The organism is Xanthomonas sp. BRIP62415 (assembly GCF_003993515.1).
GTDB classification, from domain to species: domain Bacteria; phylum Pseudomonadota; class Gammaproteobacteria; order Xanthomonadales; family Xanthomonadaceae; genus Xanthomonas; species Xanthomonas euroxanthea.
Genome location: NZ_QEZH01000028.1, coordinates 1 through 115,343, shown reverse-complemented (window position 1 = coordinate 115,343; position 115,343 = coordinate 1). Strand labels below are relative to the sequence as shown.

At 65.8% G+C, this 115,343-nt stretch carries 86 protein-coding genes, 4 pseudogenes and 1 riboswitch (1 of these 91 running past the window's edge); of the genes and pseudogenes, 32 read left to right on the top strand and 58 right to left on the bottom strand.

Features of this window, described 5'->3' with window-relative positions:
* Window positions 1-521 carry the 3' portion of an oxygen-dependent coproporphyrinogen oxidase gene (gene hemF / locus EO141_RS13150; RefSeq protein WP_127169417.1) on the top strand. Its footprint begins 379 nt before the window's first position, so only the last 521 of its 900 coding nucleotides appear in the window; the start codon falls outside the window, past its left edge; the stop codon is at window positions 519-521.
* A 424-nt stretch (window positions 522-945) separates the two neighbouring features.
* Here hemF and polA read toward each other — a convergent pair whose 3' ends face one another.
* Window positions 946-3,747, bottom strand: coding sequence for a DNA polymerase I (gene polA / locus EO141_RS13145; RefSeq protein ID WP_127169416.1), 2,802 nt, complete (start codon window positions 3,745-3,747; stop codon window positions 946-948).
* A gap of 77 nt (window positions 3,748-3,824) precedes the next feature.
* Here polA and EO141_RS13140 point away from each other — a divergent pair, with 77 nt between their 5' ends.
* Entirely contained in the window at window positions 3,825-4,106 is a 282-nt protein-coding gene (locus EO141_RS13140) for a DUF2782 domain-containing protein (RefSeq protein ID WP_104585172.1), read from the top strand.
* Between the two features lie 610 nt (window positions 4,107-4,716).
* Here EO141_RS13140 and EO141_RS13135 read toward each other — a convergent pair.
* On the bottom strand, window positions 4,717-7,245 hold the full coding sequence (locus EO141_RS13135; RefSeq protein WP_127169415.1) for a serine/threonine-protein kinase: 2,529 nt from the start codon (window positions 7,243-7,245) through the stop codon (window positions 4,717-4,719).
* Window positions 7,224-7,763, bottom strand: a complete 540-nt coding sequence (ecfK, locus tag EO141_RS13130; RefSeq protein ID WP_104650338.1) for an ECF-type sigma factor EcfK — start codon at window positions 7,761-7,763, stop codon at window positions 7,224-7,226. Before ecfK ends, EO141_RS13135 begins: the two co-directional genes overlap by 22 nt.
* 353 nt (window positions 7,764-8,116) lie before the next feature.
* Between ecfK and tagK the strand changes: the two genes are divergently transcribed.
* The gene (gene tagK, locus EO141_RS13125; protein ID WP_127169414.1) at window positions 8,117-8,791 is read left to right on the top strand and encodes a transcriptional regulator TagK; all 675 of its coding nucleotides are present in this window, start codon (window positions 8,117-8,119) and stop codon (window positions 8,789-8,791) included.
* 161 nt (window positions 8,792-8,952) lie between these two features.
* Here the strand turns inward: tagK and EO141_RS13120 are convergent, their stop codons facing one another.
* Window positions 8,953-9,399: a universal stress protein gene (locus EO141_RS13120; protein ID WP_104585166.1), complete on the bottom strand. Its 447-nt coding sequence runs from the start codon at window positions 9,397-9,399 to the stop codon at window positions 8,953-8,955.
* 109 nt (window positions 9,400-9,508) lie between these two features.
* On the bottom strand, window positions 9,509-10,090 hold the full coding sequence (locus EO141_RS13115) for a sugar O-acetyltransferase (RefSeq protein WP_127169413.1): 582 nt from the start codon (window positions 10,088-10,090) through the stop codon (window positions 9,509-9,511).
* A gap of 213 nt (window positions 10,091-10,303) precedes the next feature.
* Between EO141_RS13115 and EO141_RS13110 the strand changes: the two genes are divergently transcribed.
* On the top strand, window positions 10,304-10,561 hold the full coding sequence (locus EO141_RS13110; RefSeq protein ID WP_104585233.1) for a hypothetical protein: 258 nt from the start codon (window positions 10,304-10,306) through the stop codon (window positions 10,559-10,561).
* Between the two features lie 179 nt (window positions 10,562-10,740).
* Here the strand turns inward: EO141_RS13110 and uvrD are convergent, their stop codons facing one another.
* The 4 genes from uvrD to EO141_RS13090 form a co-directional block, all read right to left on the bottom strand.
* Window positions 10,741-12,927 (bottom strand): DNA helicase II, encoded by a 2,187-nt coding sequence (uvrD, locus tag EO141_RS13105; RefSeq protein WP_104585164.1) that lies wholly within the window; start codon window positions 12,925-12,927, stop codon window positions 10,741-10,743.
* Window positions 12,928-13,331: 404 nt separating this feature from the next.
* Window positions 13,332-14,723 carry an FAD/NAD(P)-binding protein gene (locus EO141_RS13100; RefSeq protein WP_127169412.1) on the bottom strand — a complete coding sequence of 464 codons (1,392 nt, stop codon included), beginning with the start codon at window positions 14,721-14,723 and terminating at the stop codon, window positions 13,332-13,334.
* Between the two features lie 269 nt (window positions 14,724-14,992).
* Window positions 14,993-16,411, bottom strand: coding sequence for a cardiolipin synthase (gene cls, locus EO141_RS13095; RefSeq protein ID WP_104650350.1), 1,419 nt, complete (start codon window positions 16,409-16,411; stop codon window positions 14,993-14,995).
* A 13-nt stretch (window positions 16,412-16,424) separates the two neighbouring features.
* The gene (locus EO141_RS13090; protein WP_127169411.1) at window positions 16,425-17,735 is read right to left on the bottom strand and encodes a LysR substrate-binding domain-containing protein; all 1,311 of its coding nucleotides are present in this window, start codon (window positions 17,733-17,735) and stop codon (window positions 16,425-16,427) included.
* Window positions 17,736-17,836: 101 nt separating this feature from the next.
* On the opposite strand from EO141_RS13090, the gene EO141_RS13085 reads away from it, so the two are divergent.
* The 3 genes from EO141_RS13085 (at window position 17,837) to EO141_RS13075 (ending at window position 20,813) form a co-directional block, all read left to right on the top strand.
* Window positions 17,837-18,508, top strand: coding sequence for a 4-carboxy-4-hydroxy-2-oxoadipate aldolase/oxaloacetate decarboxylase (locus tag EO141_RS13085; RefSeq protein WP_126947071.1), 672 nt, complete (start codon window positions 17,837-17,839; stop codon window positions 18,506-18,508).
* Window positions 18,501-19,556 carry a 4-oxalomesaconate tautomerase gene (locus EO141_RS13080; RefSeq protein ID WP_127169410.1) on the top strand — a complete coding sequence of 352 codons (1,056 nt, stop codon included), beginning with the start codon at window positions 18,501-18,503 and terminating at the stop codon, window positions 19,554-19,556. Before EO141_RS13085 ends, EO141_RS13080 begins: the two co-directional genes overlap by 8 nt.
* A gap of 234 nt (window positions 19,557-19,790) precedes the next feature.
* Window positions 19,791-20,813: an amidohydrolase family protein gene (locus EO141_RS13075; RefSeq protein ID WP_104585154.1), complete on the top strand. Its 1,023-nt coding sequence runs from the start codon at window positions 19,791-19,793 to the stop codon at window positions 20,811-20,813.
* 454 nt (window positions 20,814-21,267) lie between these two features.
* On the opposite strand, the gene rpmG is transcribed toward EO141_RS13075, so the two are convergent.
* From rpmG to rsmG, 8 genes are all read right to left on the bottom strand, one after another.
* Window positions 21,268-21,435: a 50S ribosomal protein L33 gene (gene rpmG / locus EO141_RS13070; RefSeq protein WP_002809462.1), complete on the bottom strand. Its 168-nt coding sequence runs from the start codon at window positions 21,433-21,435 to the stop codon at window positions 21,268-21,270.
* A gap of 13 nt (window positions 21,436-21,448) precedes the next feature.
* Window positions 21,449-21,685, bottom strand: a complete 237-nt coding sequence (gene rpmB / locus EO141_RS13065; protein WP_002809459.1) for a 50S ribosomal protein L28 — start codon at window positions 21,683-21,685, stop codon at window positions 21,449-21,451.
* A gap of 321 nt (window positions 21,686-22,006) precedes the next feature.
* Window positions 22,007-25,201 carry a CusA/CzcA family heavy metal efflux RND transporter gene (locus tag EO141_RS13060; protein ID WP_127169409.1) on the bottom strand — a complete coding sequence of 1,065 codons (3,195 nt, stop codon included), beginning with the start codon at window positions 25,199-25,201 and terminating at the stop codon, window positions 22,007-22,009.
* Window positions 25,202-25,515: 314 nt separating this feature from the next.
* Complete coding sequence (locus tag EO141_RS13055) at window positions 25,516-26,778, bottom strand: efflux RND transporter periplasmic adaptor subunit (protein ID WP_127169408.1); 1,263 nt, start codon at window positions 26,776-26,778, stop codon at window positions 25,516-25,518.
* Between the two features lie 209 nt (window positions 26,779-26,987).
* Window positions 26,988-28,259 carry a TolC family protein gene (locus tag EO141_RS13050; RefSeq protein ID WP_127169407.1) on the bottom strand — a complete coding sequence of 424 codons (1,272 nt, stop codon included), beginning with the start codon at window positions 28,257-28,259 and terminating at the stop codon, window positions 26,988-26,990.
* Window positions 28,260-28,314: 55 nt separating this feature from the next.
* A complete protein-coding gene (locus EO141_RS21395; protein ID WP_164739202.1) occupies window positions 28,315-28,698 on the bottom strand; it encodes a hypothetical protein in 384 nt (127 codons plus the stop codon).
* 302 nt (window positions 28,699-29,000) lie between these two features.
* The gene (locus EO141_RS13040; protein ID WP_127169406.1) at window positions 29,001-30,821 is read right to left on the bottom strand and encodes a DUF885 family protein; all 1,821 of its coding nucleotides are present in this window, start codon (window positions 30,819-30,821) and stop codon (window positions 29,001-29,003) included.
* 125 nt (window positions 30,822-30,946) lie between these two features.
* Window positions 30,947-31,588: a 16S rRNA (guanine(527)-N(7))-methyltransferase RsmG gene (gene rsmG / locus EO141_RS13035; protein WP_104585644.1), complete on the bottom strand. Its 642-nt coding sequence runs from the start codon at window positions 31,586-31,588 to the stop codon at window positions 30,947-30,949.
* A gap of 387 nt (window positions 31,589-31,975) precedes the next feature.
* Here rsmG and EO141_RS13030 point away from each other — a divergent pair, with 387 nt between their 5' ends.
* Both EO141_RS13030 and EO141_RS13025 read left to right on the top strand, forming a co-directional pair.
* Window positions 31,976-33,604: an alkaline phosphatase D family protein gene (locus tag EO141_RS13030; protein WP_127169405.1), complete on the top strand. Its 1,629-nt coding sequence runs from the start codon at window positions 31,976-31,978 to the stop codon at window positions 33,602-33,604.
* Window positions 33,605-33,866: 262 nt separating this feature from the next.
* Window positions 33,867-35,453: an alkaline phosphatase D family protein gene (locus EO141_RS13025; RefSeq protein WP_127169404.1), complete on the top strand. Its 1,587-nt coding sequence runs from the start codon at window positions 33,867-33,869 to the stop codon at window positions 35,451-35,453.
* 110 nt (window positions 35,454-35,563) lie between these two features.
* Here the strand turns inward: EO141_RS13025 and EO141_RS13020 are convergent, their stop codons facing one another.
* Window positions 35,564-36,160 carry a 4'-phosphopantetheinyl transferase superfamily protein gene (locus tag EO141_RS13020; RefSeq protein WP_127169403.1) on the bottom strand — a complete coding sequence of 199 codons (597 nt, stop codon included), beginning with the start codon at window positions 36,158-36,160 and terminating at the stop codon, window positions 35,564-35,566.
* Between the two features lie 126 nt (window positions 36,161-36,286).
* On the opposite strand from EO141_RS13020, the gene EO141_RS13015 reads away from it, so the two are divergent.
* Window positions 36,287-36,538, top strand: a complete 252-nt coding sequence (locus tag EO141_RS13015; RefSeq protein ID WP_016901812.1) for a GlsB/YeaQ/YmgE family stress response membrane protein — start codon at window positions 36,287-36,289, stop codon at window positions 36,536-36,538.
* 58 nt (window positions 36,539-36,596) lie between these two features.
* On the opposite strand, the gene EO141_RS13010 is transcribed toward EO141_RS13015, so the two are convergent.
* Genes EO141_RS13010 through EO141_RS12995 form a run of 4 tightly spaced genes read right to left on the bottom strand, consistent with a single transcriptional unit; the run spans window position 36,597 to window position 41,711 of the window.
* Window positions 36,597-37,034 (bottom strand): GFA family protein, encoded by a 438-nt coding sequence (locus tag EO141_RS13010; protein WP_104585639.1) that lies wholly within the window; start codon window positions 37,032-37,034, stop codon window positions 36,597-36,599.
* Window positions 37,031-37,810 (bottom strand): exodeoxyribonuclease III, encoded by a 780-nt coding sequence (gene xth / locus EO141_RS13005; RefSeq protein WP_104649893.1) that lies wholly within the window; start codon window positions 37,808-37,810, stop codon window positions 37,031-37,033. The genes EO141_RS13010 and xth overlap by 4 nt, the downstream gene beginning before the upstream one ends.
* A gap of 51 nt (window positions 37,811-37,861) precedes the next feature.
* On the bottom strand, window positions 37,862-39,118 hold the full coding sequence (locus EO141_RS13000) for a phosphodiester glycosidase family protein (protein ID WP_127169402.1): 1,257 nt from the start codon (window positions 39,116-39,118) through the stop codon (window positions 37,862-37,864).
* Entirely contained in the window at window positions 39,108-41,711 is a 2,604-nt protein-coding gene (locus EO141_RS12995) for a TonB-dependent receptor (protein ID WP_241236666.1), read from the bottom strand. Before EO141_RS12995 ends, EO141_RS13000 begins: the two co-directional genes overlap by 11 nt.
* A 159-nt stretch (window positions 41,712-41,870) precedes the next feature.
* On the opposite strand from EO141_RS12995, the gene EO141_RS12990 reads away from it, so the two are divergent.
* Complete coding sequence (locus EO141_RS12990; RefSeq protein ID WP_115678103.1) at window positions 41,871-43,019, top strand: ROK family transcriptional regulator; 1,149 nt, start codon at window positions 41,871-41,873, stop codon at window positions 43,017-43,019.
* Between the two features lie 94 nt (window positions 43,020-43,113).
* Here the strand turns inward: EO141_RS12990 and EO141_RS12985 are convergent, their stop codons facing one another.
* From EO141_RS12985 to EO141_RS12960, 6 genes are all read right to left on the bottom strand, one after another.
* The gene (locus tag EO141_RS12985) at window positions 43,114-43,905 is read right to left on the bottom strand and encodes a hypothetical protein (protein ID WP_127169400.1); all 792 of its coding nucleotides are present in this window, start codon (window positions 43,903-43,905) and stop codon (window positions 43,114-43,116) included.
* Window positions 43,902-44,699: a peptidylprolyl isomerase gene (locus EO141_RS12980; RefSeq protein WP_127169399.1), complete on the bottom strand. Its 798-nt coding sequence runs from the start codon at window positions 44,697-44,699 to the stop codon at window positions 43,902-43,904. The genes EO141_RS12985 and EO141_RS12980 overlap by 4 nt, the downstream gene beginning before the upstream one ends.
* 160 nt (window positions 44,700-44,859) lie before the next feature.
* Entirely contained in the window at window positions 44,860-45,894 is a 1,035-nt protein-coding gene (locus EO141_RS12975; protein WP_232087986.1) for a glycerophosphodiester phosphodiesterase family protein, read from the bottom strand.
* A gap of 614 nt (window positions 45,895-46,508) precedes the next feature.
* Window positions 46,509-48,236, bottom strand: a complete 1,728-nt coding sequence (locus EO141_RS12970; RefSeq protein WP_104585622.1) for a cation acetate symporter — start codon at window positions 48,234-48,236, stop codon at window positions 46,509-46,511.
* Window positions 48,233-48,550 (bottom strand): DUF485 domain-containing protein, encoded by a 318-nt coding sequence (locus EO141_RS12965; protein WP_104585619.1) that lies wholly within the window; start codon window positions 48,548-48,550, stop codon window positions 48,233-48,235. The genes EO141_RS12970 and EO141_RS12965 overlap by 4 nt, the downstream gene beginning before the upstream one ends.
* Before the next feature lie 84 nt (window positions 48,551-48,634).
* On the bottom strand, window positions 48,635-50,017 hold the full coding sequence (locus EO141_RS12960; RefSeq protein WP_164739200.1) for a DcaP family trimeric outer membrane transporter: 1,383 nt from the start codon (window positions 50,015-50,017) through the stop codon (window positions 48,635-48,637).
* 294 nt (window positions 50,018-50,311) lie between these two features.
* Between EO141_RS12960 and acs the strand changes: the two genes are divergently transcribed.
* Both acs and EO141_RS12950 read left to right on the top strand, forming a co-directional pair.
* Window positions 50,312-52,255, top strand: a complete 1,944-nt coding sequence (gene acs / locus EO141_RS12955; RefSeq protein WP_127169398.1) for an acetate--CoA ligase — start codon at window positions 50,312-50,314, stop codon at window positions 52,253-52,255.
* Window positions 52,256-52,507: 252 nt separating this feature from the next.
* Window positions 52,508-53,176, top strand: coding sequence for a response regulator transcription factor (locus tag EO141_RS12950; protein WP_010374372.1), 669 nt, complete (start codon window positions 52,508-52,510; stop codon window positions 53,174-53,176).
* Between the two features lie 89 nt (window positions 53,177-53,265).
* On the opposite strand, the gene EO141_RS12945 is transcribed toward EO141_RS12950, so the two are convergent.
* On the bottom strand, window positions 53,266-53,829 hold the full coding sequence (locus EO141_RS12945; RefSeq protein ID WP_241236665.1) for a hypothetical protein: 564 nt from the start codon (window positions 53,827-53,829) through the stop codon (window positions 53,266-53,268).
* 329 nt (window positions 53,830-54,158) lie between these two features.
* Here EO141_RS12945 and EO141_RS12940 point away from each other — a divergent pair, with 329 nt between their 5' ends.
* Window positions 54,159-54,722 carry a TlpA disulfide reductase family protein gene (locus EO141_RS12940; RefSeq protein ID WP_180708177.1) on the top strand — a complete coding sequence of 188 codons (564 nt, stop codon included), beginning with the start codon at window positions 54,159-54,161 and terminating at the stop codon, window positions 54,720-54,722.
* A gap of 3 nt (window positions 54,723-54,725) precedes the next feature.
* Window positions 54,726-54,929 (top strand): hypothetical protein, encoded by a 204-nt coding sequence (locus tag EO141_RS12935; RefSeq protein WP_104649885.1) that lies wholly within the window; start codon window positions 54,726-54,728, stop codon window positions 54,927-54,929.
* Window positions 54,930-55,043: 114 nt separating this feature from the next.
* On the opposite strand, the pseudogene EO141_RS12930 reads toward EO141_RS12935, so the two are convergent.
* Window positions 55,044-55,364: pseudogene (locus tag EO141_RS12930) on the bottom strand (xylan 1,4-beta-xylosidase); the annotation flags it as partial.
* A gap of 293 nt (window positions 55,365-55,657) precedes the next feature.
* Between EO141_RS12930 and EO141_RS12925 the strand changes: the two are divergent.
* From EO141_RS12925 to EO141_RS12905, 5 genes are all read left to right on the top strand, one after another.
* Entirely contained in the window at window positions 55,658-56,701 is a 1,044-nt protein-coding gene (locus EO141_RS12925; protein WP_209271795.1) for an aldo/keto reductase, read from the top strand.
* Complete coding sequence (locus tag EO141_RS12920; protein WP_127169396.1) at window positions 56,698-57,570, top strand: amidohydrolase family protein; 873 nt, start codon at window positions 56,698-56,700, stop codon at window positions 57,568-57,570. Before EO141_RS12925 ends, EO141_RS12920 begins: the two co-directional genes overlap by 4 nt.
* Complete coding sequence (locus EO141_RS12915; RefSeq protein WP_104649882.1) at window positions 57,567-58,337, top strand: SDR family oxidoreductase; 771 nt, start codon at window positions 57,567-57,569, stop codon at window positions 58,335-58,337. The genes EO141_RS12920 and EO141_RS12915 overlap by 4 nt, the downstream gene beginning before the upstream one ends.
* 151 nt (window positions 58,338-58,488) lie before the next feature.
* Complete coding sequence (locus EO141_RS12910) at window positions 58,489-59,346, top strand: fumarylacetoacetate hydrolase family protein (protein WP_127169395.1); 858 nt, start codon at window positions 58,489-58,491, stop codon at window positions 59,344-59,346.
* A gap of 182 nt (window positions 59,347-59,528) precedes the next feature.
* Window positions 59,529-60,851, top strand: coding sequence for an L-fuconate dehydratase (locus EO141_RS12905; RefSeq protein WP_127169394.1), 1,323 nt, complete (start codon window positions 59,529-59,531; stop codon window positions 60,849-60,851).
* 276 nt (window positions 60,852-61,127) lie between these two features.
* Here EO141_RS12905 and EO141_RS12900 read toward each other — a convergent pair whose 3' ends face one another.
* Both EO141_RS12900 and fucP read right to left on the bottom strand, forming a co-directional pair.
* Window positions 61,128-61,493: an L-fucose mutarotase gene (locus EO141_RS12900; protein WP_104585593.1), complete on the bottom strand. Its 366-nt coding sequence runs from the start codon at window positions 61,491-61,493 to the stop codon at window positions 61,128-61,130.
* A complete protein-coding gene (fucP, locus tag EO141_RS12895) occupies window positions 61,490-62,794 on the bottom strand; it encodes an L-fucose:H+ symporter permease (RefSeq protein WP_127169393.1) in 1,305 nt (434 codons plus the stop codon). The genes EO141_RS12900 and fucP overlap by 4 nt, the downstream gene beginning before the upstream one ends.
* Before the next feature lie 180 nt (window positions 62,795-62,974).
* Between fucP and EO141_RS12890 the strand changes: the two genes are divergently transcribed.
* The 3 genes from EO141_RS12890 (at window position 62,975) to EO141_RS21845 (ending at window position 65,362) form a co-directional block, all read left to right on the top strand.
* Window positions 62,975-63,724, top strand: a complete 750-nt coding sequence (locus EO141_RS12890; RefSeq protein WP_115051111.1) for a helix-turn-helix domain-containing protein — start codon at window positions 62,975-62,977, stop codon at window positions 63,722-63,724.
* A 612-nt stretch (window positions 63,725-64,336) separates the two neighbouring features.
* A riboswitch (yybP-ykoY riboswitch) is annotated at window positions 64,337-64,465 on the top strand.
* A 46-nt stretch (window positions 64,466-64,511) separates the two neighbouring features.
* Complete coding sequence (locus EO141_RS12885) at window positions 64,512-65,096, top strand: manganese efflux pump MntP family protein (protein WP_127169392.1); 585 nt, start codon at window positions 64,512-64,514, stop codon at window positions 65,094-65,096.
* A gap of 71 nt (window positions 65,097-65,167) precedes the next feature.
* Window positions 65,168-65,362: a manganese efflux pump gene (locus tag EO141_RS21845; protein WP_256359920.1), complete on the top strand. Its 195-nt coding sequence runs from the start codon at window positions 65,168-65,170 to the stop codon at window positions 65,360-65,362.
* Window positions 65,363-65,804: 442 nt separating this feature from the next.
* Here the strand turns inward: EO141_RS21845 and EO141_RS12880 are convergent, their stop codons facing one another.
* From EO141_RS12880 to EO141_RS12870, 3 genes are all read right to left on the bottom strand, one after another.
* On the bottom strand, window positions 65,805-69,254 hold the full coding sequence (locus tag EO141_RS12880; RefSeq protein WP_127169391.1) for a PAS domain-containing hybrid sensor histidine kinase/response regulator: 3,450 nt from the start codon (window positions 69,252-69,254) through the stop codon (window positions 65,805-65,807).
* Window positions 69,255-69,656: 402 nt separating this feature from the next.
* Window positions 69,657-72,011 carry an NdvB protein gene (locus EO141_RS12875; RefSeq protein WP_164739219.1) on the bottom strand — a complete coding sequence of 785 codons (2,355 nt, stop codon included), beginning with the start codon at window positions 72,009-72,011 and terminating at the stop codon, window positions 69,657-69,659.
* Between the two features lie 62 nt (window positions 72,012-72,073).
* A complete protein-coding gene (locus EO141_RS12870) occupies window positions 72,074-73,456 on the bottom strand; it encodes an MFS transporter (protein WP_127169389.1) in 1,383 nt (460 codons plus the stop codon).
* 157 nt (window positions 73,457-73,613) lie between these two features.
* Here EO141_RS12870 and EO141_RS12865 point away from each other — a divergent pair, with 157 nt between their 5' ends.
* Together EO141_RS12865 and EO141_RS12860 are read left to right on the top strand one after the other, a co-directional pair.
* Window positions 73,614-74,198 carry a gluconokinase gene (locus EO141_RS12865; RefSeq protein ID WP_127169388.1) on the top strand — a complete coding sequence of 195 codons (585 nt, stop codon included), beginning with the start codon at window positions 73,614-73,616 and terminating at the stop codon, window positions 74,196-74,198.
* Window positions 74,199-74,769: 571 nt separating this feature from the next.
* Entirely contained in the window at window positions 74,770-76,500 is a 1,731-nt protein-coding gene (locus tag EO141_RS12860; RefSeq protein WP_104649872.1) for a PQQ-binding-like beta-propeller repeat protein, read from the top strand.
* Between the two features lie 90 nt (window positions 76,501-76,590).
* Here the strand turns inward: EO141_RS12860 and EO141_RS12855 are convergent, their stop codons facing one another.
* The 13 genes and pseudogenes from EO141_RS12855 to EO141_RS12795 form a co-directional block, all read right to left on the bottom strand.
* Window positions 76,591-76,818: a hypothetical protein gene (locus tag EO141_RS12855; protein ID WP_164739199.1), complete on the bottom strand. Its 228-nt coding sequence runs from the start codon at window positions 76,816-76,818 to the stop codon at window positions 76,591-76,593.
* Window positions 76,799-77,248: a 3-dehydroquinate dehydratase gene (locus tag EO141_RS12850; protein WP_161960178.1), complete on the bottom strand. Its 450-nt coding sequence runs from the start codon at window positions 77,246-77,248 to the stop codon at window positions 76,799-76,801. Before EO141_RS12850 ends, EO141_RS12855 begins: the two co-directional genes overlap by 20 nt.
* A gap of 10 nt (window positions 77,249-77,258) precedes the next feature.
* Complete coding sequence (locus tag EO141_RS12845) at window positions 77,259-77,693, bottom strand: hypothetical protein (RefSeq protein WP_127169387.1); 435 nt, start codon at window positions 77,691-77,693, stop codon at window positions 77,259-77,261.
* 636 nt (window positions 77,694-78,329) lie between these two features.
* Window positions 78,330-79,513: pseudogene (locus EO141_RS12840) on the bottom strand (IS3 family transposase).
* Between the two features lie 726 nt (window positions 79,514-80,239).
* A pseudogene (locus tag EO141_RS12835) lies at window positions 80,240-80,610 on the bottom strand (transposase); the annotation flags it as partial.
* A 135-nt stretch (window positions 80,611-80,745) separates the two neighbouring features.
* Window positions 80,746-82,695, bottom strand: coding sequence for a hypothetical protein (locus EO141_RS12830; protein ID WP_127169386.1), 1,950 nt, complete (start codon window positions 82,693-82,695; stop codon window positions 80,746-80,748).
* 464 nt (window positions 82,696-83,159) lie between these two features.
* Window positions 83,160-84,041 carry an RHS repeat-associated core domain-containing protein gene (locus EO141_RS12825; RefSeq protein ID WP_127169385.1) on the bottom strand — a complete coding sequence of 294 codons (882 nt, stop codon included), beginning with the start codon at window positions 84,039-84,041 and terminating at the stop codon, window positions 83,160-83,162.
* A gap of 106 nt (window positions 84,042-84,147) precedes the next feature.
* Complete coding sequence (locus EO141_RS12820) at window positions 84,148-84,462, bottom strand: hypothetical protein (protein WP_127169384.1); 315 nt, start codon at window positions 84,460-84,462, stop codon at window positions 84,148-84,150.
* 123 nt (window positions 84,463-84,585) lie between these two features.
* Window positions 84,586-87,117, bottom strand: a complete 2,532-nt coding sequence (locus EO141_RS12815; RefSeq protein ID WP_127169383.1) for an RHS repeat protein — start codon at window positions 87,115-87,117, stop codon at window positions 84,586-84,588.
* 205 nt (window positions 87,118-87,322) lie between these two features.
* Window positions 87,323-87,643 (bottom strand): hypothetical protein, encoded by a 321-nt coding sequence (locus EO141_RS12810; protein ID WP_127169382.1) that lies wholly within the window; start codon window positions 87,641-87,643, stop codon window positions 87,323-87,325.
* Between the two features lie 264 nt (window positions 87,644-87,907).
* Window positions 87,908-88,231 (bottom strand): hypothetical protein, encoded by a 324-nt coding sequence (locus EO141_RS12805; RefSeq protein WP_127169381.1) that lies wholly within the window; start codon window positions 88,229-88,231, stop codon window positions 87,908-87,910.
* A gap of 207 nt (window positions 88,232-88,438) precedes the next feature.
* Window positions 88,439-92,293 (bottom strand): translocation/assembly module TamB domain-containing protein, encoded by a 3,855-nt coding sequence (locus EO141_RS12800; RefSeq protein WP_127169380.1) that lies wholly within the window; start codon window positions 92,291-92,293, stop codon window positions 88,439-88,441.
* Window positions 92,290-94,071, bottom strand: a complete 1,782-nt coding sequence (locus EO141_RS12795; protein WP_104584372.1) for an autotransporter assembly complex family protein — start codon at window positions 94,069-94,071, stop codon at window positions 92,290-92,292. Before EO141_RS12795 ends, EO141_RS12800 begins: the two co-directional genes overlap by 4 nt.
* A gap of 236 nt (window positions 94,072-94,307) precedes the next feature.
* Between EO141_RS12795 and EO141_RS12790 the strand changes: the two genes are divergently transcribed.
* Window positions 94,308-96,998 (top strand): TonB-dependent receptor, encoded by a 2,691-nt coding sequence (locus EO141_RS12790; RefSeq protein ID WP_206514804.1) that lies wholly within the window; start codon window positions 94,308-94,310, stop codon window positions 96,996-96,998.
* 237 nt (window positions 96,999-97,235) lie between these two features.
* On the opposite strand, the gene EO141_RS12785 is transcribed toward EO141_RS12790, so the two are convergent.
* The 3 genes from EO141_RS12785 to glyQ form a co-directional block, all read right to left on the bottom strand.
* Window positions 97,236-98,825, bottom strand: coding sequence for a sulfotransferase (locus EO141_RS12785; protein ID WP_127169378.1), 1,590 nt, complete (start codon window positions 98,823-98,825; stop codon window positions 97,236-97,238).
* The gene (glyS, locus tag EO141_RS12780; RefSeq protein WP_127169377.1) at window positions 98,825-101,065 is read right to left on the bottom strand and encodes a glycine--tRNA ligase subunit beta; all 2,241 of its coding nucleotides are present in this window, start codon (window positions 101,063-101,065) and stop codon (window positions 98,825-98,827) included. The genes EO141_RS12785 and glyS overlap by 1 nt, the downstream gene beginning before the upstream one ends.
* A 189-nt stretch (window positions 101,066-101,254) precedes the next feature.
* Window positions 101,255-102,163: a glycine--tRNA ligase subunit alpha gene (gene glyQ / locus EO141_RS12775; RefSeq protein ID WP_104584364.1), complete on the bottom strand. Its 909-nt coding sequence runs from the start codon at window positions 102,161-102,163 to the stop codon at window positions 101,255-101,257.
* Window positions 102,164-102,253: 90 nt separating this feature from the next.
* Between glyQ and EO141_RS12770 the strand changes: the two genes are divergently transcribed.
* From EO141_RS12770 to EO141_RS12760, 3 genes are all read left to right on the top strand, one after another.
* Complete coding sequence (locus EO141_RS12770; protein ID WP_127169376.1) at window positions 102,254-104,068, top strand: GspE/PulE family protein; 1,815 nt, start codon at window positions 102,254-102,256, stop codon at window positions 104,066-104,068.
* 533 nt (window positions 104,069-104,601) lie between these two features.
* Window positions 104,602-105,366: a glutamine amidotransferase gene (locus EO141_RS12765; RefSeq protein WP_126943269.1), complete on the top strand. Its 765-nt coding sequence runs from the start codon at window positions 104,602-104,604 to the stop codon at window positions 105,364-105,366.
* A gap of 45 nt (window positions 105,367-105,411) precedes the next feature.
* Window positions 105,412-106,311 (top strand): BPSS1780 family membrane protein, encoded by a 900-nt coding sequence (locus EO141_RS12760; RefSeq protein ID WP_104584360.1) that lies wholly within the window; start codon window positions 105,412-105,414, stop codon window positions 106,309-106,311.
* A gap of 123 nt (window positions 106,312-106,434) precedes the next feature.
* Here EO141_RS12760 and tatC read toward each other — a convergent pair whose 3' ends face one another.
* The 4 genes from tatC to EO141_RS12740 all read right to left on the bottom strand — a co-directional run bounded on the left by tatC (window position 106,435) and on the right by EO141_RS12740 (window position 109,020).
* The gene (tatC, locus tag EO141_RS12755; protein WP_104584358.1) at window positions 106,435-107,172 is read right to left on the bottom strand and encodes a twin-arginine translocase subunit TatC; all 738 of its coding nucleotides are present in this window, start codon (window positions 107,170-107,172) and stop codon (window positions 106,435-106,437) included.
* Window positions 107,169-107,801 carry a Sec-independent protein translocase protein TatB gene (gene tatB, locus EO141_RS12750; protein ID WP_127169375.1) on the bottom strand — a complete coding sequence of 211 codons (633 nt, stop codon included), beginning with the start codon at window positions 107,799-107,801 and terminating at the stop codon, window positions 107,169-107,171. Before tatB ends, tatC begins: the two co-directional genes overlap by 4 nt.
* Before the next feature lie 15 nt (window positions 107,802-107,816).
* Entirely contained in the window at window positions 107,817-108,044 is a 228-nt protein-coding gene (gene tatA / locus EO141_RS12745) for a Sec-independent protein translocase subunit TatA (protein ID WP_104584354.1), read from the bottom strand.
* A 73-nt stretch (window positions 108,045-108,117) separates the two neighbouring features.
* Entirely contained in the window at window positions 108,118-109,020 is a 903-nt protein-coding gene (locus EO141_RS12740) for a YSC84-related protein (RefSeq protein WP_164739198.1), read from the bottom strand.
* Window positions 109,021-109,172: 152 nt separating this feature from the next.
* On the opposite strand from EO141_RS12740, the gene hemH reads away from it, so the two are divergent.
* Window positions 109,173-110,138, top strand: coding sequence for a ferrochelatase (gene hemH / locus EO141_RS12735; RefSeq protein ID WP_104649908.1), 966 nt, complete (start codon window positions 109,173-109,175; stop codon window positions 110,136-110,138).
* Window positions 110,139-110,140: 2 nt separating this feature from the next.
* Complete coding sequence (locus EO141_RS12730) at window positions 110,141-111,007, top strand: alpha/beta hydrolase (RefSeq protein ID WP_104649861.1); 867 nt, start codon at window positions 110,141-110,143, stop codon at window positions 111,005-111,007.
* A gap of 78 nt (window positions 111,008-111,085) precedes the next feature.
* Here EO141_RS12730 and EO141_RS12725 read toward each other — a convergent pair whose 3' ends face one another.
* The 3 genes from EO141_RS12725 to ttcA all read right to left on the bottom strand — a co-directional run bounded on the left by EO141_RS12725 (window position 111,086) and on the right by ttcA (window position 114,709).
* Window positions 111,086-111,871 (bottom strand): SprT family zinc-dependent metalloprotease, encoded by a 786-nt coding sequence (locus tag EO141_RS12725; protein WP_164739197.1) that lies wholly within the window; start codon window positions 111,869-111,871, stop codon window positions 111,086-111,088.
* A gap of 945 nt (window positions 111,872-112,816) precedes the next feature.
* On the bottom strand, window positions 112,817-113,722 hold the full coding sequence (locus EO141_RS12715) for a recombination-associated protein RdgC (protein ID WP_119132474.1): 906 nt from the start codon (window positions 113,720-113,722) through the stop codon (window positions 112,817-112,819).
* A gap of 66 nt (window positions 113,723-113,788) precedes the next feature.
* Window positions 113,789-114,709 (bottom strand): tRNA 2-thiocytidine(32) synthetase TtcA, encoded by a 921-nt coding sequence (ttcA, locus tag EO141_RS12710; protein WP_115678228.1) that lies wholly within the window; start codon window positions 114,707-114,709, stop codon window positions 113,789-113,791.
* 477 nt (window positions 114,710-115,186) lie between these two features.
* Between ttcA and EO141_RS12705 the strand changes: the two are divergent.
* Window positions 115,187-115,343: pseudogene (locus EO141_RS12705) on the top strand (xylose isomerase); the annotation flags it as partial.

The following is a 115,343-nucleotide window of genomic DNA, read 5'->3' as shown; positions in this document are numbered from 1 at the left end:
GCGGCTTCGACCTGACCCCGTTCTATCCGGTCGACGAGGACGTGCTGCACTGGCACCGCACCGCGCAGGCACTGTGCGCGCCGTTCGGCGAGGAACGCTATGCCGCGCACAAGCGCTGGTGCGACGAGTACTTCTTCCTGCGTCACCGCAACGAGACCCGTGGCGTGGGCGGGCTGTTCTTCGACGACCTGGGTCAGGATTTCGAACGCGACTTCGCCTACCAGCGCGCGGTCGGCGACGGCTTCCTGGATGCCTACCTGCCGATCGTCACGCGCCGCAAGGACACGCCCTATGGCGAACGCGAACGCCAGTTCCAGCTCTACCGCCGTGGCCGCTACGTGGAGTTCAACCTGGTCTACGACCGCGGCACGCTGTTCGGCCTGCAAAGTGGCGGGCGTGCCGAAAGCATCCTGATGAGCCTGCCGCCACAGGTGCGCTGGGAATATGGCTTCACGCCGGAACCGGGTAGCGCCGAGGCGCGGCTGATGGACTATCTGGTACCGCGCGACTGGCTGGGCTGAATCCAGATAAAGAACACGGTACTGATGAAACGCTGTGTTGATTAATTGAATTAATTCAGCCCATTTAAATTTGTGATTACCAACGGTACCGGTCAATGCGCAATGCGCTGAACCGGTTATGTTGCGTAGCAAAATAATTCGACGCCAAAAATAAAAAGCCCCGCAGACCAGGGGGAGGTCGGCGGGGCCAGGGAACGGAAACTTGGGGAGTAGTTTCCGTTCCGAGATCTGCTCCAGGGGATGGGAGAGATCTGACGACAGGCGTTGCGCCCGTCGAGGGATATAACACCATTTTCTACATTGATGGATCGTGAAGATACCTGTTAAAAAAATGTAGAATTTAGCGGTTATTCATTCCATCGGCGCAGGTCCGATACGCATTATGTCTGGTCTGCGCGTTCAGCATATCGGCGTCACTACTGCATCAATGCGCCTCATCCCAATTGTCGCCAACCCCCGAGTCAACCACGAGCGGCACGCGTAATTCAGCAGCAGCCGACATACGCGCGGTCACTTCGCTCAGCAGCGTGTCGACGAAATCGGTCTCGGCTTCGAACACCAGTTCGTCGTGCACCTGCAGGATCATCAGCGCGCGCTGCGCGTGCTCGGCGATCCAGCCGTCCACGCTGACCATGGCGCGCTTGATGATGTCGGCGGCGGTGCCCTGCATCGGCGCATTGATGGCGGCGCGCTCGGCGCCGGCACGCTGGCCCTGGCTGCCGGCGTTGATGAAGTCCAGATACAGCCGGCGGCCGAACACCGTCTCCACGTAGCCCTTGTCGCGCGCCTGCTGGCGGGTGGTCTCCATGAAGTCGCGTACGCCCGGGTAACGGCTGAAGTACAGCGCGATGTAGTCCTGCGCCTCGCCTCGGCCGATGCCGAGCTGGCGGGCCAGGCCAAAGGCGCTCATGCCGTACATCAGGCCGAAGTTGATCGCCTTGGCGGCGCGGCGCTCGTCGCCGCTGACGGTGTCGATGGTGCGACCGAACACCTCGGCGGCGGTGGCGCGGTGCACGTCGGCACCGGACTCGAACGCGCCCACCAGGCCGGGGTCGCCGGACAGGTGCGCCATGATGCGCAGCTCGATCTGCGAATAATCGCAGGCGATCAGCTTGCGCCCGGCCGGGGCGACAAAGGCGCGGCGGATGCGGCGGCCGTCCTCGGTGCGGATCGGGATGTTCTGCAGGTTCGGATCGGACGAGGACAGCCGCCCGGTGGCCGCACCGGCCTGGTGGTAGCTGGTGTGCACGCGCCCGGACTGCGGGTGGATCATCTCCGGCAGCTTGTCGGTGTAGGTGCTGCGCAGCTTGGTCAGGCCGCGGTATTCCAGGATCACCCGTGGCAGCTCGTGCTGGTCGGCGATGGCCTCCAGCGCCTCTTCGTTGGTCGAGGGCTGGCCCTTGGGCGTCTTGACCACCGCGGGGAGCTTGAGCTCGTCGAACAGCAGCGCCTGCAGCTGCTTGGGCGAATCCAGGTTGAAGCTGCGCCCGGCCAGCTCGGTGGCTTTCTGCTGGGCGGCGAGCATGCGCTTGGACAGGTCCGCGCTCTGGCGGCGCAGTTCGGCCGCGTCCACGCACACGCCGTTGGCCTCGATGCGTGCAAGAACCTCCACCAGCGGCATCTCGATGTCGCGGTAGACCTGCTCCAGGCCGGGTTCTGCGGCCAGCTTGGGGCCGAGCACCTGGTGCAGGCGCAGGGTGATGTCGGCGTCTTCGGCGGCGTAGCGGGTGGCGTCCTCCAGGCTGATCTGGGCGAACGGGATCTGCTTGGCGCCCTTGCCGCAGACGTCCTCGTACTTGACCGTGTCATAGCCCAGGTAGCGCTTGGCCAGGCTGTCCATGTCGTGGCGGGCGCTGCCGGAATTGAGCACGAAGCTTTCCAGCAGGGTGTCGTCGCTATAGCCGGCCAGGGCGATGCCGTGGCGGCGCATCACATGCAGGTCGTACTTGCCGTGCTGGCCGAGCTTGCGTACCGCAGGGTCGGTGAGCAGCGGCGCCAGCTGCGCCAGCGCCTGGGCGCGGTCGAGCTGGGCCGGGGCACCGGGAAAGTTGTGGCCGAACGGCAGATACGCCGCCTGGCCGGGCTCGGCGGCCACGCTCAGGCCGATCAGGTCGGCCTGCAGCGGATCCAGGCTGTCGGTTTCGGTATCGAAGGCGAACTGGCCGGCGGCGCGCAGGCGCGCGATCCAGCCGTCGAGCTGTTCCTGGGTCAGGATGGTCTCGTACTGGCCGCGTGCCGACAGTGCCGGGTCCACCTCCACCGGGGCGCTGACCGGGCCGGACACGAAGCCGGTGCCGCGGGCGCGGCCGGGTTCGGTGCGGGCGCTGGCGGCGGCGGCGCCGAGCGCCATCGGCTCGGTCGGCAGGCCGGCCTGGGCAGCGGCGCCGCCGAGTTCGCGCAGCGCCTGGGTGAAGCCGTAGCGGGCGTACAGCACCGCCAGCGTTTCGGCATTGGGCTCGCGCAGGTCCAGCGCGCGCGGGCCGCTGGCCAGGGTCACGTCGGTCTTGATGGTGACCAGCTCACGGTTGAGCGGCAACCGCGGCAATGCGGCGCGCAGGTTGTCGCCGATCTTGCCCTTGATCCTGTCGGCGTTGGCGATCACGCCATCGAGCGACTCGTATTCGGCCAGCCATTTGGCGGCGGTCTTGGGGCCGCACTTTTCCACGCCGGGCACGTTGTCGACGGTGTCGCCCATCAGCGCCAGCAGGTCGACGATCTGGTCGGGGCGCACGCCGAACTTGGCGATCACCGCCTCCTCCGAATCCATGCGGCTGCCGCTCATGGTGTTGACCAGCTCGATGCCCGGGCGGACCAGCTGGGCAAAGTCCTTGTCGCCGGTGGAGATGGTCACGCTCAGGCCATCGGCGGCGGCCTGCAGGGCCAGGGTGCCGATCACATCGTCGGCTTCCACGCCATCGATACGCAGGATGTCGATGCCCAGCGCATGCACGATGTCGCACATCGGCTGCACCTGCGCGCGCAGGTCGTCGGGCATCGACGGACGATTGGCCTTGTAGTCGGCATACAGATCGTCACGGAAGGTCTTGCCCGGTGCATCCACCACGAACGCGACATAGGCCGGGCGCTCCTTCAAGGTGGCGCGCAGCATGTTGACCACGCCGAACAAGGCGCCGGTGGGCTCGCCCTGGGCATTGGTCAGCGGCGGAAGCGCGTGGAACGCGCGGTACAGGTAACTGGACCCGTCGATCAGGACTAATCTGCTCATGCGCCAATTCTACGCTGCACGCCCACGCTACACCTTGCCAGCGCATACTGGCCGACGACCTAGAACGGATGACGACAATGATCAGAGCGAGTCTTTTGCTGCTGCCGTTACTGCTGCTCGGCGGCTGCGCCACCAGCGGTGCGGTCGGCGATGTGCCGGCCGGCGCGGATGTGACCAGCAAGACCATGGGCAACGGCGACAAGGTCGACGAGTACCGCGTCAACGGCCAGCTGGAAATGGTGCGGGTGACGCCTGCACGCGGGGCGCCCTACTTCCTGTACGACCGCGATCACGATGGGCATACCGATGCCGAGAGGGACAAGGTCAACAAGGTGTATTGGAAGCTGTATAGCTGGTGATTCGGGATCGAATCGGGAATCGGGAATCGGGAATCGGGAATCGTAGAGGATCGGTCCATTGGCTCTTCAGTCGCTGGTCCCGGTGACGGCACCTTGTGGCGTTGCGGCGGCGAATTGGTGCGCGGGGTCGGTGCGGGTCAGGCCCGGGGCGGGTGCCGCTGGTGGACAGATCTGCAAACCCCACGCTGTGGCCGGCCGGGCGCTGCCCGCCGACGGCAACGGCGGAGGCCGGCACGCTGAGCCGGAGCCGTTGGCCGGATCGAGCAGGCCGGCAGCGGCACTGGTGGCGTTGACGGAGGCCGGCGGCGTGCCCGACTGCGGTGACGGTCCGGATGCCGGCTGATGCGATGGGCACGCCGGCCACGCTGCCAGACGGGGGCCGAGGTGCATCGCCAGGCCGACGATGCGCGTCGCGGGCAGGCCGCCGATCAGTACGGTCAGTGCCCTGGGACTCAGGCCCGACCTCCGACACGCCGACAGGCGGTGCCTCGCCGGCGATCATCGGACACGCGTCCAGGCCTGTCAGGCGTGCGACATGCAGGGCCACGCTCCGACCTTTGCAGTGGCAGCCACGCTGGCCGGTGGCACCCGGTCAACCCGGCACGGGCTCTCAGCGTTGCGCAACCGCAGCCGTGTTCGGTGCGCTGGCAGTGGCAGGAGGCGCACTGGCCGGGGTGACCTGCGCCAAGGTCAGGCGTGCGGCACGCAACGGCTCCTCGGCATCGCCGTAGATGCCGGTCAGGATCTGCAAGGCCTGCTGTGCGTGAGCGCGCGCGGCAGCCCGCTGGCCGAGCCTGCGCTCGGCCTCGGACATGCCGCGCAGGATCTCGGCAGTCTGTGGATGCGCCCGGCCCAACACACGCAGGGACGAGGCCAGCGATGCGCGTTGTTCGGCCAATGCGGCATCCACCTGCCCGGCATCCAGCAGCCAGAGGGCATGGTTGCTGCGGTAGGTGATGGTGGCTTGCGCATCGTCGCCGAACACGGTGCGCGCACGCTCCATCGCGGCGCGGTAATGCGGGCCGGCCTCGGCCAGCTTGCCCTGCTGACGCAATGCATGGGCCAGGTTGCCTTCCACCATCAAGGTATCGGCGGCGTTATCGCCATAGAGCTTGCGGGTGACGCGCAGCAGCGCGGCCAGTTCGGTTTCGGCTGCGGCAAAATCGCGCTGCATCAGCAGGAACATGGCCAGGCTGTTGCGCATCGGCACGACCAGCGGATGGTCGGGACCATGTGCGGCAACCCGCTCGCGCAGCAGGCTGCGCTGCAACGCAATCGCCGGGGTCAGTTGCCCGACGTCGGCCAGAATGCCGGCATAGACATTCCCCGCGTCGATGCGTCGGTCGGCAGTGGTGGACGTGTTGGCCACGGCAGCGACATAGGCATGCCGGCCCTCCATCAGTGCATCGCGCATGCGGCCCTGGCCGCGCAGCGTCCACGCCAGCCACGCACGCATTTCATTGCCCAGCGCCTGCTGCCTCGCGTTGCCGTGCGCGGCCTGCGCCATGCCCTGGCGTAGCGCCTGTTCGGCCTCGCCCGCCTTGCCGGCGCCAGTCAGCGCCTGGCCGAGCATCGACGCTGCCTGCAATGCCTGCAGGCTGGCAGCGCCCTTGCTGCGCTGCGCCAGTGCATGCGCAGTCCGCAGATGCGCCGCCGCCTGCGGATAGTCGGCAAGCGCGATCAGCGTGCGGCCCAGCGTCAGCTCCACCTGGAGACGCGCGTCCGGCTGGTCGGCCAGCTCGCGCGCGGCACGCTGCGACGCCTGCTGCAGCACGCGCAACATCAGCGTCTTGTCCAGACCCTGCGCAATGCCCGGATCCACGCTGGACAATACCGAACTCATGAAATCGCCGGTGACCTGCGCGCGTTGCGCATCGCGCGCAGCATGTTGCAGCGACCACAACGTTGCGCCCAGGCCGGCAATCAGCGCAGTGGACACCAGGGCGGCAGCCAACACGCCACTGCGGTGGCGCTGGGCAAACTTGCGCACGCGCAACCAATGGCCGGCCTGCAGGGCGCGTGGCGGATACCCGTCCAGCCAGCGATGCAGGTCGTCCATCAAGGCCGACACCGACGCATAGCGTGCACCAGGCTCCGGCGCCAACGCGCACAACACGATCGCATCCAGGCCATCGCGTAGTTGCTGCTGCAGTCGCGGATGCGTGGTCGCGCGTGCCGCGCAGATCCGCGCACGCGCGTCGGCCGGTACCGCCGCCACGCGTTGCGATGGTGGCTGCGGCAACCCATCGCGCCCGGCCACCGGCGCCAGCCCGCAGCTCAACTCATAGAACATCGCGCCCAGTGCATAGATGTCGCTACGTGCGTCCACGTCCTGCGCGCCGCGCGCCTGTTCCGGACTCATGTAGCCGGGCGTGCCGCGCCCCTGCGCGAAGCGCATGGCCGGGTTGGCCGCATCGATCGCGATGCCGAAGTCGATCACGCCCGGCATCGGCCGCCCGTCGACGTCGCTGACCAAGACGTTGCCGGGCTTGAGGTCGCGATGGATCACGCCTTTCTGATGCGCATGCTGCACCGCTTCGCTGACCCGCAGCATCAGCTGCACACGCGCCTGCAGTGACAGCAGATGCGCATCGCACCACCAGGTGATCGGCTCGCCGCGCAGGTATTCCATCACCAGGTACGGGCGGCCGTGCGCGTCGGTGCCCACGTCGTGGATCTGCGCGATCGCCGGGTGCACCATCTGCGCCAGCAAGCGACATTCAAACTCGAACAACGCGCGGCCCTGCACATCCAGCGCGTCGGCGGCGACCAGCTTGATCGCCACCTCGCGCTCGTACGCACCGTCGGCGCGATGGCCCAGATATACCTGGCCCATGCCACCGGCACCGATCAGACGGTCGATCGCCCATGCACCGAAGCGGGTACCGGCCGGCAGTTCCGGCAATGGCGCGCGCAATGCCGCCACGGCCTGTTTCAACGGTGCGCGGACGCGTAGTGTGGCCTGCGATTCCACTGCCAGCATCGCCAGCAATGTATCGCGCAGCACCACGTCCTCGCTGGCCTGCGCGCGCGCAAACGCCTGGCGCGCGTCCACCGGCAGCTGGCAGGCCTGATGGAACAAGGCTTCCAATCGCTGCCAGGAGGTGGCGGCACTGCTCATAGCTGCGCCGCCAGCCACACCCGCGCAAAGCGCAGATCGCGCTCCAGCGTCGGCACCGATACCTCCAGCTGCGCGGCCGCCTCGGCCACGCTGAAACCCACCAGTTCGGTCAGCGCGAATGCCTTGGCCTTGCGCTCATCCACGCGCGCCAGCTTGTCGAAGGCATCGGCCACCATCAGCAACGCCTCCGGCCGCGGCGCGCCATCGGACAGGCTGATCGTCAACGTTACCGCCTGCCCGAGCCGCTTGGCGCTGGCCTGCCGCCGCGCCAGATCCACCAACAGATGGCGCATCTGCAGCGCGGCGACCGAATAGAAATGCGCGCGCGACTGAAACCCCTGCTGGCCCTGCTCCAGCCGCATCCACGCCTCATGTACCAGCTCGGTCGCCTGCAAGCCCGCGCGCGCATCGCGCCGCAGCGCCCGTAACGCGGTCTCGCGCAGCGCCGTGTACACCTGCCGCGCCAATGCATCGCCCGCGCCGGGTTCGTCGCGCTGCCAGGCCTGCAACAACTCGGTGATCGGCAGCTCGGACATCGGGCCATCTCGCCTGCGTGAGAACCCAGTATCCCGCATTGGCGATCGGGTGGGCGTTTCAAAACCAAACGGTTTAGCTCGCTCGATCAGCCGGGGCTTGGTACCCAAGCATCCCGCGCAACGGTCAGCCTGCCATGCTGCATTTTCTCCAGCCAGCGCCGTTCCCGACCCTGACCTCGATGCGATGCCGTTGCGATTGGCTTTGCGTTGGCCGCCACCCAAGGCACAGGCAGCGTCCATGCAGCTTTCCAGCGCCGCGGTGCATCGAGGAAGGGGCCGGCCGGTTGGCCTGGATCGGCATCGATCGCACCGATGCGTGACGCAGCGCCGGGTTCACGAAACGCGGTGATGGCCTGGCGCCGCTTTTCTCGGTTGGTCAGATGACAGGCCCCGGGGAGCGGGCCGCAGGCAGCACCCGCATGAGCAACACCGGCTATGACAACGCCATCGTCCCGCAGGCCTCCGCATCGGTGGAGGCGCACGCGCCGCTGATGAGCGAGCTGCTGGCCTATATCGAGCAGCACATCGGCGAAGCCGAGCTCGGTACCGAGTCCCTGCAGCAGGCGTTCGCGGTGTCGCGTGCGTCGTTGTACCGGCTGTTCCAGTCGCGCGGCGGGGTGGCCCGCCATATCCGCGAGCGGCGCCTGTGCACCGCGCACCGCTATCTGCAGGCCTACCCGGAGTGCAGCCTGACCTGGTTGCTGTACGAGGTAGGCTTTGCATCGGAGCGCCAGTTCCAACGCTGTTTCCAGCAGCGTTTCGGCATGCCGCCGGTGCAGTGGCGCCGCCAGTGCCGTGCCGCGCGGCCGACGCATGCGCCACGCCGCGGGCACGCCATGCCGCTATGGCGCTTCATGCGCGAGCTGAGCCCGCACCCGCTCCGGGAAGACGCGCCGGAGCGTACCGGCATGCCGCCGATGCGCTCCGCGGCCTTGCTGGATCGCGACCTGCTGCATCCCGACGCGCTACAGCGTCTTGCACACGCCACACGGCTCGCTGCAGCTCGGCCGGAGCCGATGGAACGCTGATTCAATCGGCGTAGGAGCGGTGCCTGCGCGCGATGGGGTGTTGCCGGTAACGCTTCGTCGCGCTCGGGCGCGCTCCTACGAAAAGACGTGCCGCCAAGAGGATGTGCGATTTGAGCGCGCGATGCGCTGCCGGTGGTCCTGCGCAGCAAGACGTCCGGCAGTCAGCGGATCACCAACACCGGAATCGAACTGTGCGTGAGCACTTCCACCGTCTGGCTGCCGAGCAGCACGCGGCGCATGCCGCGGCGGCCGTGCGAGGTCATGATGATCAGATCGCTGTTGCACTCCTTGGCGGTCTGCACGATGCCTTCGGCGGCGAAGCGGTCCAGCACGTGGCGCGAGGTGGCCTTGATATTGGCCGCGGCTGCCAGCTCCAGCGCCGGGCGCAGGATCTTCTCTGCGGCAGCTTCGCGTTCCTTGCGGTACTCCGGACTTGCCTCGTAGCCCACGCTCCAGCCCATCGCGTCGTACATGCCCATCGCCCACGGCTCGGACACGGTGACGATGTCCACCTTGGCACCGGTGGCCTTGGCCAACTCCAGGCCTTGGAACAACCCGCGATGCGACAACTCGGACGCATCGATGGCGATCAGGATACGTTTGTACATGGTGACCTCCTTGGATGACCGGCCTGGCTGCCGGTGGAATCAGCCTGACAGTCCGCTGCGGCACACGCCTTGATCCGCATCAATGCCGCCACGCGGGTTGCTGCAATATTCAATCGGTTGGCGCTGCATCGGCAGCGTCGCGACGTGCGCGTACGCGCGCCGGATTGCCCAGCGCGGTCGCGCCGGCCGGCACATCGCGGGTGACCACCGCACCGGCGCCGATCACCGCATCATCGCCGATGCACACGCCCGGCAGGATGATCGCACCGCCGCCGATCCACACGTTGCGCCCGATGCGGATCGGTCGCCCGAACTCCAGACCGCTGGCGCGTCCTGCCGCGTCGCGCGGATGGTCGGCGGCATAGAACTGCACCGCCGGGCCCACCTGCGTGCCCTCGCCGATGCTGACCTCGCAGACATCCAGGATCACGCAGTTGAAGTTGAGGAACACGCCGGCGCCCAGGCGGATGTTGTAGCCGTAGTCGCAATGAAACGGCGGGCGGATCACCGCGCCTGCGCCCACCTCGGCCAAGCGCTCGACCAGCAGCGCGTGCCGGTGGGCAGACGGCTGCGCGGCGCTGGCGTTGTAGCGCGCCATCCAGTCGGCCGCGGCCGCTTGGTCGGCCTGCAGTTGGTCATCGGCAGCGTTGTAGAGCTCGCCTGCCAGCATCTTGTGTTTTTCGGTGCGCATCGGGCCCGCTTACGCGGTAGAGGAGCCGCAATGGTCGCATTAACCGCAGCATAAGTAATACTCTTTGGTCCCTGATGCTCTACGTCATGTTCTCTCAAGGATGACACCATGAAGAGACTTCTCTACGCCTGCCTGGCCATGCTGCTTGCGATCTGCGGCAGTGTACCTGCCTATGCCACCTCGACCCTTTCATTTGAAGGCGGTGGCTATGCAATGACGTTTGAAATCGGCAACGACGGTCACCCTGTCATCGCCAGTATCCATTTCTACGAGCCGGGCGACAGCAAGGGCATTGCGTTGCAGAACGACTTCCAGGTCAAGGTGTTCGATACAAAGCGCAAAATATTGCGTCTGATTTACCCCAAAGGCGACCAGCGTGTGCCTCCATTTACGCTGGTCGTGCTAGCGAACAGGTCGACGCTCACCGTAAGGGGCAAGCGGATCAACTCCACCTTCAGTTGGGAAATGTAGGCATACCACGGCACAGACGAGACGATGCCTCGCCCGCCTGCATTTTGCTGCATGCGCTTGGGCGATCTCGGCGGGTGGTGTGAGCCGGCGTCAACCAGCTGCTGTGGCTCGCTAAGGCGCGCTGACGCATCCTCGTCGTTTTACGTAGCCAACTGCATTGTCGGTGGGTATAACCCCGCCTACACCACCGTCAGATTCGCGTAGGCCATCACCAGCCACTTGGCGCCGACGTCGTCGAACTGCACCTGCACGCGTGCATGCCCACCGGCGCCTTCATAGTCCACGACCACGCCGCCGCCGAACTTGGGGTGTTGGACATTGGCACCGAGCTTGATCGGTGCGGCTTCAACCACGCCGTGTACCGGCCCGCCGCGCGTCGCGCCCAGCGACGCGGTGCGTGAGACCTGCACTTTCGGGCGTACCTCGTGCAGCAACTCGCGCGGGATTTCGCGCAGGAAGCGCGAGGGCACGTTGTAGTTGTCCTGGCCGTGGATGCGCCGCGATTCGGCGTAGCACAGCACCAGCTTCTGGCGCGCACGGGTGATGCCCACATAGGCCAGGCGCCGCTCTTCTTCCAGCCGGCCGCTTTCTTCCAGCGAGCGTGCACTGGGGAACAGGCCATCTTCCAGGCCGACCAGGAACACGATGGGGAATTCCAGACCCTTGGCCGAATGCAGCGTCATCAGCTGCACGCCTTCTTCGCCGGCCTGCGCCTGGCCTTCGCCGGCTTCCAGCGAGGCGTAGGCCAGGAAGGCCACCAGCTCGGTCATGCCCTGGCTGTCTTCATCGTCCGGGCGGGTGAAGCGCGAGGCCACCGACACCAGTTCGTCCAGGTTCTCGGTGCGCGATTCCGAATCCAGCCCGCTGCGGCTTTCCTTGGCCCAATGCTCGCGCAGGCCCGAGCGCATCAGCACATGGTCGATACGTTCGGCCAGTTCCATGTCGCCGGTTTCGGCATGCAGCTGGCCGACCAGGCTCAGGAACGTGGCCAGCGCATTGCGCGCGCGCGCGGCCAGGGTGTTTTCCTGCGTGCACAACATCGCCGCTTCCCACAGCGACAACGCATTGGCGCGTGCCAGGCGGCGCACTTCATCCAGCGTGCGATCGCCGATGCCGCGCGTGGGCGTGTTGACCGCGCGCTCGAACGCGGCATCGTCGCTGCGGTTGGTAAGCAGGCGCAGGTACGCCAATGCATCCTTGATTTCGGCGCGCTCGAAGAAGCGCATGCCGCCGTACACGCGGTACGGCAGCTGCTCGGAAATCAGCGCTTCTTCCAGCGCGCGCGACTGCGCGTTGCTGCGATACAGCACCGCCACTTCGCCGTAACTGCCGCCGTCGCGCACCCACTGCCGGGCGCGCTCGACCACATAGCGCGCCTCGTCGACCTCGTTGTAGGCCGCATACAGGTCGATCGGATCGCCGTCGCCGGAATCGGTCCACAGCTGCTTGCCGATGCGGTCCGGGTTGTGCGCGATCACCGCATTGGCCGCGCCCAGGATATTGGCGCTGGAACGGTAGTTCTGCTCCAGCCGCACGGTCTGCGCGCCGGGGAAGTCCTTCAGGAAGCGCTGGACGTTCTCGACCTTGGCACCCCGCCAGCCGTAGATGGCCTGGTCGTCGTCGCCGACCACGAACACATGCCCGGTCTCGCCGGCCAGCACGCGCACGAAGGCATACTGGATGGCGTTGGTGTCCTGGAACTCGTCGACCAGGATCTCGCGGAAGCGCGCACGGTAATGCGCCAGCAAGGCCGGGGTGTCGCGCAGCAGTTCATGCGCGCGCAGCAGCAACTCGGCAAAGTCCAGCAGGCCGGAGCGGTCGCAACGCTCCTGGTAGGCGGCGTACACCTGCCGGCGCACCTCGGTCCAGTCGTCGTTGGGCTCGGGCTGGATATGCTGCGGACGGCGGCCTTCGTCCTTCTGCTCGTTGATCCACCAGCTCATCTGCTTGGGCGGATACTTGCCCTCGTCCAGCTCCAGCGCCTGCACCACGCGCTTGACCAGCCGCAGCTGGTCGTCGCTGTCCATGACCTGGAAGCCTTCCGGCAGCCGCGCGTCCTGCCAGTGCAGGCGCAGCAACCGGTGCGCCAGCCCATGGAAGGTGCCGATCCACATCCCGCGGCTGCCGTTGCGCAGCTGCAGGTCGGTGCGGTGGCGCATTTCGCCGGCGGCCTTGTTGGTGAAGGTCACCGCGAAGATGCCGTGGTTGGGCACGCCCTGGACTTCATTGAGCCAGGCGATGCGATGGATCAGCACGCGCGTCTTGCCGGAGCCGGCGCCGGCCAGCACCAGGTAATGCCCCGGCGGCGCGGAAACGGCCTCGCGCTGGGCGGGGTTTAAATGATCGAGCAAATGAGAGACATCCACCGCCGTATTTTACCGGTTGTGGCGTCGCTGCGGCTGAGATTGCGATGAAGCGGTTGGGAATGCGGCGCTGCGCCCTGCCCTCATCCGCCCTGCCGGGCATCTTCTCCAATGAGAGAAGGACGTAAGGCCCCTCTCCCGTTGGGGCGAAGAGGCGCCGCTTGCACGCCATTGGTGCGCGTGTCCTGGATCGCCCGCGTCGCAAGACGTGGGCCGCGCCCGAACCCGGGTCCGGGAGCGGAGCGGGGGGGTCGGGGTGAGGGTACGAGGCGAAGCAGTCGGTGCATCACGTCCGAAGGCGCGTGGCGACGCGTTTGTCACTGCAGGCACTGGTAGATGTCTGAGCGCCCTCATCCGGCACTACGCGCCCCCTTCTCCCGGCGGGAGAAGGGGGCGACGCCGATCAATCACCGCCCAAGCAGTCCCAACACATCCCGCGCAATCGCCGCTGCCTGCTCACGCAGCTCCGGTACCGCCAGGCTCTCCCACAACGACCCGATCCGCAGGCTGCCGATCACCCGCAGCCGCGGATTGGCGCGCCCATCGGCATCGATCAGGCAGCCATCGGCATCGGTATCCACCCCGATCCCATGCGGCCCGGCGACTGCAATGCCCTGCCCCAGCAGTTGCTGCAGCAGCGGGTTGCGCATCGCCTGCACGCGCATTTCCACGCCGGTGGCGTTGACCAGCGTCTGCACATCCAGCTGCAGCGCATGCCCGGCACTGGCGCCGGCACTGAGCCGCACGCAGGCACCGGCCTGGTACGCCACCTCCAGCCGCGCGCGATGCAGCTGCAATTGCCCGCGCGCGCGCATCGCCTGCAACTGCGCATGCACCGGCGCGGCGATGCGGTGGCGATGCACATCCCAATAGCGCACCACATGGCGCAGGAAGCGGCGTTGGTCGGCGATCGACAGCGTCTGCCACAGTGCCTGGCTCAGCGGGCGCAGACGCTCCATCACGCTCTGCCAGGGCAGGCCTTGCGCCATCGCAACCCGCGCATGCTGCCGCACGCTGCGCATGCGCGCACGCAGCGGCAGCGCCAGCAACAGCTGCGGATCGAAGTCCGCCGCAACGCAGTGCACCTGCGGCAACGGCAGCAGCCCATGCCGCGACACCACGTGTACCGCCCCGCGATGCGCCTGCGCGGCCAGCGTCACCACCGTGTCGGCCATGCTCAGTCCCGAGCCGACGATGCACACCGCCGCCTCCTGCGGCAACGCGGCGACCGCCTCGGTATCCCAGGCTTCCACCCGCTGCGCTGCCGACAGGCCGGTGGCCCCGCGCAGTGGCAACGGCCGCAACGCATTGCCTACCGCCAGCACCACGCTGGTGGCCTGCAGGGTCTGTCCATCGTCGAGCTGCAACAGCGCGCCATCGGCATCGCATTGCAATGTCTGTACGCGGGCGCCGTGCACGGTGAGCGTCGCCGGACCCTGCGCACGCGCAGCCTGCAGGCGATTGCGCAGGTAAGGCGCGTAGTGCCGACGCCCGACGAAGTGCTGCGGCAGCTGCGCGTCCTCCAGCTCCGGGCAGCAGCTGTGCGCACGCAGGTAATCGACGAAATCCTGCGGTGCCTCCACCAACGCACTCATCCGCGCGGCGGGCACGTTGAGCAGATGTTCCGGCCGCGTGGTGGAGTAGGCCACGCCCTCGCCCAGCACCGCGTGCGGCTCGATCAGCACGATCTGCAGCGGCGCCACGGCCTGACGCAGCAGCTGCAGCGCCACCAGCACACCGGATGCGCCACCGCCAACGATGGCGATCACTGCATCGCCGGGATCACGCAGTTCATTCATCCGGTAATTGTAGGCGATGCGTCGCGTCGCACCGATGACAGTGGCCATGCCCGCCGCAATGGCCGGGGTAGCACCGTGCAGACAGACCGGTCGACTGCCGCGCCCGTCCAATAGAGGTCGCCTGAGGCATCAGTTGCAGCGCGGGCACGCCCGCACCCGGTAAGGCCTTGCTGGCCCACGCTTGCACCCAGCATGACGCCTGCCATCGCAGGCACCACCCACGCTCCACCGGGCACTGCACCGCGTGAACCGGGCAACACACGCAAGGTCTACATCAACGCATCGGCCAGGCGTGCAATGCCCTCGCGGCTGCGGCGCCAGGCCGGGCGCGTGCGCCACTGCTCCAGGTCCAGCTGGCGGGCGTTGGCCAGGTAATCCTGCTCGATCGCACGCAGCCGCTGCACCACGCCCCGGTCGTAGCAGAGCATGCCGATCTCGGCATTGAGCGCGAACGAGCGGATGTCCAGGTTGATCGAGCCGACCAGTGCGATGTCCTCATCCATGCTCAGGTGCTTGGCATGCAGGAAGTGCGGGCGGTACAGCGCGATCTTGACCCCGCAGCGCAGCAGCTCCTCGAAATACGCCTCCTGCGCCCAGGCCGCCAGGACCTGGTTGTTGCTCTCCGACAGGATCAGCTGCACATCCACGCCGGACACCGCAGCGATGCGCAAGGCGCTGAGCAAGGCTTCGTCGGGAACGAAGTACGGCGTCACCAGCACCACCTTGCGGCGCGCCAGATGGATCACCGCGTTGATCGCATCGCGTGCATTCTCGAACGGATACGCCGGCCCGCTGGGCAGCAACTGCGTGGCGATGTTGGCCTCGCAGACCGGTGCATCCGGCCACACGTCCAGGCGCTGCCCGGTTTCGGTGAACCAGTCGCTGGCGAATACCGCTTCCAGATGATTGACCACCGGCCCGCGCACGCGCGCCACCAGCTCGCGATTGGGCACGCCATCGATGAAGCCGGCTTCGGCCAGATTCTGCGAGCCGACGAAACCCACCTGGTTGTCGATCACCGCAATCTTGCGGTGGTTGCGCAGATCCATGCGCCCGCTGCGGCGCCAGCGCAGGCCGCCGGGCAATACCGCCAGCACGTCCACGCCAGCATCCTGCAGCCGCTTGCGGTAATGGCGCAGACCGCGCTTGGCGCCCACCGCATCCAGCAGCACGCGGCAACGCACGCCGCGCGCACTGGCGCGTTGCAGCGCAGCGACCACCGCATCGCCCACCGCATCGTCGAACATCAGGTAATACAGCAGGTGCACGCGCTTTTGCGCCGTGTCGATCGCCGTGACCAGGGCCTGCAGCGATTGCGCGTAGTCGTCCAACAACTCCACCGCATTGCCCAGCGTGGGCATGAAATCGCCCTGGCGTTCGATCAGCGGCACCACCTCGGCGCTGCTGGTATCCGCCTGTGGGGTCCAGCGCAAGGCGTGCAGGGGCAGTTGCTGCTCGCGGATCACCTGCGAGGCGGTGGCCTGGCGTTCCACCCGCACCCGCGATAGCCACGGATGCCCGAACAGCAGATACAGCGGCAGGCCGACCACCGGCACGAAGCCGATCAGCAGCAACCAGCTACGCGCTGCACCGGGCGTGGTGCGGGCCGGAATCCACAACAGTGCGGCCAGGCGAATCACCCAGTCCAGCGCCAGCAGCCAGGTCCCTTGCAACCAGTCAGGCAGCATCAGCAATCCGTTCTCAAGAAGGTTCCGATTCTGACCGCCCGGTGTGTGAACGCAACGGGGCGGGCGCGTCGATCGGCACGCAATAGCGAAACGGCCCGCCCTGTGCATCGGCCGGCTGCACGCGCTCGGCGCAGACCTGCCGCAGCGTCTGCACGAATGCCGACTGCGCGCGGGTGGGATGCCAGTCGCTGCGAAGCGTCATGCCGATCTGGCGGCGCAGTTGCGGCCCGGCGCGGCCGATCTCGCACAGCAACCCGGCGCGGCGCTCGAACAGGAACTGGTCGCGCGACATCAGCGTGAGCCAGTCGCCTTCCAGCAGCAGCCCGCGGATGGTCAGTTCCGCGCCGCACTCGATGCGTAGTGCCGGTGGCTCGATCTGCTGATCGCGAAACATGCGCTCCCAGCGCGCGCGCACCGGTGTGCCGGTGGTGGCGATCACCCAGGGATAGTCCAGCAGCTGCGCAAACGCATAGGCGCGCCCGGCCAGCGGGTGCCCGCTGCGCGCCACGATCACCGGCTCGTCGTCGAACAATGGCTCCTGCACCACATCGCGCAGCGGCAACGGCTCGCGCAGCGCACCGATCAGCAGATCCAGCCCGCCCTCGCGCAGATGCGCCAGCAATTCGGCATACGGGCCTTCGACCACGTTGACGCTGGCACCGGGATGCGCGCGCGCAAACCGCGCCAGGACCTGCGGCAGCAGGATCGCCCGCGCCAACGGCATCACCCCCAGCGCGATCCGGCCGGCATGCTGCGAGCGCAACCCGGCAACGTCGTCCAGGCCGGCGCGCAATTCGGCCAGCGCCAGGCGCACCTGCCGCAACAGCCGCGTGGCCACCGGCGTGGCTTGCACGGTCTTGCCGCGACGCACCGTCAGCGGCACCTCGACCACATCGGCCAGCGACTGCACCGCGCGGTAGATCGCCGGCTGCGACACCCCGGCGCGCGCCGCCGCCAGCGAGTAACTTCCCGCCACATCCACCGCGACCAGCGCCTGCAGCTGCCCCAGCGAAACCCGTCGCTCCAGGCCGGGGCGCGCCGGCAGCCGCAGCGCCCGCCGTGCCACCCGGATGCCGCGCCCCAGTTGCGCCAACGCCCGCTCGATGCGCGGCACCAGCAGCTGCGTGGCCTCGGTGGCGACCATGCCGCCCGGATGCCGCTCGAACAGGCGCGCGCCGAGCTGCTGTTCCAGCCGCGCCACCGCCTGCGTCAATGCCGGCTGCGACAGGTTCACCTGCGGCGCGGCCGCGCTGATGCTGCCCAGCCGATGCACCACGGCCAGGGCGTACAGATGGCGAAGGTTCGGCTCGGGAGTCGGCGGCATGCTCTAACTATAAGCAAAACCAATATGCATACCTCAAATTAATCTTGAGCCAGCAGGCGATCGCCGCACAGACTCGGCGCACTCCTAACGAGGATGGATGGATGAGCCAGGTCGTCACCCGGATCGAGCGCACCCCGCTGGCCATCGTCGACGGGCTTGCGCAGGCCGGCGTGGCCACCGTGCACGAGGCGCAGGGGCGCAGCGGCCTGCTGCATCATCGGCTGCGCCCGATCTACACCGGCTGCCGCATCGCCGGCACCGCCGTCACCGTATCGATCCCGCCCGGCGACAACTGGATGATGCATGTGGCCATCGAGCAGCTGCAGCCCGGCGACGTGCTGGTGGTCGCGCCAACCAGCGCCTGTTGCGACGGCTACTTCGGCGATCTGCTGGCCACCTCGGCACAGGCGCGTGGCTGCCGCGGGCTGGTCATCGATGCCGGGGTCCGCGATGTACGCGACCTCACGGCGATGCAGTTTCCCGCCTGGAGCCGCGCGATCTGCGCGCAGGGCACCATCAAGGAGACGCTGGGTTCGGTCAACGTGCCGCTGGTCTGCGCCGACGCGCTGGTGCAACCGGGCGATGTGGTGGTGGCCGACGACGATGGCGTCTGCGTGGTGCCACGCGCCACCGCTGCCGCGGTGCTGGCCGAAGCGCAGGCGCGCGAAGCGCGCGAACTGCTCAAACGCGAGCGCCTGGCACGCGGCGAACTGGGCCTGGACATCTACGCCATGCGCGAACGCCTGGCGGCCAAGGGCCTGCGTTATGTCTGAGCAGGTACGCGCGATGTGGATGCGCGGCGGCACCTCCAAGGGCGGCTTTTTCCTGGCCGACGAGCTGCCGGGCGAGCGCGCCGCGCGCGATGCCTTCCTGCTGCGCGCCTACGGCTCGCCGGATGTCCGCCAGATCGACGGCATGGGCGGCGCCGACCCGCTGACCTCCAAGGTGGCGGTGGTGTCGCGCTCGGCGCGCGCCGATGCCGACGTGGAGTATCTGTTCCTGCAGGTGTCGGTGGAACAGGCACAGGTCAGCGACGCGCAGAACTGCGGCAACATGCTGGCCGGAGTTGCGCCGTTCGCACTGGAACGCGGCCTGTTGCCGGCACGCGATGGCGAGACCGAGGTGCGCATCTTCATGCGCAACACCAACACGCTGGCCACCGCCAGCGTGCAGACGCCCGGCGGCCAGGTGCGCTACGACGGCGACGCCCGCATCGACGGCGTGCCCGGCACCGCTGCGCCGATTGCACTGGCCTTCGCCGGGATTGCCGGCTCCTCGTGTGGCGCCTTGCTGCCCACCGGCAACCGTGTCGATCTCCTGGATGGCGTGGAGGCCACGCTGATCGACAACGGCATGCCCTGCGTGGTGCTGCGCGCCAGCGATCTCGGCATCAGCGGTTACGAAGACCGCAGCACGCTCGATGCCGACGCTGCGCTGAAAAGCCGCCTGCAATCGCTTCGTCTACGGGCCGGCCCGTTGATGCGGCTGGGCGATGTCGCCGAGGCCACCGTGCCGAAGATGATGCTGGTCGCCGCCCCGCGCCACGGCGGCGCGATCAGCGTGCGCTCGTTCATTCCGCACCGCTGCCATGCCTCGATCGGCGTCCTCGGCGCGGTCACCGTGGCCACCGCCTGCCTGCTGCCCGGTTCGCCCGCCCATGCGCTGGCGCAGCTGCCCGGCGGCAGCACGCAGCAGCTGGAGGTCGAACATCCCAGCGGTGCGAGCAGCTGCGTCATCACCGTAGACGCGCACGGCGAGGTGGTGCGTGCCGCGGTGCTGCGCACCGCACGCAAACTGTTCGATGGGCAGCTGTATGGCTGAGCGGATGGATGCGCCAGCGGGCTGGATCGATGGCCATCGCCAATGCCACGCCCGCTCCCTGCGCCTGCCTTGCAGCGTGGCCGGCACCACCTGCGGCAACGACCTGCGGCTGAGCATCCATGCATGGGCCACAACCTGCGTGGGCACCTACAGGTTCCGCGCGCCGTGTGGGTCAGCCTCCCGCGCACGTGGTCGTTTGCTCCCTGATCCCGCTGCCCCGAGACGACCCCTGCCATGATCATCGACTGCCACGGCCACTACACCACCGCGCCCGCGGCGCATGACACCTTCCGCAAGGCGCAGATCGCGCACTACGACGACCCGGCCCTGCCCGCGCCGGTGTATCCGTCCATCTCCGACGACGCATTGCGCGAAAGCATCGAGCAGCACCAGCTGCGCCTGCTGCGCGAGCGTGGTGCGGACATGACGATTTTCTCGCCACGCGCCAGCACCATGGCGCACCACATCGGCGACGCAGCGGTCAGCCAGGTGTGGACGCGCCACTGCAACGACCTGATCGCGCGGGTGGTGCAGCTGTATCCGCACACCTTCATCGGCGTGTGCCAGCTGCCGCAGTCGCCGGGCGTGCCGATCGCCCAATCGATCGCCGAGCTGGAACGTTGCGTCACCGAGCTTGGGTTTGTCGGCTGCAACCTCAATCCCGACCCGTCCGGCGGCCACTGGAACGGCATGCCATTGACCGATCGCGCCTGGTATCCGTTCTTCGAGAAAATGGTCGAGCTCGACGTGCCGGCGATGGTGCATGTGTCGGGCAGCTGCAATGCCAACTTCCACGCCACCGGTGCGCATTATCTCAATGCCGACACCACCGCGTTCATGCAGTTTCTCGAAGGCGACCTGTTCGCCGATTTCCCGGACCTGCGCTTCATCATCCCGCACGGCGGCGGCGCGGTGCCGTATCACTGGGGCCGCTTCCGCGGCCTGGCCGACATGCTCGGCAAGCCGCCGCTGTCCACGCATGTGATGCGCAATGTGTTCTTCGATACCTGCGTGTATCACCAGCCCGGCATCGACCTGCTGTTCGAGGTCATCGACATCGACAACATCCTGTTCGGCTCGGAGATGGTGGGCGCGGTGCGCGGCATCGACCCGCAGACCGGCCAGTATTTCGACGACACCAAGCGCTATATCGATGCCTTGGCGATGTCCGATGCCGACAGGCGCAAGGTGTTCGAAGGCAATGCGCGGCGGGTGTATCCGCGGCTGGATGCGCAGTTGCGCGCGCGCGGGCTGTAGCGGTGTTCCCTTCCCCCATCGGGAAAAAAAGGTGCCCGCAGGGCGGATGAGGGGCGCCTCGGAGAGCAGTCACCGCCTGCGACGTCAAACGCGTCGCCACGCGCCGTCAGAAGTAAAACACCGACTGCTTCGCCTCGAACTGCAAACTACTAACGGTGCGTGCAATCGGAAAAACGACGTCTCGCTCCCTTCTCCCACCGGGAGAAGGTGCCCCGCAGGGGCGGATTAGGGTAGTGCAAAGCCTCTGGTACTCAAACCACTGCGAGTGGCTTCGCCCCGTCGTACCCTCACCCCAACCCCTCTCCCGGAGGGAGAGGGGGTATGCACGCTGGATAAGGGACGTGTAATCGGAAAAATCATCGATACCCGTCAAGAACACCGCGATCGATTTCCACAAACGCAAACACCCGCCTTGCGGCGGGTGTTTGCTGGATGCAGATCGGTAATCGGTGGATTACTTGATCTTGCCTTCCTTGTACATCACGTGCTTACGCACGACCGGGTCGTATTTCATCATTTCCATCTTCCCCGGAGTGTTCTTCTTGTTCTTGTCCGTGGTGTAGAAGTGGCCGGTAGCGGCCGAGGAAATCATACGAATCTTGTCACGCTTGCCTTTTGCCATGACTGCTTACTCCTCAGACCTTTTCGCCGCGCGCACGCAGCTCTTTCAGAACGGCATCAATCCCGTTCTTGTCGATGGTGCGCAATGCATGCGCGGAGACTCGGAGCTTCACCCAACGGTTCTCGCTGGCGACCCAGAAGCGGCGCTCATGCAGGTTGGGCAGGAAGCGACGACGGGTTCTGTTGTTTGCGTGGGAGACGTTGTTACCCGTCTGCACACGCTTGCCGGACACTTGGCATACGCGGGACATTACGCACCTCGATAAATGAATTGCCACCCATAGCCTGGGGAGCGGCGGCCCCGACAGCATCAAGCTGCCACGCAACGTTGGGAATCAAGAACTTACGCTGGGAACAAGACGGCAACCCCATCGCGCTGGGTGCCGCCATCCGGAGCGATCCGGGCACAGCGAGCCGCGCATTATGCACGGCAATTCCTTGTGCCGCAAGCACTTAGCCTGCACCACCGTTGTGTGCCGCCTGGCGCCCGGCACCCCTTGCCTGTCCACCGCTGACTGAGGCTGCGGCCATTCGGATCCCGGCAGACGCGCCTGCCGGGATCGTGTCACGTCTCAACCAACCGCCTTCGTTGCAAGCCGCCCCGGCCGCTCGCGGTGCAGCCAGCGATACAGCACCGGCAGCACCAGCAAGGTCAGCAGGGTGGACGAGACGATGCCGCCGATCACCACCGTGGCCAGCGGGCGCTGCACCTCGGCCCCGGCGCCGACGTTGAAGGCCATCGGCACGAAGCCCAGCGCGGCCACCAGCGCGGTCATCAGCACCGGGCGCAGACGGCTCAGCGCGCCTTCGCGCAGTGCCTGCTCCAGCGACAGGCCCTCGGCCCGCAGGCTGCGCACGAAGGCGATCATCACCAGGCCGTTGAGCACCGCCACCCCCGACAGCGCGATGAAGCCGACGCCGGCGGAGATCGACAAGGCCAGGCCGCGCAGCGCCAAGGCCACCACACCGCCGGTCAGCGCCAGCGGCACGCCGCTGAACACCACCAGCGCATCGCGCAGCGAGCCGAACGACCAGTACAGCAGCGCGAAGATCAGCAGCAAGGTCCCCGGCACCACCCAGGCCAGGCGCTGGCCGGCGGAGATCAGTTGCTCGAAGGTACCGCCGTAGCCGATCCAGTAGCCGGTGGGCAGCACCACCTCGGCCCGCACGCGCTGCTGCACCTCGGCGACGAATCCGCCCAGGTCGCGGTCGCGCACGTTGGCGGTGATCACGATGCGGCGCTTGCCGTCCTCGCGATTGATCTGGTTGGGCCCGAGCACGGTGTCGACCCTGGCGACCTCGCGCAGCGGCACCGTGGTCGGCTCGCCACTGCGCCAACCGGCCGCGCGACTGGACTCGTCGGCATCGGCGCGCTCGCCATCGCCGCGCAGCGGGATCGGCAGATCGGCCAACGCCGTCGGGTCCTGCCGCAGCCCTTCCGGAAGCCGCACCACGATGTCGAAACGGCGGTCGCCTTCGAACAGCTGCCCGGCCGCCTGCCCACCCACCGCCGCCGCCACCGTGTCCTGCACCACGCCGGGATTGAGCCCGTACCCGGCCAGCGCGGCGCGATCGGGCACCACTGCCAGCATCGGCAGGCCGGTGGCCTGCTCCAGGCTCACGTCGGCCGCACCCGGCACCGTGCTGGCGACTTCCTGTACGCGTTGCCCCAGGGTGACCAGCGTGTCCAGGTCATCGCCGTAGACCTTGATCGCCACGTCCGCACGCACGCCGGAAATCAGCTCGTTCATGCGCATCTGGATCGGCTGGGTGAACTCGTAGTTGTTGCCGGGCAGCTGCTTCACCGCCTGCTCGATCTCGGCCACCAGTTGCGCCTTGGGCTTGCGCGGATCCGGCCATCGTTCGCGCGGATGCATGATCAGGAACGTATCGGCCACCGACGGCGGCATCGGATCGGTGGCCACTTCGGCGGTGCCGAGCTTGCCGAACACATGCGCCACTTCCGGAAACTGCTTGATGCGTTTTTCCAGCGTGGATTGCATGGTGATGGCCTGTTCCAGGCTGGTGCCGGGAATGCGCAGGGCATGCAGCGCGATATCGCCCTCGTCCAGGTTCGGGATGAACTCGCTGCCCAGGCGCGTGGCCAGGACCGCGCACAGCGCCACCGCCGCCAACGCACCGAGACCGACCCAACGGCCGTGACGCAGCGCGCGATCCAGCAACGGTGCATACACGCCGCGCGCCCAGCGCATCGCGCGGTTTTCGTGCTCGGCCACCTTGCCGCCGAGCAACAAGGCGATCGCCGCCGGCACGAAGGTCAGCGACAGCAACATTGCACCGCTCAGCGCCAGCACCACGGTGATCGCCATCGGGTGGAACATCTTGCCTTCGATACCGGTCAGCGCGAACACCGGCAGGTACACCGCGGTGATGATGCCCAGACCGAACAGGCTGGGACGGATCACCTCGGCCGTGGCCTCGGCAGTCAGTTCGAAACGTTCATCGCGCTCGAGCACCCGCCCCAGGCGCAGCTGCGCCTGGCCGAAGCGGCGCAGGCAGTTCTCCACGATGATCACCGCGCCATCGACGATCAAGCCGAAATCCAGCGCGCCCAGGCTCATCAGGTTGCCGGACACGCCACCGCGCACCATGCCGGTGAGGGTGAACAACATCGCCAGCGGAATCACCGCCGCGGTGATCAGGGCCGCGCGCACATTGCCCAGCAGCAGGAACAGCACCACGATCACCAGCAAGGCGCCTTCGATCAGGTTCTTGGCGACGGTGACGATGGTGCGGTCCACCAGTGCGGTGCGATCGTAGACCGGCACGGCCTGCACGCCGGCCGGCAGACTGGCATTGGCCACCTCCAGCCGCTGCGCTGCGGCCTGCGCCACGGTGCGGCTATTGGCACCGACCAGCATGAACACCGTGCCGAGCACCACTTCGCTGCCGTCCTGGGTGGCCGCACCGGTACGCAACTCGCGGCCCTCGCCGACCTGCGCCACATCGCGCACCCGGATCGGCACACCCTCGCGTCGATCCAGCACGATCGCGCCGATCTGGGCGATGTCATCCACCTGCCCCGGCACCCGCACCAGGAACTGCTGGCCGTTGCGTTCGATATAGCCGGCACCGATGTTGCGATTGTTCGCGTCCACCGCGCGCGCCACATCGTCCAGCGTGAAGCCCAGTGCGACCAGGCGTGCCGGATCCGGGGTGATATGGATCTGCCGCGCATAGCCGCCGATGGTGTTGACCTCGGTCACGCCAGGCACGTTGCGCAACTGCGGGCGCACCACCCAATCCTGCAGGGTGCGTAGATCGGTGGCCGTCCACGCACTGCCATCGGGTTTGCGCGCATTCGGTTTGGCTTCGACCGTGTACATGAAGATCTCGCCAAGCCCGGTCGCGATCGGCCCCAGCTGCGGCTCCAGGTCGGCCGGCAGTTGCGACTTGACCTGCTGCAGCCGCTCGGCCACCTGCTGCCGCGCAAAGTACAGATCCGTGCCATCGGCAAACACGGCGGTGACCTGCGACAAGCCGTAGCGCGACAACGAGCGCGTGGACTCCAGCCCCGGCAATCCCGCCAGCACCGTCTCCAGCGGGAACGTCACCCGCTGCTCCGACTCCAACGGCGAATACCCCGGCGCGGCCGTATTGACCTGCACCTGCACATTGGTGATGTCCGGCGTGGCATCGATCGGCAAGCGCGAAAAACTCCACGCCCCGATCGCAATCAACACCCCCGTCAACGCCAGCATCAACCAGCGCTGCGCGATTGCGAACCGGATGATGTCAGTGAGCATGGCGCGCACCTCCGCGCACACTCGGCGCAACGGCGTGCGCAGCCACGCCGATCAGTGCATGCGTACGCACGCACGGCGCCTGTGCAATCGCAGCGGGTGGCCGGCGGCCGGCGGCACTGCAGCCAGGATCCCGACCTCCGCCAATATCGCAATCACCCCCGGCCTCTGCTGCGCAGACTGTGACGCTGTTGCTGGTGTGATCGCCCGCGCCGCGACCGCGTCGATGCCGTAGAACACGTGTCGCTGAAGCATGGAAGCGCTGTTCGCACGCCCATGCGTGCGGCCGAGGAAGAAGCAAGCCGTAAACGCAGCGATCAATGATCATGCGAGGCCCCCGACTTTTCGATGTCGGCCTTGACCAGATAGCTCTGCTCCACCACCACCGCATCCCCCAACGCCAGACCCGACACCACCTGCACCTGCTGCGCATCGCGCGCGCCCAGTGTCACCGGCCGCACCTCGTACACATCGCCCACCCGCACGAACACCACCTCCCAGTCGCGAAACTGCTGCAAGGCCCCGACCGGCACCACCATCGCCGCCGGCTGCTGCGCCACCGTCACCCGTGCCTTCACTGCAGAGCCCGGCCGCCACAGGCCATCGCTGTTGCGCAGCACCGCGCGCGCCACCGTGCTCTGACTGGCCGTGGCCGTGCCCGGCAACACGCGCTCCAGCGTGGTCTGCGCCACCACGCCATCGCTGATGCGCGTCACCGTCACCGGTGCGCCGGCAGTGATGTGCCCGGCATCGGCGCCGAAGATGTGCAGATCCACCCACAGGCTCGACAGGTCGGCGATCTCGAACAGCGCCTGGCCTTCGCTGGCGTTGCTGCCCAGGCTGGCGTTGCGGGCGAGCACGGTGCCGCTGATCGGCGCACTGACCGGATACGTGGTCAGGCTCAGATTGCTCTCCACCGTGGCCAGGACCTGGCCGGCGCGCACCTGGTCGCCGACGTTGACGCGCAGGCTGCGCACCGGCCCGGGAAAGCGCGCGGTGGCCTGCGCCTGCGCACCTTCTGCCGGCGTCAGCAGGCCCTGCACCTCGTGCTGGTCGGCGATGCTGCCGGGACCGACCGGCGCGACCCGGATGCCGGCGTCCTGCGCGATCTTCGCCGCGATGGTGGTGCGGCCTTCATAGCTGGGATAGGCCCAGCGACGCGGCTTGCCCTGCACGGTGGCGCGCACTTCCACGTCGAACGAATGCGGCTCGCCGACCGTGCTGTCGGCCAGCAGGCTGCCGTCGTCGCGCGCGCGCAATCGATGCACTTCGTGGACGCCGCCGAGCCGGGTCAAACGCACTTCGACAGTGCCGGCGCCGGGCGGCAAGGGCTTGCCGTCGCGGTACAGCCAGGCGCGATAGGTCGGCGGCGTGCCGTCTTCGGCAATCGCCAGCTCCACGCTGTCGCCGTCCTGGCGGAGCAGGCGCCCGCCGTGCGCGCCTTTTTCGGCGTCTTCGCCATGTGCGTCGGCCTCGCCCTCGGCACCGGGCGTTGCGTGGTCATGCGATTCTTCGCCGTTGCGGCCGCAGCCGCCCAGCAGCAGCGCCAGCAACAGCGGCGCGATCAGAAAACGTGTCATCGAAGAACATCCTGGTGGGCACCGACGCGCTGCGCCGGGCGAACGAACGAAGAAGGGGTACGCCGGACGCTCTGGCTGCGCGGTGGGCGCGGGCATCGCCTGGCGACTGCTGGATGCCGGCGCGATTGCGAAGGTCGATACCGATCCCGGCGCAGCAGATCCCGGCGCACACGGGCAGGCAGGGCGAAAACGCACAGCGGACGTCGCGCTCATGGCCGCACCTGCGCAGCGTTGTCGACCACGAATGGCTGCCCGGTCAGGCGCTGGATCTCGATCAATGCGCTCTGCGCTTCCAGCGCCGCCGCCAGCTGCTGCTGGCGTGCATCGCTGCGCTGCGCCTGCAGCTGCGCCCAGTCCAGATAACTGGTGGCGCCGGCGCGGTAGGCGCGCTCGGCCGCGGCATCGGCACGCGCGAGTGCGGGCAGCACATCGCTGCGCATCCGCGCCACTTCCAGCTGCGCGGCGCGGTAGCGGCCATGCGCGTCGGCCAGGGTGGCGTAGAGCACCAGCGCCTGCGATTGGCGTTCGATCTCCAGCAACGACAGCTCCGCCTCGGCGGCGCGGATCTCCGGTTGTGCGCGCGTCTCGCTGCCCAGGGCCAGCGAAACGCTGCCGAGCACTGCGGTGGCGTCGTTGGCCTGGAGCCGGCGCACGCCCACCTGCCAGTCCAGATCCGGGCGCGCCTGGCTGCGTGCCAGCCGCACCCGCGCCTCGCGCACGCGCTGCTCGCCGTTCAAGCGCGCCAGTTCGGGAGTGGCATCGAGCAGCTGCGCCAGCACCTCGAAGTCGGGAATCGCCGGCAGCTGCAATGGGTCGCCGGTGACATCGCCGAAGTCAGGCGTGCGCTGCCCCCACAACACCGCCAGCTGGCGGCGTGCGGCCAGCAGCTCCTGCTGCGCGCGATCGCGCTCCAGTTCCGCGCGCGCCTGCAGGGCCTGGGCGGTCAGCAGCACCGATTCGGGCGAGGCGCCGGCCTGCAGCCGCTGGCGCGCGGCACTGACGGTGCGCTGCCGCTGCGCCAGCGTTTCCAGCGCAACTGCCTGCCGCTGCGCGGCCATGCCGATGGCCAGATAGCGCCGCGCCACTTCGGCCAGCACATCCAGGCGCGCCAGCGCACGTTGCGGGGCCAGTGCGTCGATGCGTGCCTGGGCCAGGGTGCGGCGTGCGTCCAGCTTGCCGCCGCGTTCCAGCACGCCAGCCAGGGTGACGGTGAGTTCGGCCTGGTCCAGCGCGCGGGTCGGGCCGGTGCCGAACACGTTTTCCAGTTCGGCGCCGATGCGCAACGGCGGACGCAGCGCGTCGCGCTCGGCCTCGGCGGTGAGGACCGCGCGCTGGCCATCGGCCAGGCGCAGGTCGGGGTGCTGCCGGGCGACGCGCGCGATGGCGTCGTCCAGGGTCAGCACGGGTTTGGGCGGTGCATCCTGCGCCATGGCGCACGGCACGACCGCGAAGACGGCCAGTGCCGTCAGTCGCAACCACATGAGGGTGTCTCCGGAATCGGGATCGATGGACAGGCCGGCAGTTGCCGGCGATGCATCAGGCCGCGATCGGGGGACGCAATCCGGTCTCGCTCAGGTGCGAGCGGTAGTACGCGAACACGGCCACGGGTTGGGCCTGCGCGTGCGTGGACAGCGGCAGCCAGGCCAGCGCCGGCAATACCGCCGGATTCTGGCCATGGCAGTAGCCGCTATGCATCAGGGCGTGCATCAGGCCGGCCCCGTCGCGCTCGCCGGCATCGCCTTCGTCGGCGCCGTCATGGCCATGCGGCGCGGTGTCTTCCAGGTGCATCTGGTCGTGCGCCAGTGCATGCACATCGCCCAGCGCGCAAGCCACCGGTGCCACCAGCACGCCCATGACCAGCACCGCCAACGCCATCAGGCGCAGCAAGGGGTGCAACAGGCGGGCGCGGCGAAGCAGCATGGGCGCAGCGTATCGGGGCCGGGGCAGTTACACAATCGCATGGGCGGCAGGGCACGCACGGCACGGCAGCGCGGTAGGAGCGGACCTGGCCGCGACGCGGTCGGGTCGGGTCGGGTCGGGTCGGGTCGGGGTCGGGGTCGGACCAATGGCATCACGCCGGGATGCCGGCTGCACGCACACAGCGTGTGGATGGCCGGTCGCCGGCAGCGGTCACCTGGATGTTCCAGGCCGCGGCGGTGCCAGGGTCGGGCCGGGCGTCGCGGCCGGGTCCGCTCCTACGTGGAGCGGACCGTTGTGCCGGATCAGGGGGCGGCGGCGTTTGGCCTGGCGGCGGCCGGGCGTGACTTGCTCTCGGCGATGAAGGCGCGCACCTGCTGTTCCAGCACCGGCAAGGTCACCGACCCCTGCTTCAGCACCGCGTCGTGGAAGGCCTTGATGTCGAAGCGGTCGCCCAGTTCTTTCTCAGCCTCGGCACGCAGCTTGACGATGGTGATCTCGCCCAGCTTGTAGCTCAGCGCCTGGCCGGGCCAGGAGATGTAGCGGTCCACCTCGGTGGTGACCTCGTGCTCGCTCAGCGCAGTGCGGTCGCGCAGGTAGGCCAGCGCCTGCTCGCGGCTCCAGCCGTCGTGGTGCACGCCGGTGTCGATCACCAGCCGGCAGGCGCGCCACATTTCGTAGGTGAGCCGGCCGAATTCCTCGTACGGGGTCTCGTAGATGCCCATTTCCTGGCCGAGCTTCTCGGTGTACAGCGCCCAGCCTTCGCCATAGGCGGAGATGTAGTTTTCGCGACGGAACGCCGGCTGGTCGCCCTGCTCCAGCGCCAGCGAGCCCTGCAGCGAATGCCCCGGCGAGGATTCGTGCAGGGTCAGCGCCGGCAGGTTGTACAACGGCCGCGACGGCAGGTTGTAGGTGTTGACCCAGTAAGTGGTGGCACCACCGCGGCCGGCGGTCCAGAACGGGGCGATATCGTCCGGCACCGGCTTGATGGTGAAGCGCCCGCGCGGCAGCGTGCCGATGAACCTGCCGACCTGCCCGTCCACGCGCTTGGAGATCCACGCGGCGCGATCGAGCAGCTCCTGCGGGGTCTTGGCGTAGAACTGCGGGTCGGTGCGCAGGAAGCTCAGGAACTGCGCAAAGCTGCCCTTGAAGCCAACCTGCCGGATGATCGCGTCCATCTGCGCCTGGATGCGCGCCACCTCGTCCAGGCCGATCTGGTGGATCTGCTCCGGGGTCAGTTCCAGCGTGGTGTATTCGCGGATCTGCTGGCGATAGAACGCCTTGCCGTCGGGCAGCGCTTCGGCCGCCAGCGTGGTGCGCGCCTTGGGCATGTACTCGTTGCGGAAAAAGCCCAGCAGCTTGGCGTAGGCCGGCAGTACCGCCGTGCTGAGCGCGGCCTTGGCCTGCTCGCGCAACTGCGCCTGTTCGGCGGCGGGGATCTGCGCCGGCAGCTGGTTGAACGGGGCGTAGAAGCTGGATGCGGTGGGATCCTTGACCTCGGCCACGGTGGCGATGGAAACGTCGCGGCCATCCAGCACCGCGCGCGGCACGCTGAACCCGCGTGCCAGGCCGGCGCGCATGTTGGCGGTCTGCTGGTCGAAGTAGCGCGGCACATCGTTCAGGCGCGCGATATAGGCGCGGTACTCGGCGGCAGTCTTCATCGGCCGCTGCGCCATGAAGCCCAGGTTGGACCAGAACGAGCTGTCCGAGTTGAACGGCATCTCGTACAGGCGCAGGCGCACTTCGGCGGCGAGGTTTTCCACCTGCGGGCGGTAGATGGCGTAGTTGACCTGGTTGCTGGGCGAGAGCTGTTTCGGGTCGATGCCGTCGAGCTGCTTGAGCACGCCGTCCCATACCGCCAGGCGCGCCTGCTGCGCGGCCGGGCCGACATCGGGCAGATGGGTGTTGTCGCCGGTGGTGTCGCTGTCTTCGTCGGCCTGGCCGGTCTCGGCCTGGCGCCAGCGCCACTCTTTCTCGTAGATGGCGCGGAAGCGCGCATCGGCGGGGCGCTCGGTGGTCAGCGTGGCAGGCGCCACTGGTGCCGGTGCGGCGGCCTGCGCCGAGGTGGCGGCGAAGCTTGCGCCCAGCAGGGCGAGCGAAAGTGCGGCGGCGAGAGGAGATGTCACGTGCGGGCGGCCTGCGTTCGGATCGAACGTTCGATCATGGCAGCCCGGGCGGCAGCTGCCATGGGCCGGAAGTCCCAGCGCGGGGAGTGGGGAGTGAATGCGCGCGGCCGGACGGGCCGGCCGTTTCAGCCTGCCTTGCGCACCACCACCAGATGCCGCTCGCCCTCCAGGCCGGGCACCTGCAGCGGATGCACCTCGGCCAGCGTCCAGCCGGGGGGCAGCGCGGCGATCTCGTCGTGCGGATAGATGCCCTTCATCGCCAGCAGGCTGCCGCCGGGGCGCAGCAGGTGACCGCCGACCTCAATGATGCCGGCCAGCGTATCCAGCGCCCGCGCGGTGAGGTGGTCGTAGGCGGCCGGTTCGTCCAGCGCTTCGGCGCGCGACTCGGCCACGCGTGCGTTGCCCAGCGCCAGCTGGCGCAGCGCCTCGCGCATGAAGCGCGCCTTCTTGCCGTTGCTTTCCACCAGGGTGACCTGCAGCTGCGGGCGGGTGATCGCCAGCGGGATGCCGGGCAGGCCGGGGCCGGTGCCCAGGTCGGCCAAGGTGCCGCTGGCGATGTAGGGCTGCATGGCCAGCGAATCGAGCAGATGGCGGGTGACCATCTCGCGCGGGTCGCGCACGGCGGTGAGGTTGTAGGTCTTGTTCCAACGCACCAGCAGCGTCAGATAGCGCAACAACGGCGCGGCAAAGTCCGCATCCAGGGATTGGGCCTGCAGGCCATGCGCCAGTGCGGCGGCTACATCGGGGGCAAGTGCGGCATCGTTCATGCCGCGATTATCGCAGCTGGCCGGCGTGCAGGTGCACGCGTACCGCGCATGGTGGCGATACGCGGCGCGTGGGCAGGAAGCTGGCGTACTTGAATCTGCCCAGCACACATGTCCAGGTCTGGCGATGCCGCAGGGCCTGCAGCCACGCCAGCGGCGGCTGCACCGGCGCATGCGCATCCCTGTGGGCAGGATCAACCACCGCGGTGGCACACCCCGTGTCCGTCATCTGCTGTCTGCCATCCGCCATCCGCCATCGGCCATCGGTCGATGGTCGATGGTCGATGGTGCGTGCGAGCCTGCGCCGGCAGCCACGGCAGTGCCGCTGCCATCGAACGGACATCCGCCCGTCGCACCATGGTCGCGTCCGCCTGATTGCGTGTTGTGTCCATGTCCTTGATCGCCCCATCCTCCGCATCGCCCCTGCCCGGCCCCGGCGACGCCCCTGCCGCCGTGGATCACGGCCGGCGCCGTCTTCTCATCGCTGGCGCCGGGCTGGCGGCCGCCGGACTGCTCAGCCCGTTCGCACGTGCCGGCGGCAGCCCGGACCCGTTCACCCTGGGCGTGGCCGCCGGCGACCCGCTGGCCGACGGCTTCGTCATCTGGACGCGGCTGGCGCCGCGCCCGCTGGAGCCGGATGGACGCGGTGGATTGAGCGCCCCGGTGCAGGTGCGCTGGCAGGTGGCCAGCGACCCGGGCATGCGCCGCATCGTGCGCCAGGGGCAGACCGTGGCCAGCCCGGCCTGGGGCCATGCGGTGCATGTGGAGCTGGCCGGCCTGGCCGCCGATCGCCCGTACTGGTACTGCTTCCAGGCACTGGGCGCGCGTAGCCCGGTCGGCAGCGCGCGCACCTTGCCGGCGCCGCACCAGTTGCCGGATGCGGCGCGACTGGGCTTTGTGTCGTGCTCGCACTGGGAGCAGGGCTATTTCAGCGCCTACCGCCACCTGGCCGCCGAACAGCCGGACCTGGTGTTCTTCCTCGGCGATTACATCTACGAGTACAGCAACCGCGGCGAGGCGGCGAAGAAGATCGTGCGCCCGCACGGCAGCGGCGAGTGCCTGGATCTGGCCGGCTACCGCAACCGCTACGCGCTGTACCGCACCGACCCCGACCTGCAGGCGCTGCACGCCGGCAGCGCCTGCGTGGCGACCTGGGACGACCACGAGGTGCAGAACGATTACGCCAATCGCTGGTCGCAGGACCCTTCGATTGCGGTCGACAGCTTCCTGGCCCGACGCGCGGCCGCCTACCGCGCCTTTTACGAACACTTTCCGCTGCGCGCAGCCAGCCGCCCGCATGGCGCCAACATGCGCATCTACCGGGCGCTGGACTACGGCCAGCTGGCGCGCTTCTACGTGCTCGACGGGCGCCAGTACCGCAGCGAACAACCCTGCCCGCAGGCCAACGGCTGGCGCGGCGGCCACGTGGTGGACGCCAGCTGCCGCGAACGCACCGACCCACGCCGCAGCATGCTGGGCTGGGAACAGGAGCGCTGGCTGCATGGCGCCTTCGCACGATCGCCGGCGCGCTGGAACGTGATCGCGCAGGATCTGCTGGTGGCACCGCTGAACCAGCATGGCCGCGACGGCGTGTTCGGCCACTGGACCGACGGCTGGGACGGCTACCCGGCCACGCGCACCCGCATGCTCGAGGCGATCGCCACCACGCGGCTGCGCAATCCGGTGTTCTGGGGCGGCGACATCCACTCGTACTGGGTGAACGATCTGAAGAAAGATCCGGCCGACCCGGACTCGGCGACGCTGGCCACCGAATTCGTCGGCACCTCGATCACCTCCGACGGCCAGAGCAACGCCGAACTGCACGCCACCATGGCGCTCAATCCGCATGTGCACTACGCCGAAGGCGAAACCCGCGGCTATGTCTCGGTGACGCTGACGCCGGGGCGGATGGAAACCCGCCTGCAAGGCATCTCCGACCGCCGCGACCGCGATGCCACGGTCTCGACGTTGAAACGCTTCGTGGTCGAAGACGGCAAGGCCGGCGCAGTGGAGGCATGAGCCTGCGGTGTGCTGCGGAGCATGGCAACGGCATGCGCCCCCCATCCGCCACGACAGCCCTGCGCCGAGCTTCCACGACAGCGGCAGCACGCGTGAACCGCCATTCCGCGCCCTTGTCACGCACCCCATCACCTGCGTGCTGCGCAACGAGGTGACGGCCTCTCGCCGCCTGGCCTGCTGCGTCATGCAGCGCCATGGACACGCCCCGGTAAGACAGCGGCGCTATATCTGGATGCCCGCTGCCAGACGCATCGAGGATGCCATGCCCACCGCCGATCCCGCCCGCCGCCGCGTGTTGCAAGGTTTGGGTGCCGGTTTGTTGCTGCCGGCCACTGCCGCTTGGTCCACGCGCAGCCTGGCTGCGCCGTCCGGGCGGCCGCTGATCACCGATGGAGTGCAGAGCGGCGATGTCGTGGATGGCCGGGCCATGCTGTGGAGCCGCTGCGACCGGCCGGCGCGGCTACGGGTGGAATGGGATACGCGCCCGAGCCTGCGGCAGGCGCGTCGCGTGGATGGGCCGGTGGCCTTGCCGGCGCACGATTTCACTGCGCGGGTGGATCTGTGCGCGTTGCCGCGCGATCAGGACATCTTCTACCGGGTGCGTTTCGAAGATGCCGACAACGGCGCCTTGAGCGCGCCGGTGCATGGCCATCTGCGCAGTGCGCCGCAGGCACGTGGCGATGTGCGCTTTGTCTGGAGCGGCGATACCGTCGGCCAGGGCTTCGGCATCAATCCGGACATCGGCGGCATGCGCATCTACAGCGCGATGCGCGAGCGCAACCCGGACTTCTTCCTGCACAGCGGCGACACCATCTATGCCGACGGCCCCGTCCCGGCCGAGCTGGTCGTCGAAGAAGGCAGGCGCTGGCGCAACCTCACCACCGCGGCCAAGAGCAAGGTGGCCGAAACGCTGGACGAATTCCGCGGCAATTACCGCTACAACCTGCTCGATGAGCATGTGCGCCGCTTCAATGCCGAGGTCGCACAACTCTGGCAGTGGGACGATCACGAAACCACCAACAACTGGTCGCCCGGCAAGCAGCTGGACGCGCGCTATCAGGTGCGCGATATCGGGGTGCTGGCCGGTCGTGCGCGCCAGGCATTCCTGGAATACGCACCGATGCGCGGCGTGCGTGCCGATGGCGACGGTCGCATCTACCGCAAGATCAGTTACGGCCCGCTGCTGGATGTGTTCGTGCTGGACATGCGCAGCTATCGCGGCGCCAACAGCGACAACCTGCAGCCGCAGCCGGGCGCGGACGCAGCGTTTCTCGGCACGCAGCAACTGGCCTGGCTGCAGCGCGAACTGGCCGGTTCACGCGCGCAATGGAAGGTGATCGCCGCCGACATGCCGATCGGCCTGCAGGTCCCCGATGGGCAGGACGCAGCGGGCCGCGCGCGCTGGGAGGCGGTCGCCAACGGCGATCCGGGCGTGCCGCGTGGGCGTGAACAGGAGATCGCCACGCTGCTGCGTTTCATCAGCACAGCGCGCATTCGCAACACGCTGTGGCTGACCGCCGATGTGCATTATTGCGCGGCGCATTACTACCACCCGGACCGCGCGGCGTTCCAGCAGTTCGAGCCGTTCTGGGAATTCGTGGCCGGCCCGCTCAATGCCGGCAGCTTCGGCCCCAATGCACTCGATGCCACGTTCGGGCCGACGGTGATCTTCCAGAAAGCCCCGCCGGCGCCAAACCTGTCGCCGCTGGCAGGATTTCAATTCTTTGGCGAAGTGGAGATCGATGCACGCACCGGCGTGCTGACGGTGACCTTGCGCGATCTGGACGGGGTGGCGCAGTTCCGTCAGCCGATCCTGCCGCATTCCGCGGCGTGGCCGGAACCTGCCTGAGACAGTGGTCGGGCCGCCACGGCACAGATCCACGGTCTGCACGTGCTGCAGCCGATCAAGACAACGCGCTGGCGCTGCGGTGCAAAGATGCAGTGCGTTGATCGCCGCGCCTAGTCGGCCGGCAATGGATGGAACGCCAGTGCGGCGCGGCAGTCCGGCGCCGCCCACCACTCGTGCAGCCGCCAGTGTGCGGCCTGGCCCAGCGCCGGGTCGCACCATTGCAACTGCAATGCGCCGTCGGGTGCCACCGCGTAGGCGAGCCGATGCAGGCCGAACGACAGACCATGCCCATACGCCTTGAGCAGCGCTTCCTTGGCGCACCACAGGCGGAAAAACAGCGCCTGCTGCGCGTCCGGCTCCAGCCCGGCCAGCAGTGCGATTTCGTCGGCATGGAAGAATCGCTGCGCGATCTCCAGCAGCCGCGGGCGCGCGCGGATGCGTTCCAGGTCCACGCCCAGCCGCACGCGGTTGCCCAGGCCGACCAACAGATAATCGCCACTATGGCTCCAGCCGGCGTCCCAATCGGGCAAGCCCGGTTGCAGCGACGGGCGCCCGCGCGCGTCACGCAGCAGCGGTACCCGGGCAGGTTCCAACGCCAGCGCCTGGCCCAGCAACTCGCGCGCCTGTGGCTCGCCGCGCTCGCCATGCCGATGCGGACGCAGCCACAGTTGCACCGGTCCGATGTGCCAGCTCGCGTACGCTGTCACGCTGCATGCACCAAGCACAACGCCCGCATCGGCGTGTGATCGCGCTCGACAGTCACTTCACGCCTGTCTGCGTTGAATGGCGCCCATGCACTACTTTCGGTGCAATCGAATGAGGAGTTCGGCAACATGGGCATCATCATCTGGTTGATCGTCGGCGGCATCGTGGGTTGGCTGGCCAGCATCATCATGCGTCGCGATGCGCAGCAGGGCATCATCCTCAATATCGTGGTCGGCATCGTCGGCGCGCTGATTGCCGGTTTCCTGTTCGGTGGCGGTATCAATCAGGCCATCACCCTGTGGACCTTCGTGTGGTCGCTGGTGGGTGCGGTAATTCTGCTGGCAATCGTCAACCTGTTTACACGTGGCCGCGTGCGTTAAACAACGTACACGCAACGCTGCAGAACCCAACGCCCGGGCTTGCCCGGGCGTTGCCGTTTCAGCCATCGACCGCAACCCGATCGGCCGGATGGTGAACCCCGTCTTCCACCGGCACGGCGATGTTCAGCGCATACGGATTGACGCCTTCCAGGCAACCGACGTTATAGCCGTATTCGTTGGGGTTGGAGCGCCGCCGGTGATGCGTATAGATACCGCACACGCCGCAGAAATAATGCGCCGCGGTATGCGTGTTGAACTGATACAGCCGCAGCACGTCTTCGCCCTGCAACACATGCAGGCCATCGAGCGTGACCGAGGCGACGATGGCGCCGCGGCGGCGGCACATCGAACAATCGCAACGGCGCGGATCGAGCAGCCCGTGCGGCAGGTCCAGATCGATCTGCACCGCGCCGCAGTGACAGCTCAGCCGGTGCACCGGCCCGAGCGTGACCTCGCCAACCTTGTGCGTGCTACGCCGCAGATGCCGCTCGCTCATGCGCTGGCCTCGGCAAGCCGCACCCAGGCCGGCGCGTGGTCGCTGGGACGCTCCCAGGTGCGTGGTTCGCGATCGATGCCCGCTTCCACCGCGCGGGCGCGCAAGGCGTCCGAGACCAGAGTCAGATCGATGCGCAGCCCCAGGTTGCGGCGGTAGGCGGCCTGGCGGTAATCCCACCAGCTGAAATGGCCGGCATCGTCGTGATGCTGGCGAAACGCATCGTGCAGGCCCAGCGCCAGCAGCTTGTTGAGGGCGCCGCGCTCGGCGGTGGAGGTGAGGATGTGGTTGTCGCTCCACACTTCCGGCGCGTAGACGTCGCGCGCATCCGGGGCGATGTTGAAGTCGCCCAGCACCACCAGCTGCCGGTGGCGTTGCAGTTCCTGCGCGATCCAGTCGTGCACCGCCTCAAGCCAGCGCAGCTTGTAGGCGTACTTGTCGGTGCCCACATCCTGGCCGTTGACCACATACAGATTGATGATGCGCACGCCATCGACGGTGGCGGCGATCACACGCTGCTGCACGTCATCGAAGCCGGGGATGCCCATCTGCACCTCCAGCGCCGGCGAGCGCGACAGGATCGCCACGCCGTTGTAGGTCTTCTGCCCGCAGAACACGCTGCGGTAGCCCAGCGCGGCCAGGGCCGCATCCGGGAATTTGTGGTCTTCCAGCTTGGTTTCCTGGATGCCCACGACGTCCGGCGCGAAGTCCGCCAGCCACTGTTGCAGGTGCGGCAGGCGCACGTTGAGCGAGTTGACGTTCCAGGAGGCAATCTTCATGGCGCGGACCGTGGTTCAAACCGCCAATGGTACCGCGCCGCCCGTGTGCGCTCAGGGCCGTGGCGCGATGCGTACCCCGAGCTGGTTGGCGACCGGGCGTTCGCGCCCCGGGATGCCGGTGTGGATGGGGCGATTGAGTGCGCGCACGCGCCCATCCACCCGCGCGGCCAGGGTGCTGGAGCCGCCGCCGTCCAGGTTGATGGCGGACGTGGCGCCAAGCTGCTGCAGCACCGTGGTCAGCGCGTCCAGGGTGATGCCGGCGCTATAGCCCGGCTGGCGGCCGTCGGCGACCACCATCCACAGCACCCTGCGCGCGCGATCCAGTCCCAGCGCGCTGCGCGGCTCGGGGCCGTCGTAGTACTCGGCGCGGCTGGCCTCGCGCCGCTGGCGCTTGCCATCGCGCAGCAGCAGTGGGCCGGCCCCCACCCCCAGGCGGGTGCCCGGCGGGCAGCTGCCATGCACGATGCTGACCGCATTGCGCGCGCTCACGCACAATGCCGCGTTGACGCGTGCATCGCTGGTGGCAGCGGCCGAATCCAGATGCCCCGCGTCGATCGCCAGGCCTTCGGCAGTGACGCCCTGCCCTGCCGCCGGCACGAACGCCTTGTCGAACAACTGCCCGCCCTCGAACGGCAGGAAGTAATCGGCATTGATCGCCAGCGCCAGGCCACGGTCGCGCACGAACGCGGTGGTCGGCTTGGCCAGGAACTCGCCGCCCCCGCTGCGCTCGCCAGGGGTGCCCACCAGTTGCAGCCCGGGGGTGGCAAGATCGATCTCGGCGATATGCAGCATCACCGGTTGCGGTGCGCGCATGGCCTGCCGCCAGTAGCGCACGCCCGGCGCCAGCGTGATCGGCGCGCCAGGCGCCGGCACCGGCTGCACCAGCGGTTCGATGCTGACGCGTTCGCGTGCATGGGCCTGATCCAAGGCGGCCAGCACTGCGTCGATGCGTGCAGGTGGCGTGCGCAGCAGCAGCCGTTGGGTGGGCGCGGTCTGCAACACCTGCGCCAGGCCGGCGCAGCGCGCGCCGCGGCAGGCACTGGCATCGATGCCGACGCGTGCCGGGCCATCGGCATCGTCTGGTACCTGCAAGGCGATGCGATTGTGTTCGGCCGGTTTGCAGCGGCTCGCCGCCGCCAGCACATCGTCCGGCCATTGGCCCCAGCAGTCGCCGCTGACGAGGGTCTCCATCGGCACGAAGGGCGTGGCTGCCGATGGAGTTGCGGCATCGTCGGCACTGGCGCTGCCGGCCAGTGTTGCCAGCACTGCCAGCAATGGCGCCGATGCGCCGCGGCGATCAGAACGCATAGTCCACTCCCAGGTAATAGGCGCGGCCGTTGTCGAGCTGCTCGCGCATCAGTTGTCGGTCAGCACCGATCACCCGCGTCAGCCGCGCGTTGGCGAGATTGCGGCCCTGCACGGTCAGGCGCAGTTGCTTGCTGAAGTTCCAGGCCAGCTGCGCGTCGTAACTGATGATCGCGTCGTAATAGCGGTCGTTGACGCGGTTGTCGGTGGCGGCCGAAAGCAGCTGCTGGCCGGTGTAGTTGGCGCTGACGCGCGCACTGAACCGGCCAATGTCGTACAGCAGCGAGGCATTGGCGCTGCGCCTGGGCGATTCCATCAGGCCGGGCAGCGCGCGGCGCGTGCCATCGGCCATCTGCACATCGGCGGTACGCGGGTCGAGCAGAGTCGCGTTGAACATCGCGCCCAGGTTGGACCAGGCGCCGGGCAGGAAATCGAAGCGTGTGTCGATGGCGGTCAATTCGATGCCCTGCACCTGCGCATCGCCGGTATTGATCGCCTGGGTGGTGGTGACCTGATAGCTGCCGACCAGGCCGCCGGGGTCGCGCTGGGTATCGGTGCTGGTCAGGCGCACGATTTCATCGCCGATGCGCTTGTGGAACAGCGCCAGCGACAGCTGTGAATCGCGGTCCGGGTACCATTCCAGCGACAGGTCCAGGTTGTCGGCGCGACGGGGGCTTAGCAGCGGGTTGGCGATGCTGCGATTGATGGTCAAGCCGGTGGCATCGACCACCGGGCTGCTGTTCTGGCCGATGTCGGCATAGGTGGGCAGACCGATGGTACGGCTGCCGGCCACGCGCAGTTTCACTGCCGGGGTGATGTCCCAGGCCAGGTTCGCCGAAGGCAGCAGGAAGCGGCGGTCGCTGTCGGCCGATTGCTGCACGTAGTTGCTGGTGCTGTTCAAGGGCTGCGGCACCGCGCTACGTACGGCGCGCTGCAGGTATTCGTTGCGCAGGCCGACCGTGGCCAGCGTGCGCTCGCCATGCCAGGTACCCATGACATAGGCGGCGCCACTGCGCTCGTCGATGCCGAAATCGCTGATCGCGCTGTTGCGGGCATTGGTGCTGGCCGGCACGTAGGCGCCTGGCGAGGCGGCAGCGAACGCGGCGACCCTGGCCGGGTCGATCAACAACAGGCAGCCGACTTCGGCGTAGGGGCAGATGCGCGCATCGTCGGTGCCGATCGTCGCCAGGCTCACGCGGCCGGCCGGATTGCGGCGGACTTCATCCAGGTTGTAGCGCTGCTGCAGGTCGCGGTACTGCAGGCCGCCACGAAAGCCCCAGCCGCGCGCATCGGCATCGGCGTTCTGGCTGTAGTCCAGCTTGAACGTCGTCGTGTCGGTGCGGCTCTTTTCCACGCGGGTCAAGAAATACTGCTGGGTGTAGCTGGCCGCATTGCCGTAGTACCCCGGGTCGACCGGGGCGATGCGCGGGCGCGCATCATCGCCGAGCGCATACGCAAAGCCCAGCCGCGGGGAAGCGGCGGCGCTGAATACGTCCTCGCGGGTGTCCTGCCGGTACTTGCCGGTGGCGCGGTTGAGCAATGCGTCTACATGCCCTTCCGGATTGAGCCGGAAGCTGCCGCCCAGTTGCGCGTAGCGCAGCGTGCGGGTCTGGTCGAAATGGTTAGCATCCACCTGCGCGCTGCCCTGCGCGTAGCGGCCGTTGCCGGCGTCGGTGATCGTGGCATTGCCGACGCGGTTGATCCACTGCGAGCGACGCTGCTCGTCGTTGCCGTGCTCGAAGGTGCCGGCGCTGAAGGCCAGCCTCACGTCCTGGCCGTCGTCGTATTCGAGCTTGCCGAACACGCTGCGGCGCTGGCGCAGGTTGTCGTAACTGAGCGGGCGAAAGCGGTCCGGTGCGATCGCCAGGCCGTCCGGATCCAGACCGGGCGTGAGGGTCTGTCGCACACCGTTAGCGTAATAGCTGTAGCTGTCGATGGCGGTATTCAACGACGCCGAATCGCGCCGGAAGTAATCGGCAGACAGCACCACGCCGAAGCGCTGGTCCGGCCCGAAGGCGTCGCTGAAACTGCCCTGCACCTGGCCCGATGGGGTGCTGCCCTGCAGCTGCCGGCGGTTTTCCCAGTCGGCCAGGTTGGCGCGCACGGTGGCAAAGCGGCCGTCGTGATCGAAGGCGCTGCGCGTGCGCAGCGCGGCGATGCCGCCGATGGCATTGCTGTCCATGTCGGCGTTGAAGCTCTTGTAGATGTCCACCTGCTGCGCCAGCGAGGCGGGGATCACGTCCAGCGATTGCACGCGCCGGCTGGTCTCGGTGGACGGCAGCGCCACCCCGTCGATCAGCACGTTGTTGTAGTCGGGGTTGAAGCCGCGCAGGCTCATGAACTGCGCCTCGCCGCGGCCGTTGTTGACCACCATCGACACGCCCGGCACCCGCTGCAGGGCCTCGCCCAGGCCGAAGTCGGGAATCGAGCCGATATCGTCGGCGGCCACGCCGTCGGACACCACGGCGGCCTCGCGCTTGGCGCCGATCGCCTGGCGGATCGACAGGTGCTGGCCGGAGACCTGCACCGCGTCCAGCTGCACCGGGTTGGTGTCGCTGGCCGGCGCGGCGGCATGGGCGCCCAGGCTGGCGTTCATGCACAGGGCCAGCAGGCCGAGGCGGGGACATGGGCGGGTACGCAAACGTGACATGGGATGACCGCGGATGGCAGAGGTCGCCAATTTAATAACTTACTGTGAATTAATTATTTCAGCCGAAGCGGGTAGACTGGCGCGTCCCCCGTGCCACCGCTCGCCATGCCGTCCACTGCTGCTGTCGCATTGCCGCCGCATTCGCCGCATTTCCCCGTCCTGAGCCGCAATGAGCGCGACATGCTCGACCGCCTGCGCCTGGCCGGCGTGCTCACCCGCGCCGACCTCAGCCGCGGCACCGGGCTGACCGTGCAGACCGCGGTGCGCCTGATCGAAGGCCTGCAGGCGCGCGGCATGGTCCACATGGGCAGCGGCGTGGCACGTGCCGGGCGCGGCAAGCCGGGGGTGGCGGTGTCGTTGAATCCGGCGCACGGCCACACCCTGGGCGTGTCCATCGCCACCGATGCGCTGACCCTGGCGCTGGTGGATTTCACCGGCCAGGTGCTGGCGGTCAGCGAGCTGCCGCTGGACGCGCGCAGTGCGGATGCGGTGTTGCTGCAGCTGCAGGCCGGCGATGCGGCGCTGCTGGCAGGCCTGGAGCACGCGGCGGGGCCGCGGCTGGGCATCGGGCTGGCCATGAGCGGGTTTTTCACCGGTGAGGACGGGCGCATCAATCCGCCCGAACCGCTGCGCGCGCTTGGCGAGTTCGCGTTGGCGCCCTGGCTGGCGCAGGCCTGCGCGCAGCCGGTGTGGATGGACAACGACGGCAGCGTGGCCGCCGCCGGCGAAGCGATGCTGGGCGTGGGCCGTCGCCACCGCGATTTTGCCTATCTCTATCTCAGCTACGGGTTCGGTGGTGGCCTGGTCATCGACGGCCAGGTCATGCGCGGTGCGCGCGGCAATGCCGGTGAATTCGCCGGCATGCTGCCGGCGCAGAAGCTCGAACGCGCCACGCTGGAATTGCTGCGCGAACTGCTGGCCGCCGACGGCGTGGTGTTTGCCGATGTACGCAGCCTGCTGGCCGCCTACGACCCGCGCTGGCCGGCGATCGAACGCTGGATCGCGCGCAGTGCGCCGGGGGTGTCGTTGATCGTCTCGGCGATCACTGCGGTGTGCGACCCGGAAGCGATCGTGTTCGGCGGCCGCCTGCCGGCCGACCTGGCCCGGCGCCTGATCGCCGCCGTGCAGATCGACAACCTGCCGCGCCGCGGCCAGGCCAGGCCGATGCCCGTGCTGCTGCCGGCCGAGGCACCGGCCGACGCCTGCGCGATCGGGGCAGCCACGCTGCCGCTGAAGGCGCGCTACTTCCGTTAGTGCGCGCGCCGGCAGCGACGCCGCCTGCCGTGCAGGCCGTGTGTCTTCGCCCTGCCGCTGGCGCTACGGCAGCCTGCCCGGCGCGGTTGCTGCGTCAGCGCGCGCAGCAGCTGGCATGCAGCTCCCGTGCAAGCATCACCACCTGCTGCTCGGTGGCGGCATCCATCTCCTCGAACATCTCCTCGCCGCGCAGCGGGGCGGCAGGCGGCAGCGGATGTCCGAACGGCTGCTGGGCCACCAGTCGCCAGGCATCGCCGTAGAACGGCTCGGCGCTCGCCAGCAGCGGCGAGGACACGAACTGATCCAGCACCGGCATCGCCGCCCGGTTGCCCTGCATCGCCATCGTCTCCAGGTCGGCCAGCACCTGCTCGGCCTCGGCACGATCGGACCGGGAGAGCGGTTGCGGCCTGCCGTCTTCGGCGATCGCGGGTTGGCGCTCCAGCAGCAGACCGGCGCGTCGACGCAGCAATTCCAGCTGCGCGTCGGTATTGCCGCCGGCGGCAGCCTGACGCAGCAGTTGGTCCACCTGCGCGTACTCGCCTTCGCCCACGTGCTGGCACGCCTTCAGCCGGGCAGCATGGTCGCGTGCGCGTTGCGACACCGCCGCGCGCGCGCCAGGCTCCGCCGGGTCCGCATCGCCAACGGACGGCGCCGGCGGCGCTTCGGCAAGCATGGCGCAGTGGCGATAGGCCTGCGCGCGCGCATACGACGCCGCGGCAAGCGCGCCCGGCGCGGCAGCGGCGCTGCTGCGCCCCGTTCCTGCAGCGCTGGCCTGCAGCGTCGCTTCAGCCTGGAAGTCCTGCCGCGCTCCGGTACCACAGGCTGACAAGGCCAGCGCCTGCGGCACGAGGAGCAGCCATCGGAACGGCGCGCCATTCCCGCTCATTGCCGGATCCGCGGTGCATCCGCCTCGGCGCTGCGCTGGCTCTGCTCCGAGGACGCCAGACCCGCCGCCTGCGCAGAGCGGTCCCGCACCAGCTGGGCGATGGCGCGATCGCGCAGTTCTTCGCGCAGCTGGGCTTCGATCATCCCGCCCACGGTGTCGAGGGTGGCGGTGTGCTTTTCCTCCAGGCGGATCAGGTGATACCCGCCGGGGCCGCGCACGGGGCCGGACACGTCGCCCACCGCCAGCGCACGCACCGGCGCCGCGAAAGGGGTGTCCAGGTACAGGCCGAACATCGACGACAACTGTCCCCCGTCGGCGGCAGTGGCACCATCGTCGGATTCCTCGGCGGCCAGTCGGGCGAAATCGCCTCCACGCGCGATACGACGGCGCAGCATCTGCGCACGCTCCAGGGCCTGCGCCTGACTCAATGGATGACTGCGCCGCGGCGCCGACTCGGGCTGTTCGGCGATGAAGACATGGCTGAGCCGGAATTCGTCGAAGTCGCCCGGCCGTTCGGCGAAACGCCGTGCGATAGCGGCCTGCGACACCGTCACGCTCTGCAGCAGATGATCGCGCTCGGCCTGCGCGAGCACGGTGTCGGCCGCCTCGCGCAGCAGGGCCGCGGTTTGCGGATCATCGGCAAGGCCTTGGCGCCTTGCGTGTTCGGCCAGGACCGCGCGTTCGATGGACGCAGCGGCGCTGTCCGCATTGTCGCGGCGTGCCTGTTCCGCTGGCGCAGCCTCTTTGCCCGCATCTGCGTCTGCCGGCGACGCAATGGCAGCCTGCGTGATCATGCAGGCAGCGAGCAGCAGCAAGACGCAGCGCCTCGCGCGTGCAGGACCCACAGTAAGGTTGAATGACCTGGACATGACATCTCCCTCCGAAACAGCGGCGATTGACGCTTGCCAGCCATCCGGTGCGGCAACCTCGGCCGCACCGGATGCCGTCAAGGCGTTACGGGGCGTAATGCGAAATGCGCCGCCCGTTGATCTTCAGCGTGCGCATGGTCGACTTCGGGTCGTCGGTGGTAATCAGCCCGAACCGCTGCGACATCAGGAAACCGATATCGCCGCGGTGGTCTGCGGTATCGGATTTGCCCTGGTACGAGGAATACAGTTGCGACAATCGGTAGCAGCACGAACCGTTGTTGCTGATGAACTCGCCGGCACCCGGGCCATCGGGAATGGCCTGGAAGATGGCAATGCGCTTGCCCTCGGCACGCGCTGCGTTCTTCTGGCCCTGCAACAGGCCATCGTCCTGCTTGACGTTGATTTCCAGCGTGTGGGCATAGCGCTGCCATTCGACGCGACTGGCCGGCACATCGATCTTCGCCAGCATGTTGGTGGTGTAGACCGGGATGGCATGCACATACCGGGAGTTGCCGACAAAGGCGGCCGGGTGCGGGAACAACGTGGCGTTGACCTTCATCGCCACGACCTGCTCGGGATGATCGGGAAACGCCTTCAGGGCAGCGGTGTGTACCGCGCGCACGCCATCGGCCGACTTGACGTCGAAGATCAGCGGCAGCTGCATGTTGTTGCGCTTCCAGTACGCAAACAACTCGTCCAGGCTGTACATCTCCCACCCGGTGACGGTGCCACGGTCCGGCGTGAGCAGGTGCAGTCGCTTGATGTTGGCCAACGACAGGCTGCTGACCAGCGGGTTGGCGCCCTGGTTGGTTCTCGGGTTGTACTTGGCACCCCCGACGACGGTGTACACGTCGGTGGTGCGCCCAAGATTGAAGTCGTGGCTCAGCACCGGCATGCCGTCCTGGGTCACCTTGACGTCCAGCTCGACGCCGTCCATGCACTGCACGTCGGCATTGAGCACGGCGCGGCTGGAGTTTTCCGGAATCGCTGGATCGCCCGAGTATTTGCCCCACAGGCCGCGATGGGCCAGCACCAGGGTATCGGCGGTGAACTTGTCGTTGAGGATCTCCGCCATCTTGTTGGCAGTATTGCCACAGGATGCCGCAGCAAGTTGCGGCATGGCCGCCAGCACGGCCAGCGCGCCGAGCAGGCGGCAGGCACGGGCCAGGGGATGTGGAACGAGGGTGGTCGGCATGGTCTCTGTGTCCCGGTTCGTAGGTGCAGCAAGGGCAAGGGATGGACGAGAGCCGACAGGTCGACGCAATCGGCGAACTCGCTTGCAGCGCACTCGCCAGCCGGTCGATACCGGGGGTGAGGCCAAGCCGTGCGTGATCAGCGTTCGGCTTGTGCGCCAATTTAGTCACCCTAGATGACTTAATTTCTTCGCTGGTGTTGCGGTTGTTCGCGATCGCGCAGGCATTGCGTGCAAAACGAAGCGGACGATGCGATCGCATCGATGCCACGCGAGGACGCAGCGCTGTCGTGCATGCGCGCGCAGCGCGTCGGACGCCAGCGCACCGAGGTCTGATGGGGCGTTGCGCACGGGTCGTCACGATGCTGGATCGCTGCCGGCACCGGCGCGGTGTGCGCGGTCGACCGATAACCCCCCCGCCCTTCGCGTCAGAAGACGATCATAGGGACGTGGCAACACAGGCGCTGCCCGCTGCCAGCCTTGGCCAAAACGCAAAACGCCGGCACTAGGCCGGCGTTCTGCGACTGCTCAGTGACTGTCCGTCAGTGACCCGACGCGCCGCTGGCACCCAGGCCGGTTTCGGCACGGATCTGCTGCGCCTTGAACGCGGCACGTTCGTTGGCGGCCTGCGGGCTGTGATCCAGGATCGAGAACAGCCAGATGCCGACAAAGCCAATGGTCATCGAGAACAGCGCCGGCGAGGTGTACGGGAACGGCGCCGAGCCGGCTGCATTGCCCAGCGTGTCCACCCACACCGACGGCGACAGCACCGTCAGCACCAGCGAGGAGATCAGGCCCAAAAAGCCACCGACCACCGCACCGCGGGTGGTGCAGTTCTTCCACAACAACGACAGGATCAGCACCGGGAAGTTGGCCGAGGCGGCGATGGCGAATGCCAGCGACACCATGAAGGCCACGTTCTGCTTCTCGAACACGATGCCCAGCAGCACCGCGATCACGCCCAGCACCAGGGTGGTGGCGCGCGAGACCTTCAGCTCCGAACCCGGCGCCGGGTTGCCCTTCTTGATCACCGTGGCATACAGGTCATGCGACACCGCCGAGGCACCGGACAGGGTCAGGCCTGCGACCACCGCCAGGATGGTGGCGAAGGCCACCGCCGAGATGAAGCCCATGAACACGTTGCCGCCGACTGCGTTGCCGACCAGCACCGCCGCCATGTTGGCCGCGCCCTTGCCGCCGTGGATGGTGCCGGTGGTGACATCGGCGAACTGCGGGTTGGTCAGCACCAGAGCGATCGCACCGAAGCCGATGATGAAGATCAGGATGTAGAAGTAGCCGATCCAGGTGGTGGCCCACAGCACCGACTTGCGCGCCTGCTTGGCATCGGGAACGGTGAAGAAGCGCATCAGGATATGCGGCAGGCCGGCGGTGCCGAACATCAGCGCCATGCCGAAGGAGATCGCCGAGATCGGGTCCTTCACGAAACCGCCCGGCCCCATGATCGACAGGCCCGCCTTGGCCGCATCCTCGGGCGATGCACCGCCGTTGGCCGCGATCGCCGTCTTCACCCGCACGCCCTCGGCAAACAGCGCCTCGAAGCTGAAGTTGAAGTGCCACATGATCGCCACGGCCATGAAGGTCACGCCGGTCAACAGCAGCACCGCCTTGATGATCTGCACCCAGGTGGTGGCGGTCATGCCGCCGAACAGCACGTAGACCATCATCAGCACGCCGACCAGGGTCACCGCCACCCAGTAGTCCAGCCCGAACAGCAGCTTGATCAACGCGCCGGCGCCGACCATCTGTGCGATCAGGTAGAACAGCACCACCACCAGCGTGCCCGACGCGGCAAAGCTGCGGATGGCAGTCGGCGCGAAGCGATAGCCGGCCACGTCGGCGAAGGTGTACTTGCCGAGGTTGCGCAGCCGTTCGGCCATCAGGAAGGTCAGGATCGGCCAGCCGACCAGAAAGCCGATCGCATAGATCAGGCCGTCGTAGCCGTTGGCCATCACCGCGGCGGTGATACCCAGGAACGAGGCCGCCGACATGAAGTCGCCGGCGATCGCCAGGCCGTTCTGGAAGCCGGTGATGCCGCCGCCGGCGGTGTAGAAGTCGGAGGCCGACTTGGTCTTGGCCGCCGCCCACTTGGTGATCCACAAGGTGCCCAGCACGAAGAAGGCGAACATGCCGATCGCCACCCAGTTGGTGGGTTGCTTGTCGACCTGGCCCATGTCGCCGCCGGCGGCCAGCGCGATGCCGGCCGGCAGCAGCCCGGCCAGGATCAGGAGAAGACGCGAATACTTGCTCATTTGCGGGCGTCCTCGAGGATCTGCGCGGTCAGCTGGTCGTAGGTGTTGTTGGCGCGGCGCACGTAGATGGCGGTGATGGCGATGGTGAACACCATCACCCCGATCGCGATCGGGATGCCGATCGAGGTCACGCCTTCACCCATCGGCTTGGCGAGGAATTCCTTGTCGAAGGCGATCAGGCCGATGTAGCCGTAATAGGCCAGCAACATCAGCACGGTGAGGGTCCAGCCCAGCGTGTTGCGCTGGCGCTTGAGTGCGTGGTACTTCGGATTGGCATCGATCTTGGCGATCAGTGCGTCATTCGAGACGGTCATTGTCTGTCTCCTGGTAGAGCGCTGGTAAAACGACGGTGGCCTTGCCCGTTCCACCGCAGTGGAGCGGGCCGCCAGTGGCAAAAACTAGAAGCTGTACTTGGTGGTGAATTGCAGGCGCGAAATGTCGCCGCTGTCGCCGTTCTCGGCTTCGCGGCGGCCGTACATCAGCTCCGCGCCCACATCGACCTTGGGCAGCGGCGAATAGAACACGTTGGCGCGGATGCTCTGCTGCGACTTGCTCGCGAGCGCGCCGGTGTTGGCGATGTCGTGGTCGTAGTTCACGCGCGAATACATGATGGTGCTGCGCAGCTTGGCGTTGTAGTCGTGGCGCCAGGCCACCCAGCCGGCGATCGTGCTGACGGTCTGGATGTTGCCGTCGATGTCGATCTCCACATCCGAGCCGTTGCCCAGGCCCAGGTAGCGCCCCAGGCCTTCGCCGTAGCTGAGCTGGTAACGCAGATCGTTGTTGGCGTTGATGATCCAGCGGCCGCCGCCGGCGATCGCACCGCCGAAGTCGGTGTCGTTGGTGAGCGCGCTACGCGTGCGGTACTGGCGCGCGATCGCCGACAGGCCGAACGTGCCCCAGGTGCCCTTCCAGTTGTAGCGCGCGGTCAGGTCCGGCATCGCGCCGTGGTCCGAGGCCAGGATGGTGTTGCCGCCCTGGTAGGGCGTGGTCAGTGTCTCGGGATTTTCCGCCGACACGCTGAAGGCGCCGCGGGTATAGCGGATCTGGGTCTGGCGGCTGAACAGCGCGCCGTCGGTCGGCCCGACGATGTCGGCCGCCTCGGGCAGGATCGTGGAATCGATGAAGTTGGACCAGGTCTGGCCGGCCAGCCAGTTGTTCCAGCTCACGTAGGCGTGGCGCAGGGTGCCGCCGTACAGATTGTTGACCTGGTTGGCCAGCGCGTTACCGAAGAAATCCAGCTCGATGAAGCCGGTGATCTTGTCGCCGTTTTCGGTGACCGTGTCCACGCCCAGGTTGAAGCGCGAGAACTTGGCGTGGAAGTCGGTGTCGGTGCTCGAGGCCTGGCCACCGACCGGCGTCTGGGTCGGGATGTACAGGTAGCGCCCCACCGCGCCTTCGGGCAATGCGCCGTCGGAGGTACGGGTGGTCATGAAGTCGGCCTTGATGAAACCACCGTAGCGGAACGTCGTCCCCGCCGCTGCATTGGGTGTGATGCTGGTCAGCTGGATCGGCCGCTTGCCGGCCGGCACCGCCGGCGCGGCAGGTGCCTGCGCCTGTGCGGCACGCACCTCGGTCACCTGGGTCTGCGTCTGCGTGATCTGGCCCTGCTGCTGCTGTTGCGCAGACACCAGCAGCTGGACCTGACGCTCGAGCTCGGCGATGCGCGCTTCCAGCGCCTTTTCCTTGGCGGTCTGCGCGAACGCCACGCCCGGCAGGATGCTCGCCACCAACAAGGCAGCCGCCAGCGGATGGCGCACTAACGGTGCAGTACGGTGTGTCATGGACCCCTCTCCCCGATATGGCCTCGCGCTTGATGGCGATGCTGTGCGGAGCGTGAGGCAGTCCGCGCTTTGCAGCCTATTCGCCTTTGGTCGTAGCTGCAGCGCAGCATTCCACAAGGTGACCGATCGTCGCACCAGGGCCGGCAACGGATTGCGGATCACGCGCTGCGGCAGGTAAGACCAAGGTCTAAGGCCCGGTTGAACGCCGGGACAGAATGGATACGGCACACTGATTGTCTACCGAGGGCAGCCGCAACGTCCTCTTCCGACAAGTTCATCGCAAGTGAGGGTGCCATGGCTGAGGTTTATCCCGTCGATCCCGCGTTCGCCGCCAATGCGCGCATTACGCGCGAGCAGTACGCAACGCTGTATCGCGAATCGATCGAACACCCCGAGCAATTCTGGGGCAAGGCCGCACAGCGGCTGGAATGGTTCAAGCAACCCACCCAGGTGAAGGACGTCAGCTACGCGCTGGAGGATTTCCATATCCGCTGGTTCGGCGATGGCGAGCTCAATGCCAGCGTCAACTGCCTGGACCGCCAGCTGGCCACGCGCGGCGACAAGACCGCGCTGTTGTTCGAGCCCGACAGCCCGGATGCGCAGTCCTATCCGGTCACCTATCGCCAGCTGTACGAGCGCGTCTGCAAGCTCGGCAATGCGCTGCGCAACCTGGGCGTCAAGAAGGGCGACCGGGTCACCATCTACCTGCCGATGATCGTCGATGCCGCCGTGGCCATGCTCGCCTGTGCGCGCATCGGTGCGGTGCACTCGGTGGTGTTCGGCGGGTTTGCGGCCAATTCGATCGCCGACCGCGTGATCGATTGCCAGAGCAAGCTGATCATCACCGCCGACGAAGGCCTGCGCGGTGGCAAGAAGATTCCGCTCAAGGCCAACGTGGATGCAGCGCTGAAACTGCCCGGCACCAACACCGTGGAAACGGTGCTCGTCGTGCGTCACACCGGTGGTGCGGTCGAGATGCAGGCACCGCGCGATCGCTGGTTCCACGATGTGGTCGACGGCCAGCCGGCTGCGTGCGAGCCCGAGCGCATGAACGCGGAAGATCCGTTGTTCATCCTCTACACCTCCGGGTCCACCGGCAAGCCCAAGGGCGTGCTGCACACCACCGCCGGCTACCTGCTGTTTGCCAGCTACACGCACGAAGTGGTGTTCGACCTGCGCGAGGACGACATCTACTGGTGCACCGCCGACGTGGGCTGGGTCACCGGCCACAGCTACATCGTCTACGGCCCGCTCGCCAACGGCGCCACCGCGGTGATGTTCGAAGGCGTGCCGAACTATCCGACCGTGTCGCGCTTCTGGGAAGTGATCGACAAGCACAAGGTCAGCATCTTCTACACCGCGCCCACCGCGATCCGCGCGCTGATGCGCGATGGCGAGGAGCCGGTCAAGAAGACCTCGCGCAAGAGCCTGCGCCTGCTCGGCAGCGTCGGCGAGCCGATCAATCCGGAAGCCTGGCGCTGGTACTACGAGGTGGTCGGCGACAGCCGCTGCCCGATCGTGGACACCTGGTGGCAGACCGAAACCGGCGGCATCCTGATCTCGCCGCTGGCCGGCGCGGTCGATCTCAAGCCCGGCTCGGCCACCCTGCCGTTCTTCGGCGTGCAGCCGGCACTGGTGGATGCCGAAGGCAAGGTCCTGGAAGGCGCCACCGAAGGCAACCTGGTGCTGCTGGATTCGTGGCCGGGCCAGATGCGCTCGGTGTACGGCGACCACCAGCGCTTCATCGACACCTACTTCCGCACCTATCCGGGCAGCTACTTCACCGGCGACGGTTGCCGCCGCGATGCCGATGGCTATTACTGGATCACCGGCCGCGTGGACGACGTGATCAACGTGTCCGGCCACCGCATCGGCACCGCCGAAGTGGAAAGCGCGCTGGTCTCGCACCCGAAGGTCGCCGAAGCGGCGGTGGTCGGCTTCCCGCACGACGTCAAGGGCCAGGGCATCTATGCCTACGTGACCTTGATCGCCGGCGAAACCCCGAGCGAGGAACTGCACAAGGAACTGGTGACCTGGGTGCGCGAGGAAATCGGCCCGATCGCCTCGCCCGACCACCTGCAGTGGGCACCGGGCCTGCCCAAGACCCGCTCGGGCAAGATCATGCGCCGCATCCTGCGCAAGATCGCCGAAAACGCCCCCGACCAACTCGGCGACACCTCGACCCTGGCCGACCCGTCGGTGGTGGATTCGTTGGTCAATGAGCGGTTGGCGCGCTGACGCGCGTCGGGAATGGGGAATCGGGAGTGGGGAATCGTCGAAGCGGTTCCCTGAGCAGTGGGGAATAGGCGGCATGGGGATTTGTGGAAGCGGTCCCCAGGCCATGTCTGCCCACGTCGATTTTTGATCTCCCAACCCGTCACACTGACTTCGCCGCCTCGCTGTCGCCGTCTTGTTGTTGCTTTGCTGCCTTCGCTGTTGCCTTTGCAATTCCCGATTCCCCACTCCCGATTCCCGATTCCCGGCACCTCAATGACCACCCTGCTGATCGCCGACGACCATCCCCTGTTCCGTGAGGCCTTGCGCGGGGCTGTGCAGCGCGTGATGCCGGGCGTGCAGTTGTTCGAGGCCGACACGGTGGATGCGCTGTACACCCTGGCCGATGCGCAACCGGATGCCGACCTGTTGCTGATGGATCTCAACATGCCGGGCGCGCAGGGATTCAGTGCGTTGGTGCACATGCGCTCGCTGCATCCGCAGCTGCCGGTGGTGGTGGTGTCGGCGCGCGAGGAGCCGACGGTGATGCGGCGTGCGATCGACCATGGCGCGTTCGGGTTCATTCCCAAGTCCGCCGATTCGGACACCATCGGCCGCGCCCTGGCCACGGTGCTCGATGGCGAGCGCTGGATCCCGGCAGAGGCGCAGAACCTGCCGCCGACCGACAGCGAAGAACGCGAAGTGGGCCAGCGCCTGCGCGATCTCACCCCGCAACAGTTCCGCGTGCTGCAGATGCTCGGCGCCGGGCGCCTCAACAAGCAGATCGCCTACGATCTGGGCGTGTCCGAGGCCACCATCAAGGCGCATGTCACCGCGATCCTGCGCAAGCTCGGCGTCACCAACCGCACCCAGGCGGTGCTGATGGCCGGCAAGCTCGCCATCGATGCCGACGGCATCGTACTGCCGCCGCCCGAAGACGACTGAGCACGCTGCAGCGACCGGCTGCGCGCCCCGTTGGCGCAGACCGATCGCCGTCGCAGGAAACGCTGCCGGTGGCAGCTCCGGCACGCTCGTCAGCGCAATGGCTGGCCGGTGCAGACCTTCGATGCGCGTTGCGGCGAGGGCGTGTGCCACACCGCGTTGCCGTTTTCGTCCTCGCCTTCATAGATCGCATAGCGCCCATCGTCCTGACGATGCATGGTCGGGCTGAAGGTGAGGAAATCGGTGCGGCCGTCCGGGCCAATGAACTGCATATCGCCTCCACAGGCGATATTGGAATTGGTTTCCGGCCCCAGCGCAGCGCAGGTGACCTGCGAGGTCTCCGCTCGCACCACGCGCGTCACGCGCGGCCGGACCAGCCCGCGATCGGCGGCGTCGCAGAAATAATCGGCAAGCACCGTGCGCATCTCCTGCTGCGACGGCATCCAGGACGGACAGCTGCTGTACGCATCGGCCGTGCAGCTTGAGACAACCGCGGCAGGCGCGTTGCGATCGGGCGCAGCAGCGAGGCTGTCTTGCAGCGGCAGCAACAGGCAGGCGGCGACCGCCAGCAGGGGAAGATAGGAAGGCATCGAAACGTGCGGCCTGGCGTGTATGGGGCACGCGACTGTACGCCATGGGCAATCGATGCCGTGCATGTCCACGCTGCGGCATGGCATGCGTGTGGCATGTCGTGCGCCTGCCGCGCATGGTCCGGTCGCGATTACGGCGGCGATGGATGCGTCGCGCGCCGGTGCGGCGCGGTGGCATCGCTCCACCTGCAGCGTCGCAGTTGCGCAATCGCTCCGTGCCGACTGCCGCGGCACTGGCAAGCCCAAGCGCCGGGGCGTGACCGCGTCCACAGCCCCGCACCGCGCGACATCGCAGTTGTCGATATCACCATTGACCATCAGCTCATGCCTGGGCAAGGCTCGGGCTTGATGACGCTACTGGAGCTGGCATGGCGCGACGTTTTCCCTGGCTCTGGATCGGGCTGCTGGTTGCCTGTGCATTAATCGCGGTGCTTGCATGGCAGAACAAGCAGCTGCGTGCGCAGCAGCAGATGTTGCAGACCCGCATCAGCGCGCCGTATGACGGCATGTACGTGCCGCGCATCGCGGTCACCGATACCCAGGGCCAACGCCATCTGCTCGGCGTGCCGCAGGGACAGGCGCAGGTGCTGTTCTTCTTCACCACCACCTGCCCGTATTGCCAGCGTTCGGCACCCACCGTGCTGCGTGCGGCAAGGCAATTGCAGGCCAATCTGCCCGGCCGTCCGCAGTTGCTCGGCGTATGCCAGTGCGATGCGGCGCAGGCTGCGCGCTATGCGCATGTGCATGGCTTCGATTTTCCGGTGGTCACGTTGACCGATCGTCGCGCACTGATGCTGTTTCGCGCGCGCAACGTGCCACTGCTGATGGCCATCGATGGGCAGGGGCGCGTGCGCCATTCCCGTCTTGGCGTCTTCGATACCACGGAGCAGGTGCAGGACCTGGTCGCCGCGTTGCGCCGCACGGATGCGCCAGCGGCTTTGGCAACGGTGAAGGAGTAATGCATGAAGAAGCGTTGGGGTACTTTGCGGACGGCGTTGATGGCGGCCACGTTCCTGGCCAGTACCGGTTTCGGTACGTTCCAGGTCATGGCGGTGGATAACGCACAGCCGAAAACCGAATCGTGTAGTGCGTGGGCCTGCAAAGCCGAGTGTCCGGAGTTTGGCGGCGACCTGGGGCAAGGCAACGTCTGCTACTGCTGCGGCTAGGAGCGGCGAGCGAAACGCCTGTGCAGCTACGTTTTGTTAGCCACGCCAGGTCTGATGGCGGGGTCCCCCCGGACCCCGCCGTTTACCCGCATCGCTGGATGCTGCAGACCGCGCTCAGCGCAGCGCGCGGTAACTGAAATCACGCAACACCACTGCGCCTTGCTGCGCAGCGTAGATGCCGAGCTGCAGGCTCAGGAAGCCGCCGAACACGTTGTGGTGAAAGCCGGACATTTCCATGCGCGTGGGGTGGCGAATCCACTGCCGGCCATCGTCGAAGCAATAGTCGAAGGTCACCACATGCGCCTCGTTGCTCAGACGCAGGCGGATGCGTCGGTGCGTATTGGGCGCGCGTGCCCACACCAGTTCTTCGGAGTATTCGTAGGTCTTGATGGTATCGGGCGTAACGCCGATGCCGACGAAGGCCTTGTGGTTGAACCGCACGTGGCTTGCGCAGCGTTGGTGCCTGTCTTGCGCCCGTCGCACGAGGCCATGCGGCAAGGATTTCGATACAGACCGGGTTCCTACGTCGTGCGACGCTGGCGAGCGGGGCGGGCTGACGACCTACCGTGGCGCTGCACGGCGCACGTATCGGCCTTGTGGTCCGCAATGCTGCACTGCAGCGTGATCTGTTTACTCATGATTGCGATATTCATATGCGAACAGACCGGCATCGGCCGGCTGGTGGATGTCGCGATGCCCAGCCCCTGCTTCCCAGATTCCGTGTGCACCTGCCCCGCGACCGCCCTGCGCGCGGAGTGTGCGGCGTGAGCGTTGCGCGGCAGCGTCTGGGCGGCACCGATGTGCAGCTGTCGGCACTGGGGTTTGGCGCCGCGCCGATCGGCAATCTGTATACCGAGGTCGATGACGGCCAGGCACTGGCCGCGGTGGCGGCTGCGTACCAGGCCGGCATCCGGCACTTCGACACCGCGCCGTACTACGGCTACGGGCTGAGCGAGACGCGCCTGGGCCGTGGTTTGGCCGGCGTGCCGCGCAGCGCCTACACGCTGTCGACCAAGGTCGGCCGCTGCATCCACGACGACGCGCAGGCCACCGCCGGGCGCGACGGCTTTGCGGTGGCGGGCCGGCGCGCCGAGTTCGACTACAGCGCCGACGGCGTGCGGCGCGCGTTCGCCTCCAGCCTGGAGCGCCTGGGCACCGACTACGTCGACGTGCTGCTGCTGCACGACATCGGTGCGCTGACCCACGGCGACAACCACGCCAACGTCCTGCGCCAGGCCTTGGAGGAGGCCTTGCCGGCGATGGCGGAGCTGAAGGCGGCCGGTGCCTGCGGGGCGATCGGGCTGGGGGTCAACGAGCAGGACGTGGCGCTGGAGGTGCTGCCACGCTTTCCGCTCGACTGCGTGATGCTGGCCGGCCGCTACACGCTGCTGGAGCAGCACGGTGCCCGCGCGCTGCTCGAGCAGGCGCAGCAGCGCAACGTGGCGATCCTGTCGGCCGGCCCGTACAGCTCCGGCCTGCTCAGCGACGCACATGGCCCCGGCGCGACCTACAACTATGCCCCGGTCGACACCGCCACCCTGCAGCATGCGCAGCGCCTGTATGCAGCCTGCGCGGCGTTCGGGGTGGATATCGGCGCGGCCGCGTTGCAGTTCCCGCTGGCGCATCCGGCGGTGACCACGGTGGTGGCCGGCATGCGGACGGTGGCCGAGGTGCACTCGGCCGCCACGCGGTTGCAGGCGGCGATTCCGCCTGCGCTGTGGCAACGCCTGCGCGATGACGGCCTGCTCGACGCGGACCTGCCCACGCCATGAGCCGCATCGACGCGCATCTGCATTTCTGGCAGCTGGCCCGTGGCGATTACCACTGGCTGACGCCCGAACTGGCGCCGCTGTATCGCGACTTCGGCCCCGCCGATATCGGCCAGGCGCTGGATGCTGCCGATATCGATGGCGTGGTGGTGGTGCAGGCCGCCGCGACCGAGGCCGAAACGCGCTACCTGTTCGAGCTGGCGCGCGCCGATGCGCGCATCGCCGGCGTGGTGGGCTGGGTCGATTTCGCCGCGCCCGATGCCGCCGCGCGCATCGATGCGCTGGTGCAGGCCGGCGACGGTGTGCTCAAGGGCCTGCGCCCGATGGTGCAGGACATTGCCGATGCGCAATGGCTGGCCCAGCCCGGGCTGGATGCCGCCTTCGACGCCCTGCTCGCGCACGACCTGGCCTTCGACGCCCTGATCCGCAGCGTGCATGTGCCGGCGCTGCAGGCACGCCTGAAGCGCCATCCACAGCTGCGCGTGGTCGTCGATCACGGCGGCAAGCCGCAGATCGCCGCAGGCGAATTCGTCGCCTGGGCCGCCGGCATGGCCGCGCTGGCGCAGCATCCCAACGTGCACTGCAAACTCTCCGGCCTGCTCACCGAAGCAGCGCGCGGCGCCGGCGTGGAGGCGCTGGAGCCGTATGTCGCGCATCTGTTCGCACGCTTCGGCCAGCAGCGCATGCTGTGGGGCAGCGACTGGCCGGTGCTGACCCAGCGCGCCGAGTATGCGCAGTGGCTTGAGATCGCACAGCACCTGGTTGCCACACACGCCGACGGCCATGCCAAAGCGGTGTTCGGCGACAACGCACGCACGTTCTATCGTCTGCCACGGCCGGCGGCCCCCACCCACGGAACCTCTTCGGTATGACTGTCTCGATCCCTGCAACTCCCAACGACCGCCTGCATGGCAAGCGCTGCCTGATCACCGCCGCCGGCGCCGGCATCGGCCGCGAAAGCGCGCTGGCCTGCGCGCGTGCCGGTGCGCAGGTGATCGCCACCGATATCGACGCCGCGGCCTTGCAGGCGCTGGCAGCCGAATCCGATGCCATCACCACCCAGCTGCTGGATGTCACCGATGCATCGGCAGTTGCCGACCTGGTCGCCGCGCACGGCCCGTTCGATGTGTTGTTCAACTGTGCCGGCTTCGTGCACCAGGGCAGCATCCTCGATTGCGACGAGCCGGCCTGGCGCCGCTCGTTCTCGATCAACGTCGATGCGATGTACTACACCTGCAAGGCGGTGCTGCCGGGCATGCTCGAGCGCGGCCGCGGCAGCATCATCAACATGTCCTCGGTGGCCTCCAGCATCAAGGGCGTGCCGAACCGCTTCGTCTACGGCGTCACCAAGGCCGCAGTGATCGGCCTGAGCAAGGCCATTGCCGCCGATTACGTGGCCCAGGGCGTACGTTGCAACGCGATCTGCCCCGGCACCATCAAGACGCCGTCGCTGGGCCAGCGCGTCAAGGCGCTGGGCGGCGACGAACAGGCGGTGTGGAAGAGCTTCACCGACCGCCAGCCGATGGGCCGCCTGGGCGACCCGCGCGAGATCGCGCAGCTGGTGGTGTACCTGGCCTCGGACGAATCGTCGTTCACCACCGGCCAGACCCATATCATCGATGGCGGCTGGTCGAACTGAGTACGACCATGGATCGCGGCGCCGCGCACCACTGCCAGATGCGATGCGTCCCGCTCGTCCGCCTCGGTTTGCGCCCGCCGTCCTTACCCACCCGATGCACGCGCGCCAGCGTTGCTGGCCGCTCCATTCCTCACCTGCAAAGGAAGACTGCATGAAACTCGTACGCGTTGGCGCCCCCGGCCAGGAACGTCCCGGCCTGATCGATGACCAAGGCCGCATCCGCGATCTGAGCGGCGTGATCGACGATGTGGCCGGCGAGCACATCACCAATGCCGGCCTGGACAAACTGCGTGCGCTGGATGTGGCCACGCTGCCGCTGCTAGAAGGCGAGCTGCGCTATGGCGCCGCCGTGGGGCAGATCGGCAAGTTCATCTGCGTGGGCTTGAACTACGCCGACCACGCCGCCGAATCGGGCATGGACGTGCCCAAGATGCCGATCCTGTTCATGAAGGCCACCACTGCCGTGTGCGGCCCCAACGACACCGTGATCATCCCGCGCGGCTCGGTCAAGAGCGATTGGGAAGTGGAACTGGGCGTGGTGATCGGCGATGTGGCGCGCGATGTCACGGTGGACGAGGCGCTGAACCATGTCGCCGGCTACGCGGTGATCAACGACCTGTCCGAGCGCGAATTCCAGCTCGAACACGGCGGCCAGTGGGTCAAGGGCAAGAGCGCCGACACCTTCGGCCCGATCGGCCCGTGGCTGGTCACCCGCGATGAAATCGCCGACCCGCAGAACCTGTCGATGTGGCTGGAGGTCAACGGCCACCGCTACCAGAACGGCAGCACCCGCACGATGGTGTTCGGCGTGGCCGAACTGGTCAGCCACATCAGCCGCTACATGACGCTGATGCCGGGCGATGTGATCAGCACCGGCACCCCCCCGGGCGTGGGCCTGGGCCAGAAGCCGCCGGTGTACCTGAAGCCGGGCGACGTGATGGAGCTGGAGATCGAAGGGCTGGGTCGCCAGCGCCAGCCGGTGGTGGCGCATCCGCGCGATGCGGTTTGAGGCCTCTTTCCTCAGCACCTTTTTCCGCATTGGAAAGAGATGGCGGTCAAGGCAAGTCGTAATACATCCGGCACGATGCAGCCCGAAGCCCTCTCCCGGTGGGAGAGAGGCTCTGGCGTCCTGCTCCGTTTCCGTCTTACTCCGCGCGTTTCTAATTTTCGTTTCCATCGCCCAGGACCTCCATGCGCACCATCATCGCCCTCGACACCCACGATGTCCGCTTCCCCACCTCGCGCGAGCTCGATGGGTCGGATGCGATGAATCCGGATCCGGATTACTCGGCCGCCTACGTCGTGCTGCGCACCGATGCGCCGGATGACCTGGCCGGCTACGGCCTGGTGTTCACCATCGGCCGCGGCAACGATGTGCAGACCGCCGCGGTGGCCGCACTGGCCGAGCACGTGGTCGGTCTGTCGGTGGACGAGGTCGTCGCCGATCTGGGTGCGTTCGCGCGCCGGCTCACCAACGACTCGCAGCTGCGCTGGCTGGGCCCGGAAAAGGGCGTGATGCACATGGCGATCGGCGCGGTGATCAACGCCGCCTGGGATCTGGCCGCGCGCGCAGCGAAAAAACCGCTGTGGCGCTACATCGCCGAACTCACGCCCGAGCAGCTGGTCGACACCATCGACTTCCGCTACCTCACCGACGCGCTCACCCGCGACGAAGCGCTGGCGATCCTGCGTGCGGCGCAACCGCAGCGCGCGCAACGCATCGCCACGCTGATCGAACAGGGCTATCCGGCCTACACCACCTCGCCCGGCTGGCTCGGCTACTCGGACGAGAAGCTGGTGCGCCTGGCCAAGGAAGCGGTGGCCGACGGCTTCCGCACCATCAAGCTCAAGGTCGGCGCCAACGTGCAGGACGACATCCGCCGCTGCCGCCTGGCGCGCGAGGCGATCGGCCCGGACATCGCCATGGCGGTGGACGCCAACCAGCGCTGGGACGTGGGCCCGGCGATCGACTGGATGCGCCAGCTGGCCGAATTCGACATTGCCTGGATCGAGGAACCGACCAGTCCGGACGATGTGCTCGGCCACGCCGCGATCCGCCAGGGCATCACGCCGGTACCGGTGTCCACCGGCGAGCACACCCAGAACCGGGTGGTGTTCAAGCAGCTATTGCAGGCCGGCGCGGTGGACCTGATCCAGATCGACGCCGCGCGCGTGGGCGGGGTCAACGAAAACCTCGCCATCCTGCTGCTGGCCGCCAAGTTCAATGTGCGCGTGTTCCCGCACGCCGGCGGCGTCGGCCTGTGCGAGCTGGTGCAACACCTGGCCATGGCCGACTTCGTCGCCATCACCGGCAAGATGGAAGACCGCGCGATCGAATTCGTCGACCACCTGCACCAGCATTTCCTGGACCCGGTGCGCATCCTGCACGGCCGCTACCTGGCCCCGGAGGCAGCGGGTTTCTCGGCGGAAATGCATGCGTCCTCGATCGCGGAGTTCAGCTATCCGGAAGGACGTTTCTGGGTCGAAGATCTGGCCGGCAACGCCAAGGCCTGAGCACGCAGCCCCTCATCCGCCCTGCGGGCACCTTCTCCCGCACCCGGGAGAAGGGCGTGGTCGGCGTTGGCTCAGGTGGGGTAGGCGTCTGCGCCATGTCCCCACCGTCGGGCGTCTGCAGCATGCTGCCAGTCAGCCGTTCGCCAGGCCGAAGACGCAGACCCACAAGCGCCCCACCCGGTAGTGCCAGGCCGGCCGGACCGCAGCCCCGCCAAGCGAATGCTCCCTTCTCCCGCAAGCGGGAGAAGGTGCCCGAAGGGCGGATGAGGGGCACGGCTAGCGCTGCGCGTCGATCGCCGCACTCAACGCAAAGATCCGCCCCGCCTCGCGCCACTTCTCCCCAGGCGCGCTGCCCGGCAGCGGTTTCTGGAACCGCCACATCAGGTCCTCCCAGGCCTGGATCCGCGGATCGGCCGCATCCCGCGCGGCCTTGGCCGCCGGATCGTAGGTGTCGCCGACCTCCATCAGCATCACCAGGCGGTCGCCGCTGCGGAAGATCTCCAGCTCCAGGATGCCGGCCTGCTGCAACGAGGCCACCACTTCCGGCCAGACCTCGCTGGGCCGATGCCAACGCTCGTACTCGGCGATCAACTGCGCATCGTCGTGCAGATCCAGCACGTAGCACAGCCGCCGCGTGCTCATGCGCCTGCCCCAGCAATCACCGGCGCCGCGCGCCGTGCGCGCAACGCGAACAGCAGGATCACCGCAAAGCACCCACCCGGCACCACCATCGCCCAGTGGATACCGGCCAGGTCCGACACCGCGCCCATCACCGCGGTGAGCAGCGCACCACCGATGATCGACATCACCAGCAAGGACGAGCCCAGCTTGCGCGCATCGTCATGCAGGCCGTCCAGGCCCAGCGCAAAGATGGTCGGAAACATCACCGACATGAACACGCTTGCGGCCACCAGCGCATACAGGCCGGTCCAACCGGGGAAGGCGATCGCCACCGCACACAAGACCAGATTGATCGTGGCAAAGCTCGCCAGCAACCTGGCCGGCGCCAGATAGCGCAACAGCGCGGTGCCGATGAAACGGCCGGCCATGAACAGCACCAGCGAGATGGTCAGATAGGTGGCCGCGCTTTTCTCCGGCGTGCCTGGCACCGCATCCTGCAGGTAACGGATCAGATAACTCCAGATGCCAACCTGCGCGCCCACGTAGAAGAACTGCGCCACCACCGAAAACACGAACAGCCGGTTGCGCAGCAATTCGCTAAAGCGTGCGCGCCTGGGCGCAGCCTCGCCCGCGCCGGCATCGCCGGTGGGAAAGCGCACCAGCGCAATCAGGATCGCCCACACCACAACCACCGCGCCGATCACCAGGTACGGCGTCTGCACCGCCGCCGATTCGGTGGCGAAGAATGCCGCGCGCGCGGCCGGCGTCATCGCCGCCAGCTCGGCCGGGGTGTGCTCCACGCCGGAGAAGATGAAGTGCTGGCCGACCAGCACGCCGGTGATCGAGCCCAACGGGTTGAACGCCTGGGCCAGGTTCAACCGCCGTGCCGCGCCTTCTGCCGGGCCGAGCACGGTCACCAGCGGGTTGGCGGTGGTTTCCAGGAACGCCAGGCCGCTGGCGATCACGAACAAGGCCAGCAGGAACAGCCAGTAGGTATGCACCTGCGCGGCCGGATAGAACAGGAACGCGCCGCATGCATACAGCAGCAGGCCCAGCACCACGGCCGCCTTGTAGCTGTAGCGGCGCATGAACATCGCCGCCGGCATCGCGAACACGAAATAGCCCAGGTAGAACGCGCTCTGCACCAGGCCTGCCTGCAGGTCGGTCAGCTCGAAGGCCTTCTTGAACTGCTTGATCAGGATGTCGTTGAGGTTGTTGGCCATGCCCCATAGAAAGAACAGGCTGACGATCAACAACAGGGGAACCATGGCGGTACGCGCCAGGTTGCCGCGCGGTGACGCGGCAATGTCACTGTGATGCATGCGACCGATCCCCTCCCAAGGCTGTGGCGCTTGCGTTGCTGTGCGGCGAGCGTACTGCGCAGGCCAGCACCATGCAAATATAAAAACTTTGTTTATATTTGCACGCGAGGGCCGACCCTCACCGCTGTCCGCGATGCCTGTACCCTGGCGCGCCGCAGCCTTGCCTGGAGCCGCAGACGGATGAGCACCGAACCCGCCAAGTACCGCGCCCCCGCCCTGGACAAGGGCCTGGACATCCTCGAGCTGCTCGCCCGCCAGGCACAGCCGATGAGCATGGGCGCGATCTCGCAGGGCATCGGTCGCTCGCGCGGGGAGATCTTCCGCATGCTGCAGGTGCTGGAGGAGCGCGGCTATCTCACCCGCGACGGCGAGGGCGACTATGTGCTGACCAATCGGCTGTTCATGCTCGGCATGCAGCAGCCGCAGGTGCAGAGCATCAGCGAAGCGGCGTTGCCGGTGATGCGGCGGCTGGCCGATGCGATCTGTCAGCCCTGCCACCTGGTGGCACCGTCCGGCGACCAGATCGTGGTGATCGCGCAGATGGACGTGCCCAGCGACCTGGGCCTGGTGGTGCGCCCGGGCCATCGCCGCCCGCTGACCCATTCCAGTTCCGGGCTGGTGCTGTTCGCGTTCCAGCAGCCGGAGGTGCAGGCGCGCTGGCTGGACATGCTCGACGCCAGCGAGGTGCCGTTCGAGCGTGCGCAGTTCCTGGCGGCCGCCGCGCAGGCGCGCAACGACGGCTATGCCATGCAGCCCAGCGAAGCGGTGGTGGGCGTGGTCGACCTGACCGCACCGATCCTGCAACGCGGCAGCGCGACCTATACGCTGACCGTCCCGTTCATCGCGCGCCGCCCGGAGCTGGTCGGCCCGCACGCGGCACTGCAGGCCTTGTGTGCGGCGACGGCGGAGATCTCCGCAGCGTTGCTGTAGCAGCGGCCCGGGCCGGGCGTTTGTTTGCGTCGGTGCTGGTGGCTCCCCGCTGCGCGCTGCCGGCGGTTGGCTCTGGCGTCTACCCGCTGCGCGGCTGAGCCTGTGCGTGTAGCGCTGGGCGCTCTTTCCGCAGTGCTGCGAGGGCAGCCTGGCCATCGCGCTCCACCCCACTGGTGTGGCGTGCACCCGCTGCGACGTCGCAGGCCGCGCACATCGCAGTGTTCCGGAAAGCGGCATCGGTGCATGTTGCTGATCGCTGCATGCCTGCATCGGCGTCCTGAAAGACAGCGGCAAGCCGGCGCCGGCGCATGCACGCACGTCCAGCTACGAAGTTCCATCGCACTGCTTGCGGCACATCCCACATCAGCGGCTTTTTCCCGCGTTTTTCGCTGCCTGCTTCATCGGCAAGGAGACCGTTTTTCAGCATAGCCAAGGCAATCGGGCACCACATCCGACCGGTGGGTGGACCTGCCGTCCGGGCCCTGGCGCCTGGAAACAAGGCAAAAACCCGCGTAAATCCCGGGTCGCAATAGCCACGGCTATAAAGATCAGACCGACCTTCGCGTGCAGTGCAGGCGCACCGAACGCGGCCATGCATTGCTACACTGCGCGCCCCCTTGGGGAGTAGCCTGCTTTCGTCCATCGAAAGCGCCTGCATCAACATACTCGGCCATTGCGCCGTGGTGCAGGCAACCAATCGTGGTTTGGCGAGACCAGCGGCATGCGCGCACAACAACGGTTGGCGCGGGCGCATGTCGTTGCGATCGTGCCCAACCCGAGAATGTCGATGTCCCCGTTTTCCATTGTGTTGATCGGTTTTGCGATGTCCACCGATGCGTTTGCCGCAGCGATCGGCAAGGGCGCGGCCATGCGCAAGCCGCAGTGGCGCGATGCGCTACGCGCCGGTTTGATCTTCGGCAGCATCGAGGCGATCACCCCGGTGATCGGCTGGCTGTTGGGGCGCGCCGCGTCCAGCCACCTGCGTGCGTTCGATCACTGGATTGCCTTCGTGCTGCTCGGCGGCCTGGGCGTGCACATGATTGTGGCCGGCCTGCGCAACGAAGCCGACGAGATTGACGATGCAGCTGCCGACACGCCAAAACGGCACGGCCTGCTCGCCCTGGCCACCACGGGTTTTGCCACCAGCATCGATGCGATGGCGGTCGGCGTGAGCCTGGCGTTTCTGGACGTGCATATCGGCGTGGTGGCGGTGGTGGTCGGGCTGTGCACCTTCAGCATGGTCACCGCAGGCGTCATGCTGGGCCGCGTGCTCGGCAACCTGATCGGCAAGCGCGCCGAGATCCTCGGTGGCGTGATCCTGGTGATCGTCGGCAGCGTCATCCTCTACGAACACCTCAGCGGCGCCGCATAGCACGCAGCGTTCTCCGGTAGGAGCGCACCTGGGCGCGACGAGGCGTTATCGATAAAGCCCCTCGCGCCCAGGTGCGCTCCTACGATGCAGGGCAGTGCGCTTCGTGCATGACCACCGCAGGCGTCAAGCTGGGCCGCGTATTAGACCGCGTGCTGGGCCGCGCGCTCGGCAACCTGATCGGCAAGCGTGCCGAGATCCTCGGTGGCGTGATCCTGGTGATCGTCGGCAGCGTCATCCTCTACGAACACCTCAGCGGCGCCGCGTAGCACGCAGCAGTCTGCCGTAGGAGCGCACCCGGGCGCGACGAGGCGTTATCGATAAAGCCCCTCGCGCCCGGGTGCGCTCCTACGATGCAGGGCAGTGCGCTCCGTGCATGACCACCGCTGGCGTCAAGCTAGGCCGCGTATTAGACCGCGTGCTGGGCCGCGTGCTCGGCAACCTGATCGGCAAGCGCGCCGATCCTCGGTGGCGTGATCCTGGTGATCGTCGGCAGCGTCATCCTCTACGAACACCTCAGCGGCGCCGCGTAGCACGCAGCGGTCTCCGTAGGAGCGCACCCGGGCGCGACAGGCGTTATCGGTAAAGCCTCTCGCGCCCGGGTGCGCTCCTACGATGCAGGGCATGCGCTCCGCGCGCGTCGGCATCGTGGATGTTTACTCGATGCCGACTGCATCGCCGCATGTCGCGGTGATGGCAGGGATGCACCCGTCAGCGCGTTTTCGCATCGTGATGCGCGCTCAGGAACGCGCGTAACGAGGCCGGCTTCACCGGTTTGGTCAGCAGGCGGTAGCCACGTTCGCGCGCGAGCTGCTTGAGTTCATCGCGGCCATCGGCGGTGAGCAGCGCGCCGGCAATCGGTGCAGGGGCGGCGGCCTGCAGCGCATCCAGCGTGTCCAGGCCATCGAGCCGGTCGTGCAGGTGGTAATCCACCAGCATCAGGTCCGGTTGCTCGCGCGCGCGTTCCAGCGCCTGATCCACCGTGCTGGCGGTGATCACCTCCACCTGCCAGCGACCGAGCAAGGCGCGCATGCCGTCGAGGATCTCGCGGTCGTTGTCCACGCACAGCACGCGCAGGCCCGCCAGCGAATCGCCGCTGGGCAGCGCGCGCGCCACCGCCACCGGCAGCACCGGTGGCAGCGGCACTGCCGCCACGCGCGGCAGCAGGATCGAGAACATGCTGCCGCGGCCGACCTGGCTGCGCGCGCTCAGGTCGTGGTCGAGCAGGCGCGAGATGCGCTGGCAGATCGACAGGCCCAGCCCCAGACCCTGCTCGCCCCAGTCGAACGGCTGCTGATAGCGGCGGAACTCTTCGAAGATCTGCCGCATGTGGTGCTCGGGAATGCCCGGGCCGGTATCCCACACCTGCAGCTCCACCTGGTCGCCGCGGCCGCGCATGCCCAGCACGATGCGGCCCTGGCGCGTGTAGCGCAGCGCATTGGCCAGGAAGTTCTGCATCACCCGGCGCAGCAGACGGCGGTCGCTGCGCACCCACAGCGGGCGGCTGTGCACCTGCAGCTGCAGGCCGCGGCTGGACGCCACCGGCGCGTATTGCGCGGCCAGTTCATGCATCAGCGCGCTGGCATCGAAGTCCTCGACCGTGGGCCGCAGGCCGCCGGCATCCAGCCGCGAGACGTCGAGCAGGCCATCGAGCAACTCCTCGGCCGCGCGCAGCGAGGCATCCACGCGCTCGGCCAGATGGCGTTGCTCCTCGTTGTTCTGGTGGCTCTCGCGCAAGGCCGAAGCAAACAGCCGCGCGGCATTGAGCGGCTGCAACACGTCGTGGCTGATGGCAGCCAGAAAACGCGTCTTGGATTGCTGTGCCAGCTCGGCCTCGCGCGAGCGATCGGCCACGCGCTGTTCCAGGTTCTCGTTGGCGTCCAGCAGCGCACGTTCGGCACGCTTGTAGTCGGTGATGTCGTTGTAGCTGGTGACATAGCCGCCGCCGGGCAGCGCCTGGCCACGCATCTCGATCACCTTGCCGTCGCTGCGGGTACGCTCGAACACATGCGGCGAGCCGGCGCGCATATGGCGGATACGGCGATCGATCTGGTCTTCGATATCGCCCTCGCCCAGCTCGCCGCGCTCGGCGTTGTAGCGGATCAGGTCGGCCACCGGGCGGCCGACATACAGCATGCCGTCCGGATAGCCGAACAGCTGCTGGTAGCGGCGATTCCACGCGGTCAGGCGCATTTCCGGGTCGACCACGCTGACCGCAGCGCTGATGTTTTCCAGCGTGGTGGACAGGATCTCGCGGTTGAAGCGCAGCTCCTGGCCGGCTTCGTCCAGCACCGCCACCACCTCGCCCAGGTCCATGCCCGAGCCGCGCAACAGGCTGGTCAGCACCAGGCGTGCGGAGGCCGCGCCGATCGAGGCGGCCAGCAGGCGCTCGGTGAACTGTACCCAGGCGCGATCGGCCACCACGGTGGGCTGCAGCTCGCGCTCCAGCAGCACCGCCTGGTCGACGAAGGCGCGGTGCGCATGCCGCTCGCCCACCACGCGCTCGGCCAGGGCCTGCAGGTCGGCCACGCGCACATGCCCGGGCCAGTCGCCGGCCACCGCCGGGCGCTGCGCGTACGGGTCCAGGAATGGCGCGGCGCGCAGGCGCTCGTCCACCCCGGGGCGCCAGCGTGCGGAGACCAGCATCATCGCGCCGACATTGATCAGCAGCGACCAGAACGTGCCATGCGCCAGCGGGTCCCAGCCATGCATGCCGAACAGTTGCTGCGGCTGCAACCAGGCGATGCCGAACGGCCCGTCCACCAGCCAGTCCGGCTGCAGCCACCCCGCGCGCGTGGCGGCCGGCAGCAGCAGCGTGTAGATCCAGGTCATGAAGCCCAGCACCATGCCGGTCTCCACGCCCTTGCGGCTGGCGCCGCGCCAGTACAGCCCACCGATCACCCCCGGCGCGAACTGTGCCACTGCCGCAAAGGCCATCAGGCCGTAGGCGGCCAAGGTGGTGTCGTTGGCCACGCTACGGTGGTAGCCGTAGGCGATCAGCGCCAGCAGCAGGATGGCGACGCGGCGGATCCACAACACCCGCGAGGCCACCGCCGCGCGCGCATCGGCGCTGCCACGGCGGCGCAGCAGCACCGGCATCACCAGGTCGTTGCTGACCATCGTGGCCAACGCGATGCTGGCCACGATCACCATGCCGGTGGCGGCGGAAAACCCGCCCACATACGCCACCAGTGCCAGCACGGTATTGCCCTGGCTCAGCGGCAGCGCCAGCACCACCGCATCGTCGACCACCGTGCTGCCCTTGCCGAACAAGGCCACGCCGGCCGATGCGATCGGCACCACCATCGCCGAGATGATCACCAGGTAGGCGCCGAACAACCAGCGCGCGCGCCGGATGTCGCCGACGTCGCTGCATTCCACCACCGCCACATGGAACTGGCGCGGCAGGCAGATCACTGCCAGGAAGCTGAGCAAGGTCTGCGAAATGAAGCCCACCGACGGGGTGTGCTCGAACAAGGTGCGCGCCGAGTCGGCGATGGGTACCTGATGGTCGCTCAGCCACACCCAGGCGAACAGCCCCACCGCGACGATGGCGATCAACTTGATCACCGACTCCAGCGCGATCGCCAGCATCATGCCGCGGTGGTGTTCGGTGGCATCGACCTGGCGGGTGCCGAACAAGGTCGCGAACAAGGCCATCAACAGCGCCACGTACAGCGCCGGATCGGCAAAGATGCCGCGCCCGGCACTGCTATGCCCGGTCAGCACCTCCAGGCTCATCGCCACTGCCTTGTACTGCAGGGCCAGATACGGAACGATGCCGACCAGCGCGATCACCGCCACCAGCGCCGCCAGCCGCCGCGAACGGCCATAGCGCGACGAAATGAAATCGGCGATGGAAACGGTGTTCTCGGCGCGTGCGATCAACGCCAGCCGCTCGATGATGCGCCAGCCGAACAGCAGCAACAGCAGCGGGCCCAGGTAGATCGGCAGATAACCGATGCCGTTGCGCACCGCCGAGCCGACCGCGCCGTAGAAGGTCCACGACGAGCAGTACACCGCCAGTGCCAGGCTGTAGACCGCTGGCCGCAGCCACGGCCGCTCCGGGTACAGCGGACGACGGTCACCCCACCACGCCACGCCGAACAGCAGCGCGGCATAGCCGACGGAAACCAGCAGCAGGATCCAGCTTGAGACCAAGGGGCGTTCCTAGGCGGCGCGAGGCGAGCCTGGGAGTTTACGCAGTGGGGAATCGGGATTGGGGGTTGGGGTTCGTGCCGGTCTGGTTGGCGGAGCGTGAAGCGTCAGACGCCCCTCATCCGCCCTGCGGGCACCTTCTCCCGCACGCGGGAGAAGGGAGTGATCCGCGTTGGCTCAGCGTGGTGTGTTCACCTGGACCACGTCTCCCTACTAGGCGTTTGCAGTGCGCTACCGGTCAGCCGTTTGTTGTTCCGCCAGGCCGATTCCGCCTCGCCGAAGCTTCAGATCCAAAAAAACGCCCACATGAGTGGCTGAGCCGCTCCGGCCGGATCGCAGTCCGGCCGGTCAATGCCCCCCTCTCCCGCCTGCGGGAGAGGGTGCCCGAAGGGCGGGTGAGGGCCGTCAGCCCGGCAGGCGCACCTGCACCCGATACGTACGGCCGGCGACGATGCCGTGCACACGCTGGTCCGGGCAAGCGGCTCCATCCACGTCAACATCTACCTGCGTGCGTCCCGGCTCCCGTGTCAGCGTCACCTCGAACTGCGCGCCGCGGAACTGGCGCGTCACCTGCGCGTGCGGCCAATGCGAGGGCAGCTGCGGTCGGATCGCCAATGCATCGCCCTCGCCGACCAGGCCGAACAGGCCTTCGAGCACGCAGCGATACACCCAGGCCACCGTGCCGGTGTTGAACAGCTGGCTGGACCGCCCGGCCGTGCGCGGATATTGATGCCAGGCGCCGCGATAGTAATTGGGCAACGACACCGGCAGATGGCCGCGCTGCAGCACGTCCTCGCGGGTGGGGCCGGGCAGCATTGCGCGCAGGATCTCCCAGGCGCGGTCGGCTTCGCCAATCTGGTACAGGCTGTACAGGTAGAACGCCACCGCATGGTTGTAGACCGCGCCATTTTCCGCGGCGCCCGGCCACTTCTGCGTCAACCGGCCCACGTCGTCGCGCATATGCGTGTACGCCGGGGCCAGCATCACCGGCCCGTACGGCGTATGCAGCTGTTCGCGCACCGCCTCCAGCAAGGCGTCGCGCTGCGCGGTGTCGGCGGTGCCGGCCAGCAGCGCAAAGCTCTGCGGATTGAGATAGATGCGTCCTTCCACATCGTCGGCGATGCCGAAGCGCACGCCGTCGTCGGTGATGCCGCGCGCATACCAGTTGCCGTCCCACAATTCCCGATTGGCATCGGCATTGACCGTCTGCACGGCCTGCGCAAACGTTTCTGCCTGCGCGCTTCGCCCATGCGCTGCACAGATGCCCGACCACAGCCGCAGTGCATACGCGGTGGCCACGGTGAGCCAGCCGGACACACCCTTGCCGCGCCAGCCGACCATGTTCATCGGGTCGTTCCAGTCACCCTGGGCGATGAAACTCAGGCCGCGGGCGTCGCGTGCGTCCAGCAACCATTGCATGGCCGCATCCAGGCGCTCGGCCACGCTCAGCGCCTGCCCGTCCTGCGTGCGGACCACCGCGTCGAGCACGCTGGCATCGCCGGTTTCGGCCAGATAGGCGCTCAGGAAGATCGGCAACCACACGCAATGGTCGGTATGCGGCACCTGGTTGATGTATTTCAGCTCGGCGCCTTCCACCAGCAGGATGCCGTCCGGCATCGCGCCGCTGGGTTCCTGCTGCGAGAGCGCGTGCAGCAACGCCGCGCGTGCGGTGGCCGGCTGCAGGTAGGCCATGCCCATGTGGTCCTGCAGATAGTTGCGCGTCTGCGGATCGGTGGTCAGGCGATTGACGTCGCCGTGATAGAACACCTGCCGCGGCAACCAATGATTGACCAGGTTGTCCAGGGCTGGATCGGGCGTGGCGATCTGCACGCAACCCTGCCCGCCCTGCAGATACTGCGCGTAGTCGCGCGCGGCGGCAGCAAAGCCGGCTTCGGACAGATAACGCGCACGCAGCGCGGCGATTTCTGCGTCGTCCTTGGCCGGCCCGAACGCGAAGCGGTAGACACTTGCCGCATCGGCGTCCAGCGTCAGCCGATACTGCAACGCGGCGGCCGGGTTCTCGTAGTGCGCATCGCTGTTGCCCAACTGCTCGGCCTGGATGGCCGAGGGCGCATGCAGGCCACCCTCGCCTTCGAAGGCCGTCTGCTGCGCATCCCAGGCCACCGGCGGCTGCTCGTGCAACAGGAAGGTGCAGTCCTTGAAATCGCGTTGACGGAAATAGTCGTCCACCTTCTGATACGGCGTCACGCTACGGCAGACGATGCCGCCCAGCGCCGGCTCGTAGGCGCCGCCCTGATGCATCCACGACATGTAGCCGATGGGGAAATACGGATACAGGCTGAGCCGGCGCGTGCGGCCGGACAGGTTATGCACGCGGCACTCCCACAGCTCCACCGCATCGTCGGTGGGCAACGCCACGCACAGCTCCACCACGATGCCGTCATGGCGCACCCGCCAGCGCACATCGTGCTTGCCGGCGGAAAACGCGAACTGCTCCGGCGGCGCGCGCACCGGTTCGTGCGGCACCGAATACAACGCGCCGCTGTCTTCGTCCTTGAGATAGAAGAAACGCCCGGGATGATGCGCGTAGTAGGGCTGCTCGGGCATCATGAAGTTGCGCGCCTCCAGCAGTGGCGCATGGGCATACTTGGCCGGCTCCGGCTGCATGAACTGCCCGGTGGCGTAACCACGGCAGGTGAGCTGCAGCATCATGCGGCGGTTCCACAGGAATGCGCCCGCGTTCGGCATCGCGGTGGGGCTGTAGAGCGCATACCGCGTGCCGTCGGCGCTGGGCGCCAGCAACGCGGACAGATCGTCGTTGGACGTGGTGCTGGAATCAGCCTGGGAAAGTGCGGACACGGTCAGCGGTGCTCCTGTTCGTCGCGCTTGCGCGCGGCCAGTTCGTGTTGGATGCGGCGCAACAAGCCGTCATCGAGTGGATAGAAACGCATGGTCCAGGCCGCCAGCAGCGCCACCGCGCCCGGGATCACCGTCAGCAGCAGCACGATGCCGGTCAACGACCCGGCAGACTGCGCGCTGTTGGCCACATAGCCCATGCCCGCCAGCACCCAGGCGATGCCGGCCGACGCCAGCGCGCCACCGAGCTTTTGCGAGAAGGTCGCGGCGGCAAAGGTCATCGCGGTGGCGCGCCGGCCGGTGCGCCACTCGGTGTAGTCGGCGCTGTCGGCATACATCGAAAAGGCCAGCGGCGACTTCGGCCCCAGCGCCAGCCCGATCAACATGTTCAACGCGAAGATCGCCCACACCGCATCGGCAGGAATGAAAAACATCAGGCAGCTCAACACGCCCACCATCGCCATCAGCGCGGTCATCAACTGGCGCTTGTCCCAATGCCGTGTCAGCAGCGGCGTGATCGCCGCACCCATCGCCAACGACACCGAATAGCCGCCCAGGAACAGCCCGGTCAGCTCCGGCCGCTGCACGTAGTACTTGAGGTAATACACGCCCGCACCGCCGCGCATGACAATGGTGATCATGATGATCAACGACAGCACGAACAGCACGCACCAGGGTTTGTTCTGCAGCAGGTCGGCGATGTCCCGGCGGACCGGCGTGCGCTGTTGCGGCGGTGGCTGCACGCGCTCGCGCGTGGTCAGCGCCACGGTCACGAACAGCGCCACCGCCACCGCGCCGTACAGCATCATCGTGCGCTGCCAGCCCAGTGCATCGTTGCCGGCACCGAGCCACGCCACCAGGTCCAGGGTGCAGTAATTGACCAGCGTGGTGCCGGCGAACGCGGCGATGAAGCGCAGGCTGATCAAGCTGGTGCGCTGGCTGCTGTCGGCGGTGATCACGCCCGACAATGCCGAGTACGGAATGCTCACCACGGTGTAGGCCAGCATCATCACCAGGAAGCTGATCGTGGCCCACCACATGCGCCCGTTCTGGTCCAGCGCAGGCGTGGTGTAGGCCAGCACACCGGTCACCGCCATCGGCACCGCGCCCCACAGCAGATACGGGCGGAATTTGCCCCAGCGGCTGCGCGTGCGATCGGCCAATGCCCCCATCGCCGGGTCGGCGATCGCATCGGCGATCTTGGTCAACAGGATCATCGTGCCCACCGCCGCTGCCGGCAGATGCATGGTGTCGGTGTAGAAGATCAGCAAGAACGCGGAGATGTTGGCCCAGTACAGATTCAGGCCCAGATCGCCGGCGCCGTAGCCCAGCTTTTCGCGCCAGCGCAGGCGCGCCGATGCAGGAGACGGTGCAGGCGATGACGGCATCGGCAGACCCTGGAGTGCGTTGAACCGGGCCGAGCGCGCCGTTACGCTGGCGGCTCGCTCACCTGGCGAGGAGCGCCGACGCTACACCACGCATCGGCTGCCGCCAACGTGAAATCCGGCAAAATGCCGAATCGCTCCGGAGATATAACCTGACGTGATGGACACCGCAGCCCCTGCTACACCCGCGTCCGCTTCGCCCCTGGCCATCGTGGTGATGGGCGTTTCAGGCAGCGGCAAGACCACCATCGCGCAGGCCCTGGCAGCGCATTACGGCTACCGTTTTCTGGATGCCGACGATTACCACAGCGTGGCCGCACGCGCGCAGATGGCCGCAGGCCAACCGCTCACCGATGCGATGCGCCTGCCCTGGGTGGAGTTGCTTGCGGCCACCTTGCGCGACTGCGTCCAGGCCGGCGAGTCGGTGGTGCTCGCGTTCTCGGGCTTGCGCGGCACGCATCGTCAATTGCTGCGCCGCAGCGGCATTCCGCTGCGCTTCGTGTTCCTGCACGCGGCCCCGCACGTGATCGCCGCACGCCTGAGCGCGCGCGCCGGCCATTTCATGCCGGCCAGCCTGCTCGACAGCCAGTTGCAGACACTGGAATTGCCGCTGGACGAAGCCGACGTGGTATCGGTGGATGTGGACGCCACGGTGGCGGAGGTGGTGCAGGATGCCATCGCGCAGTTGGCGCTGATCGCGCCCAATACGGCGCACAGCGCCGCGCCCTCGCCTCAAAGCGCCTGACGTAAAAGATAACGCAGCCCTGCATGGCTGTTTCCTTCTCCCTCCGGGAGAAGGTGCCCCGAAGGGGCGGGCGAGGGTAGGTGCGAAGCCATGCAATCCGGTCTCTCGTGTGGCATCGCCCCGTACCCCTCACCCCAACCCCCGCTCCGCGCCCCGGCCGGCGTTTGCGACGCGGGCGCTCCAAGGCACGCGCGCCAGTGGCGCGCAAACAGTGCCTTCTCGCCCCCTGGGGAGAGGGGCGCTGTTCAACACCGTGACCAACCTGACAAGGTGGCGCAAAATTTCCTGGTTACTTTTTTCAGACCATTGATTTGCGGGCAATACGCCGGTCTCGCGGCCAATCATTTTTCCTATCGCGGCTGGTGCAGATAGTGATGAATCATCAGTATTTGTGCGAATACCGAACAGGCTGAACGCAATTTTTGCGAGCTGGTCGTACCAGATGCGACCGGACCCGACCGTTGAATGAATGCAGCGACATGCGTGTGTTGCATGGTCTCGCCGATCGGCCATCTTCACTCGGCAGATCCGGGGGGATCCAGCGCTTCCTTCCATCTATGGACATGCCGTGATGACACATTCAATTCGCCGCTTGCGATTTCGCAGTTTGACGCTCGTTCCCTGCCTGCTTGCCAGCGCAGTGGCTTTCGCCCAGCCCGGCCCCGCAACCGCACAACAGCCGGTGTCGTCCCTGGATACCCAGGCCTTCGCAGGCTCCAGCCAGATCTGGCGCAGCTTCGGCAAAGACCTTCCGTTTGCCAGCCCCACCAGCTGGACCACCGCCGGCGGCGGCTACTTGAACCAGCGCTTCGCGCCGGGCGAGTGGAAGATCAACCGCACCACCGTCAAGGGCCTCGTCCCGGCCTGGACCCTGACCACCACCGGCGACATCTCGGCCACGCCGAGCGTGGAAGGTGGCACGTTGTACGTGCCCGACTGGGGCGGCACGCTGTATAGCGTCGACACCCAGACCGGCAAGCCGAACTGGCAGGCCAAGCTGTCCGACTACACCGGCAATGCCAACTCGGTGACGCGCAACACCCCGGCCATCAGCGCCAACAGCATCATCGTCGGCGACCAGGCCGCCGGTACCGTGCTGGCCATCGACAAGAAGACCGGCAAGCTGCTGTGGAAGACCACCGCCGAAGCCAACCCGCAGGCGCGCATCACCTCCTCGCCGGTGATCTACGGCAACCGCATCTACGTGGGCATTTCCTCCGGCGACTGGGGCAACCTGGATTCGACCCACACCTTCAGTTTCCGCGGCAGCGTGGTGGCACTGGATCTGAGTACCGGCAAGAAGGTGTGGCAGTTCTACAACGTGCCCGAGGGGTATACCGGCGCATCGGTGTGGGGCCAGGTGGCGATCGACCCGATCAGCCGCCGCCTGTATTTCGGCACCGGCAACAACTACAACATTCCCGCCAGCGTGGGTAACTGCGTCTCCAACGCGCGCTCCTACCGCGGCAGCGAACTCACCGTGCAGGACGAACTGGCGTGCATGGCCCCGGACAACTACGTCGACTCGGTGGTCTCGTTGAATCTGGACACCGGCAAGCTGGTCTGGGCCGACCGTGCACAAGGCTACGACGCCTGGAACCTGTCGTGCATCGTGGCGCCCACCAATGGCCTGTGCCCGAACACCCAGGCAACCAACCTGACCGGTCCTGATTACGACTTCGGCGGTGCCGGCGTGCAGCTGTTCACCGTGTGGCGCGACGGCAAGGCGCAGCAACTGGTCGGCGCAGGGCAGAAGAGCGGCATCTACTGGGCCTTCGACGCCAAGACCGGTGCCAAGGTGTGGTCGACCCAGGTCGGCCCCGGCGGCACCACCGGCGGCGTCGAGTGGGGCACTGCGTTCGACCCGTACAAGTCGCAGGTCTATGTGGCCATCAACAACAGCACCAACGCCACCTATACGCTGGGACCGGCGAACACCCAGAGCCACAATGGCGGCTCGTGGGCCGCGCTGGATGCCGCCACCGGCAAGATCAAGTGGCAGGTCAAGGTGCCCGGCATCAACCGCGTGAATCCGAACGTCCCGGCCGGTGGCCAGGGCTCGCTGACGGTGTCGCCGAACCTGCTCTACGCCGGGTCGATGGCCGGCAACATGGTCGCCCTGGATGCCGACACCGGCGCCACGCTGTGGAATCACGACGCCACCGGCTCGGTGATCAGCTCGCCGGCCATCGTGGACGGCGCGCTGTACTGGGGCGCCGGCTACGGCCGCTTCAACTTCGGCACGGCGGCGACGGCCAACCAGCTGACCAAGTTCGTGCCGGAGGCCAGCCCGGCCAAGTAAGCCTCAACCCGGGTGATCTGCGTCGAACGCCGCGCAATCACCGCAGGACAACGACGCCACCTTCCGGTGGCGTCGTTGTGTGTCACGCCGCTACAGCCGCGTGACCTGGCACAAGCGGATCTGCCCCGCTTCCAGCCCGTGCGCCTCGGCCGCGCGGCGGCGCAACGCACCCACCAGCCCGGCCGCATCCAGCACGCCATCGGCGGGCACCTCCACGCTGTGGGCCAGCTGCCCCCACAGCACCGGCCGACCGTCGCAATAGCCCTCGTAGTCGGCGAAGTAATGCAGCTGGCGCAGCTCAGGTACCGACGTGGACATCGCCCTGGATCTCCGTGCAGCCCAGATGTTCCAACGCGATCTCCAGCCCCAGCAGATAGCTCTGCGCGCAGTAGCCGCGCACCGTCGCGATTCGTTGCCCGAAACCCTCCGGCAGGCAACGCTCCGGTCGGTCCACGCTATCGTCGTGGGCCTCCACGAACGGATACGGCAACGCGCCCAGCACACGGTGCAGGCGCGCACTGTCCACGCAGCTGCCCGGATCGATCAACGCGATTTCCATCCGCGCCTGCCCGGCCACGCGCAAGGCATCCAGCAGCTCCTGCTCCGACCCGCAGGCACGCAAGGCCACCGTCTTGCCCGCGTCGCCGGCGCATTGCACGAGCTGCCGAATGACGGCCCGCGGCAACGGCTGCGGCCCACGCACCAGCGGCAACGATGCCTCCGGACCACGCACGATCATGATCGACATGGCGGCCTCCTCAGGCAGCGGCGCGCAACGGCGCGCACAGGGACGGCAGGCAGCGCGCGGCAATCCCCAGCGACATCGCATAGGCGCGCGGCGCGTCGTGCGGCGTGATCACCACCGCCAGCGGCGCATGCTGCGGATGCAGCCACGGCTCCAGCTCCTGGTCGGCATCAGTATGCAGCTCGATGTAGGGCGTGTGCAGCGCGTCCAATGCCGCACGCAATGCCGTCGCATGCACCTGCGCACGCGCGGACGGCGCCAGATCACCCGAATCCAGCAGCACCAGCTCCACCTCGGCGTCGCCACCGGCGGCCTGCAAGCCGGCGATCAGGCCGTCGACATCGGCGCACGCCAGCGTGCGCAACGCACGCCCGGCAAACTCGGGCAGCTGCAGCGGCGCCAGCTGCGCCGGATCGGCCTGCGGACCTTGCAAAATCAGGATACACATCGTGTTGGACTCAACGCACCACAGTGCGGGAGTGCCAAGGTAGGCGCGCAGGGCATAAAGGGGCTATTTGCGGATTAGTGGTCGGGCATAAAGAATGCGTAGTGGTTTCCACGCGCAGTACCAAACACAACTGGAACCTGTTCTCATACTGTGGCAACCTAGACGTGGGGCGTATAGGATCGAGTTGGGGAACCCAGGGGCGATAAGAAAAAAATATTCCAGTCACCGGATCTGTAAGTACAGGACCGGCGACGTATTGAACGACGCAGCTTGAATAATTCACTCACCTTACTTGGGTATTTTTATGATCCGTAGACTAGTTTTTCTAACTTTGCTGTTAGCAAGCTCCCAATGCTTCGCGGCTTACTCACTCGGGGGACAGAAGATAAAGAACATAGCCACTGGATGGGGAGGAGAAGCCATATATTTAGTAACTGAAGGCCCGCTACCTGCGGGTACAGGCTGCGGCGGTGGAAATCGCTTCATGATTACACCCAACGCGTTGATGTACAAAGAGATTCTGTCCATGGCACTAACGTCTCTGCAAAGCAAGAATACAGTAGAAATTTACGTGGATGGTTGCAGCGGAACTTCAATGCAAATTAAGGCATTCACTGTAGCTGAATGAGTGAAGAGTTAAACACCAGGTGCGGACTCCCATAAATAGTGCCAGCTTAAATTTAGAGGTCTGCGGAGATATGGATCACGGAACTCGGCGGGCGTTAGCCCGCCCAAGCTGTCGTGCGGGATCTGTTGGTTGTAGTCGGCCAGCTAATGCCAGGTCTGATCGCGGACTTCGCTCATGGTGCGGGAAAAATGTGCATTTCTAGTACGCCGCGTCGATAGCTGTCGTTGGAACGTTCGATGAAGCAGTTCTGCATCGAACACCTCGGCCCGATGAAATTCAATGCAATGCTTTTGCGCTCAGCTCACTCGACCAAGTCAGCGCGGAAAATTAAGGTCCTTCGTCCAGACGAAGCCTGTTCAGATTACCGCGCCAGGCCGCGATGCGTTCCGATGTTCGGATGACGCGTGCAGCCGGCAGATTCAAGTCCACCTCGATCGCCAAGGTTTCCCGGCTGAAATCGTCGATGACATTGAACGTGCGGAAACGTCGACCGTCCCATAGCGCATCGGACATGAAATCGATCGACCATCCAGCATTGGGTCGATCACCGCATGCCAGCGGCCGTGGATGACGCATCGGTATCCGGCGCCTGCTGCGACGACAATGATTGAGCTTCATCAGGCAGTGCACATGCCAAACCCTCCAGTTGTTCCACACATGTACGCGAAAACGGATGATCAGAAACAGCTCTACAAATCCATGCCCGGGAAAGCGCTCGGCCAATTCAGACAACAGCGCAATGACCTCCTTGTCGCGATCGGGACGACACCGACAGCGCGCTGTCGAGTGAGCTAACGCCTGAGCCACGCCAACCATTGAACAGGCCCAGCGCTCGCTCCAGCCATGCTGCTCGACGAGCCAGGCAAGAGCGGGCACTTGTGCGCCGGTCTATAGCTTTTTTGCGATCAGATCTTTCAACGCATGGTTCTCCATCGCCAACTCGGCATACTTCCTCTTGAGTTTGGCGTGCTTGGCTTCAACATCACGCAGCCGCTGCACATCGGAGGCCTCAATGCCGCCGTATTGGACTTCCAGACGTCGTACGTCGCATCGGAAATGCCCAGCTCACGGCAAATATCCTTGACTTGGTGGCCGCCCTCTACCTTCTTCAGCATGGCGAGGTCTGGCTCTCGCTGAACTCTTGCGATCGTTGGTCTCCTTGGCGACAGTGTGCCCAGCGAGATCTAACCATGGCTGGATCAATTTTACGCACGGCTGACAACATGCTCTAGAGCTCGCTCAAAATATAATGAGCGGCCTCGCGATCCGGCCCATGCTGCACAATCCCCGGTTCCCTGTACGTGAACTCTAAGTCCTCGTGTATGAGCACTTATTAGCAAGGCATACATTGCTCTTCCAGTGTGCGTGGATAGTGATATCGACCAGGCCGTTGGCGAACATTTTTGGAAGATTCGCATGCTCTCCGCTTAAAGAAAAAAAGACCACATCATTGGCATGAGGCATCAATTGCATCACTTTGCCAGATCCACTTCCGGCGCAAACCGAAAAAGACGACGCCAATAAGACCAAGCATGACCCAAAGATATTTAGCCGCATATATAGCAATTCTCTAGATTTTTATTAGCCGAATTACAGGGCGACCAACCCGCCCCCCTAACACTAGCTGTCCAAAAAAGCATCGAGACATGGAATATCTCAAGCACATGTAAATCCATCTTGTTTCAAGGCTTCTAACTTCGAACACGCAAAATGGCTGGTGCAAGGATGTTAATCTATTATCTTGCGCATTGCACCGATAATTGGCAGGCAGGAAAATCTAATGTCCCCAACCTGTAGGCATCGAGTTCACCTAGAAAGCCAACTTAACCGGACCTGACCCCGTTCCCGGAAAAGTCAACCTGACACCGTTCCCACATTGGATCCATTGAAGCAGTAGCGCATCATCATTGTCCTGCGGCTGGTAGTAGAACGCCGACCGGCTTTGCTTGACGATAGCGCAGGCTCGACGAACCCCAACGCGATACCGGTCGATCAGATGGCCCCCGAACGTCTTGCGCTGCGTGGGCCTCAGAACTTTTTTTACAGCACGTCCTGCAACATCACCTTGTCCAGGCTCAGATTGGCCACTAGCTGCTTGAGCTTGCGGTTCTCTTCCTGGCGTAGCCGGCGCAGTTCGGCCAAACCGAACCCGCCAAACTTCTTGCGCCACGCATAGAACGTGGCCTGGCTGATGCCCATCTTTCGGCAGATCTCCTAGACCGCCGTGCGGGTCTCGGCCTGCTTCAGGGCAAACGCGATCTGCTCTTTGGTGAACTTCGACTTCTTCATGGCGACGGGCCTCTTTGGTCTGAGTTTCGCCGAATTTTCTAGGTCTGGCTGGTCCAAGTTGTAGGGAGGAGGTCAGGAGGTCACCCAACCGCACAGCATGGCAATCCGTCCCTGCTGTGCACGGTAAAATTTTCGCTACGGGATATTTGCGGACTTCACAGCCTGCGTAGTCCGACCAAAGGCATCTATACAGAGTTGGCCTCCATTACAGTTTCTAGATACTTGTGAAGTATATACAGTTCCTTCTTGAGAAGTCACAGAGTTGATCTGCGGTCTTAGAAATACGGCCCCAAACTGATTTAAGTCAGCATATGGATGCCATCCAATTCGTTTTGGAAAACCACTGTCAGGATTACTGAGACTAGAAGCATACTGGAAATTTTTCACAGATTTGACGTTTCCGGAAACACTCTTCGTCACACTGAGCAAAAGGCCATCATTAACATATGGTGCATTTCCGTAAATATAAGTACTTAGCACTCCATCAGGCGCTAGTACTTTTGTCCGAGAGGTGCCTGGCGATGGATTAGTATTTGAAAACCAAATATCGGATTGATAATTATACTTCCAAGTAGCATTGGTTAAGCCGGGACCACTGATTGACTTCTCCACGACAGCAAGCGTCCAACCACCCAAATACGACGTCGGCTCGGTGGTCTGAGTTGGAAGTCCATTGGCCATAGAGTAACCGCTGCCATAACAAGACCAAGGGACTTGTGAACGGCCAAGCATTACCTTTGAGATTAGGAATCGTGCCGTCGCACCAGCAGGATTGGTAACGCTTACCACAGCCTGATCGCGAATGAGTCCGCCTGTCGTTGCGTCGGCATTTTGTATGCCTGACCAACTCGACGGATTACGGCAGGAGCCATATTCTCGATCTATCGTGAAGTCGAAACCTGGCCTAAATGTCCCCTCGTAGCTCCAAGAGCTTCCGTCCGGGTTTATCACTTTCGAATCCGAATAACTCCAAGTATATCCGTTTGCAACTACCGAAGACAGAACTCCCGACGTGTAGTTCAATGTAATAACACGCCCGTCGCTAGCGTCGATTCGATCTAATTTCACCATCTCAGTGGCTTTATTGGAGTAAGAATATCTTACCCAGTTTCCATGCCTATCCTCAATCCGAGTTGGATACCATCCAAGTCGCGCCACATCAATGCCTTCGTTGGATATAACCGGCCTTCCACCGATATATCTAAGGACGGTCGACATCCCTCTATAACGACGTTCCAGAGCTATCCAATCGAACCAGTATTTGGTGCCATCAGCTCGCTCAATAAAAAATCCTTCTCCAGAGCTGAAGTTTCGCTCGTCTGCGTATGTATTCCCTGAATTCCTAAGAGAATCGATACAAGACACATAATCCATTTTCGACGTCAGCCAAAAATAAGGTCTACCCGATGATGGGGAGGGCATCAACCCCTGATTGTATACGAGCAAATCATTCCCAACACCAGGGATCTGGAGAGACGGCGCGTTCCAAAACGTAAGCGCAGGGAAAGATTCTGGGTAAGTAGCATCTGCTGGAGGCGACAAATAAGCTTTGTCTTTAATTGAGCATACCTTGTTCTTTCGCGACTGATCAGAGCTAACTGGACCCGTTAGATATTGGTATGACGCAACCACCTTGGGCAGTCCCAGCTCCCACAAGCCCATGATTCTATATGAGTTAAGATAGTCGTCTTTAGACGACGGTGAGATCGTCAGCGAGCGTCTAAACTCGACAGGTAGATTGTCGTTTCCTGGCAACGCAACGTCAACGGCACTAAATGAAAGCGCGCCATTCTGCATCGAAAACTGCTCGCCGAATTGATTTCCTGGCGTACTTTTTTGCCTTTCGGGCTTATTGAGAAAGTTCTCATACCGGAGGTCAACAACATTAGAAGGAAAACTCTGCTGTGCCCAGGATGCAACCGGGTTAAGGCACAGCACTGACAATAAAAGTCTAGGAAGATATTCTTTCTTTCTCAGCGAACAGCCAGAAAATATTGTGCTATTCATCGCCGATAATAATCTACGGCAATCAACATTAACACATTTTTTTATTGAACGAATTTCTTTAGCGTTCTCGACACACACTTTTCATCTCCCTTATCCCACGACGACGGGCTCATATCCATTATTTTCGGAATGCTATGGATATGCGCTCGCGATAAAATCTCCAATCAAAGAACACTCATAGCAATTCCAAGAGCATCTCAAAATTTTAAATAAATAAGTTCTACCAACTGCAGCAAATCCTCTAAAGGAGTAGGAATATAGCGAGAATTACAAAGGGGTACAGTCCAAGCATGGTGCGCACTAAAATTAAAAGTAGCTTGATTTTTTTCGGCCAGAAAACTTTAGGCACGTCGAAATCAAAGACCACCTTCATAATCGCGTAAGAATTACTAGGACCAACTCCTCCCTGCGCACCCAAATAATTAAAGTACTCCAAATCCACTGTTCTTAACGCCGACAACAGCCATCGCGCACAATAGTAATAAATTGCGCCATAGATTGTGCCGACACTGATTAATAGCTTAGCGTCCACCTTATCACCTCTATTGATTTATCTCTTTCTCGCGCAGAGGTCCCCACTCGAAGAAATTAATTACGGGTGAAAATTTTGCCATCTCACCAAGGCCGACACCAGCTTTCGGCACAACCTCGACCGAACCGCCCGGATCGAAATTTACGTCTACGCCCGGATGCACTATCGCCCCGCCTTTAATGCTCACTCCTCCACTAAATTCAATTTTGGAGTCCATCTGCTTGTCAACTATATTAATCTTGAAACCTTCTTTTGGCTGACCGGAAACGTTGACATCTGCCCCTATTCCAACTGGAATAAATCCAATCTGTCCTTCGAAATTTTTTAAACTTATCGACCCTTCAAGGCCAACACCTAATGCTGCCGCAGCCTCAAATTTGAAGTCGACTGCGTCTGAAGTAGCATTGGATGCGCTGTCAATCCTATCTGCTTTGCTGATTAATTCTTGCCTAAGGTTAAGCATGTAACAAAAAGGACAACGCCCATCTATGTCTTTAAATTTATAGGGGTTTCCGAACGCATACACGTAACGGTTAAATAGCCTTGTATCTTCGGCATCCTTGGCACCAATCGGGTCCGCGCTAAGAAACAAGCCCACCTGCGGATCGTAGTACCGTTGTTGCATGTAAGTCAGTCCAGTGGCAGCATCCATTACATGCCCCGTGTAGCCAACTACATCTGTGGGCGACCCTAAGTTTGCACCATAAGGTTCATATTCTCGCCGTTCAATGACGTTGCGATTTGTATCCGTTAGCACGGAAGTAGAACCAAGGCCATCTGTATGTACATAACGGATAACTTGCGCTGAGGCAACCGAGCTGAAACTGAGGGAAAACATACACGTCAGTAAAGTGTACAGCCAGCGGCTAACAGTTTTTGTAGTTTCACTCATGCCATTTCCAATATTTAGATAGTAGTTCAGGCTTTTGAACCCTTGAGGACAAGCAAGAGTGCACAAGAATCGTATCTAACTGATGCGCACCAAGCCGCCTTTTGATTCACCTAAGATAAGCCTCAACAATGTCGCAGCCAGCTGCCTGATAATCCGTCTTTCTTTTATTGACCAGAGCTGCTAGTAAGGTTGCCATCAGACAGAGCCTTACACCGCTCCTAGCCTTGTCGTAATACATCGCTGGTGAGTTTTTACATTCTTGCGCAAGAGATCCAAACCATACGAAGTGCGCTGCTGATGCCTGATAAGCGCCCAGCTGAGTCACTTCCACGTCAGGTACCCATTCATTTTCTAAGGCCCAAGTAATAGCTAGAAATAATCCCAAGGCTGCTGCTAGCATACCAATGAAAAATAGCTTCATATTATTTCCAATTATTCACCCAAGCAGCTTTAAAAATTAGCGCGCTATTCATGCGATCATCGACATCTACCGATAGAAAATTTTCTCGACGTCGTTGCCCTTATGCATCGAGCTCTTGGGAAATTAGTTAAGGAGGAGCTGATATAGTAACGGAACAATATCGGCCGCAGAGCGCTTGACATGCGAGAGTCCTGATACCGCACTGCAAGCGCCGTTTTGCGTACAGCCGAGCACGCGATATGAATATGTACCCGAAGGGCGTGACAACGACGTCCAAGTAGTTTGGTCGCCCTCGTAAACGGAAGTCCAGGTCAGCCCGTCGATACTTTCCTCAACCACGTAGCGCACGACTCCCGGGTTAGCACCCCAAGTCAAGGCGTTTTTCGTGGCAGGCAGGTAACCGATGGGCCATTCCACTTCAGCGACGTTGCTTCCGCCAAGTGTCACGTATTCTGTGATTTTGGAGCGACGCTGGTTTTTCTGAAAACGCAGGACACCCGCTTGGTCGTACATGGAGGCAACAGCGCCTGATGATTGGGTTGCCAACGTGCGTCTGCCGTTGCCGTCGTATCGATACATCTCCTTATTCGTTGCGGCACGCAGTCGATTACCGAAGTCAAACGCGTATGTCTGCCCATTCTTGTTGATTAGGTTTCCCTGCATATCGTACGCAAGACCTACAACGGTACCTCCATTACAGCTGCCACCGGTTTTGATGTTCGTCAGATGCCAGTATGGATCGTAGCAATACGAATGATCGCGACCCGCTATCGCCACCTTTGTCAGATTATCCAACGCATCGTAGGCATAGGTTGCATTACCGAACATCGGAGAGGATGCCGACTTCAATCTGTCCAGTCCGTCGTATTCCATACTCCGATTTCCACGCCCATTACGCCATGAAGCATTGTCAGTAATTGACTTGACATTGCCATTCTGGTCGTATGTATAGCTATCACTTAGAACTGCGATCCCGCTGTGCGTGTCCTGGCTTGTACCGGGAAGCTGACGACGGTTTTGGGCCATCGTGTGCAAAATGCCGTTGCCATACGTGAACTGCCGAATTGCGCCGTTGGGGTAGTAGCTGACTGCGCTAGCATACGCACCCGCGCGAGTCGACTGACCTAGCGCGTTGGGTGCATAATCGATGGTTTGACCTGTTGGATAGCGATGCGCCGCTAGATTTGCATTAGCGTCATAGATCGAACTCATTGCCCAGGTTTCGCCGTCCGCCTGTCCCTGACTTTCTCCGATTAGGAGACGTCGCCTGTTGTACGAATAGCTATTGTAGGTGGCGACACCATTGTTCAATGTCGTGATTTGCTTGGTCAGGCCGTCTGGCCAGTAGCTTAGGCGTTGATTGCCATTGCCATCGGGAAAACCAAGTGATGCGATGCGATTTCGCGCATCGTAGCTTCGATCGACCCTGCGAGCGGCTATCGTTGCAGATGCGCCGTTCGTGTCGCAGCCGATGTCCATAGGCAGACCCGCAGCTGTCCACCGGACGTTGCCCGCACCGTCATACCCGGTCAATGTAGCGCCTGTCTCCGGCTCGACCGAACGGCAAAGTTCCTGATTGCTGTTGTATGCGTATGTACGAGTTAGCGCCTGGCTCCAATCGTTGCTATGCCGTGTGATTGCAGTGGGTTTTCCGAAGACATCGCGCGATATCTCGGTAACGGCACCTTCCGGATGCTGGATCCAGACGGGCTTGTCGTACGCCGGTTGATCGAAGACTTGATAGCCAGTCACAGTACTCTGCCCATTCGGGTTTGTTACTCGCGTTTGGTTACCGGGTAGATATTCGGTACGTGTTACTAGTGCATCGTTACCCAACTCGGTGTCCTGGCCGATCCAGATAGTTCGTCCTAATGCGTCGTATCCTGTCCACGTTCCTGTGGTCAACGCTTCGCTATTGCCAGGATAGGAGGTGAATGTCACACGCCCCTCGTGGTCGTATGTAAATTTTTGGAACCGTTGTGTACCGGCTTCATTGGCTGCATCAAATTCGCGCGTGAGTACAGGGCGCCAGAACGCATCAAAATATGTCAGCTTTCGATAGTTTCCAGTCACTATTGTTTGGCGCCAGTGCCCTCCGGCAATTCCGAACTCTGCTCCAGGGACAAGTTCGAACGCCTGCGATGTTAAGTTCCAAGCAGTGCTATCGCCTTCCGGATAGGAGATCCTCGCGAGCCTCCCCATCGTGTCGTAGCCATATGAGGTGGTGTAGCCATTTTCATCGGCAACTGCTGTGATCCAACCATTGTCGTCAACCGCGGCTGATTCGCCAGTGCCATCCGCGTAGCGAACCCATTGTGGAATGCCTCGCTTCCATGCAGACAACGTCGTCGTATTGCCATTGCCGTCGCTGGCCGTTGCAACGGTTCCATCTGGGTTGTAAGTCAACGTCTGCTGCAGTTTTCCGAAGAGGCGCGTGGCTACCGGCTGAGCATTCGTACCGTAGGTGACTTCCGATCTTGTGATGCCATTGACGACCACCTTCGACGTTTGCCCGAGCACCCATTTGGAGGTATCGTCGTAGTACGACAGCGTCTCTGTCTTGGTATAAGTCTGAGCCTGCGCCGCTCCTGATAGGTACAGCAGTGACGCCAGAGATGCTGAAAGCTTCAACAGTTGTTGATGTTTCTTACTCATCTTGTCCTCGTGAGTTTACTATTTTCTTGTCAGCCACAATCGCTGTGTGAGGCTTCTTTCTGGGATCTGATCTTGCGATAGGCATAACAAGGTCGGTCATTCGTCTCAACCGGCTAAGCTATTGAATTGTCATCAGCCTCTATCTTCACAAGCTGGCTAGATCACAGCACGAAGGCTCGCTACACGCGCAGATCCTGCCGCTAGATTAATCTTCGAGGTATAAGAATTTACCCTTACAAGATTGATCATTATCATCAATTATGATCGTTATCTTCTTTCCGGCGGTCATTGCCGCAATCAGGGCGGCATAGATCGCCTTGTTGTTTTCGGCGTTTGAATTCGACCAGTACACAGGCTTCCCGGCAGGACATACGGCGTTTCCTTCGGCCAGGATAAATGGAATTTGCGTTGGCATATAAGTTGCTTCGACCCGAACTACGCGTCCGGTAATGTACTGCAATGCAACCACAGGACCCGATATCGCAAACAGTCCCAAAACCATGGCTAGTCCTGCAAAAATCTTCATCCTTTCCTCGTGATTATTTGATTAACCATATCTGCTTGCAGAACGTCCTGTAAGTCGACATGCATGCATTTGATGCGCGGTGGAAGCAGCCTTAAGACGATCGTAGTAGGTGGCCTTCAATATCTGTCTGCGTAAACTAGTTGAAGACATCGCGTCCCAGTGTCACTGTCGAAGTCGACTTGTATGAACAGCAAGAACCTTTCGATCCGTGCTCCAGGCGATCCAATCGGCTGCGAGTTACAGCAGACCATTTCGCGGACGCGGTTATTTTGCAAAACGCATTGCCAATATCTTGGTACGCCCACCAAATCCACAGTCTTTTTTTTCTACAATCAGTTGCACATCAAGATCACGCGTGTACGCTGTCAGAGCCATGGCAAGCAGCTCTTGGTATGCTGCATGGTTGCGATCGATAACGAAGTCGTTTGGACCAGCGGTGCAATCTGTGATCAAGGCTGTGGAATGATGTAGAGCGATGCCCTCGCCATACCAGCCATTCTCTACGTAGGTAATTTTCCCGTAACCAGTGGCCTCGACGGCCAAGGCAGCGCCAGGCAATAACGTCGTTAGCGCCAGCAAATACCGCAAGCACGACCTTTTACCGAGATGCACCTTAGCTTCCCTTGCTATCAGCTATAAATGATATCGACGCCACAAATAGCGCCACGCATGTGCGCAGGCTAGTTAGTAGTTACGTTCCCCTGGTACCTCTGCACGCCAGGCAGAGCTAGCCACCCCGGCAGAATGAACAGCCAAGTCAGCTTTGTCAATATGTGATGAAGAGCAAGCGGCGGGTTATTTTTCCCGCCGCCAGTTCACCGAGCCCTTGGTCTCCACCGTGCTGGATTCGGCTTCGATGTCGAAGCCGCGGCTGAGCAGGTATTTCAGCGTCAGGACCGAGCCGCTGCCGACCATCGAGACGCCGTAGCCGACGTAGAGTTTCGGCGAGAGGTACTTGCCGAAGCCCACCACCGAGCCGACGGTGCTGGATTCGCTCACCCCCGCCTCGTCCAGGCCCAGCTTGGCGCCGATCTGCGAGGCGATCAGGCTGCTGCCGGCCGACAGCGCGGCCGAGGCGGCGCTGACCTGCTGGGTTTCGTCGCTGCTGGCAGTGGACAGGCCGCGGCCGAGCACCAGGTAGGACAGTGCTTCGGATTGCGACATCGCCGGCTCGGACCACACATCGGCACGCGGCGATTCGGCGCGGCCGCTGACGTCGATGCCGGCGGTGACATCGCCGACCTTGCGTTCGGCGCGCAGGCTCACGCGCGGGTCGGAGACGATGTTGTTGTTCCAAGTCAGCTGGCCGCGGCTGATGGTCAGATCCTGGCCATAGGCCTTGTAGCGGCCGCGCACGTCCAGCCCGCCGTTGGCGGTCATCTCGCGGCCCGGGCGCGCGCGGATCTGCATCTGCCCGCTCAGTCCACCCTTCAGGCCGAAGCCGCTCATATTGACCTTGTCGCCAAGCACGATGGCCAGGTCCATATCCAGTGGCGAGGCCGGCGCTTCTTCCGGGTCCACCGGGTCCAGCACCACCACGTCCTCGGACACCGAGGTGCCGCGATCCAAGCGTTCCAGGTCGATATCGGCTTCGGGTACGGTGACCTTGCCACGCAGTTGCATGGTGTTGTCGGTGATGCCGAACTGCATGTCCGGGTTGGCGATGATGCGCAACTCGCTGGTGTTGTAGGCCAGCACGTTCTGGCCGCGGATATTGAGCAGCAACGGCGTGCTGGTGCCGAACCACGACAGCCCGCCATCGATGTTGAGCGTGCCTTCGCCCGACTTGGCCGATGCGGTGATCTTGGCCGAGCCATCCGGCAGTGCGTCGAAGCGTCCCTTGCCCTCGCTCAGAGTCAGGCCCATCGACGGATATTCGGCGGTGAAGTTGCTCAAGGTGGCATCGCCGCCCAGCAGCGGTTTGTCGCGGGTGCCGCGCAGGCTCACATGGCCTTCGACCAGGCCCTTGGGCTGCACCACATCGGCCACCACCAGCTCCAGCCAGTACAGCCGCGACATATTGAGATACAGCTCGCCGTTGAGCGGGGCGTAGGCATCCCAGCCGGTGTTGAACTTGGCATCGACAAAGCCGGCACCCTGGAAGCCGACACCGAGCTTGGCCTGGATCTGCTGCGGGGTGAAATCGGCCTGCACGCTGAACTGGTCGTAGCGCAGCAACTCGCCGCGATTGGGGTTGCCGGCCACCGCCGCGTAGCGGGTTTCGCCCAGGCGGATGCCGCCTTCGGGCGAGGCGATGCGGAACGAGCCTTCCCAGGCATTGCCGCGCGGCTTGAAGCTGCCATCGAGCGCCAGCTCGCCGCGCAGGTAGATCTGCCGCCCCTCCTGCTTGGGCAGCCACGGCTGCACCAGCGACAGCGGCAGTGCATCGCCGTGCACCACCATGCCCTCGCGCGGCCAGTTGGCGCTGGCGCACAGCGCGCCACCGGTGGCTGCGCCCAGGCAGGTGTCCGACAGCGTGAATGCCGCACCGTCGGTGCTGAACTGCGCCGGCTGGCGCAACGCCCACGCATCGCCCTTGGCCGGTGCGATCCGCAGCGTGGCGACCTGGCCTTGCCAACGCTCGCCATTGCGACGGACATCGCCCTGCAGCGCGAGGTTGGCCATGCTGTTGGCGATCTCGGCATCCAGGCGCAGCGCTTCCACCGCACCGCGTGCCTGCACGCGCACGCTGTCCAGCACCACGCCGGCTTCGATCGCGGTGCCCTGCAAGGCCAGTTGCCCGTCGCTGCCGCGCCACGGCAGGCGCCCACGCAGGCTGATGCTCTGCGCGCTGTAGTCGTTCCAGCGCAGGCCATTGCCGGCGATGTCTGCGGTGATGTCCGGGGCATCGCGCTTGCCACTGACCTGCAGCTGCCCGCGCACCGTGCCGGTGGCGCCGGGCAGGACATCGTCCAGCTGCAACGGCTGCAGTTGCGCGGCGATATCGAGCTGGTCGCCGACCTTGCCCTTGGCGTTGATGCGGCTATTGCCCAGCGACAGCTGCAGTTCGCCTTCGCCCTGTTCGCCACGCAAGGCGAACTTGCCGTTGGCCGACAGCGCGCGCTGACGCAGCTGGCCGGTCAGGGTCGGGATATCCGCAGTGGCTTCGAAGCCCGGCGATACGCCGCCGGCCGGCGCCGGCAGCTGGCGGCCCTTGGAAGCGACCTTGCCGGAGAGATTGCCGTTCCAGCCCGGCGCGAAATAGCCCGGGTCGAACTTGGCCAGCTGGGCGGTGACATCCCATTCCAGCTCCGGGGTCCAGCCCACTTCGCCGGTGAGATCCAGCGAGCCGCCCGGGGTCTTGGCCTGCACCTGCTTGAGCTGGGCGCGCTGATCGTTGCCGCGGCTGTCGAACACCAGCGCGGCCTGCTGCCCGTCGCGCTCCAGCGTGGCGCGGCCGATCGCCGCCCATGCCTTCAGGGTGCCGGCCACGCCCAGGCGCGCATCGACCAACTCCACCGGCACCACCGGCGCATCGGGGGTGGCCGGGTCCGGTGTCGGGGTGAAGCGCAGGCCGCTGGCATTGACCGCGAAGCGGAAGCTCGGATTCTGCGTATCGCGGAAATCGGCAGTGCCACGCAACTGCGCGCGGCCTTCGAAGGCATCGATCACCAACGGCTCGACCGTGATCACCTGGTCCAGCAGGCTGATATGCGAGGGCTGCAAGCTGGCGCTCAACTCGCCCTGCTTGACGCTGCCTTGCAGGTCGGCGTTGCCGCCCTTGCCGGAGGCCTGCAGGTTCAGCGCGATCGGTGTGGCCGGGGCGGCGTACTGCCCGTTGGTGGCCGGCATCAGCAGCGAGGTATCCAGCGCCTCGGTGACGGCCTTGAAGGTCCAGGTCGGATCATCGCGCCCGGTGAACACCAGGCTGGCCTGCAGCGGCGCCGGCGCGCGGCCGGCGATGGCCACTTCCATCTTGTCCAGATCGCCGCGTGCCACCAGCCCCAGGCTGGCCGGGGTGCGCCCACGTGCGGCCGGCAGCACCGCAGTGGCGGTGAGGTCGGCGCGGTAATCGTCGCTGGGCACGTAGTCGCCGTGCAGGCGGAAGTCGCCCATGTCGGTATCGACCACCAGATTGCGCGTGCGCAGTTCGCCGGTGGCCACTTCCAGCCCGCCCTGCACCTTGTGCAGGACGATCATCGGCTGCTGCAGCTGGGTGATGCGCAGGTTCTCCACGGCGATCTTGTCGGCCTGGATCGCCAGCGGCACGTTGATCTGCGGCAGCGACTCGGGCCAGCTCGGCAGCGTGAACGGCTCATCGCTCTTGCCCAGATTCAACGTGGCATTGCTGACCTGCACGGCATCCAGTTGCAGCTTGCGCCCGAGCAACGGGCGCAGGTCCGGTTCCAGGTACACGCGCTCGGCAGTGAAGTGGATGTCCTGATACCGGAAATCGACATCGCGCAGGGTCAGTGGGCCGGCCACCGGGCCTTCGACCTTGCCGTAGGTGAAGCTGGCACCGACCGGCAGGCGCGCGGTGACCTGGGCCAGCAATACATCGCGCCCGGCCACGGTCTGCAGCAGCCAGTACACCGCGATCAGGGCCAGCAACACCAACCCCAGCAAGGTCAGCCCGGAGCCCACCCAGAACCGGCGGCGGCGGTAGAAACGCGCGCGGCGCGGTGCGGGGGGGGGCGTCGGTGTGCTCACAGGTTGGCCCCGATATCGATATAGAGCTGGAACTGAGAGTCGGGATCGTTCAGGCCATGCGCGATGTCCACGCGCACCGGGCCCACCGGCGAGCGCCAGCGCAGGCCGAAGCCGATGCCGGTGTGCCAGTCGGGCGTGTCGTCGAACGCGCTGCCGCTATCGACGAACACCGCGCCTCCCCAGGGGCCGCCCTTGAGGTAATGCTCGTATTCGGCGCTGGCGGTGACCACGTTCTTGGCACCGAGCGCGAATTCGTCCGGCTTGGGCGTGCGCGGGCCGACTTCGCGGAAGGCATAGCCGCGGATGCTGTTGGCGCCACCGGCAAAGAAGCGCAGGCTCGGCGGCATCGCCACCAGATCGCTGGTCCAGGTGGTGCCGCCTTCGCCGCGCAGGATCACCCGGCCATTGTCGCCGGCGCCCAGGAACCAGCGCAGCTGGCCATAGAGCTGGCCGAAATTGGTGTCCGAGCCGGCACCTTCGGCACCGCCGCGGATGAAGGCCTGCCCGGACACGCCGCTGCGCGGGAACAGGCGGTCGTCGACATTGACGTAGTTCACTTGCAACTGCGGATAGATCAGCGTGGAGGTTTCATACACCGCGCCTTCGAAGTCGTCACCGCTGCTGAAACGCCAGCGCTCGCGCAAGGCATTGATCGAAGCGATCGCACTCCAGCGCTCGTTGATCTGGCCGCTGCGGCTGCCGGTGAGCTTGACGTTGCGCAGGTCGATGTATTCGGTCTGCTCGTCATAGAGCCGCGCCGAGGCGGTGTACCAGCCATCCAGCCAGCGGAACGCCGGCACGCGGTAGCTGGTGGTCAGGCTCTTGCGGTTCTGCGCGTAATCCAGCTGCGTGTCCATCTTGTGGCCGCGCGAATTGACGTAGCGCCGCTCCACGCCGCCGCGCACACCGGCGCCGCTCTCGCTGCCATAGCTCAGGCCCGAGGTATAGACGGTGCGCTTGGCGCGGGTGAGCTTCACATCCACCGGCACCCGGCCCTGGTCGTCGGCTTCTTCCGGCTTGGGCTGGATATCGATGGTGCTGAAGTAATCGAGCTTGGTCAGCGACTCGCGCAGGCGATCCAGCTTGCCTTCGTGGTAGTAGCTGCCCTCGTCCCAATACACCAGCGGCTCGAACAGGCCGGGGCGGAAGTAGTCGTAGTCAAAGCGCACCTTGCCCATGTCGTAGCGGCGGCCGCTATCCCAGTTCAGATCGATATCGGCGGCGTGCTCGGCGCGCGTCACCGCGACGCGGCGCTGGGTGAAGTCGGCATCGAAGTAGCCACGCTCGGCCAGCCGACGGGTGATGCGCACCTTGCTCGCTTCGTACTGCGGATGGCTGAAGACCTGGCCTTCGCGCGGTTCGAACTGCTTGAGATCCTGACCCAGGTAGCGGTCCTGCTCGGCCCAGCCGGTGATGGAGATATGCGACTGCCGCACGCGCACCGGCTCGCCGCGCTCCACGGTGATCACCACCGTCACCTTGTCGCCGCTGCGCGGCGCGGCCAGATCGATGGTCGGCGAGTAGTAGCCGAACGGTTCCAGCGCCTCGCGCGTCTGCCGTTCGGCCTGCGCCAGCAGATACTCCAGTCGCGACTCGCCCTGCTCCTTGCCCACGGCCTCATACAGAGACAGGGAGACCTCGATGTTCTCGATCATCTCGGCGTCGGCGTCGTCGTCCAGGCCCTTGATTTCGATCTTGTCGATGGTTGCCCGGGCAACCGCTTGCAGCGGAACGAGCAGAGTGCACAGCAGGGAGAGAGCAAACGCGACTTTAAGCATCTACAAAGGATACCTAGCCTAGGCGTGAAGGGACAAAAAATCTAAACAATCTCGACTATCCGCAGGCGCAGGGGCTGGTTAGAGTCGAACTGTTGTTAACGTTTCGTTGACAGCGATGCCGCGCGGCCTCCCCGGTCGTCGCGCCCTGTTCCATGCCTTTGGAGAGAGAGGTTTCCATGAAGCGCCATTTGTTGGTCAACGCCGTATGCGCCGCCCTGGCCATGCCATCGCTTGCGATGGCCCAGAACCAGGACGCAGTGACTGAATTGAACAAGGTCACCGTGACAGGCTCGTTGATTCCGCGGTCACAGGTCGAAACAGCCACCCCGGTGTTCTCCATCACCGCCCAGGACATCCAGCGCCGCGGCTTCAAGGATGTCTACGACGTGCTGCGCTCGCAGCCGATGGCCACCGGCTCGGTGCAGGACGGCCAGTTCAGTGGCGGCTTCACCGCCGGCGCCAAATCGCTGAGCCTGCTCGGCCTGGATCCGGGCTTCACCCTGGTGCTGATCGACGGCCGGCCGATGGCCGATTACCCGCTGCTCTACAACGGCCAGAGCAACTTCGTCGACCTGGCCAGCGTGCCGGTGGGTATGGTCGAACGCATCGACGTGGCGCCCGGCAACCAGTCCTCGATCTACGGCTCCAGCGCCATTGCCGGCGTGGTCAACATCATCCTGAAGAAGCACGTCGAGGGCGTGCAGATGAATTACCGCATGGGTACCTACGACGGTGGCGGCGGCAACAACCAGCGCTTCCAGCTCACCGGCGGCAGCACCCTCGGCAAGGCCGATCTCGTCTGGGGCCTGCAGCTCAACAACCAGGATCCGATCTACGGCTACCAGCGGCGCGATTTCGATTCCACCTCCGACAATCCGGACCCCACGCTGCGCTACGGCTCGCGCATCGCGCTGCACAACACGCCAACCACCTACATCGACCCCGGCGCCGCCAACTGCGATGCACTGGGCCCGCTGTTCAACGGTTCGGTGCAATACGACAACCGCGCCAATCGCGGCAACTTCTGCAGCAGCCGCACCGAGCCCGGTTACGCCAGCATCCTCAACAAGGAGCGCAGCGCCAGTGGCTACGCCAACCTGACCTACGCCTTCAACGACAACACCCAGGGCTACGCGACGCTGCTGCTCAATCGCACCAAGGTGGAGGTCAACAGCGGCTCACGCTTCTGGCAGACCTCGTCCGATACCGGCGGCTTGTTCTACAACCAGGACAGCCAGCAACTGGAAGGCTACCAGCGCATCTTCGCGCCTGAAGAGACCGGCAACCTGAACTTCAACAACAATCGCCAGACCGCCGACTCCTACAACATCGCCGCCGGCATCAAGGGCGGGCTGGGCGCCAGCAACTGGACCTACGATGCGTACTACGCACGCGCCGAATACCGCATCGACAGCCGCCAGCAATGGCCGTTGGCCGATCGCATCGAGGATTTCTTCCGCGAGCAGTTTCTGGGCGCCCAGCAAGGCGAGTACTACGGCTACCCGATCTATTCGCCCAACGACGCCGACTTCTATCGCGCATTGACGCCGGCGCAATACCGCAGCTTCAACGACGAGATCCGCACCAAGTCCAGGACCTGGACCCAGAACGTCAACCTGCAGCTCACCAACACCGAGTTGTTCAACCTGCCGGCCGGTGCCGTCGGCGTGGCCGGGGTGCTGCAGGCGGGCAACCAGTACTGGGAAAACCCGACTGATCAACGCGTGATCGCCGGCGACTTCTACCAGCTGACCGGCACCCAGGGCAGCGGCAAGCGCGAGAACTGGGCGGCGGCATTCGAGATGCGCCTGCCGATCCTCTCGACGTTGACGGCCAACCTGTCCGGCCGTTTCGACGACTACAAGAACCAGGGCGGCGGTGGCGATTCCAAGTTCACCTACAAGGCCGCGCTGGAATTCCGCCCGATCGATTCGCTGCTGTTCCGCGGCAACTATGCCACCGCCTTCAAGGCACCGGACATGGCGTTTTCCTTCGCTGGCGACAGCGGCTTCTTCCAGGGCGTCAACGATTACTACCGGTGCGCACTCGAAGAGCCCAACGTGCCGATCGCCGACTGCACCTATGGCGGTACCAGTATCCAGGGCCGTCGGTCGGGCAATGCGGACCTGAAGTCGATCACCGCCAAATCCTGGGGCGCCGGCGTGGTGTGGTCGCCGAGCGCACGCTTCAGCGTCAATGCCGATTACTACAACATCAAGATCGATGACAAGGTCAGCGACCTGAGCACCGACAACCTGCTGCAGACCGAATCGGCCTGCCGCCTCGGCAGCCTGGATATCAGCTCGCCCACCTGCGTGGATGCACTGTCGCGTATCGATCGCACCGCCGCCGATGCACCGGTACCCAATCGCCTGAGCGACATCCGCATCAACCCGGTCAATATCTCCAACGAGGAGATCTCCGGCGTGCTCAGCAAGGCGACGTACAACCTGGCGACCGAATCCTGGGGCCTGTTCGTCTTCGACGCGCAATACAACCTCACGCTCAAGCACGAAAGCCAGCAGTTCCCGCAGGATCCGGTACGCGACCTGCTCAGCGAACCATTCTTCTCCTCCGAGTTCCGCAGCATCGTCAATGCCTCGGTGACCTGGCAGAAAGACGCCTGGACCACCACGTTGTTCGGTCAACGCAATGGCCGCACGCCCAACTTCGTGGCGCAACAAAGCACCGATGGGTATGCGGTGGAAGGCGCCCGCAAGGTCGGTGCGTGGACCACGCTCAATGCCACGCTCGACTATGCGCTCAACGATGACATCTCGCTGACCGCAACGGTCAACAACCTGGCCGACACCCGCCCGCCACGCGACCGCACCTACACCAGCTACCCGTACTACAACATCTTCAACTACACCGGCTACGGCCGCTCCTACATGCTGGAGCTGAACTGGCGTTTCGGCGCACACTGACTGATCCGAGGCGGTAGCGTCCAGCGGCAGCCATGGGGCTGCCGCTGGCGTTTTTTGGCCAAGGCTTAGGGCAGGCGTTTTTGAATCGAGCGCTCGGGGAGCGCCGCGACTGCGATTGAGCGAGTCTGGAGCGGCTGGAAAAGGTGTGTAGCACAAGCTGGCGACACGCAGGCACTTCGGCTGCGGGCATGCTGCACGCACCGATGCAGCAGCCTCGCGTCGTCGTGCTGGCCGTTGTCAGCGTGCGTCGGCCTGGATCAGGCCGGCATGCAACAAATCCAGCCGCAGCGGCTCCAGCTGCGTGGCGTAGCGCCGCCACTCGTCCACGTTGCGCCCATGCACACCTTCGCGCACCTGCACGCTGCTCAGCGTGGCCGATGCAGCTGCATTGCGGGTGATATCGATCTGACCGGGCTCGATCTCCAGCCCGCAGCGCGCCATCAGCTGCTCAAGGACCGTGGATGGATCACGCACCATCTGCGCATAGTCCACATCGATCACCCGGCCCGGCAATGCCGCGCGCCACTGCGCCATCAACCCGTGATACGCCTGATAGTGACGCGCCAGCGTGTGCAGGTCGTAGCTGTAGGCGTAGGAGTCGCCGAACAACGCGCGGTAATTGGAGAAACACACCGCCATCGGCTCGCGCACCAGATGCACGATCACTGCACCTGGCAAGGCACGTGCGATCGGACCGATCGCCACCGCGTTGGCCGGTAGCTTGTCGATGTACCAACGCGCAGATCCGGCGCGCCATTGCGTCTGTTCCAGGTAACGCGCGCCGACCTGCGCATAGTCCAGCGTCGGCAGCGCCTGCAGCACACGCGCATCCAGCAGGCTACGGCCGGCCTGGTCGGCGCCCCAACGCAGTTGATGGCCAACGTCGTTCAACTCGCCAGCCGACACGATCTGGGAATGATTGCCCAGCATCCGCTCCAGCACCGTGGTGCCCGAGCGCGGCAAGCCGAGCACGAAGATCGGTTGCGGGCCCTGCGCGGCGGGGGCTTGCTGCGGGGCGAACACGCCTTGCTGGGCCAATGCTCCCAGCTGCGTATAGAGCGCAGCTTCTGCATCGGCGTCGTGACGCAGGCGCGCATGCATCACCGCATTGCCATGCTGCAGCGCGTCCCAGGCAGCCCCGGTCTGGCCGAGGTCTTCCAGCTCCTTGTACAGCGCGAACGCCAGCCCGGCGCGATCCTCGCTGTCGGGCTTGGCACGTTGCAGTTGCTCACGCAGTTGCTCGACATGGTTGCTGCTGGTGGTCTGACGGCGCAGGCGCGCACGCGTCAACGCCGCGCGACCATAGCCGGGCTTTTGCGCCAGCGCATGCTCCAGCGCCTGCGCCGCTTCATCGAGGCGACCATTGAACTGCAGCTGCACCGCAAGAAAGAAACGGAAATCCGCGCCATCGAATCCGCAGGCCTGCGCGCGCCGCATCATCGCCAGCGCGTCGCCATGTTCGCCCAGCGATTGATGCACATGCGCGAGCAAGGCCAGGGTCGGGCCATCGTTGCACTGCATCACCGACGGATGCCGCAGCAAGGCATGCAGCGCGCGATGCTCGCCGACACGCAGCAAGGCTTGCGCCACGCGGCAACGCATCGCCACGTCGTCACCCAGATCGCCTGCGGCCAGCCGCAACTGCGCCACCGCCTCGCGCATCCTGCCGTTGGCCAGCACGGTGCCGGCCAGCAGCACGCGGGCCGACACGTGCGTGGGCTCCACCTCCAGCAATGCCTGCAGCGCAGACGCGGCCACACCCAGGTCACGACGTGCCAGCGCGGCCTGCGCGGTCTGCCAGTGCACCGCGCCGGCGGACGCGGCCATCAGCTGGACAGATGCTCGATGGCGGCGACGCTGCCGAGGCGGTCGCCCAGCTTCTTCAGCAGGGCCAGGCGGTTGGCGCGCAGTTGCGGGTCTTCGGCGTTGACCATGACGCCGTCGAAGAAGGCGTCGACCTGCGGGCGCAACCGCGCCAGGCGCGCGAGCACGGCGACGTAGTCGTGCCGGTGCAGTGCATCACCGGTGTCGCCGATGGCCGCTTCCACTGCTTCGGCCAGGGCTTCTTCGGCCGGCTCGCGCAGCAGGCTGGTGTCGATATCGCCAGGAATCTCGCCCTCGACCTTGCGCAGGATGTTGCGGATGCGCTTGTTGGCCGCGGCCAGGGCTTCGGCTTCGGGCAGCGTGGCGAAGATGCCGATCGCCTCGATGCGGCGGTCGAAGTCGTAGAGGGAGCCGTGGGTCGCGCCCAGGTGCGCTCCTACGCTGGCCGATGCAGGAGCGCCCTCGGGCGCGACCGAGAACAGTGCGGCGACCGCATTGAAGTGGGTGGCAGCAACGCCCTTGTCTGCGTAGTAACCGCGCAGACGGTCGAGGACGAAGTCGAAAATCTCTGCATCTTGACCAGCCTGCGCCAACGCGGTGTGTGCTTCCTTTTCAACAGATGGCGGCAAAGCGGAACCAGCATCTTTTGCCTTGGCGATCGCAGTTTCTGTCTTGAGCAATTGCCTGGCACTTGCCTGGACATTGATCTGATTTCTAGCCTCTACAAGCAGCTTTTTCAGATCCAGCTCAAACCCACTCTCGATCACCGTCCGCGCCAGCCCCAGGGCATTCCGCCGTAGCGCAAACGGGTCCTTGTTGCCGGTCGGCTTCAGCCCGGCCGCAAAACCACCGGCCAGGGTATCCAAACGTTCGGCAATCGCCAGCACCTTGCCCAGTGGCGACAATGCGATGTCGTCGCCGGCAAAACGCGGCTGGTAGGCCTCGTCGATCGCCAGCGCAATCTCGCCGGGCTCGCCGGCGGCCTTGGCGTAATGGCGCCCGGCAATGCCCTGCAGCTCCGGGAATTCGTTGACCATGCGCGACTGCAGGTCGTTCTTGGCCAGCTCCGCGGCGCGGCGCGCCTGCACCGGATCGGCACCGACCTGCGGCGCGATCGCCTCGGCCAGCGCCGCCACGCGCGCGACCTTGTCGGCCACCGTGCCCAGCTTGGCCTGGTAGGTCACGCTGGCCAGACCGGCACCCATCGCCTCCAGCCCCTGCTTGAGGTCTTCGTCGAAGAAGAACTTGGCATCGGCAAACCGTGGACGGATCACCCGCTCGTAGCCCTTGGCGACTTCGGCCACGTCCTTGGAGACGATATTGGCGATGCCGATGAACTGCTCGGTCAACTTGCCGCCGTCGTCCAGCACCGGGAAGAATTTCTGGTTGACCTCCATGGTTTCGATCAGCGCTTCCTGCGGCACCGCCAGGAAGTCGCGCTCGAAACTGCACAGCACCGCCGACGGCCATTCGACCAGGTTGACCACCTGTTCCAGGTTGTCGTCGCTGATGCGCGCGCTGCCGCCGGCCTGCCTGGCGGCAGCTTCGACTTCCTCGACGATGCGCGCACGGCGTGCGTCGGCATCCACTAGCACATGCGCCGCGCGCAAGGCCTCGATGTAATCGCCCGGCGCCGCCAGCGATACCTCGCCCTGATGCATGAAGCGATGCCCGCGGCTGAGGCGATCGCCACGCACGCCCAGCAGCTCGGCCGGAATCACCGCATCGCCGAACAGCAGCACCAGCCACTGCACCGGCCGCGCGAAGGCGTATTCGTGCGCGCCCCAGCGCATCGGCTTGGGGATCGGCATCGCGGCAATGGCCTCGCGCAGGATCTCCGGCAGCAGGTCGGCAGTGCGCGCGCCCGGCGTCACCGCGCGGTGCACGAAGCGCTCGCCCTTGGCATCGCTGGTGCGCTCCAGCGCGGTCCAGTCGATGCCGGCCTTGGCGGCGAAGCCGGCCAGCGCCTTGGTCGGCTTGCCCTCGGCATCCAGCGCGATGGTGAGATACGGGCCCAGCACTTCGGAGCGCTGCTCGGGCTGCTCGGTGGCCACGCCCGGCAGCAGCACCGCCAGGCGGCGCGGCGTGGACAGCGGCTTGGCATCGCCACGGGTGACGGCAACGCCGCGCTTTTCCAGACCGGCCAGCACGCCATCGAAGAAGGCCTGCGCCAGACCCGGGAGCGCCTTGACCGGCAGCTCTTCGGTGCCCAGTTCGATCAGCAGGGGAAGTTGTTCGCTCATGTCAGGTGAACCTTGGCTTATGTCCCTTCTGCCATCAACGGACGAAGGTGACTGGAGAATGTCCTTCTCCCGCTAGCGGGAGAAGGTGGCGCGCCGCGCCGGATGAGGGTCGTGCCGAGGCGGCGGAGACGTACTGCCCCCATCCGCCCTGCGGGCACCTTCCCCCGCTGGCGGGGGAAGGACACAGCATCAGCGCTTGACTCCGGGAAAGCCCAGCTTCTCGCGTTGTGCGTAATACGCCTGCGCCACGCCCTGCGCCAGCGCGCGCACGCGCAGGATGTAGCGCTGGCGTTCGGTCACGCTGATCGCGCGGCGCGCATCCAGCAGGTTGAACGCGTGGCTGGCCTTGGTGACCTGCTCGTACGCCGGCAACGGCAGGCCGACCTCGACCAGGTGCTTGGCCTCGGCCTCGCAGGCGTCGAACCGATGGAACAGCTCGGCCACATTGGCATGCTCGAAGTTGTAGGCGCTCTGCTCCACCTCGTTCTGGTGGTACACATCGCCATAGCTCACCGGCGTGCCATCCGGGCCGTAGGTCCACACCAGGTCGTAGACGTTGTCGCAGCTCTGCAGGTACATGCACAGCCGTTCCAGCCCGTAGGTGATCTCGCCCAGTACCGGCTTGCACTCCAGTCCGCCGGCCTGCTGGAAGTAGGTGAACTGGGTCACCTCCATGCCGTTGAGCCAGACTTCCCAGCCCAGGCCCCAGGCGCCCAGGGTGGGCGATTCCCAGTTGTCCTCGACAAAGCGCAGGTCGTGCACCAGCGGGTCGATGCCCAGGGCCTTGAGCGAGCCCAGGTACAGGTCCTGGATATTGTCCGGGTTGGGCTTCATCGCCACCTGGTACTGGTAGTAACGCTGCAGGCGGTTGGGATTTTCGCCGTAGCGGCCGTCGGTGGGGCGGCGCGAGGGCTGTACGTAGGCCGCATTCCACGGCTCCGGTCCCAGCGCGCGCAGGAAGGTGGCCGGATGGAACGTGCCTGCGCCCACTTCCAGGTCCAGCGGCTGGATCAGCACGCAGCCTTGCTCGGCCCAGTACTGGTTGAGGGTCTGGATCAGGCCCTGGAAAGTGATTGGAACGCGCCGGGAATCGGACATGCAGCAAAGGCCGTGCGGAAGGGGTGCGCTAGTATACCGGCCGACCCGCAGCGCTTTGCCGCGGAGCACCGCTGCAGGGGAACCTCGAGCATGGAACAGCGGCGTACGGCCGATACTGAAAGCGCAGCGGCACTGTTGCCGCGCGGCCGCCTGATGTTCGACCCGGTGGCCGCCGCCCTGCTTGCAGACGGCATGGTGGTGCCGCACGAACATGAGCGCGTGCAGTTCTCTGCCGCCGGCGTGCGCAATGCCAGCGAGGTGCATCCGCTGGTGCTGCTGGCCAATCTCAAGCTGCATGCCGCGCAGCCGCCGGCCGGCGAACTCGGGCTGGAACGGCTGACCGAATGGCTGGCCACCCGCACCGGCCTGCGCTATCTGCGCATCGACCCGACCCGTATCGATGTGGCCGCGGTCACCGGCGTGGTCTCGCATGCCTACGCACGCCGCCACCGCATCCTGCCGCTGGCGCTGGATGCCGAGCGCGTGCTGATCGCCACCAGCGAGCCGCTGGCGCTGGACTGGCTGGCCGACGTGCAGCACCTGAGCCGGCGCCGCATCGAACTGGCGCTGATCAACCCGCTGGACCTGCACCGCTACACGATGGAGTTCTTCGGCGTGACCCAGTCGGTGCGCGGCGCGCGCGGCGATGTGCGCAGCGCCGAACCCGGTGCCGGCCTGCCCAGTTTCGAGCAGCTGGTGGAACTGGGCCGCGCCGGCGACGTCAATGCCGACGACCACCACATCGTGCATATCGTCGACTGGCTGCTGCAGTACGCCTACGAACAGCGGGCAAGCGACATCCATCTGGAGCCGCGTCGCGAGGCCGGGCGCATGCGTTTCCGTATCGACGGGGTGCTGCACAAGGTGCTGGAAGTGCCGCCGTCGGTGATGACCGCGGTGGTCAGCCGCATCAAGGTGCTCGGCCGCATGGACCTGGCCGAACGCCGCCGCCCGCAGGACGGCCGCATCAAGACCCGGTCGCCGGGTGGGCGCGAGGTGGAAATGCGCCTGTCCACGATGCCCACCGCGTTCGGCGAGAAGTGCGTGATGCGCATTTTCGACCCGGATTCGGCGTTCAAGAGCATCGAGCAACTCGGCTTCAGCCCGGAAGAAGCCGCCGGCTGGAGCGCGCTGGTCGAGCGCCCGCATGGCATCGTGCTGGTCACCGGCCCCACCGGCTCGGGCAAGACCACCACGCTGTATTCCACGCTCAAGCGCCTGGCCACGCCGGATGTGAACGTGTGCAGCGTGGAAGATCCGATCGAAATGATCGCGCCGGAATTCAACCAGATGCAGGTCCAGCAGAACATCGACCTGGATTTCGCCAGCGGCGTGCGCACGCTGCTGCGCCAGGACCCGGACATCATCATGATCGGCGAAATCCGCGACCTGGAAACCGCGCAGATGGCGGTGCAGGCCTCGCTGACCGGGCATCTGGTGCTGTCCACGCTGCACACCAACGACGCCGCCTCGGCGATCACCCGTTTGCTGGACCTGGGCGTGCCGCACTACCTGGTGGCCTCCACGCTCAACGGCGTGCTGGCGCAGCGGCTGGTACGCACCCTGTGCGTGCACTGCAAGCGCCCGCACACGCTCAGCGACGACGACTGGTCGGCGATCCGCGAGCCGGGCGAAGCGCTGCCGGAGGTGCTGAACGTGCACGCGCCGGTCGGCTGCCTGGAATGCCGCCGCACCGGCTACCTGGGCCGTGTCGGCCTGTACGAGCTGCTGCCGGTGACACCGCGTTTGCGCAGCATGATCCGCGCCGACACCGACCTGGCCAGCTTCAGCCACGCCGCCCGCGGCGAAGGCCTGCGCACGCTGCGCCGCACCGGCCTGGAAAAGGTCGCCGCCGGGCTGACCACGGTGGAAGAGGTGTTGTCGGTCCTGCCGCCGCGGGACTAGGCGGATCGCCTGGGACTTGCACGGTTATCGGCCCAGGCGACCCTCACCCCAACCCCCGCTCCGGGCCCCGGCCCGCGTGCGACGCGGGCGCTCCAAGGCACGCGCGCCAGTGGCGCGCAAGCCATGCCCTCTCGCCCCGGCGGGAGAGGCGCTCGCTCCGTTCTCCCACCTTCTCCCTTCTCCCACCGCGAGAAGGTGCCCGAAGGGCGGAAGGGTACGTCGGCACGCACATGCCGCCATTGGCAGGGGCTCCGCCTCACCATTGACCAGGTACACGGCACGGCCGAGTACAACCAGATCAGCGGCGCACGATCACCACGGCAACCGAATCGGCAACCGACGTGGCACAAACCATCTCAGCCATCACTGCTCTTACATCCACACAGCGCAAGTAGCCAGCTCCCCGCCCCCCAGCCATCAGCACATAGCCATCCGGCATAACCTTAGCTGCATGTATTGGCACGCCAATTGAAAAAAACCGGCGGGAGCTGCCTACAATCGGGCACATCAGTCGCTGCTGGATGCTCGTCCGCATGTCCGCCTTGCCGTTCCTGATCATCGAAACCGGGCATCCCGTGCCGGAGATGAAGCGATACGGCCGCTTTCGGCACTGGATCCGCGTTGCGGCCGGGCTGGCCGAACACGAAACCGTCGCCATCGATGTCGCCAACGGCGGCCGCCTGCCCGACCGCGCCGGCTTTGCCGGCACCATCGTCAGTGGCTCGGCCGCCTATGTCACCGACCGCGCCGACTGGAGCGAACGCAGTGCCGCCTGGCTGCGCGATGCCGCCCACCAGGGCATGCCGCTGCTGGGCATCTGCTACGGGCACCAGCTGCTGGCGCACGCGCTGGGCGGCGAGGTCGACTACAACCCGGCCGGGCGCGAATCCGGCACGATCGCGCTGGAACTGCACCCGCCAGCCGAGCAGGACCCTTTGTTTGCGGGCCTGCCGGCGCATTTCCCGGCGCACGCCACGCACATGCAGACCGTGGTGCGCGCCCCGGACGGGGCCATCGTGCTGGCGCATTCGCGCCAGGACCGCTGCCATGCCTTCCGCTGGGGCCAGGCCACCTGGGGCGTGCAGTTCCACCCCGAGTTCGCCACCCACCACATGCGCGGCTACGTGCAGGCGCGCGCCGAGTGCATCGCCCGCCACGGCCACTGCGCCCGCACGGTCGCCCGGGAGGTCACCGCCGCGCCGATCGCGCGCAAGCTGCTGCGCCGGTTCGTGCATCACGCACGCGGCCTGCAAACAGTGAGCACTCATCCCGCCGCACACACGCAAAAGCAGCGATAATCGCGCCACGCCGGATGGTCCGGTGCGTATCGATCCGGAATGGGAATGAGCGAAATCCGCAAGGTGCCGGCGTCTGCCGGCGCAGAATGGCTGTTGACCGGTTTCTCGCTGTTGAAGCGGGCGCCACTGGCGCTTGGCTCGCTGGGGGTGATCTGGAGCGTGGCCGCCACCCTGGTGGTGTCGCTGTCGGTGCTGGTGCCGCTGCTGGGCCCGGCCCTGCAGTTCCTGCTGGTGCTGGCCGGCCCGCTGTTCATGGGCGGCCTGCTGTGGGCGATCCGCGAGGTCGACGAAGGCCGCATCGCCAAGCCGTCGCATCTGCTGCACGGCTTGCAGGACGGCCGCGCGCCGCACCTGCTGGTGTCGCTGCTGCCGCAGCTGATCGCCGGCCTGCTGCTGGGCGTGCTGCTGCTGGTGATGATCGGCGCCAGCGGGCTGCAGCAGCTGTCCGAGGTGATGATCAAGATCAACCAGATCAGCCAGTCCGGCGCGCAGCCGGACCCGGTGCAGATCGAGCAGCTGGCCGCCAGCTTGCCGGCCGGCCGCATCCTGCTGTGGCTGCTGCTGACCATCGCCACCTTCGCGGCGATGACCCTGGCACTGTTCGTGATGCCGCCGCAGGTGATGTTCGACCGCAGCACCGGCGGCCACGCGCTGCGCGAGAGCCTGCGCGCCAGCCTGCACAACCTGCCGGCGATGCTGGTGTTCTTCGTGCTGGCCTTCATCGCCATCTTCGCGATCTATTTCGCGGTGATGATCGTGGCGCTGATCGTCGGCCTGGTCGCCGGCCAGACCGTGGCGATGTGGCTGGCCCAGCTGCTGCTGATGGCGGTGCTGATGCCGGTGTTCGCCGGCTCGGTCTACGCGGCCTGGAAGCAGATGTTCACGCACCAAGGCGCTTCTGCCCAGCCGACGACGCCCTCACGACCGGATGTGTTTGCGGCCTGAGCCCTCGCCCCGTAGGAGCGCACCTGGGCGCGACGAAGCGTTCGCCAGGAAGCCCCAGTCGCGCCCGGGTGCGCTCCTACGTGGGTGATTGGCGTCTGGGGCGATGCTGGCCCCGTCCGCGAACTAGGCGCTCTTCGGCCCCACCGCGCGCGAGGCGATGATGCCCAGCTCGTAGAGCAGGCACATCGGGATGGCCAGCATCAGCTGCGAGACCACGTCCGGCGGGGTGAGCACGGCGGCCAGGATGAAGATGCCGACGATGGCATAGCCGCGGCCTTCGCTCAGCTGCTTGGGGCTGACCCAGCCCAGCAGCACCAGGATCACCAGCGCCACCGGCAGCTCGAAGCTGGCACCGAAGGCGAAGAAGATCGCCAGCACGAAATCCAGGTAGGAATTGGCGTCCGGGGTAATGGCGATCACGTCCGGCTTGAACGTGGTCAGGAAGTGGAACACCGCCGGCAGCACCAGGAAATACGCGAACGCGCAGCCGATGTAGAACAGTGCCACCGCCGAGGCCAGCAACGGGAATGCGAGTTTCTTCTCGCGCTGGTACAGGCCCGGCGCCACGAAGGCCCAGGCCTGATACAGCAGCCACGGCACGCTGAAGAACACCGCCACGAAGAAGGTCAGCTTGAGCGGGGCGAAGAACGCGCCGGCCGGGTTCATCGCGATCATCGTCTGCCCCAGCGGCAGCTGCGAAATCAGCGGCGCGGCCAGCCACGAGTAGATTGCGCGGGAAAACGGCAACAGCGCCAGCAGCACCACGCCCAGGCCGATCAGGGCGCGCACCAGGCGTGCGCGCAGCTCGACCAGATGCTCGATCAGACTGCTTTCGGCCTGTGCGTCGTCGAACAGGCTCACGGCCGCTTCTCCTGGAGCTTGCCCGGCTCGGTCGGCTCGATCAGCGCCTCTGGCATGCCCGGCTCCATTGGCGAGGCAACCGGCGTCTGCGCGCTGGCATTGCCCAGATGCGCTGCATGCGGCGCCGGCACCACCGGGGCATGGGGGGCCGGCACCAATGTCTGATGGGGTGCCGGCGCCATGGGCCGTGCCTGGGCGATGACCGGTGCGGCCGCCGCATGTTCAGGCGCATCGGCGGCGCCCGCTGCCGGCGCGGCATTGGCCCCAGCCGACAGGTCCGCATGCGCCAGCTCCAGCGGCGTCGCCACCGGTGTCGTGGTGCTGCGGATATCGATATCGCGCCCGACCTCGTCGTGCAGCGCGCGGGCGCCCTGCTCCAGATGTTGCTGCTTGTTGCGCAGCTGGTCCTCGGCCTCGCGCAGCGAGGCCTGCACGTCCTGCAGGCTGCGCTTGAGCTCTTCGGCCTCCAGCTCGCGTTCCAGTTCCTGCTTGACCGAGTCCCATTGCATGCGCGCGCGGCGCACCCACAATCCGGCGAACCGGGCCGCCTTGGGCAGGCGCTCGGGACCGAGCACCACCAGGGCGACGATCGCGATCAGCGTCAGTTCGCCAACACCTATGTCAAACACCGACGCCGCTCCGGATCAACGCGCGTCGCGATCGCGCTCGGCCTGCGCCTCACGTGCCTGCTCGGCCGTGCGGCTGTCGTCGCCGAGCTTGCCGGCCGGCTTGTCCTCGTCGTGCATGCCTTTCTTGAATTCCTTGACCGCGCTGCCGAGATCCTTGGCACCGCTGGTGAGCCGCTTGGTACCGAACACCAGCAACACGATCACCAGCACGATCAGCCAGTGCCAAATGCTGAAACCGCCCATGATCTGCTCGCTTGCTGAAGAAGAAGGAAGGCGCAGGATACCCCAGCGCACCGCGCAGGGGGATGACAGCGCGTCAGCGGTTGCCGTCCAGCGATTCGGTGCGGATTTCGCCATCGGACACCGGCTGGAAACCCTGCTGCGGCGGTGGCGTGGTGCTGGGCTGCATCGGCACGGTGCTGGCCTCGTTGACCGCAGGCGGCGGTGTGGTGGCCGCCTGTGCCGGTGGCGGCGTTGCCGGACGCGGCGCGCTGGCGCTGTCGTCGGCGCTGCCATCGGTACCGCGATTGGCGCGTGCGGTGTAGGTCGCCTCTTCCAGGCGGTCGCGGAAGGCGATCACGTCGGTGGAGGCACGCTCGTTGGTACGGCCTTCGAAGATCATCCGCGGGGTGGCGCCGCCGCCGTAGGCGTTGAGGTCGGCGGCATCGTCGATCTGCAGCACCGCACCGTCCAGCGCCACGCCGGCGAACAGGCCACGGGCGCGCGACCACGACCAGATTTCGGCCTTGAGCTGGCCATCGGTGGCGGCGGCGGCATTGCGGCCGACCGGGCCGGCGGCCACACCGGCATCGGCACCGAGGGTGAACTTGCCGTTGACGATGTTGTCCAGGCTGCGGTCGTTGCGGAACACCAGCACCACGTCGGAGGACTGCACGCCGGCCTGGAAGCCGATGCTGCCGCCGGTGAGCTTGACGAAGACCGGCTGCGACCAGCTGCCGTCGGCATTCTTCATCGACATCAGGCCATGGCCGCGCCGGCCGCCGATCACCAACCCGGCCTTGAGCGTATCGGGGATGACCACGATGGCGCGCGCCTCGTCGAGCAGCTTGTCCGGGATGGCCTGCTCGGGAATCTTCATGATCTCGTTGAGCACCCGCACCGCGTTACGCGCGCGCTGGTCCTCTTCCGGGCCGGCGACGGCATGGCCGGCGGCGAAGGTCAGCGACAACAACAGGGCCAGGCGCGACAGACGAGGCATGACAAGCTCCAGGGGACGATCCGTCAAAGATAGCAATGGCGCGACGTTAGTGGTGGCGCAATGAATCGGTGGTGAGCGCAAGCGGGTGCCAGAGGCGGTCAATGGGGGCGATCGATGCGCTGTCCTCGGCAGCACTGCCGCGCTCTGCCAGAATGGCGCGCATGAACACCACCCCCGATACCGCCCTGCTGGTCGTCAATCTCGGCACCCCCGAGTCGCCCACCGCCCCGGCCGTGCGCCGCTACCTGGCCGAGTTCCTCAGCGACCGCCGCGTGGTCGCGATCCCGCCGCTGTTCTGGAAGCCGCTGCTGTACGGGGTGATCCTGCCCATCCGCGGGCCCAAGTCGGCCGAGAAATACGCCAAGGTCTGGCTGCCGGATGGCTCGCCACTGGCTGTGTACACGCGTCGGCTGGCCGAAGGCCTGAAGGAGGTCATGCCGGACTGGCACGTGGAATGGGCCATGCGCTACGGCGCCCCGGCGCTGCGCAAGACGCTGGACGGCCTGCGTGCGCGCGGCATCCGGCGCATCGTGGTGCTGCCGCTGTACCCGCAGTACTCGACCACGACGACCGCATCGATCCAGGACGTGATCGACGCCTGGCGCCCGGGCGCACCGGAGATCGCGGTGGAGGTGATCCAGGAGTATTGCGAAGACGCCGGCTGGGTCGCGGCGATCGCCGATTCGATCCGTGCGCACTGGCAGGCGCACGGGCGCAGCGAGAAACTGATGTTCTCCTTCCACGGCCTGCCGCAGCGCGTGGCCAATGCCGGCGATCCGTATCCGCAGCAATGCGAGCGCAGCGCGCAGGCCATCGTCGCCGCGCTGGGCCTGGGCGCGGACGAATGGCAGATGGGCTACCAGTCGCGCTTCGGCTCGGAGCGTTGGCTGCAGCCCTATGCCGAACCGACCTTGTGGAAACTGGCCGAAGGCGGCGTGCGCAGCTTCGACCTGGTCTGCCCGGGTTTTGCCACCGATTGCCTGGAAACCCTGGAGGAAGTGGCGCTGGGCTTTGCCGAAACGCTGGCCGAACGCGGCGCCACCCTGAGTTACATCCCCTGCCTCAATGCCAGCCCGGCACATGCGCAGGCACTGGCCGCCGTGGCGCGGCGCGCGTGAGGTTGGAGCCGTTTGCGTGCGACCTGGCGATCGGCCGGGTCACCGGACTGCGCAACCCGGACCGTGGCCCGCGCCGGGTGCTGGCCCTGCATGGGTGGCTGGACAACGCCGCCAGCTTCCTGCCGCTGAGCGCGCACCTGCATGCACAGGACCTGGACCTGGTCCTGCTCGATCTGCCCGGCCACGGCCATAGCGCGTGGTTGCCGGTCGGTGCCGAGTACACGCTCAGCAGCGCGATCGGCATTCTGCTGCAGGTGGCCGATGCGCTGGGCTGGGAGCGCTTCAGCGTGCTCGGCCACTCGCTGGGCGGCGGTGTTGCCAGCCTGCTGGCCGCCGCGGCGCCGGAACGCGTGGAGGCGCTGATCGCGATCGAGGCGCTGGGCGCACTGGCCGAGCCGGTGGAAGGCACCGCCACCCGCCTGCGCGATGCGATTGCCTCGGCACGCACCTTGTCACAGCGGCCGCTGCGCGTGTTTCCGTCGATGGAGATGCCGGTGCGCGCACGCATGATGGCCAACCAGCTCACCGAACCGGCCGCGCGGCTGCTGGTGGAGCGCGGCGTGTGCGCGGTCGAAGGCGGCTACAGCTGGTGCAGCGACCCGCGCCTGACCCTGCCCACGGCCATCCGCATGACCGAAGCGCAGATCGACGTGCTGCTGGCCTCCATCGCCTGCCCGGTCCAGGCCATCTTCGCCACGCCGGCGCAGGTGTACTTCCCCGCTGCCTTGCGCGATCACCGCGTGGCGCTGATGCGCGATGCGCGCCTGCAGTTGTTGCCCGGCACCCACCATGTGCATATGGAAGTGCCGGACGCGGTGGCGGCGGTGATCAACGGATTCCTGGCGTCGCTGCCGCCGCAGCGCGCGTGATGCAGGTGAGGCAAGCATGCGTCGGCGCGATGCGAATGCGCTGAAGTTCCTGCCGTTTGTTGCCCTGCACGCGACAGCTCACTCAGCCTGCAACAACCGCCGCAGCTGCGCCTTGAGCTGGCGCCCGTGTTCGTGGAAATAGCTGCGCTCGTCGCGCCAGGCGGGAAAGCGCTGCTCCACCTCGGCCCAGAACGCAGGCGAGTGATTGGCCTGCAGCAGGTGGCAGAGCTCGTGCACCAGCACGTATTCGAACGCGGACGGGCGGCCGAGCACCAGCGCCAGGTCCAGCGCCATCGAGCCATCCGGTGCCAGCGAACCCCACTGCGAGGACATCACCTTCAGCCGCACCCGCGCCGGCGCGCGCGGCAGGCCGGGCAGATAGCTCGGCAACCAGCGTCCGACATCGGCGCGCGCCTGTGCTTCGTAGAATTCCTTCAACGTGCGGCGCAGGCCTGCATCACCTAGACGCGTAGGCACATGGAACTGCGCGCCGTCGTCGGTGACCTCGATACGTGCGTAGCGCCCGTCGTGCCAGCTCAGCGGCAACAAGGCGCCGCGTAACGGCAGCAACCCCGGCACGCCACGCGCCAGTGCCGGAAACGCATCGACCTGCTGATAACGCGACAGCTGCGTGCCCAACCAGTCCAGGTGCGCCAGCAGAAAGCGCTCGCCCGACACCAGGCTTGCGCGCAGCGGCAGGGTCAGCCGCGCACCGCGTTCGTCGACGCTGAGCTTGATGCGCCGCGCACGCGGGTCGCGCACGCGCAGGACCGCGATTTCGCGCCCGTCCAGTTGCACGCGCACGCAGTCGCGTTCGACAACCTGCGGGGCGGGCGCGATCAGACGGCGGACGGGCTTGAACATGGACACAGGATAGCGCTGCGATGTGTCAGGTGGTGAGATGGCGCGATTGATACATGCGATGTGACGGCGTGTCCTGCGAGCGGTGAGGGCGCCGCGCCATCGACGCTGCGCGTTGGTGCAGGGCCCTTGCCTGCCCACCATCGCAGGACACGCCGCAAGTACGTCCCTGTAGGCTCTTACGCGGCATCCATGCCGCGTAAGGTCCCGCGACGGTGAGCGGGCAAGGACCCATCGAGATGGTCGGTGTGTGTGGTTGCAAGCAGTGCATGACGTGCTCTGGTCGGATCGCGGGGCGTTCGCTCAACCTCTCGCAATTTTCCCATCGCAAGTCGAATGGCAGACCGGCCTCTAATACGCAATCTACAAACGCCTGCCCACCGCAAGCCAAGCGCCACGCTTTCAAGAAAGCAGCCGACCAACTGTCTGGTGCGGTGTCCTCGCCGGTTGCGGGACCGTGTGGCGGCATGGATGCCGCCACCGAGCCCCCAGGGACGGGTTCACGGCGTGTCCCTCAAGCGGTGAGGGCACCGCGCCCTCGACGCTGCGCGTTGGTGCAGGGCCCTTGCCTGCCCACCATCGCAGGACACGCCGCAAGTACGTCCCTGTAGGCTCTTACGCGGCATCCATGCCGCGTAAGGTCCCGCGACGGTGAGCAGGCAAGGACCTGTCGAGATAGTCGGTGTGCACGGTAAGAGCGGTGTTGGATGCGTCGTTCGCTCATGACGTATCAGCTCCATGTCGACCAACTGTCTGGTGCGGAGGCCTTACCGGTTGCGGAACCGTGTGGCGGCATGGATGCCGCCACCGAGCCCCCAGGGACGGGTTCACGGCGTGTCCCGCAAGCGGTGAGGACACCGCGCCCGCGACGCTGCGAGCTGTTGTTTTAGACCTCGGATGATTCAAGCGGCGCATCGCCCCTTGACGCCGCCGCCGTTCGAAACCTGGTTACTCCGCCTTGCTCAGCTTCAGCGCGGTTTCCAGCAGCAGGAACAGGCGCCGGATTTCGGCGCTCATCAGTGCGAAGCGCGCGTCGAGTTCGGCGCGCGCGCCGTCGTCTTCGCTGTGTTCGAGCTGGTCCAGTGCGCCATCGAGGAACTTGAGCTTGCGGATCACCAGATCGTCGCCGAGCACGAACGACAGATTGTCGTCCAGCACCAGCGCCAGCTTGGTCACCTGCTTGCCGGCTTCCAGGTGCTTGTCGATCTCGTCGCCGCGCAATTCCTGGTGCTGGCACTTGACCACCGCGCCGCCTTCGATCGGGTCCTTCATCTCGCATTCTTCGCCCAGGCTCAGGCCTTCGGGCAGGGGTTCGCCGGCGATCCAGCCGGTGAGGATGGCGCGCGGTGCGACTTCGGCGTTCAACGGCAGTGCCGGGAAGCTGCCGAGCGCGCCGCGGATCTCGCTCATCACGTTCTCGCCGCTCTTGCGGCTGGAGCTGTTGACCGCGATGTAGCCGTGCTGCAGGTCCAGGATGGCATCGGTCCGCGAGCTCTTGACGAAGGCGCGCGGCAACAGCTCATGGATCAGGTCGTCCTTCAGGCGCTTGCGCGCCTTGCCGCCGGGGCGACGGCCTTCCTTCTCCTCGATCTCGGCAACCTTGCGCTCGAGCAGGTCGTTGACCACCGCGCCGGGCAGGATCTTGTCCTCGCCACCGACGGTGAGCCAGAGGAAATCTTCCAGACGATGCGAGAGCACGTCCTGCTCGTCGCGGCCGAACGGGGAAATGAAACCGCGCGAGCTCATTTCCAGCGGGCCGACCGGCTTGAGCTGCACCTGCGGCAGCAGCGTGTCGATCTCGGAGAAATCCAGCGTGGTCGGGAAACGGAACAGGGTGAGATTACGAAAGAACATGCGTCAGACCGAAGAGGAGGAAGAAACGTGGAGGGTGGGAAGACTGCCGCCGCCGTGGTGGCCGCGTCAGTCGCTGTCGTGTGCGCTGTCGCCTGCGGCGAGCCAGGCGCTGGAATCGAGATCAGGATCGGGCGGTGCTGCATCGCCATTGCGGCCCAGCGCCAGGAAATCGAACAGGGTGCGGTCGGCCAGTTGCTCGGGCCGTACATCGGCCAGCGCGCGGGCGATCTGCTCGACCCGCCCGGGCTGCTCGCGGTCCCATTGCTGCAGCATGCGGCCGACCTGCTGGCGCTGCAGGTTTTCCTGGCTGCCGCACAGGTTGCACGGGATGATCGGGAACTGGCGCGCCTGCGCGTAAGCGGCGATGTCGGCTTCGCGCACATAGGCCAGCGGGCGGATCACCACGTGCTGGCCGTCGTCGCTGCGCAGCTTGGGCGCCATCGCCGCGAGCCGGGCGTGGTGGAACAGGTTCATGAAGAACGTGGCGACGATGTCGTCGCGATGATGGCCGAGCGCGATCTTGGTCACGCCGTGCGCCTGCGCATAGGCATACAGCGCGCCGCGCCGCAGCCGCGAGCACAGCGAACACATGGTCTTGCCGGCCGGGATCACCCGGCTGACCACCGAATAGGTGTCCTGCTCGACGATGGCGAACGGCACGTCCAGTCCGCGCAGATAGGTGGGCAGGACGTGGGCGGGAAAGTCGGGCTGCTTCTGGTCCAGATTGACCGCCACCAGGGTGAACGGCACCGGCGCCTTGCGCTGCAGCTGCAGCAGCATGTCCAGCAAGGTGTAGCTGTCCTTGCCGCCGGACAGGCACACCATGATCTTGTCGCCGGGCGCGATCATGCCGAAGTCTGCAATCGCCTGGCCCACCTGGCGCTGCAGGCGTTTGCCCAGGCGCAGCTGCTCACGCTGCAGCCGCTGGCGCGGGTCGCGCGGCGCGGGGTCGGCCAGGGGTTGCGGCAGCGGCAGGACAGCGGTCATAAGCCGGCCATTGTAGCTGCCCGGCGCGCGGCGGGCCGGCGCCGCGCGTACGCGGCTGAACGGGCGGTCAGCCGCTTGCGGGCGGAGTGTTCGGCGTGCGTCTGGTGGTGCTGCGGCGTCAGCGGGCCCAGCGCGACCGCGTGGTGCGCAGGTCGTCGGGGCGGCGCACATCTCGCAGCGCAGCAAGCCTTTCGGCGCCGGGCTGGGTAAAGTCGGGCAGACCGCTTCACTCGGGATCGGCATGGCATCTCCAGCTTCGCTCCACCGCGCGGCTTTTTTCGGTCGCAGGTGTGGTAGCGCTAACATTTTGTGCGACGTGGGTCAGGCCCTGCCCCCGTATGTGTCCCCGGCACTGATCGAGCGTGCGCGCTGCTGGCGCGGTGGCGGTGCGCATGCACGATCGCCGCGCTGCGTGACTGGCCCCTGGTCTGCAACGCCCTTCTTTCTTCCCTCGCCTCATTGCAGGAGTTCCACCCCATGAGCAACACCGTCTACATCGGCGCCAAGGAATATTTCCCCGGTATCGGCAAGATCGGCTTCGAAGGCCGCGACTCGGACAACCCGCTGGCCTTCAAGGTCTACGACGCCAACAAGCAGATCGGCGACAAGACCATGGCCGAGCATCTGCGCTTTG

What these genes read in the sequence shown, in the direction of transcription:
- polA (WP_127169416.1), bottom strand. Translation starts at nt 3,747, where the DNA reads ATGAGCAGATTAGTCCTGATCGACGGGTCCAGTTACCTGTACCGCGCG.
- EO141_RS13140 (WP_104585172.1), top strand. Translation starts at nt 3,825, where the DNA reads ATGATCAGAGCGAGTCTTTTGCTGCTGCCGTTACTGCTGCTCGGCGGC.
- ecfK (WP_104650338.1), bottom strand. Translation starts at nt 7,763, where the DNA reads ATGTCCGAGCTGCCGATCACCGAGTTGTTGCAGGCCTGGCAGCGCGAC.
- EO141_RS13120 (WP_104585166.1), bottom strand. Translation starts at nt 9,399, where the DNA reads ATGTACAAACGTATCCTGATCGCCATCGATGCGTCCGAGTTGTCGCAT.
- EO141_RS13115 (WP_127169413.1), bottom strand. Translation starts at nt 10,090, where the DNA reads ATGCGCACCGAAAAACACAAGATGCTGGCAGGCGAGCTCTACAACGCT.
- EO141_RS13110 (WP_104585233.1), top strand. Translation starts at nt 10,304, where the DNA reads ATGACGTTTGAAATCGGCAACGACGGTCACCCTGTCATCGCCAGTATC.
- EO141_RS13100 (WP_127169412.1), bottom strand. Translation starts at nt 14,723, where the DNA reads ATGAATGAACTGCGTGATCCCGGCGATGCAGTGATCGCCATCGTTGGC.
- cls (WP_104650350.1), bottom strand. Translation starts at nt 16,411, where the DNA reads ATGCTGCCTGACTGGTTGCAAGGGACCTGGCTGCTGGCGCTGGACTGG.
- EO141_RS13090 (WP_127169411.1), bottom strand. Translation starts at nt 17,735, where the DNA reads ATGCCGCCGACTCCCGAGCCGAACCTTCGCCATCTGTACGCCCTGGCC.
- EO141_RS13085 (WP_126947071.1), top strand. Translation starts at nt 17,837, where the DNA reads ATGAGCCAGGTCGTCACCCGGATCGAGCGCACCCCGCTGGCCATCGTC.
- EO141_RS13080 (WP_127169410.1), top strand. Translation starts at nt 18,501, where the DNA reads ATGTCTGAGCAGGTACGCGCGATGTGGATGCGCGGCGGCACCTCCAAG.
- EO141_RS13075 (WP_104585154.1), top strand. Translation starts at nt 19,791, where the DNA reads ATGATCATCGACTGCCACGGCCACTACACCACCGCGCCCGCGGCGCAT.
- rpmG (WP_002809462.1), bottom strand. Translation starts at nt 21,435, where the DNA reads ATGGCAAAAGGCAAGCGTGACAAGATTCGTATGATTTCCTCGGCCGCT.
- rpmB (WP_002809459.1), bottom strand. Translation starts at nt 21,685, where the DNA reads ATGTCCCGCGTATGCCAAGTGTCCGGCAAGCGTGTGCAGACGGGTAAC.
- EO141_RS13060 (WP_127169409.1), bottom strand. Translation starts at nt 25,201, where the DNA reads ATGCTCACTGACATCATCCGGTTCGCAATCGCGCAGCGCTGGTTGATG.
- EO141_RS13055 (WP_127169408.1), bottom strand. Translation starts at nt 26,778, where the DNA reads ATGACACGTTTTCTGATCGCGCCGCTGTTGCTGGCGCTGCTGCTGGGC.
- EO141_RS13050 (WP_127169407.1), bottom strand. Translation starts at nt 28,259, where the DNA reads ATGTGGTTGCGACTGACGGCACTGGCCGTCTTCGCGGTCGTGCCGTGC.
- EO141_RS21395 (WP_164739202.1), bottom strand. Translation starts at nt 28,698, where the DNA reads ATGCTGCTTCGCCGCGCCCGCCTGTTGCACCCCTTGCTGCGCCTGATG.
- rsmG (WP_104585644.1), bottom strand. Translation starts at nt 31,588, where the DNA reads ATGAACGATGCCGCACTTGCCCCCGATGTAGCCGCCGCACTGGCGCAT.
- EO141_RS13030 (WP_127169405.1), top strand. Translation starts at nt 31,976, where the DNA reads ATGTCCTTGATCGCCCCATCCTCCGCATCGCCCCTGCCCGGCCCCGGC.
- EO141_RS13025 (WP_127169404.1), top strand. Translation starts at nt 33,867, where the DNA reads ATGCCCACCGCCGATCCCGCCCGCCGCCGCGTGTTGCAAGGTTTGGGT.
- EO141_RS13015 (WP_016901812.1), top strand. Translation starts at nt 36,287, where the DNA reads ATGGGCATCATCATCTGGTTGATCGTCGGCGGCATCGTGGGTTGGCTG.
- EO141_RS13010 (WP_104585639.1), bottom strand. Translation starts at nt 37,034, where the DNA reads ATGAGCGAGCGGCATCTGCGGCGTAGCACGCACAAGGTTGGCGAGGTC.
- xth (WP_104649893.1), bottom strand. Translation starts at nt 37,810, where the DNA reads ATGAAGATTGCCTCCTGGAACGTCAACTCGCTCAACGTGCGCCTGCCG.
- EO141_RS13000 (WP_127169402.1), bottom strand. Translation starts at nt 39,118, where the DNA reads ATGCGTTCTGATCGCCGCGGCGCATCGGCGCCATTGCTGGCAGTGCTG.
- EO141_RS12995 (WP_241236666.1), bottom strand. Translation starts at nt 41,711, where the DNA reads ATGAACGCCAGCCTGGGCGCCCATGCCGCCGCGCCGGCCAGCGACACC.
- EO141_RS12990 (WP_115678103.1), top strand. Translation starts at nt 41,871, where the DNA reads ATGCCGTCCACTGCTGCTGTCGCATTGCCGCCGCATTCGCCGCATTTC.
- EO141_RS12985 (WP_127169400.1), bottom strand. Translation starts at nt 43,905, where the DNA reads ATGAGCGGGAATGGCGCGCCGTTCCGATGGCTGCTCCTCGTGCCGCAG.
- EO141_RS12980 (WP_127169399.1), bottom strand. Translation starts at nt 44,699, where the DNA reads ATGATCACGCAGGCTGCCATTGCGTCGCCGGCAGACGCAGATGCGGGC.
- EO141_RS12975 (WP_232087986.1), bottom strand. Translation starts at nt 45,894, where the DNA reads ATGCCGCAACTTGCTGCGGCATCCTGTGGCAATACTGCCAACAAGATG.
- EO141_RS12970 (WP_104585622.1), bottom strand. Translation starts at nt 48,236, where the DNA reads ATGAGCAAGTATTCGCGTCTTCTCCTGATCCTGGCCGGGCTGCTGCCG.
- EO141_RS12965 (WP_104585619.1), bottom strand. Translation starts at nt 48,550, where the DNA reads ATGACCGTCTCGAATGACGCACTGATCGCCAAGATCGATGCCAATCCG.
- EO141_RS12960 (WP_164739200.1), bottom strand. Translation starts at nt 50,017, where the DNA reads ATGACACACCGTACTGCACCGTTAGTGCGCCATCCGCTGGCGGCTGCC.
- acs (WP_127169398.1), top strand. Translation starts at nt 50,312, where the DNA reads ATGGCTGAGGTTTATCCCGTCGATCCCGCGTTCGCCGCCAATGCGCGC.
- EO141_RS12950 (WP_010374372.1), top strand. Translation starts at nt 52,508, where the DNA reads ATGACCACCCTGCTGATCGCCGACGACCATCCCCTGTTCCGTGAGGCC.
- EO141_RS12945 (WP_241236665.1), bottom strand. Translation starts at nt 53,829, where the DNA reads ATGCACGGCATCGATTGCCCATGGCGTACAGTCGCGTGCCCCATACAC.
- EO141_RS12935 (WP_104649885.1), top strand. Translation starts at nt 54,726, where the DNA reads ATGAAGAAGCGTTGGGGTACTTTGCGGACGGCGTTGATGGCGGCCACG.
- EO141_RS12920 (WP_127169396.1), top strand. Translation starts at nt 56,698, where the DNA reads ATGAGCCGCATCGACGCGCATCTGCATTTCTGGCAGCTGGCCCGTGGC.
- EO141_RS12915 (WP_104649882.1), top strand. Translation starts at nt 57,567, where the DNA reads ATGACTGTCTCGATCCCTGCAACTCCCAACGACCGCCTGCATGGCAAG.
- EO141_RS12910 (WP_127169395.1), top strand. Translation starts at nt 58,489, where the DNA reads ATGAAACTCGTACGCGTTGGCGCCCCCGGCCAGGAACGTCCCGGCCTG.
- EO141_RS12905 (WP_127169394.1), top strand. Translation starts at nt 59,529, where the DNA reads ATGCGCACCATCATCGCCCTCGACACCCACGATGTCCGCTTCCCCACC.
- EO141_RS12900 (WP_104585593.1), bottom strand. Translation starts at nt 61,493, where the DNA reads ATGAGCACGCGGCGGCTGTGCTACGTGCTGGATCTGCACGACGATGCG.
- fucP (WP_127169393.1), bottom strand. Translation starts at nt 62,794, where the DNA reads ATGCATCACAGTGACATTGCCGCGTCACCGCGCGGCAACCTGGCGCGT.
- EO141_RS12890 (WP_115051111.1), top strand. Translation starts at nt 62,975, where the DNA reads ATGAGCACCGAACCCGCCAAGTACCGCGCCCCCGCCCTGGACAAGGGC.
- EO141_RS12885 (WP_127169392.1), top strand. Translation starts at nt 64,512, where the DNA reads ATGTCCCCGTTTTCCATTGTGTTGATCGGTTTTGCGATGTCCACCGAT.
- EO141_RS12870 (WP_127169389.1), bottom strand. Translation starts at nt 73,456, where the DNA reads ATGCCGTCATCGCCTGCACCGTCTCCTGCATCGGCGCGCCTGCGCTGG.
- EO141_RS12865 (WP_127169388.1), top strand. Translation starts at nt 73,614, where the DNA reads ATGGACACCGCAGCCCCTGCTACACCCGCGTCCGCTTCGCCCCTGGCC.
- EO141_RS12860 (WP_104649872.1), top strand. Translation starts at nt 74,770, where the DNA reads ATGACACATTCAATTCGCCGCTTGCGATTTCGCAGTTTGACGCTCGTT.
- EO141_RS12855 (WP_164739199.1), bottom strand. Translation starts at nt 76,818, where the DNA reads ATGTCCACGTCGGTACCTGAGCTGCGCCAGCTGCATTACTTCGCCGAC.
- EO141_RS12850 (WP_161960178.1), bottom strand. Translation starts at nt 77,248, where the DNA reads ATGTCGATCATGATCGTGCGTGGTCCGGAGGCATCGTTGCCGCTGGTG.
- EO141_RS12845 (WP_127169387.1), bottom strand. Translation starts at nt 77,693, where the DNA reads ATGTGTATCCTGATTTTGCAAGGTCCGCAGGCCGATCCGGCGCAGCTG.
- EO141_RS12825 (WP_127169385.1), bottom strand. Translation starts at nt 84,041, where the DNA reads ATGAGTGAAACTACAAAAACTGTTAGCCGCTGGCTGTACACTTTACTG.
- EO141_RS12820 (WP_127169384.1), bottom strand. Translation starts at nt 84,462, where the DNA reads ATGAAGCTATTTTTCATTGGTATGCTAGCAGCAGCCTTGGGATTATTT.
- EO141_RS12815 (WP_127169383.1), bottom strand. Translation starts at nt 87,117, where the DNA reads ATGAGTAAGAAACATCAACAACTGTTGAAGCTTTCAGCATCTCTGGCG.
- EO141_RS12810 (WP_127169382.1), bottom strand. Translation starts at nt 87,643, where the DNA reads ATGAAGATTTTTGCAGGACTAGCCATGGTTTTGGGACTGTTTGCGATA.
- EO141_RS12795 (WP_104584372.1), bottom strand. Translation starts at nt 94,071, where the DNA reads ATGCTTAAAGTCGCGTTTGCTCTCTCCCTGCTGTGCACTCTGCTCGTT.
- EO141_RS12790 (WP_206514804.1), top strand. Translation starts at nt 94,308, where the DNA reads ATGGCCCAGAACCAGGACGCAGTGACTGAATTGAACAAGGTCACCGTG.
- EO141_RS12785 (WP_127169378.1), bottom strand. Translation starts at nt 98,825, where the DNA reads ATGGCCGCGTCCGCCGGCGCGGTGCACTGGCAGACCGCGCAGGCCGCG.
- glyS (WP_127169377.1), bottom strand. Translation starts at nt 101,065, where the DNA reads ATGAGCGAACAACTTCCCCTGCTGATCGAACTGGGCACCGAAGAGCTG.
- glyQ (WP_104584364.1), bottom strand. Translation starts at nt 102,163, where the DNA reads ATGTCCGATTCCCGGCGCGTTCCAATCACTTTCCAGGGCCTGATCCAG.
- EO141_RS12770 (WP_127169376.1), top strand. Translation starts at nt 102,254, where the DNA reads ATGGAACAGCGGCGTACGGCCGATACTGAAAGCGCAGCGGCACTGTTG.
- EO141_RS12765 (WP_126943269.1), top strand. Translation starts at nt 104,602, where the DNA reads ATGTCCGCCTTGCCGTTCCTGATCATCGAAACCGGGCATCCCGTGCCG.
- EO141_RS12760 (WP_104584360.1), top strand. Translation starts at nt 105,412, where the DNA reads ATGAGCGAAATCCGCAAGGTGCCGGCGTCTGCCGGCGCAGAATGGCTG.
- tatA (WP_104584354.1), bottom strand. Translation starts at nt 108,044, where the DNA reads ATGGGCGGTTTCAGCATTTGGCACTGGCTGATCGTGCTGGTGATCGTG.
- EO141_RS12740 (WP_164739198.1), bottom strand. Translation starts at nt 109,020, where the DNA reads ATGCCTCGTCTGTCGCGCCTGGCCCTGTTGTTGTCGCTGACCTTCGCC.
- hemH (WP_104649908.1), top strand. Translation starts at nt 109,173, where the DNA reads ATGGCGCGCATGAACACCACCCCCGATACCGCCCTGCTGGTCGTCAAT.
- EO141_RS12725 (WP_164739197.1), bottom strand. Translation starts at nt 111,871, where the DNA reads ATGTTCAAGCCCGTCCGCCGTCTGATCGCGCCCGCCCCGCAGGTTGTC.
- EO141_RS12715 (WP_119132474.1), bottom strand. Translation starts at nt 113,722, where the DNA reads ATGTTCTTTCGTAATCTCACCCTGTTCCGTTTCCCGACCACGCTGGAT.
- ttcA (WP_115678228.1), bottom strand. Translation starts at nt 114,709, where the DNA reads ATGACCGCTGTCCTGCCGCTGCCGCAACCCCTGGCCGACCCCGCGCCG.